At 72.4% G+C, this 110,875-nt stretch carries 106 protein-coding genes, 2 tRNA genes, 5 pseudogenes and 1 riboswitch (2 of these 114 only partly in view); of the genes and pseudogenes, 52 read left to right on the top strand and 61 right to left on the bottom strand.

Annotation, left to right across the window (positions count from 1 at the left end; translation table 11 throughout):
- A protein-coding gene (locus AC061S_RS03045; RefSeq protein ID WP_478684230.1) for a DoxX family membrane protein crosses the window boundary here: on the top strand, positions 1 to 70 show its 3' portion. It extends 515 nt beyond the left edge of the window; only the last 70 of its 585 coding nucleotides appear in the window; its start codon lies beyond the left edge, outside the window; the stop codon is at positions 68 to 70.
- Between the two features lie 176 nt (positions 71 to 246).
- On the top strand, positions 247 to 1,326 hold the full coding sequence (locus AC061S_RS03040; protein ID WP_478684229.1) for an alpha/beta hydrolase: 1,080 nt from the start codon (positions 247 to 249) through the stop codon (positions 1,324 to 1,326).
- Here AC061S_RS03040 and AC061S_RS03035 read toward each other — a convergent pair.
- The gene (locus tag AC061S_RS03035) at positions 1,303 to 2,589 is read right to left on the bottom strand and encodes a cytochrome P450 family protein (RefSeq protein ID WP_478684228.1); all 1,287 of its coding nucleotides are present in this window, start codon (positions 2,587 to 2,589) and stop codon (positions 1,303 to 1,305) included. The genes AC061S_RS03040 and AC061S_RS03035 overlap by 24 nt on opposite strands.
- Before the next feature lie 144 nt (positions 2,590 to 2,733).
- Here AC061S_RS03035 and AC061S_RS03030 point away from each other — a divergent pair, with 144 nt between their 5' ends.
- Positions 2,734 to 3,657 carry an SDR family oxidoreductase gene (locus AC061S_RS03030; protein ID WP_478684227.1) on the top strand — a complete coding sequence of 308 codons (924 nt, stop codon included), beginning with the start codon at positions 2,734 to 2,736 and terminating at the stop codon, positions 3,655 to 3,657.
- Between the two features lie 24 nt (positions 3,658 to 3,681).
- On the opposite strand, the gene AC061S_RS03025 is transcribed toward AC061S_RS03030, so the two are convergent.
- Positions 3,682 to 4,464 (bottom strand): TetR/AcrR family transcriptional regulator C-terminal domain-containing protein, encoded by a 783-nt coding sequence (locus AC061S_RS03025; protein ID WP_478684226.1) that lies wholly within the window; start codon positions 4,462 to 4,464, stop codon positions 3,682 to 3,684.
- Between the two features lie 105 nt (positions 4,465 to 4,569).
- Here AC061S_RS03025 and AC061S_RS03020 point away from each other — a divergent pair, with 105 nt between their 5' ends.
- Both AC061S_RS03020 and AC061S_RS03015 read left to right on the top strand, forming a co-directional pair.
- Positions 4,570 to 4,998 carry a VOC family protein gene (locus AC061S_RS03020; RefSeq protein WP_478684225.1) on the top strand — a complete coding sequence of 143 codons (429 nt, stop codon included), beginning with the start codon at positions 4,570 to 4,572 and terminating at the stop codon, positions 4,996 to 4,998.
- Positions 4,999 to 5,015: 17 nt separating this feature from the next.
- Complete coding sequence (locus tag AC061S_RS03015; protein WP_478684224.1) at positions 5,016 to 5,633, top strand: DinB family protein; 618 nt, start codon at positions 5,016 to 5,018, stop codon at positions 5,631 to 5,633.
- Positions 5,634 to 5,660: 27 nt separating this feature from the next.
- Here AC061S_RS03015 and AC061S_RS03010 read toward each other — a convergent pair whose 3' ends face one another.
- Together AC061S_RS03010 and AC061S_RS03005 are read right to left on the bottom strand one after the other, a co-directional pair.
- Entirely contained in the window at positions 5,661 to 6,710 is a 1,050-nt protein-coding gene (locus tag AC061S_RS03010; RefSeq protein WP_478684332.1) for an enoyl-CoA hydratase/isomerase family protein, read from the bottom strand.
- A gap of 186 nt (positions 6,711 to 6,896) precedes the next feature.
- Positions 6,897 to 7,934: pseudogene (locus tag AC061S_RS03005) on the bottom strand (RNA-guided endonuclease InsQ/TnpB family protein); the annotation flags it as partial.
- 262 nt (positions 7,935 to 8,196) lie between these two features.
- Here AC061S_RS03005 and AC061S_RS03000 point away from each other — a divergent pair.
- The gene (locus AC061S_RS03000) at positions 8,197 to 8,763 is read left to right on the top strand and encodes a dihydrofolate reductase family protein (RefSeq protein ID WP_478684223.1); all 567 of its coding nucleotides are present in this window, start codon (positions 8,197 to 8,199) and stop codon (positions 8,761 to 8,763) included.
- Here the strand turns inward: AC061S_RS03000 and AC061S_RS02995 are convergent.
- Positions 8,760 to 10,507 (bottom strand): annotated as a pseudogene (locus AC061S_RS02995) (FAD-dependent monooxygenase). The gene AC061S_RS03000 and the pseudogene AC061S_RS02995 overlap by 4 nt on opposite strands.
- An 83-nt stretch (positions 10,508 to 10,590) precedes the next feature.
- Entirely contained in the window at positions 10,591 to 11,343 is a 753-nt protein-coding gene (locus AC061S_RS02990; RefSeq protein ID WP_478684222.1) for an AraC family transcriptional regulator, read from the bottom strand.
- Between the two features lie 63 nt (positions 11,344 to 11,406).
- Between AC061S_RS02990 and AC061S_RS02985 the strand changes: the two genes are divergently transcribed.
- A complete protein-coding gene (locus tag AC061S_RS02985) occupies positions 11,407 to 12,672 on the top strand; it encodes an MFS transporter (protein ID WP_478684331.1) in 1,266 nt (421 codons plus the stop codon).
- Here the strand turns inward: AC061S_RS02985 and AC061S_RS02980 are convergent.
- Genes AC061S_RS02980 through AC061S_RS02960 form a run of 5 tightly spaced genes read right to left on the bottom strand, consistent with a single transcriptional unit; the run spans position 12,656 to position 17,620 of the window.
- Positions 12,656 to 13,228 (bottom strand): DUF6434 domain-containing protein, encoded by a 573-nt coding sequence (locus tag AC061S_RS02980; protein WP_478684221.1) that lies wholly within the window; start codon positions 13,226 to 13,228, stop codon positions 12,656 to 12,658. The two genes, AC061S_RS02985 and AC061S_RS02980, sit on opposite strands and share 17 nt — an antisense overlap.
- Entirely contained in the window at positions 13,225 to 14,601 is a 1,377-nt protein-coding gene (locus AC061S_RS02975; RefSeq protein WP_478684220.1) for a TfuA-like protein, read from the bottom strand. The genes AC061S_RS02980 and AC061S_RS02975 overlap by 4 nt, the downstream gene beginning before the upstream one ends.
- 29 nt (positions 14,602 to 14,630) lie before the next feature.
- Positions 14,631 to 15,845, bottom strand: a complete 1,215-nt coding sequence (locus AC061S_RS02970; RefSeq protein ID WP_478684219.1) for a YcaO-like family protein — start codon at positions 15,843 to 15,845, stop codon at positions 14,631 to 14,633.
- A 19-nt stretch (positions 15,846 to 15,864) separates the two neighbouring features.
- Positions 15,865 to 16,674, bottom strand: coding sequence for an ABC transporter permease (locus tag AC061S_RS02965; RefSeq protein WP_478684218.1), 810 nt, complete (start codon positions 16,672 to 16,674; stop codon positions 15,865 to 15,867).
- 4 nt (positions 16,675 to 16,678) lie between these two features.
- Entirely contained in the window at positions 16,679 to 17,620 is a 942-nt protein-coding gene (locus AC061S_RS02960; RefSeq protein WP_478684217.1) for an ABC transporter ATP-binding protein, read from the bottom strand.
- A gap of 358 nt (positions 17,621 to 17,978) precedes the next feature.
- Between AC061S_RS02960 and AC061S_RS02955 the strand changes: the two genes are divergently transcribed.
- From AC061S_RS02955 to AC061S_RS02930, 6 genes are all read left to right on the top strand, one after another.
- Positions 17,979 to 18,800, top strand: coding sequence for an MvdC/MvdD family ATP grasp protein (locus AC061S_RS02955; protein WP_478684216.1), 822 nt, complete (start codon positions 17,979 to 17,981; stop codon positions 18,798 to 18,800).
- Positions 18,801 to 18,897: 97 nt separating this feature from the next.
- Complete coding sequence (locus tag AC061S_RS02950; protein ID WP_478684215.1) at positions 18,898 to 19,347, top strand: aroma-sacti cluster domain-containing protein; 450 nt, start codon at positions 18,898 to 18,900, stop codon at positions 19,345 to 19,347.
- 6 nt (positions 19,348 to 19,353) lie between these two features.
- A complete protein-coding gene (locus AC061S_RS02945) occupies positions 19,354 to 22,425 on the top strand; it encodes an AAA family ATPase (RefSeq protein ID WP_478684214.1) in 3,072 nt (1,023 codons plus the stop codon).
- Positions 22,416 to 23,324, top strand: coding sequence for a S8 family serine peptidase (locus AC061S_RS02940; protein WP_478684213.1), 909 nt, complete (start codon positions 22,416 to 22,418; stop codon positions 23,322 to 23,324). Before AC061S_RS02945 ends, AC061S_RS02940 begins: the two co-directional genes overlap by 10 nt.
- Positions 23,321 to 23,959, top strand: a complete 639-nt coding sequence (locus AC061S_RS02935; protein WP_478684212.1) for a GAF domain-containing protein — start codon at positions 23,321 to 23,323, stop codon at positions 23,957 to 23,959. Before AC061S_RS02940 ends, AC061S_RS02935 begins: the two co-directional genes overlap by 4 nt.
- Positions 23,960 to 24,041: 82 nt before the next feature.
- On the top strand, positions 24,042 to 25,325 hold the full coding sequence (locus AC061S_RS02930) for a helix-turn-helix domain-containing protein (protein WP_478684211.1): 1,284 nt from the start codon (positions 24,042 to 24,044) through the stop codon (positions 25,323 to 25,325).
- A gap of 7 nt (positions 25,326 to 25,332) precedes the next feature.
- Here AC061S_RS02930 and AC061S_RS02925 read toward each other — a convergent pair whose 3' ends face one another.
- The 5 genes from AC061S_RS02925 to AC061S_RS02905 all read right to left on the bottom strand — a co-directional run bounded on the left by AC061S_RS02925 (position 25,333) and on the right by AC061S_RS02905 (position 30,735).
- Positions 25,333 to 27,198 carry a S9 family peptidase gene (locus AC061S_RS02925; protein WP_478684210.1) on the bottom strand — a complete coding sequence of 622 codons (1,866 nt, stop codon included), beginning with the start codon at positions 27,196 to 27,198 and terminating at the stop codon, positions 25,333 to 25,335.
- Complete coding sequence (locus AC061S_RS02920) at positions 27,195 to 28,607, bottom strand: NAD(P)/FAD-dependent oxidoreductase (RefSeq protein WP_478684209.1); 1,413 nt, start codon at positions 28,605 to 28,607, stop codon at positions 27,195 to 27,197. The genes AC061S_RS02925 and AC061S_RS02920 overlap by 4 nt, the downstream gene beginning before the upstream one ends.
- On the bottom strand, positions 28,604 to 28,912 hold the full coding sequence (locus AC061S_RS02915; protein ID WP_478684208.1) for a PqqD family protein: 309 nt from the start codon (positions 28,910 to 28,912) through the stop codon (positions 28,604 to 28,606). Before AC061S_RS02915 ends, AC061S_RS02920 begins: the two co-directional genes overlap by 4 nt.
- On the bottom strand, positions 28,893 to 30,398 hold the full coding sequence (gene stsB, locus AC061S_RS02910; RefSeq protein WP_478684207.1) for a StsB family radical SAM/SPASM domain sactipeptide maturase: 1,506 nt from the start codon (positions 30,396 to 30,398) through the stop codon (positions 28,893 to 28,895). Before stsB ends, AC061S_RS02915 begins: the two co-directional genes overlap by 20 nt.
- Positions 30,399 to 30,468: 70 nt before the next feature.
- The gene (locus AC061S_RS02905) at positions 30,469 to 30,735 is read right to left on the bottom strand and encodes a StsA-related sactipeptide RiPP (protein ID WP_250741964.1); all 267 of its coding nucleotides are present in this window, start codon (positions 30,733 to 30,735) and stop codon (positions 30,469 to 30,471) included.
- A gap of 333 nt (positions 30,736 to 31,068) precedes the next feature.
- Between AC061S_RS02905 and AC061S_RS02900 the strand changes: the two genes are divergently transcribed.
- Positions 31,069 to 31,842, top strand: coding sequence for an AfsR/SARP family transcriptional regulator (locus AC061S_RS02900; protein WP_478684206.1), 774 nt, complete (start codon positions 31,069 to 31,071; stop codon positions 31,840 to 31,842).
- An 87-nt stretch (positions 31,843 to 31,929) separates the two neighbouring features.
- Here the strand turns inward: AC061S_RS02900 and AC061S_RS02895 are convergent, their stop codons facing one another.
- Complete coding sequence (locus AC061S_RS02895; RefSeq protein ID WP_478684205.1) at positions 31,930 to 33,780, bottom strand: ABC transporter ATP-binding protein; 1,851 nt, start codon at positions 33,778 to 33,780, stop codon at positions 31,930 to 31,932.
- Positions 33,781 to 34,013: 233 nt separating this feature from the next.
- Between AC061S_RS02895 and AC061S_RS02890 the strand changes: the two are divergent.
- Both AC061S_RS02890 and AC061S_RS02885 read left to right on the top strand, forming a co-directional pair.
- Positions 34,014 to 34,517: pseudogene (locus AC061S_RS02890) on the top strand (alkaline phosphatase family protein); the annotation flags it as partial.
- Positions 34,518 to 34,523: 6 nt separating this feature from the next.
- Entirely contained in the window at positions 34,524 to 34,877 is a 354-nt protein-coding gene (locus tag AC061S_RS02885; protein WP_478684330.1) for a phospholipase domain-containing protein, read from the top strand.
- 93 nt (positions 34,878 to 34,970) lie between these two features.
- Here AC061S_RS02885 and AC061S_RS02880 read toward each other — a convergent pair whose 3' ends face one another.
- Complete coding sequence (locus AC061S_RS02880) at positions 34,971 to 35,351, bottom strand: winged helix-turn-helix transcriptional regulator (RefSeq protein WP_478684204.1); 381 nt, start codon at positions 35,349 to 35,351, stop codon at positions 34,971 to 34,973.
- A gap of 108 nt (positions 35,352 to 35,459) precedes the next feature.
- Here AC061S_RS02880 and AC061S_RS02875 point away from each other — a divergent pair, with 108 nt between their 5' ends.
- Both AC061S_RS02875 and AC061S_RS02870 read left to right on the top strand, forming a co-directional pair.
- A complete protein-coding gene (locus AC061S_RS02875; RefSeq protein ID WP_478684203.1) occupies positions 35,460 to 35,867 on the top strand; it encodes a RidA family protein in 408 nt (135 codons plus the stop codon).
- A 221-nt stretch (positions 35,868 to 36,088) separates the two neighbouring features.
- Positions 36,089 to 37,273 (top strand): PP2C family protein-serine/threonine phosphatase, encoded by a 1,185-nt coding sequence (locus tag AC061S_RS02870; protein ID WP_478684202.1) that lies wholly within the window; start codon positions 36,089 to 36,091, stop codon positions 37,271 to 37,273.
- Positions 37,274 to 37,278: 5 nt separating this feature from the next.
- Here the strand turns inward: AC061S_RS02870 and AC061S_RS02865 are convergent, their stop codons facing one another.
- Together AC061S_RS02865 and AC061S_RS02860 are read right to left on the bottom strand one after the other, a co-directional pair.
- Positions 37,279 to 38,028 carry a hypothetical protein gene (locus AC061S_RS02865; RefSeq protein WP_478684201.1) on the bottom strand — a complete coding sequence of 250 codons (750 nt, stop codon included), beginning with the start codon at positions 38,026 to 38,028 and terminating at the stop codon, positions 37,279 to 37,281.
- A 196-nt stretch (positions 38,029 to 38,224) separates the two neighbouring features.
- Positions 38,225 to 38,298 (bottom strand) — tRNA-Pro (locus tag AC061S_RS02860).
- A gap of 119 nt (positions 38,299 to 38,417) precedes the next feature.
- Here AC061S_RS02860 and AC061S_RS02855 point away from each other — a divergent pair.
- Positions 38,418 to 38,957, top strand: coding sequence for a DUF309 domain-containing protein (locus AC061S_RS02855; RefSeq protein ID WP_478684200.1), 540 nt, complete (start codon positions 38,418 to 38,420; stop codon positions 38,955 to 38,957).
- Between the two features lie 98 nt (positions 38,958 to 39,055).
- Here the strand turns inward: AC061S_RS02855 and AC061S_RS02850 are convergent, their stop codons facing one another.
- From AC061S_RS02850 to AC061S_RS02835, 4 genes are read right to left on the bottom strand one after another with little or no spacing between them, the layout of a single operon-like run.
- Positions 39,056 to 39,445 (bottom strand): VOC family protein, encoded by a 390-nt coding sequence (locus tag AC061S_RS02850; RefSeq protein WP_478684199.1) that lies wholly within the window; start codon positions 39,443 to 39,445, stop codon positions 39,056 to 39,058.
- 4 nt (positions 39,446 to 39,449) lie between these two features.
- Entirely contained in the window at positions 39,450 to 40,082 is a 633-nt protein-coding gene (locus tag AC061S_RS02845) for a LutC/YkgG family protein (RefSeq protein WP_478684198.1), read from the bottom strand.
- A complete protein-coding gene (locus AC061S_RS02840; RefSeq protein WP_478684197.1) occupies positions 40,079 to 41,566 on the bottom strand; it encodes a lactate utilization protein B in 1,488 nt (495 codons plus the stop codon). The genes AC061S_RS02845 and AC061S_RS02840 overlap by 4 nt, the downstream gene beginning before the upstream one ends.
- The gene (locus tag AC061S_RS02835; protein WP_478684196.1) at positions 41,563 to 42,318 is read right to left on the bottom strand and encodes a (Fe-S)-binding protein; all 756 of its coding nucleotides are present in this window, start codon (positions 42,316 to 42,318) and stop codon (positions 41,563 to 41,565) included. The genes AC061S_RS02840 and AC061S_RS02835 overlap by 4 nt, the downstream gene beginning before the upstream one ends.
- Positions 42,319 to 42,336: 18 nt before the next feature.
- On the opposite strand from AC061S_RS02835, the gene cobF reads away from it, so the two are divergent.
- A complete protein-coding gene (cobF, locus tag AC061S_RS02830) occupies positions 42,337 to 43,089 on the top strand; it encodes a precorrin-6A synthase (deacetylating) (protein ID WP_478684195.1) in 753 nt (250 codons plus the stop codon).
- Between the two features lie 5 nt (positions 43,090 to 43,094).
- On the opposite strand, the gene AC061S_RS02825 is transcribed toward cobF, so the two are convergent.
- The 4 genes from AC061S_RS02825 to AC061S_RS02810 form a co-directional block, all read right to left on the bottom strand.
- Positions 43,095 to 44,342 (bottom strand): aminotransferase class V-fold PLP-dependent enzyme, encoded by a 1,248-nt coding sequence (locus tag AC061S_RS02825; RefSeq protein WP_478684194.1) that lies wholly within the window; start codon positions 44,340 to 44,342, stop codon positions 43,095 to 43,097.
- Between the two features lie 91 nt (positions 44,343 to 44,433).
- On the bottom strand, positions 44,434 to 45,072 hold the full coding sequence (locus AC061S_RS02820) for an anaerobic ribonucleoside-triphosphate reductase activating protein (protein ID WP_478684193.1): 639 nt from the start codon (positions 45,070 to 45,072) through the stop codon (positions 44,434 to 44,436).
- A complete protein-coding gene (locus tag AC061S_RS02815) occupies positions 45,069 to 46,847 on the bottom strand; it encodes a ribonucleoside triphosphate reductase (protein ID WP_478684192.1) in 1,779 nt (592 codons plus the stop codon). Before AC061S_RS02815 ends, AC061S_RS02820 begins: the two co-directional genes overlap by 4 nt.
- A 43-nt stretch (positions 46,848 to 46,890) precedes the next feature.
- A riboswitch (cobalamin riboswitch) is annotated at positions 46,891 to 47,031 on the bottom strand.
- Between the two features lie 96 nt (positions 47,032 to 47,127).
- Positions 47,128 to 48,843, bottom strand: a complete 1,716-nt coding sequence (locus tag AC061S_RS02810) for a glycoside hydrolase family 71 protein (RefSeq protein ID WP_478684191.1) — start codon at positions 48,841 to 48,843, stop codon at positions 47,128 to 47,130.
- A 489-nt stretch (positions 48,844 to 49,332) separates the two neighbouring features.
- Between AC061S_RS02810 and AC061S_RS02805 the strand changes: the two genes are divergently transcribed.
- Positions 49,333 to 49,785 (top strand): hypothetical protein, encoded by a 453-nt coding sequence (locus AC061S_RS02805; RefSeq protein ID WP_478684190.1) that lies wholly within the window; start codon positions 49,333 to 49,335, stop codon positions 49,783 to 49,785.
- 118 nt (positions 49,786 to 49,903) lie between these two features.
- Here the strand turns inward: AC061S_RS02805 and AC061S_RS02800 are convergent, their stop codons facing one another.
- The gene (locus tag AC061S_RS02800; protein ID WP_478684189.1) at positions 49,904 to 52,123 is read right to left on the bottom strand and encodes an NADP-dependent isocitrate dehydrogenase; all 2,220 of its coding nucleotides are present in this window, start codon (positions 52,121 to 52,123) and stop codon (positions 49,904 to 49,906) included.
- 233 nt (positions 52,124 to 52,356) lie between these two features.
- Positions 52,357 to 52,710, bottom strand: coding sequence for a DUF805 domain-containing protein (locus AC061S_RS02795; protein ID WP_478684188.1), 354 nt, complete (start codon positions 52,708 to 52,710; stop codon positions 52,357 to 52,359).
- A 269-nt stretch (positions 52,711 to 52,979) separates the two neighbouring features.
- Here AC061S_RS02795 and AC061S_RS02790 point away from each other — a divergent pair, with 269 nt between their 5' ends.
- The gene (locus tag AC061S_RS02790; protein ID WP_478684187.1) at positions 52,980 to 54,002 is read left to right on the top strand and encodes an NAD-dependent epimerase/dehydratase family protein; all 1,023 of its coding nucleotides are present in this window, start codon (positions 52,980 to 52,982) and stop codon (positions 54,000 to 54,002) included.
- Between the two features lie 169 nt (positions 54,003 to 54,171).
- On the opposite strand, the gene AC061S_RS02785 is transcribed toward AC061S_RS02790, so the two are convergent.
- Positions 54,172 to 55,317, bottom strand: a complete 1,146-nt coding sequence (locus tag AC061S_RS02785; protein WP_478684186.1) for a sensor histidine kinase — start codon at positions 55,315 to 55,317, stop codon at positions 54,172 to 54,174.
- On the bottom strand, positions 55,314 to 56,078 hold the full coding sequence (locus AC061S_RS02780) for a response regulator (RefSeq protein WP_478684185.1): 765 nt from the start codon (positions 56,076 to 56,078) through the stop codon (positions 55,314 to 55,316). The genes AC061S_RS02785 and AC061S_RS02780 overlap by 4 nt, the downstream gene beginning before the upstream one ends.
- Positions 56,079 to 56,201: 123 nt before the next feature.
- Here AC061S_RS02780 and AC061S_RS02775 point away from each other — a divergent pair, with 123 nt between their 5' ends.
- Genes AC061S_RS02775 through AC061S_RS02765 form a run of 3 tightly spaced genes read left to right on the top strand, consistent with a single transcriptional unit; the run spans position 56,202 to position 58,272 of the window.
- The gene (locus tag AC061S_RS02775; protein ID WP_478684184.1) at positions 56,202 to 56,954 is read left to right on the top strand and encodes a glycosyltransferase family 2 protein; all 753 of its coding nucleotides are present in this window, start codon (positions 56,202 to 56,204) and stop codon (positions 56,952 to 56,954) included.
- Positions 56,951 to 57,574: a TIGR04282 family arsenosugar biosynthesis glycosyltransferase gene (locus AC061S_RS02770; RefSeq protein WP_478684183.1), complete on the top strand. Its 624-nt coding sequence runs from the start codon at positions 56,951 to 56,953 to the stop codon at positions 57,572 to 57,574. The genes AC061S_RS02775 and AC061S_RS02770 overlap by 4 nt, the downstream gene beginning before the upstream one ends.
- Complete coding sequence (locus tag AC061S_RS02765) at positions 57,571 to 58,272, top strand: class I SAM-dependent methyltransferase (protein WP_478684182.1); 702 nt, start codon at positions 57,571 to 57,573, stop codon at positions 58,270 to 58,272. The genes AC061S_RS02770 and AC061S_RS02765 overlap by 4 nt, the downstream gene beginning before the upstream one ends.
- 40 nt (positions 58,273 to 58,312) lie before the next feature.
- Here AC061S_RS02765 and AC061S_RS02760 read toward each other — a convergent pair whose 3' ends face one another.
- Entirely contained in the window at positions 58,313 to 59,422 is a 1,110-nt protein-coding gene (locus AC061S_RS02760) for a serine hydrolase domain-containing protein (protein WP_478684181.1), read from the bottom strand.
- A gap of 86 nt (positions 59,423 to 59,508) precedes the next feature.
- Here AC061S_RS02760 and AC061S_RS02755 point away from each other — a divergent pair, with 86 nt between their 5' ends.
- On the top strand, positions 59,509 to 60,387 hold the full coding sequence (locus AC061S_RS02755; protein ID WP_478684180.1) for an AraC family transcriptional regulator: 879 nt from the start codon (positions 59,509 to 59,511) through the stop codon (positions 60,385 to 60,387).
- Position 60,388: 1 nt separating this feature from the next.
- On the opposite strand, the gene AC061S_RS02750 is transcribed toward AC061S_RS02755, so the two are convergent.
- Complete coding sequence (locus tag AC061S_RS02750; protein WP_478684179.1) at positions 60,389 to 60,817, bottom strand: hypothetical protein; 429 nt, start codon at positions 60,815 to 60,817, stop codon at positions 60,389 to 60,391.
- Entirely contained in the window at positions 60,814 to 62,037 is a 1,224-nt protein-coding gene (locus tag AC061S_RS02745) for a molybdopterin-dependent oxidoreductase (RefSeq protein ID WP_478684178.1), read from the bottom strand. Before AC061S_RS02745 ends, AC061S_RS02750 begins: the two co-directional genes overlap by 4 nt.
- Before the next feature lie 114 nt (positions 62,038 to 62,151).
- Here AC061S_RS02745 and AC061S_RS02740 point away from each other — a divergent pair, with 114 nt between their 5' ends.
- Positions 62,152 to 63,579 (top strand): glycosyltransferase family 87 protein, encoded by a 1,428-nt coding sequence (locus AC061S_RS02740; protein WP_478684177.1) that lies wholly within the window; start codon positions 62,152 to 62,154, stop codon positions 63,577 to 63,579.
- Here AC061S_RS02740 and AC061S_RS02735 read toward each other — a convergent pair.
- Positions 63,552 to 64,397 (bottom strand): chitosanase, encoded by an 846-nt coding sequence (locus AC061S_RS02735; RefSeq protein ID WP_478684176.1) that lies wholly within the window; start codon positions 64,395 to 64,397, stop codon positions 63,552 to 63,554. The genes AC061S_RS02740 and AC061S_RS02735 overlap by 28 nt on opposite strands.
- Before the next feature lie 277 nt (positions 64,398 to 64,674).
- On the opposite strand from AC061S_RS02735, the gene AC061S_RS02730 reads away from it, so the two are divergent.
- On the top strand, positions 64,675 to 65,664 hold the full coding sequence (locus tag AC061S_RS02730; protein WP_478684175.1) for a class I SAM-dependent methyltransferase: 990 nt from the start codon (positions 64,675 to 64,677) through the stop codon (positions 65,662 to 65,664).
- Positions 65,665 to 65,686: 22 nt separating this feature from the next.
- Here AC061S_RS02730 and AC061S_RS02725 read toward each other — a convergent pair whose 3' ends face one another.
- The 4 genes from AC061S_RS02725 to AC061S_RS02710 form a co-directional block, all read right to left on the bottom strand.
- A complete protein-coding gene (locus AC061S_RS02725) occupies positions 65,687 to 66,313 on the bottom strand; it encodes a GNAT family N-acetyltransferase (protein WP_478684174.1) in 627 nt (208 codons plus the stop codon).
- Positions 66,314 to 66,414: 101 nt separating this feature from the next.
- Complete coding sequence (gene corA / locus AC061S_RS02720) at positions 66,415 to 67,503, bottom strand: magnesium/cobalt transporter CorA (protein WP_478684173.1); 1,089 nt, start codon at positions 67,501 to 67,503, stop codon at positions 66,415 to 66,417.
- A 98-nt stretch (positions 67,504 to 67,601) separates the two neighbouring features.
- Positions 67,602 to 67,994 (bottom strand): TOBE domain-containing protein, encoded by a 393-nt coding sequence (locus AC061S_RS02715; RefSeq protein WP_478684172.1) that lies wholly within the window; start codon positions 67,992 to 67,994, stop codon positions 67,602 to 67,604.
- Positions 67,995 to 68,226: 232 nt separating this feature from the next.
- Positions 68,227 to 69,123, bottom strand: coding sequence for a LysR family transcriptional regulator ArgP (locus tag AC061S_RS02710; protein WP_478684171.1), 897 nt, complete (start codon positions 69,121 to 69,123; stop codon positions 68,227 to 68,229).
- A 70-nt stretch (positions 69,124 to 69,193) separates the two neighbouring features.
- Between AC061S_RS02710 and AC061S_RS02705 the strand changes: the two genes are divergently transcribed.
- Positions 69,194 to 69,823: a LysE/ArgO family amino acid transporter gene (locus AC061S_RS02705; RefSeq protein WP_478684170.1), complete on the top strand. Its 630-nt coding sequence runs from the start codon at positions 69,194 to 69,196 to the stop codon at positions 69,821 to 69,823.
- On the opposite strand, the gene AC061S_RS02700 is transcribed toward AC061S_RS02705, so the two are convergent.
- A complete protein-coding gene (locus tag AC061S_RS02700; protein ID WP_478684169.1) occupies positions 69,789 to 70,133 on the bottom strand; it encodes a hypothetical protein in 345 nt (114 codons plus the stop codon). The genes AC061S_RS02705 and AC061S_RS02700 overlap by 35 nt on opposite strands.
- Positions 70,130 to 70,282 carry a hypothetical protein gene (locus AC061S_RS02695; RefSeq protein ID WP_478684168.1) on the bottom strand — a complete coding sequence of 51 codons (153 nt, stop codon included), beginning with the start codon at positions 70,280 to 70,282 and terminating at the stop codon, positions 70,130 to 70,132. Before AC061S_RS02695 ends, AC061S_RS02700 begins: the two co-directional genes overlap by 4 nt.
- Positions 70,283 to 70,500: 218 nt before the next feature.
- Here AC061S_RS02695 and AC061S_RS02690 point away from each other — a divergent pair, with 218 nt between their 5' ends.
- Positions 70,501 to 71,574 carry an NUDIX domain-containing protein gene (locus AC061S_RS02690; protein ID WP_478684167.1) on the top strand — a complete coding sequence of 358 codons (1,074 nt, stop codon included), beginning with the start codon at positions 70,501 to 70,503 and terminating at the stop codon, positions 71,572 to 71,574.
- A 152-nt stretch (positions 71,575 to 71,726) separates the two neighbouring features.
- Here the strand turns inward: AC061S_RS02690 and AC061S_RS02685 are convergent, their stop codons facing one another.
- Positions 71,727 to 73,022, bottom strand: coding sequence for a 3'-5' exonuclease (locus AC061S_RS02685; RefSeq protein ID WP_478684166.1), 1,296 nt, complete (start codon positions 73,020 to 73,022; stop codon positions 71,727 to 71,729).
- Between the two features lie 213 nt (positions 73,023 to 73,235).
- Between AC061S_RS02685 and AC061S_RS02680 the strand changes: the two genes are divergently transcribed.
- The 5 genes from AC061S_RS02680 (at position 73,236) to AC061S_RS02660 (ending at position 78,384) form a co-directional block, all read left to right on the top strand.
- On the top strand, positions 73,236 to 75,344 hold the full coding sequence (locus tag AC061S_RS02680; protein WP_478684165.1) for an ATP-binding cassette domain-containing protein: 2,109 nt from the start codon (positions 73,236 to 73,238) through the stop codon (positions 75,342 to 75,344).
- Positions 75,341 to 76,348 (top strand): NUDIX hydrolase, encoded by a 1,008-nt coding sequence (locus AC061S_RS02675; RefSeq protein ID WP_478684164.1) that lies wholly within the window; start codon positions 75,341 to 75,343, stop codon positions 76,346 to 76,348. Before AC061S_RS02680 ends, AC061S_RS02675 begins: the two co-directional genes overlap by 4 nt.
- An 88-nt stretch (positions 76,349 to 76,436) precedes the next feature.
- Positions 76,437 to 77,036: an NUDIX hydrolase gene (locus tag AC061S_RS02670; protein ID WP_478684163.1), complete on the top strand. Its 600-nt coding sequence runs from the start codon at positions 76,437 to 76,439 to the stop codon at positions 77,034 to 77,036.
- Between the two features lie 5 nt (positions 77,037 to 77,041).
- Positions 77,042 to 77,683 (top strand): class I SAM-dependent methyltransferase, encoded by a 642-nt coding sequence (locus AC061S_RS02665; protein WP_478684329.1) that lies wholly within the window; start codon positions 77,042 to 77,044, stop codon positions 77,681 to 77,683.
- A 5-nt stretch (positions 77,684 to 77,688) separates the two neighbouring features.
- Complete coding sequence (locus AC061S_RS02660) at positions 77,689 to 78,384, top strand: hypothetical protein (protein WP_478684162.1); 696 nt, start codon at positions 77,689 to 77,691, stop codon at positions 78,382 to 78,384.
- 35 nt (positions 78,385 to 78,419) lie between these two features.
- Here the strand turns inward: AC061S_RS02660 and AC061S_RS02655 are convergent, their stop codons facing one another.
- Genes AC061S_RS02655 through AC061S_RS02645 form a run of 3 tightly spaced genes read right to left on the bottom strand, consistent with a single transcriptional unit; the run spans position 78,420 to position 79,849 of the window.
- The gene (locus AC061S_RS02655; protein ID WP_478684161.1) at positions 78,420 to 78,812 is read right to left on the bottom strand and encodes a VOC family protein; all 393 of its coding nucleotides are present in this window, start codon (positions 78,810 to 78,812) and stop codon (positions 78,420 to 78,422) included.
- Complete coding sequence (locus tag AC061S_RS02650; protein ID WP_478684160.1) at positions 78,809 to 79,111, bottom strand: ArsR/SmtB family transcription factor; 303 nt, start codon at positions 79,109 to 79,111, stop codon at positions 78,809 to 78,811. Before AC061S_RS02650 ends, AC061S_RS02655 begins: the two co-directional genes overlap by 4 nt.
- 57 nt (positions 79,112 to 79,168) lie before the next feature.
- On the bottom strand, positions 79,169 to 79,849 hold the full coding sequence (locus tag AC061S_RS02645) for a TetR/AcrR family transcriptional regulator (RefSeq protein ID WP_478684159.1): 681 nt from the start codon (positions 79,847 to 79,849) through the stop codon (positions 79,169 to 79,171).
- Positions 79,850 to 79,955: 106 nt separating this feature from the next.
- Here AC061S_RS02645 and AC061S_RS02640 point away from each other — a divergent pair, with 106 nt between their 5' ends.
- The 5 genes from AC061S_RS02640 to AC061S_RS02620 all read left to right on the top strand — a co-directional run bounded on the left by AC061S_RS02640 (position 79,956) and on the right by AC061S_RS02620 (position 86,164).
- On the top strand, positions 79,956 to 81,773 hold the full coding sequence (locus tag AC061S_RS02640; protein WP_478684158.1) for an ABC transporter ATP-binding protein: 1,818 nt from the start codon (positions 79,956 to 79,958) through the stop codon (positions 81,771 to 81,773).
- The gene (locus AC061S_RS02635; protein ID WP_478684157.1) at positions 81,770 to 83,488 is read left to right on the top strand and encodes an ABC transporter ATP-binding protein; all 1,719 of its coding nucleotides are present in this window, start codon (positions 81,770 to 81,772) and stop codon (positions 83,486 to 83,488) included. The genes AC061S_RS02640 and AC061S_RS02635 overlap by 4 nt, the downstream gene beginning before the upstream one ends.
- Before the next feature lie 227 nt (positions 83,489 to 83,715).
- Positions 83,716 to 84,288: an RNA polymerase sigma factor gene (locus AC061S_RS02630; protein ID WP_478684156.1), complete on the top strand. Its 573-nt coding sequence runs from the start codon at positions 83,716 to 83,718 to the stop codon at positions 84,286 to 84,288.
- Positions 84,285 to 84,578, top strand: a complete 294-nt coding sequence (locus AC061S_RS02625) for a hypothetical protein (protein ID WP_478684155.1) — start codon at positions 84,285 to 84,287, stop codon at positions 84,576 to 84,578. Before AC061S_RS02630 ends, AC061S_RS02625 begins: the two co-directional genes overlap by 4 nt.
- Positions 84,579 to 84,628: 50 nt before the next feature.
- Positions 84,629 to 86,164: a fused MFS/spermidine synthase gene (locus AC061S_RS02620; protein ID WP_478684154.1), complete on the top strand. Its 1,536-nt coding sequence runs from the start codon at positions 84,629 to 84,631 to the stop codon at positions 86,162 to 86,164.
- Between the two features lie 434 nt (positions 86,165 to 86,598).
- Here the strand turns inward: AC061S_RS02620 and AC061S_RS02615 are convergent, their stop codons facing one another.
- Together AC061S_RS02615 and AC061S_RS02610 are read right to left on the bottom strand one after the other, a co-directional pair.
- Positions 86,599 to 86,967, bottom strand: coding sequence for a VOC family protein (locus tag AC061S_RS02615; protein ID WP_478684153.1), 369 nt, complete (start codon positions 86,965 to 86,967; stop codon positions 86,599 to 86,601).
- A 421-nt stretch (positions 86,968 to 87,388) separates the two neighbouring features.
- A complete protein-coding gene (locus AC061S_RS02610) occupies positions 87,389 to 87,841 on the bottom strand; it encodes a YbhB/YbcL family Raf kinase inhibitor-like protein (protein WP_478684152.1) in 453 nt (150 codons plus the stop codon).
- A gap of 111 nt (positions 87,842 to 87,952) precedes the next feature.
- Here AC061S_RS02610 and AC061S_RS02605 point away from each other — a divergent pair, with 111 nt between their 5' ends.
- From AC061S_RS02605 to AC061S_RS02585, 5 genes are all read left to right on the top strand, one after another.
- Positions 87,953 to 88,474, top strand: coding sequence for a nucleoside-triphosphatase (locus AC061S_RS02605; RefSeq protein WP_478684151.1), 522 nt, complete (start codon positions 87,953 to 87,955; stop codon positions 88,472 to 88,474).
- 130 nt (positions 88,475 to 88,604) lie between these two features.
- Complete coding sequence (locus tag AC061S_RS02600) at positions 88,605 to 88,844, top strand: hypothetical protein (protein ID WP_478684150.1); 240 nt, start codon at positions 88,605 to 88,607, stop codon at positions 88,842 to 88,844.
- Between the two features lie 247 nt (positions 88,845 to 89,091).
- Positions 89,092 to 91,242: an endonuclease gene (locus tag AC061S_RS02595; protein WP_478684149.1), complete on the top strand. Its 2,151-nt coding sequence runs from the start codon at positions 89,092 to 89,094 to the stop codon at positions 91,240 to 91,242.
- Between the two features lie 266 nt (positions 91,243 to 91,508).
- Positions 91,509 to 91,670 (top strand): hypothetical protein, encoded by a 162-nt coding sequence (locus tag AC061S_RS02590; RefSeq protein ID WP_478684148.1) that lies wholly within the window; start codon positions 91,509 to 91,511, stop codon positions 91,668 to 91,670.
- A 76-nt stretch (positions 91,671 to 91,746) separates the two neighbouring features.
- Positions 91,747 to 92,148: a cupredoxin domain-containing protein gene (locus AC061S_RS02585; protein ID WP_478684147.1), complete on the top strand. Its 402-nt coding sequence runs from the start codon at positions 91,747 to 91,749 to the stop codon at positions 92,146 to 92,148.
- 91 nt (positions 92,149 to 92,239) lie between these two features.
- Here the strand turns inward: AC061S_RS02585 and AC061S_RS02580 are convergent, their stop codons facing one another.
- The 3 genes and pseudogenes from AC061S_RS02580 to AC061S_RS02570 form a co-directional block, all read right to left on the bottom strand.
- Positions 92,240 to 93,064 carry a DUF1152 domain-containing protein gene (locus AC061S_RS02580; protein ID WP_478684328.1) on the bottom strand — a complete coding sequence of 275 codons (825 nt, stop codon included), beginning with the start codon at positions 93,062 to 93,064 and terminating at the stop codon, positions 92,240 to 92,242.
- Positions 93,065 to 93,137: 73 nt separating this feature from the next.
- Positions 93,138 to 93,302: pseudogene (locus AC061S_RS02575) on the bottom strand (polyprenyl synthetase family protein); the annotation flags it as partial.
- Positions 93,303 to 93,569: 267 nt separating this feature from the next.
- Positions 93,570 to 94,048: pseudogene (locus AC061S_RS02570) on the bottom strand (flavodoxin-dependent (E)-4-hydroxy-3-methylbut-2-enyl-diphosphate synthase).
- A gap of 540 nt (positions 94,049 to 94,588) precedes the next feature.
- Between AC061S_RS02570 and AC061S_RS02565 the strand changes: the two are divergent.
- Positions 94,589 to 95,935 carry a site-specific integrase gene (locus AC061S_RS02565; RefSeq protein ID WP_478684146.1) on the top strand — a complete coding sequence of 449 codons (1,347 nt, stop codon included), beginning with the start codon at positions 94,589 to 94,591 and terminating at the stop codon, positions 95,933 to 95,935.
- On the opposite strand, the gene AC061S_RS02560 is transcribed toward AC061S_RS02565, so the two are convergent.
- Positions 95,917 to 95,990, bottom strand: a tRNA-Pro gene (locus AC061S_RS02560). The genes AC061S_RS02565 and AC061S_RS02560 overlap by 19 nt on opposite strands.
- 148 nt (positions 95,991 to 96,138) lie before the next feature.
- On the opposite strand from AC061S_RS02560, the gene AC061S_RS02555 reads away from it, so the two are divergent.
- Both AC061S_RS02555 and AC061S_RS02550 read left to right on the top strand, forming a co-directional pair.
- A complete protein-coding gene (locus AC061S_RS02555; RefSeq protein WP_478684145.1) occupies positions 96,139 to 96,843 on the top strand; it encodes a transketolase in 705 nt (234 codons plus the stop codon).
- Positions 96,844 to 96,885: 42 nt separating this feature from the next.
- The gene (locus AC061S_RS02550) at positions 96,886 to 97,785 is read left to right on the top strand and encodes a transketolase family protein (protein ID WP_478684144.1); all 900 of its coding nucleotides are present in this window, start codon (positions 96,886 to 96,888) and stop codon (positions 97,783 to 97,785) included.
- On the opposite strand, the gene AC061S_RS02545 is transcribed toward AC061S_RS02550, so the two are convergent.
- The 6 genes from AC061S_RS02545 to AC061S_RS02520 form a co-directional block, all read right to left on the bottom strand.
- Positions 97,772 to 98,191, bottom strand: a complete 420-nt coding sequence (locus AC061S_RS02545; RefSeq protein ID WP_478684143.1) for an MmcQ/YjbR family DNA-binding protein — start codon at positions 98,189 to 98,191, stop codon at positions 97,772 to 97,774. The two genes, AC061S_RS02550 and AC061S_RS02545, sit on opposite strands and share 14 nt — an antisense overlap.
- A gap of 108 nt (positions 98,192 to 98,299) precedes the next feature.
- Complete coding sequence (locus AC061S_RS02540) at positions 98,300 to 98,851, bottom strand: GAF domain-containing protein (RefSeq protein ID WP_478684142.1); 552 nt, start codon at positions 98,849 to 98,851, stop codon at positions 98,300 to 98,302.
- 20 nt (positions 98,852 to 98,871) lie between these two features.
- Positions 98,872 to 99,543 (bottom strand): GTP-binding protein, encoded by a 672-nt coding sequence (locus tag AC061S_RS02535; RefSeq protein WP_478684141.1) that lies wholly within the window; start codon positions 99,541 to 99,543, stop codon positions 98,872 to 98,874.
- Complete coding sequence (locus AC061S_RS02530) at positions 99,521 to 99,940, bottom strand: DUF742 domain-containing protein (RefSeq protein WP_478684140.1); 420 nt, start codon at positions 99,938 to 99,940, stop codon at positions 99,521 to 99,523. Before AC061S_RS02530 ends, AC061S_RS02535 begins: the two co-directional genes overlap by 23 nt.
- A complete protein-coding gene (locus AC061S_RS02525) occupies positions 99,937 to 100,368 on the bottom strand; it encodes a roadblock/LC7 domain-containing protein (protein ID WP_478684139.1) in 432 nt (143 codons plus the stop codon). The genes AC061S_RS02530 and AC061S_RS02525 overlap by 4 nt, the downstream gene beginning before the upstream one ends.
- 38 nt (positions 100,369 to 100,406) lie before the next feature.
- A complete protein-coding gene (locus tag AC061S_RS02520) occupies positions 100,407 to 102,233 on the bottom strand; it encodes a sensor histidine kinase (protein WP_478684138.1) in 1,827 nt (608 codons plus the stop codon).
- 541 nt (positions 102,234 to 102,774) lie between these two features.
- Between AC061S_RS02520 and AC061S_RS02515 the strand changes: the two genes are divergently transcribed.
- Both AC061S_RS02515 and AC061S_RS02510 read left to right on the top strand, forming a co-directional pair.
- A complete protein-coding gene (locus AC061S_RS02515; RefSeq protein WP_478684137.1) occupies positions 102,775 to 103,851 on the top strand; it encodes a hypothetical protein in 1,077 nt (358 codons plus the stop codon).
- Between the two features lie 52 nt (positions 103,852 to 103,903).
- Entirely contained in the window at positions 103,904 to 104,995 is a 1,092-nt protein-coding gene (locus tag AC061S_RS02510; protein WP_478684136.1) for a hypothetical protein, read from the top strand.
- Between the two features lie 82 nt (positions 104,996 to 105,077).
- Here AC061S_RS02510 and AC061S_RS02505 read toward each other — a convergent pair whose 3' ends face one another.
- A complete protein-coding gene (locus tag AC061S_RS02505) occupies positions 105,078 to 106,286 on the bottom strand; it encodes an MBL fold metallo-hydrolase (protein WP_478684135.1) in 1,209 nt (402 codons plus the stop codon).
- Between the two features lie 134 nt (positions 106,287 to 106,420).
- Entirely contained in the window at positions 106,421 to 107,314 is an 894-nt protein-coding gene (locus AC061S_RS02500) for an SGNH/GDSL hydrolase family protein (protein ID WP_478684134.1), read from the bottom strand.
- A 144-nt stretch (positions 107,315 to 107,458) separates the two neighbouring features.
- Here AC061S_RS02500 and AC061S_RS02495 point away from each other — a divergent pair, with 144 nt between their 5' ends.
- Both AC061S_RS02495 and AC061S_RS02490 read left to right on the top strand, forming a co-directional pair.
- Entirely contained in the window at positions 107,459 to 108,622 is a 1,164-nt protein-coding gene (locus AC061S_RS02495; RefSeq protein WP_478684133.1) for a PP2C family protein-serine/threonine phosphatase, read from the top strand.
- Positions 108,623 to 108,708: 86 nt separating this feature from the next.
- Entirely contained in the window at positions 108,709 to 110,121 is a 1,413-nt protein-coding gene (locus tag AC061S_RS02490) for a M20/M25/M40 family metallo-hydrolase (protein WP_478684132.1), read from the top strand.
- Between the two features lie 46 nt (positions 110,122 to 110,167).
- Here the strand turns inward: AC061S_RS02490 and AC061S_RS02485 are convergent, their stop codons facing one another.
- Positions 110,168 to 110,875, bottom strand: partial view of an AraC family transcriptional regulator gene (locus AC061S_RS02485; protein ID WP_478684131.1) — the 3' portion only. Its footprint extends 246 nt past the window's final position; the window shows 708 of its 954 coding nt (coding positions 247-954); its start codon lies beyond the right edge, outside the window; the stop codon is at positions 110,168 to 110,170.

The raw sequence follows: 110,875 nt of genomic DNA, 5'->3' as shown, positions 1-110,875 counted from the left end.
CGACCACTTCGGGCTCGGACGGGCCTGGCGTCGGACCGCGCTGGTCCGCCGCTACCGCTTCCTGATCTGAGACCGGCTCCTCGCCCGGCACCGCCCCTGCCCGCCCCACCCCGCCCCGCCCCGCCCCGGGTCCGACACGATGCGCGCCGCCCCCTCCCCGGAGCGGTGTGCATCGTAGATTTGGCGTAATGTCCGGAATTCTCCATCATTCCGTCGCAATTCCGTCGCACGTCAGGAGCCGGCGCAGTGGAGCTGACCAGTACGTCGTTCCTCGTCACGCTGATCGTCGTCACCGGGCTCGCGATGCTCGCCGCGCTGCTCCTGTGGAACCGGATCCCCGGACCGGGCTGGTTGCGCTGGCCGGCCCGGGTGCTGATGATCGGCTTGTGCCAGCTCACCGCCATCTGCGTGGTGGCCACCTGGATCAACGGGAGCTACGGCCTCTACTCCTCGTGGGACGACCTGCTGGGCACCGACACCGGGCAGAACGACGCCGCCATGACCGGGCCGCCGCTGGGGCGGGCCAAGTTCACCCTCGGCGGCGACGGCACCCGCACCACGTACTTCCGCGGCTCCCACTCGAAGCTCGCCGGCCAGGTGATCGTGTGGACTCCCCCGGAGTACGACGCACCGGGCGCGGACAAGACCCGCTTCCCCGTGCTGATGCTGCTGCACGGCTACCCGGGCTCGCCCCGCTCCTGGCTCGACGTCGGCGACATGCCCGGAGCGCTGGAGCAGCTCGTCCAGCTCGGTGCGGCGCACCCCTTCATCCTGGTGATCCCGGACCTGTACCCGGGCGGGGTGAACACCGACTGCACGGACACCCCGCAGCGGAAGGTGGCGAGCTGGCTCGCGGAGGACGTGCCGGATCTGGTCGCCAAGAACTTCCGCACGCTCCCCGAGCCCCGGGGCTGGGGGCTGATGGGCATTTCCACCGGGGCCTTCTGCGCGGCCAAGCTGCCGCTCCAGTACCCGAAGGCGTTCCGGGCGGGCGCCGCCCTGGACCCGGATCCGCTGACCGGGGACCCGGAGGTGCTGTCCGATCCCGTGCTGCGCGAACGCAACAGCCCGATGTGGCTGGTCCAGCAGGCGAAGCACGACAAGAACACGGACGTCGGGCTGTTCCTGGCCACGTCCGCGCAGGACAAGGACAGCCCGCCGCAGCAGCTCGCCGACTTCACCAAGGCGGCCCAGAACTCCGGGGTACGGATCAAGACCCTGGTCCGCCCGCAGGGCGGACACAACTTCCAGACCTGGATCGCGATGTACCCCGACGCACTGGGGTGGCTGAGCACGGAGATCTCACCGCCGGGCGAAGCCCCGTAGGCGGACCGGCAGCGACTCCACGCTGTTGCCGATGAAGCTGCACTGGTGCGGGAGTTCGGCCTCGGGGACGGCCAGGTCCAGGTCCGGGTATCGGGTGAAGAGGGCTTCCAGGGCGATGGTGGCTTCCAGCCGGGCGAGCGGGGCTCCGACGCAGTAGTGGGCTCCGTGTCCGAAGGAGAGGTGGCGGGCGGCGGTGGGGCGGGTCAGGTCGAAGCGGTCGGCGTCGGGGCCGTGGAAGGCCTCGTCGCGGCCGGCGGCCGTGTATCCGGCGAGGACCGGGGTGCCCTGCGGGATCAGGGTCCCGTCGATGGTCAGATCGCGGGTCGGGTAGCGGAACGGGAACCAGCTGATCGGGCCGTCGAAGCGCAGGGTCTCGTCGACCACGTCCGACCAGGTGGCCTTGGAGTCCAGGACCAGCGCGAGCTGGTCGCGGTGGGTGCACAGGGCGCGTACGGCGTTGCTGATCAGATTGAGCGTGGTCTCGTGGCCCGCGACCAGCATCAGCCGCATGGTGCCGGTGAGTTCGGCCTCGCTGAGCCGGTCTCCGTCGCCGTCGCGGGCGGCTATCAGCGCGCTCGTCAGGTCCTCGCCCGGATCGGCCCGGCGGGTGGCGGCGATGGTGCCGATCAGCTCGCCGAGCTCGCGCACGGCCGCCATGACCTCGGCCGGGGTGGTGTCGGTCGCGACGATGACCGTGTTGGACAGCTCGTGCAGCCGGCCCCGGTGTTCGGGGTCCACGCCGAGGAGCTCGCAGATCACGCTCATCGGGAGCGGGAGCGCGACGTGCGTGCGCAGGTCCGCCACCCCGTCGGGGGACGCCGTCGCGGCCCGGTCCAGGTCGGCCAGCAGCTCCGCCGTCAGTTCCTCGATCCGGGGGCGCAGCCGCTCCACCTGGCGGACCGTGAAGGCGTTGCCCACCAGGGAGCGCAGCCGGCGGTGGTCGGCATCGTCGGCGGTGTGCATGCCCTCGGCGTTGGTGAAGACGCGCAGCGGCCAGTCCCGGGCGATGGTGCCGTCGTGCAGGGCGGGGAAGTGCCGGGCGCCCTTGGCCGCATCGGGGTGGGCCAGGAACTCCTTCAGCGCCTCGTGACCGAGGACGACCGCGCCGGGCACCCCGCCGGGGAGCACCACGTCGGCCACGGCGCCCCGGGCGCGCAGCCGGGCGTTGAGGGCGTGCGGGCAGCCGCCGGCGGGGTCGATGACGTGCGGGGGCGGCGACGGGGGCGTCGGCTCGGATGCCTGCGCGGTGGGATCGGTGGACAAGCCTGTCTCCTGACCATACGAACAGATCTCGGCCAACAGTGCGGTCTGGAGGGCCGGTTGTTCAAGACCGCCCCCGTCCCGTCTCGGGAAACCGCAGGCGCGCCGCACCTCCCCCGCCGCGCGGGGCGTCGTAGGGTCGCGGTCATGGCGCAGGCACAGCGGACTCTCGAAGGCAAGGTCGCCCTGGTGGCCGGGGCGACCCGGGGCGCGGGCCGGGGCATCGCGGTCGAGTTGGGGGCACGGGGCGCGACCGTGTACGTGAGCGGGCGCAGTACGCGGGGCAGGCGTTCGGAGTACGACCGGCCCGAGACGATCGAGGAGACGGCCGAGCTGGTCACGACTGCGGGCGGACAGGGGATCGCGGTGGTCGCGGACCACCTGATCCCCGATCAGGTCGCCTCCCTGGTCGGGCGGATCGACGCCGAGCAGGGCCGTCTCGACGTGCTGGTGAACGACATCTGGGGCGGCGAGCGGCTCTTCGAGTGGGAGAGCACGGTCTGGGAACACGACCTGGACAAGGGGCTGCGGCTGTTGCGCCTGGCCGTGGAGACGCACGCGGTGACCAGCCACTACGCGCTCCCGCTGCTGCTGCGCGAGCCGGGCGGGCTGGTGGTGGAGATGACGGACGGCACGGCGGAGTACAACGCGAGCCGCTACCGGGTCTCCTTCTTCTACGACATCGCCAAGTCGGCGGTGCTGCGCATGGCGTTCGCGCTCGGACACGAGGTGGGACCGCGCGGGGCGACGGCGGTGGCGCTGACCCCGGGCTGGCTCCGGTCGGAGATGATGCTCGACAACTTCGGTGTCACCGAAGCGAATTGGCGGGACGCACTGACGACGGTCCCGCACTTCGGCATCTCGGAGACCCCCTTCTACGTCGGCCGCGCGGTCGCGGCCCTGGCCGCCGACCCGGAACTGTCCCGCTGGAACGGACAGTCGCTCTCCAGCGGGCAGCTCGCCCGGGTCTACGGCTTCACGGACGTGGACGGCAGCCGGCCGGACGCCTGGCGGTACATGGTCGAGGTACAGGACCCGGACCTCCCGGCGGACCCCACCGGCTACCGGTAGGGAGCACCTTCGGGCCAGGCCGCTTCAGCCCCGCTCCAGCAGTCGGGCGATCCCGTCGAGGACGCAGCGCAGGCCGAAGTCCCACACGGTCTCGGGGTTGTACCCGCCGACCGCGCTGCCGACCCGCCCCGCGAGGGGGTACCGCTCCGGGTCCATGGCCCGCGCCAGCAGCGGGGCGCTGAGCTCCCACCACTCCTGATCGCTCTGGCGGGCGTTGTGCGCGGCGGTGTCGGCGGCGGCCAGGGCCTGCGCGTGGACGAAGCCGAGGAGGTGGGTCAGGGCGGCGTCCATCTCCACGTCGGTGAGGCCGATGCCGTCGAAGGCCGCGAGCTCGTGCTCGTACTTGCCGATCACGCCGGGGCCCAGCGGGGGGCGGGTGACGGACAGCTCGCCGATCCACGGATGCCGCAGGAACAGCGCGCGGTTCTCTTCGGCGACGCGGGCGACCCTCTCCCGCCAGGACCCGTCCGGGCCCGGCTCGCCGCGGTCCATGTCCAGGTACGCGGCGTCCAGCATCAGGTCGAGCAGCTCGGCCTTGCCGGGGACGTAGGTGTAGAGGGTCATGGGGGTGACCCCCAGCCGCTGGGCCAGTGCCCGCATCGTCAGCGCGTCCAGCCCCGACCGCCCCTCGCTCGCCGCCTCGCCGGCGAGCGCGATCGCGCCGTCGACGACGGCGTCGACGGTCAGTCCCTGCCGGGGTCCGCGCCGCCCGCTGGGCGCCCCCTGCCCCGGCTCGCGCCACAGCAGCTCCAACGTGCGGACGGGGTCTCCCGCGCCGCTCCGGTCCGTGCTCCGGTCCGCGCTCACTCCAGACCCCTTCCGCTGCCTTCCGGCAGCCCGCTCATTTATCTTGTACGCCGTACAGAATACTGTGTATAGTGAAACTCCGAGCCACGATACCAGGAGGACCCCATGCGGATCACCGACACCGCCATCTGCCTCACCGTCGAGGACACCAGCACCTCTTCCGCCTTCCTGACCAGGCATTTCGGATTCAAGGAAACGATGGCCGCGGACGGCTTCGCCTCCCTCTCCCACCCCGACGGCCCGAACGTGATCTTCGTGCGGCGCGGCCTGGAGGTGCTCCCCGAGGAGCTCCGCGAGCAGCGCGCCGCCGGAGTGCTCCTCGCGTTCACCGTGGCCGACCTGCCCGCCGAGTACGAACGGCTGCGCTCCGAGGGCGTCCCGATCGTCATGGAGCCCCGGGTCGAGCCCTGGGGCGAGCGGGTGTTCCTGGTATCCGACCCCAACGGTGTGATCATCGAACTGGTTGACTGGGTGGAGACCGCCACCGAGCCGGCCGCCGAGGCCACCTCCGACGAAACCGCCGCCACCGCCTAGGACAGGAGCACGCCCGCGTGACCCCGCCCCGCCTGGTCCCCCTGCTGGCCCAGTTCGACTTCGCCCGCACCCGCCTCTCCGGCCGTATGGCCGGGCCCGTGATGGACAGTGGCGACGGGTCGGACACCGAGGTCGGCCCCATGACGGACGAGGAGTACTTCTGGGAGCCGGTCCCGGACTGCTGGTCGGTGCGGCGCCGCGCGGACGGGCCCGGGGCGCGGGCGACCGCACTGGCCGGGGCGGGCGACTGGGGGCGGGACGCCGCGGCCTATCCGCACCCCTGGCCGCCGCCGTTCACCACGATCGCGTGGCGCCTGAGCCACCTCACCGAGATGCTCACCCTGCGCGCCGACCACACCGCCGGGAGCCGCCGGCAGACCCGGGCCGACCACCGCGTCGAGGGCGGGGCCGCGGGAGCGGTCGCGGGCTTCGACTCCGCCGCGGCGGCCTGGCGCACCGCGCTGCTGAGCGTCGACGAGGCAGCCCTGGACACCGTGGGGTACTGCACCTACCCGCACGGCAGCGACGCGGAGGAGCCGTTCGTCGACATCGCCTGGTGGGTCAACCAGGAACTGCTGCACCACGGGGCCGAGATCGCCCTGATCCGCGATCTGTACCGGGCGCGGGGGCTCTGACGCGAAGCCCCCGCCCCGCGGGCGGCTTCATCCCGCGGCGGTCCCGGGACCGTCCCCGGCGAGCGGGGCGAAGAAGCGGGCCACGTCCTGCTCGGTGACCTCGTCGAGGGAGGCCGGGGACCAGCGCGGGTCGCGGTCCTTGTCGACGACCTGCGCCCGGATGCCCTCCACCAGGTCCGGCGAGGTCAGCGCATTGCAGGAGACGCGGAACTCCTGTTCCAGCACCGGCTCCAGCCCGCCGAGGGCGGCGGCCCGGCGCACGGCCTCCAGGGTCACCTTCAGGGCGGTCGGGGATTTGGCGAGGATCGTCTCGGCGGCCTCCTTGGCGGCCGGCTCCCCGTACGCGAGCAGCCGGTCCACGATCTCCTCGACCGTGGCGGCCGCGTAGCAGTGGTCGATCCAGTCCCGCCAGTCGGCCAGTACCCCCGGCCCGGGCGCGGCGGCGTACCGCGTCAGCACCTCCGCGGCCGGGGCCCCGGCGAGCTCGGCGGTCAGCGCGGGCAGCCGCTCGGCGGGTACGAAGTGGTCGGCGAGCCCGCACAGCAGCGCGTCGGCGGCGCCCACGGCGGAGCCGGTGAGGGCCAGATGGGTGCCGAGCAGGCCCGGGGCGCGGGCCAGCAGGTGGGTGCCGCCGACGTCCGGGACGAAGCCGATGCCGGTTTCGGGCATGGCGACGCGGGAGCGTTCGGTGACCACGCGGACGCTGCCGTGGGCGGACACGCCGACTCCGCCGCCCATCACGATGCCGTCCATGAGGGCCACGTAGGGCTTGGGATAGCGGGCGATGTACGCGTTGAGCCGGTACTCGTCGCGCCAGAAGGCGGCCGAGGCACCCGTCCCGGCCTTGGCGTCGTCGTGGATGGCCCGGATGTCCCCGCCGGCGCACAGGCCTCGCTCGCCCGCGCCGCGGATGAGCACCTGCTCCACGCCCGGATCCCGCTCCCAGCCGGTCAGGGCCTCGGTGATGCGCAGCACCATGGGGTGGGTGAGGGCGTTGAGGGCCCTGGGCCGGTTGAGGGTGATCACCCCGGTACGGCCTTCGACGGCGCACAGGACGGTGTCGGAGGTGTCGGCCATGTCTACGGTGTCGGCTTCGGTCTTCACGCCGTCCAGTGTGACTCCTCCCCCTCCTAACGGTAGGGGGCTTCTCGCTATGCCTGGTTGGCGTCGCGACGGACCAGCCCGGCCCGTAGAACGTTGAGTGCCTACTGTGTCCGCGTGCGCGGTGTGGCTGCACGAGACACAGTGGAACTTCTCCTGTGTGGGCCGGTTCTCCGCCGAGACGTGCCCGCATTCGGGGCAGGTCCGGGAGGTGTTGCGGGGGTCCACGGCGATCACTTCCCGTCCGGCGCTTTCAGCCTTGGCGTGCAGGATCGTCAGGAACACCCCCCATCCGGCATCGTTGATCGAGTGGTTGAGTCCGGCCTTCGCGGCTGCCCCGTTGGGCAGAAACGCGCCCGGCTGGCCGGGATCGGGCTTCGGCGCGGGAGCCTTGACCATGTTGCGGATCTTGAGGTCTTCATACGCGATGAAATCATGCTGACGCACGAGGTCAAGGGCGGTCTTGCGCGCGTGGTCCAAGCGCTGACGTCGGACCTTGCGGTGCAGGTCGGCCACCTTCTGGACCGCCCGGCGGTGGTTGCCGGTGCGCTTGTCACGGCGCGCACGCGGGAACCGGGCGAGAGCGTGCTGTGCGGCTGCGAGTTTCGCGGCGGCTTTCCGGCCGTGACGCGGGTTGGCGACGTGCTCACCGTTGGAGGTGGTGAGGAACGAGGCTATACCCATGTCGATGCCGACCAGACTGCCCGTCTGGGGCAGCGGCTCGGGGGCCGTCTGCTCGGCCGTGAGGACGACGTACCAGCGTCGACCTTCGCGCTTGACTGACACGGTCTTGACCTTCCCGACCACGGGACGGTGCTGGTTGACCTTGATGTGCCCCACGCCTTGGAAGCGGACGCGGGTGACCGGGGCGTGCGGAGCGGCATCCCAACGGCAGCCGTCGCCGTCCCTGGGGAAGTCCACCGTGTCGAACCAGTTCACCCCGCGAAAACGCGGGTAACCAGGCGTCTCACCGGACTTGATACGGCGGAAGAACGCGATGAACGCCTTGTCCAATCGGCGAAGCGTCGCCTGCTGCGAGCTGAACGACCAACGGCCCTGACGCTCCGGATCGAACGCCCGGATCTCCTTGAGCTGCACGGACTGCTGCCCGTACTTCACGGACGTCCGCGACACGTGCCGGTAAGCCTCACGGCGTTCCTGCAACGCACCGTTGTACAGGGAGCAGTGATCGCGCAGCATCTCGCCCAGCGCGATCGCCTGACCCACGGTGGGCCGCATGAGGAACTTATACGCACGGATCACCCGGCCCACCCCCCTCTTGACTCTGCGGTCAACCTACCGGCCGTCCGGTGCTGTCATCCGATCAACGACGCCCCTCGCGAAAGGTCACCCATTCGATCCACGAACCCGTATCCGGCACCCGGCACCCGGCACCCGGCACCCGGCACGACGACACGCTCAATCGCTACGGACACCTGAAACCGTGCAAGCCTGGTCCGATATGCGCAAGATTATCCTGATGTCGCAGGTGTCCCTCGACGGTTACTACGAGGGGCCGGAGCGGCAGATCGACTGGCACCGCGTCGACGAAGAGCTGCACCAGCACATGAACGACGAACTGCGGTCGGCCGGCGGCATGCTGATGGGCCGGGTCTCCTACGAGCTGATGGACTCCTACTGGCCCACCGCCGACGCCGATCCCGCCGCGACACCGGCCGTGACGGACTTCGCGGGCATCTGGCGCTCCGCGCGGAAGTACGTCTACTCGCGCACCCTGGACGCCCGGCAAGCGGACCCGAACGCCACCGTGCTCCGGGAGGTCGTACCGGCGGAGGTCGCCGCCCTCAAGGCCGCCCCGGGCGGCGACCTGGTGCTGGGCGGGGCCGACCTCGCCGCCTCGTTCCTGCGCCACGGCCTGGTGGACGAGTACCGGATCTACGTGCAGCCCGTACGCATCGGCCGCGGCCACCCCCTCTTCCCGCCCTCCGACGGCCTGGTCCCGCTGCGGCTGGAGGGGACCCGTACGTTCTCCAACGGGGTGGTGCTGCTGCGGTACACCCGCGCCTAGGGGGTGTCCGCGCCGGAGAGCGCGGCGAGGTAGCCGGACAGGGCCGTCGCCGTGGCGGACAGCGGGAAGCGGGCGCCGAGGTAGCCGTCCGGGCGTACGAGGAATCCGGTCGGGCCGTCGGCGCCGTACAGGCGGGCGAACTCCCCTGCGGCGTCCCGGTATCCGGGGACGGGCAGGCCGACGGACGCGTCGGCCGCGGCCTCGCGGGCGAGGACGGCCACGGTTCGCGGGCCGGCGGCGTCGCCGTCCGCACCGCCCGCACCGTCCGCGCCGCCCGCGCCGCCCTCCGCCAGGACCGGGCCCGCGGCCCGGGCCTGGTCGGCGGCCTCCGCCAGGGCCGCGCCGTCGGCCCCGTACAGGAGCACCACGTGGCCGGCCCGACCGCGCAGGACGTCGAGCAGCCGTGCCGGGTAGGCGGCGATCGGAAGGGGCAACCCGGCGCAGTCCGGAGCCCGTTCGCCGGGCTGTGGTGTGTCGGCCGGGCCGAACGGGCGGCCGGCGAGCGGTCCATCGCGGTAGCCGACGAGCAGTTGGGCCTCGCGGAGCATCACGGTCCGCGGATCGTCCTTGTCGCTCTCCATGCCTTGGGTCGCGTGCCGTACGGTCCGGCCGACGACCTCCTCGCCGACGGGCCGGCGCTCGGCGTCGTAGCTGGCGAGCAGGGCGGACCCGGCCGACGCCCGGAGGGTGAGGGCGAGCTTCCAGGCCAGGTTGCAGGCGTCCTGGATCCCGGTGTTCATGCCCTGGGCCCCGGTGGGCGGGTGGATGTGGGCGGCGTCGCCCGCGACGAAGACGCGCCCGTCGCCGTACCGGTCGACGATGCGGTGGCTGATGCGGAACACGGAGGACCAGCGCATGCCGGAGACCGTGGCGGGGGCGGGGGCGAGGCGGTCGACGACGGCCTGGATGTGGGACAGCTCGGGGACCCGGCCCCCCTCCAGCCCGTGCAGCACGCCGTCGCCCGCTCCGGGTCCCCCTGTCGATCCCCTTGCCGCGCCCTCGGCCGGCTGCGCGGAGAGTTCGGGCGGGACCCGCATGGACATCCGGTAGCGGCCCCGGCCGGGCAGCGGGATGCACACCAGCACGTCGTCGGTGGAGCCGTCGGCGCCCTGGTACATGGACCGCAGGCCGTACCCGTCGGGCAGGTCCCAGTCGCTCACGACGTCGGCCAGCATGTACTCCTCGGCGAAGGCCCCGCCCTCGTAGGAGAGGCCGAGACTCTTGCGCACGGTGCTGTGCGCTCCGTCGCAGCCGATGAGGTAGCCGGTGCGCAGCTCCTCCTCGCCGCCGGAGGCGGTGCGCAGGAGGCTGGTGACGCCGCCCGCGGTCCCGTCCCCGTCCTGGGTGAACGACAGCAGTTCGGTGCCGCGTTCGATGACGGTGCCCAGCGCCGCCAGGTGCTCTTCGAGGATGCGCTCGGTCTCGTACTGCGGCAGCGCGGCGAACCGGTACGGCACTTCGGGGGCAGCATGAGCTCGATCCGGGCGCGCTCGGTGCCGTTGACGTAGATCAGTTGGCCGCGCAGGGGCGCGGCGGCCTCCATGACGGTGCGGGCCAGGCCCATCCGGTCCCAGATCTCCAGGGTGCGCGGCTGGATGCCGACCGCCTTCGCGTACGGGAGGCGGGCCGGCAGCCGGTCGACGAGGCGGCAGCTCACTCCGTGTCGGCGCAGTTCCACGGCCGCGCTGAGGCCGACCGGACCGGCGCCCGCGATGAGTACGTCGGTCGTCGGGGTGTGCGCCATGGGTTCCTCCCAACCGCCTGGCCCCGAACCGGTTCCCTCCCACCATGCTGACCCGGCGGGACGCGTACGGCCAGACGAAGGGGTCAGCCCACCTTGCCGTGCGTACCCGGGGTGTGGCCGAAGGCCCGGCGGAACACGTCGATGAACGCGCTCGCCGAGGACCAGCCACAGCGGTGCGCGACCGCCGTCACGGGGGTGTCGACCGCCAGCAGCCGCAGCGCGTGGTGCAGGCGCAGTTGGGTCCGCCACTGCGGAAAGGTCATGCCCAGCTCGGCGCGGAACAGTCGGCTCAGGGTCCGCTCCCCCGCCCCGGCCCCGGCCCCCGCGGAGAGTTCCGCCAGCCCGCGCGGATCCGCCGGGTCGGCGTGCAGCAGCGCGCACACCGCGGCCAGCCGGGAATCGGCGGGAGCGGGCAGGTGCAGTGGCTGGAGCGGCGAGGCCCGCAGCTGGTCGAGCAGCACCGCGAGCATCCTTCGCCTCTCGGCGGTGTCGTCCTGCGGGGCCCGGGTGTAGGCGAGGATCAGCTCGCGCAGCAGGGGGCCGACGGCGAGCACGGCGGGGGCGGAGAGGGAGAGCGGGTTGAGATGGGTGGGCAGGCCCACGCAGTGCAGGTGGACGCGGCCGAAGGCCCGGTGCTCGTGCACGGTCCCGGCGGGGATCCACAGGGCCCGGGTGGTCGGGGCCACCCAGGTGCCGGCGTCGGTGGTGACGGACAGCACGCCGGAGCCCGCGTAGCAGATCTGGTGGTCGTCGTGGCGGTGCGGATCGATGCCGTGGTGGGTGTCGAGCTCTCGGATGCTCGTCGCGGCGCGCGGGGTGTGGCGGATTTTCTGCATCACTCGGCAATTTATCGGAAGCGGGCCACCCCTGGCGAGAGCGATTCTCGACCGGTGACCTCCATGAGACCGACCCCGACCCCGGCCCCGATACCGATACCGGCGCCCCAGCCGGCACCCACGCCCACCCCGACCTCGGCCCGGCCGCGTACGGCCGCCTTCGCCGCGGGCCACTCCTGCGTGGACGTCTACCAGGGCGCCGTCGCCGCTCTCGTTCCGTTCCTCGTCTCCGAGCGCTCGTACGGGTACGCCGCCGCGTCCGGCATCGTGCTGGCCGCCTCGCTGCTCTCCTCCGTGGTCCAGCCGCTGTTCGGGGCGCTCACCGACCGGTGGCCGATGCCCTGGCTGATCCCGCTGGCCACCGCCGCCGCGGGGCTGGGCGTGGCGCTCGTCGGACTCGACGCCGGGTACGCGGCCACCCTCGCCGCCGTCGCCCTGTCCGGGCTGGGCGTCGCCGCCTACCACCCGGCGGCCGCCAGGCTGGTCCGTACGGTGGGCGGACCCGGGCACGGGGCGATGAGCTGGTTCGCGCTCGGCGGCAACGTCGGCTTCGCGTGCGCCCCGCTGCTGGTCGTCGGCGCGCTGGCACTGCCGGGCCCGGCGGGGTGGTGGCTGCTGGCCGCCCCGGCGGCGCTGGGCGTGTTCCTCAACCGGCCGCCGTCCGCGAAGCGTTCGGCCGCGCACCGGGCGGCGGCCACCCCACCCCTGGCCCCGACACCGACACCGACACCGGCCCCGGCCCCGGCCCGGCACCCGCGCAACCTCCGGCGGGCCTTCCTGCGGCTCTCCCTGGTGGTCGTCGTGCGCTCGGTGGTCTTCACCGGCCTGAGCACCTTCATCGCGCTGTACGTCCGTGAGCGCGGCGGCGGCGAGACCGCCGGCGCCGCAGCCCTGTTCGCACTCTTCGCCGGGAGCGCCGGCGGCACCCTCCTCGGCGGTCGGCTGGCCGCCCGCTGGGGCCGTGTCACCACCGTCCACCGTGCTTACGCGGCGGTGGTGCCGGCCGTCGCGGGCATCCTCTTCCTGCCGCTGCCGCTGGTGTACGTCTGCGCGGCACTGGCCGCCACCGCGCTGTACGTGCCGTTCTCCCTCCAGGTCACCCTGGGCCAGGACTACTTGCCGACGCGCATGGGCACGGCGAGCGGGGTCACCCTGGGGCTGACCGTCAGCGTGGGCGGCCTCGCGAGCCCCCTCATCGGCGCGGCGGCCGACGCCGCCTCGCTGCGCACGGCCCTGCTCCCGCTGGCCGCGCTCCCCCTGCTGGCCTGGGCCCTGGCCCGGCGCCTGCCGGAGCCCGCGGAGCCGGAGCTCACTACGGCCCGCGGGTGACGGCGGCCTCCCGGGGGCTGGAGCGGTGGGCCCGCCAGGCGGCCAGGGCCTGCGGGCGGGTGCCATCGGGGTGGCGGGCGTGCCAGTCCCTGAGGAACCGGTTCAGCTCGAACTGGGCCCCGATCTCCTGGGGTTGCGCCGCCTCCGCCCGGGTGGCGTGCCAGTGCGCGACCGCTTCGGCGAGGGTGCGTCCCGCGCCCTGGGCGACGTAATCCCGCATGAAGGCGTCGAAGTGGAAGCCGGGCCCGATCTCCCGGACGAAGTACTCCCGCAGCACCTGGCTGCACCGCTGCCCCGGCGGGAACACGCTGGCACCGCCCACGGGTGCGGCGAGCTGCCGGCCCGCACCACGGCCGGGGGCGGGGGCCGGGGCCGGGAGCCCATCCAGCGCGGCGGCGATCCGCGCCGTGACCGCCGCCTTCCCGCCTCCGGCGGGCAGGCCCATCCGGCGTGCCAGCGCGGTGAGTTCGGCCAGCGTCCAGTACCAGCGAGCCAGCTCCGCCCCGCTCAACTCCGGACTCGGAGCAGGCCGCACGTCACCTTCATTCGCACTCATGTTCCCATTTTAGACTCCGCACCGCCCGTGCCCGCCCGGGGGCGACGGTCCGCGGCCCGGCGGCGTTCACGGCCGCGCAGGACGTCGAGGGCGAAGAACCTCGGGACCGCCGCGCCCAGCCCGTCCAGGCCGGTGAACCCGCGGCGGGCCATTTCGACGTCCGGCGAGGTGCCGCTCCCCTGCCAGTGGCGCAGGAAGAGCTTCGCGCACATCGGCGGCGGCGGGACCACGAGCCTGGGCCGGGTCTCCTCCGCGGCCTCGTCGGCCCGGCCGACGAGCGCGCACCACTCCTCCCAGTGCTCGGAGTCCCGCAGGCGCGCCAGGACCGCCGGACGCCAGTCGACCGACTGCCACACCGGCCACACCCGCACCATGAGGAGCCGGATCCGGTCGGCGACGGGGAGCCCGTCCCGCTCCTGTTCCGTGAACCACCGGGCGAGGGAGTCCGGCAGCGGCGACCGGCCGTCGAGCCCGAGCTTGGCCCGTGCGTACGCTTCGAGCGTCATGCCCCTGGCGCCGGCGAGCTCCTGCAGGAGGCCGGTCAGCACCTCCTCGTGCAGCGCGGGGTAGCCCGCGTCGAAAAGCCGGGCGGCGTCCAGGACGTCGAGGTCCGACATCCACCGGCCGGGAGCGTGCTCCCGGCGGGTCCGGCGGACCAGGGACTGGGTCCGGCTGATGCCGGTGAAGGGCACTTCGGGCGCGACCGGGCCGGGGGTCGCGGCGCCCCGGCTCGCGATCGCGCGCAGCGCCGCCATGGCGTCGAGCCGTTTGATGTCCCAGACGCCCGAGGCGATCATCTCCTCCAGCGTCCGCAGTGAGTCGTGGTCCTGCTCGTCGAGGGCCTGCTCGATGTCCTTCCAGCCCCGGTGCGCGAAGGGCAGCGCCGCGGCCGCCGCCACGATCCGCCGGCCGGCGTCGGGCGGGATCAACTCGGTCTCGGCGCCCTCCGCGCAGCCGTAGCGGAGGTTCACCAGGGCCACGGTCTGGGCCGGGTACCCCATCTCGGCCGGGCCGTGCAACACCCCCACCTCGTCGTCCCCGTCGATCTCTCCCGAGGCGTACAGGGTGAAGACGGCGCCGAGGCCCCGCATGCCGCAGGGGGCGAGTTCCGCGGCCCGCAGGGCGCCCATGCTCGCGGCGCCGATCACCTCCGCGCCCTCGGTGAGCACCTGGAGGATCTCCTTGTGGCCGACGGAGCGCCGTTCCCGGAAGTAGCCGTCGACGACCACGACCACGTCCCCCGGGTGCCACTCCTCCGCCAGGAGGTCGCCCCGGCCCGCGGGCGGCCGTACGTCCGCCTCCGGGAGCACCGCGTGGACGTCGGCGGCCGAGATCGTCGGCCCCGCGTAGACGATCACCCTGGACCCGTTCACGCTGAGCCGATTCACGCTGAGCCCATTCACTACAACACCTCCGGGCATACGCGGCTCCCCGGAGCCACGACCTTGACGACCGGGACCCCGATCTCCTCGCGCGTCAGGTCGACGAGGAGCGGCGGATGGGAGAAGGCGGCGGCCGCCCGGCGCACCACGTGGGCGAGGGCGCCGGCCAGGCTCTCGTGCGGGACGGGATCCTCTACGAGGCCCCTGATGTCGGCGGCCGCCGGGCCGGTCCGCGCGCTCCGCAGCCGGCCGGCGTCCACGTGCCCGAAGTCCTCGCGGAGGTCGTCCCGGGCCCCCGAGATGTAGGCGAGCCTGGCCTGGGCCGCTTCGGAGACGGCTCGGGTGAGGGCGATCTCCGGGCTGAGGTGGCAGCCGAAGCCGAACATCGGCGCCGGGTACTCCTCGCTCGCGACCCAGGACAGGAAGCACGGCAGGCCGGTGGGCGACGGGACGAGCCGGACCTCCAGGGTGACGCCGGCCCGTTCGATCAGCGTGCACAGCTCGTCGGCCACCGGCGACCCCAGGGAGCGCGGGTCGACGCGTACGCCCATCTCCCCGCCCCCGGCGACCGCGGCCGTCATCGCGTCGCGCTCGATGACCTCGCAGAGCGCGTGCAGAGCGGCTTCGATCCGGGTGTTCCCACTGGCCAGGCCGTTGGTCGACTCGAAGAACACCGGCGGGTTCCAGTCGGTGTGCTCCTCCAGGGTGAGCCGGACGGCGTTCACGGGGACGAGGGTCCGTGCTCCGTCGACCAGGGACCTGGCCGCCACCCAGTCGAGCGGCAGCCCGTCGTGCAGCAGGCTCGGCGCTGAGGGCGCCAACGCGGAGACCTCGTAGCCCAGTTGTGTACGGAGCTTGCGGGGGGTGGCGGTCAGCGCGGGCGGGGCCGGCTGTTCCACGTGCCAGGTCTCGACCGACTCCATCACCGCGGAGAGCCTGGCCAGTTCGGGGGTCATCCCCTTGCCCTGGGAGACGGCGAGCGTCCTGGAGAGCGGCCGGATCGCCTGGAAGGTGGGGATGCCGATGGAGTCGAGCCGGGTGATGTCGGCTACCCGGGTGACGCCCACCTTGGCCGCCGCTCTGGTCGCCATCTCCCAGGTGGCTTGGGCCGGTTGGGCCCGGTCCGTGCCCGGCAGGCGGTGCACGGAGCGGTCTGCCGGTGTGGCAAGCCAGGCGAGTGGCGCGCCGTCGGTGTGCACGGCGCCGCCGGTCTGCACGGTGTCCTCGTTCTGCACGGTGGGGGGCTCCTGCGGGTCAGAGGTTCCGGGTGCGCCGCAACAGCGCCCGGCCGGCGACGAAGTTGGCGACGATCGCGACGACGGCGAGCACCACCAGGGAGGGCCAGGCCTTGCCCAGGCCGAAGATCGCGGCGTCGCGCATCCCGGTGACGGCGTACGACACCGGGTTCACCGTCGAGATCCACCGGAGCACGGTGGGGAGCTGCTGCGCGGTGGACAGTGACGGGGCGGCGAAGACGAGGACGGGCACCGACACGCTGGTGAGCACCATGAAGGTGCGGTAGTCGCTGATGAGGACGGCCGCCGCGAGGTACAGCCCGTTGAACGCCACCGACGACAGCACCAGGGCCAGCAGCAGCCAGATCCAGTGGGACGCGTGGAACGGGTAGTCGAAGATGATCGCGGCGACGGCCAGGGCCAGCAGGCTCTGGGCCAGTACGAGCGAGACCCCGGCCAGCAGCTTGCCGGCCAGGAACCGCGAGCGGCGCAGCGGCCAGCTCCAGAGCTGGGTCGACACCCCGCTCATCTCCTCCTGGAACATCGCCATGCCCGTCGTCCCGGAGGCGCTGACCACCGACATGGCCAGCACCATGGGGAGCAGGAAGACCGCGAAGGGGAGGGTTTCGCCGCGGTAGGTGATGTTCCCGACGACGTTGCCCAGCGAGGTGTTCACCAGGAGCAGGTACACGAGCATGGGGGTCAGGCCGAGGATGAGGTTGACCCTGTTGCGGGCGAGGAGCGCGTACTCGCGGTAGAACACGGCGGTGAAGTCCGCCGGCTTGCCCGACGCGACCGGTGCGGTGGTCTTGAATCCCAGGTCGGCCACGGTCTCAGCCCTCGTTCCCGGTCATGCGCAGGAAGACCTGCTCCAGCGAGTCGGTGACGGTGGAGATTCCGGAGATCGCGACCCCGGAGTCGTGGCAGTGCCGGGAGAGTTGCGGCAGCACGTCCCGCACCTGCGCGTTCTCGATGCGCACCTCGGCGTCCTGGGCCGTCGCGGCCAGTCCGGCCGCGGCCGCCCACTCCTTGACGACCTTGGCCCCGACCGCGTCGTCGACGCTGACCTGCAGGTGCGCTCCGCCGAACTCCCTCACCAGTTCGCTCGGTTGGGCGAACCGGACCACCTTGCCCTTGTTGATGACCAGGACCCGCTGGGCGTTGCGCTCCAGCTCCTGGATGATGTGGCTGGTCCAGATCACGGTCATGCCGTACTCCTCGCGGAGCCACCGGACGAAGCGCTCGATCTGGTGCCGGCCGGCCACGTCCAGTCCGGCCGAGGGCTCGTCGAGGATGAGGAGTTCGGGGATGGTCAGCAGGGCCCGTACGAGCTGCAGCCGCTGACGCTGTCCGCCGGACAGCTGGAAGACGAGCTGGGACAGGGCGTCCTTGAGGCCGAGGTACTCGGCCACTTCCATCGCCCAGGGCCGGGTGGTGCGCCAGGACAGGCCTTTGAACCGGGTGGCGATCAGCAGGTTGTCCAGGGCCGAGAGCATCTCGTCGTAGGGGGCGGACTGGTGCATCGCGCCGATGCCGCTCTTGGCGGCGACCGGGTCGCGGGCCGGGTCCACGCCGAACACCCGGATCCGCCCGGTGGTGGGAGGGGTGACGCCGCAGATCATCTTCATCAGGGTGGTCTTTCCGGCACCGTTGGGTCCCAGCAGCCCGATGGTCTCGCCTTTGGCGATGTCGAATGAAATTCGGTCGACAGCCGGCGTCTCTTTCCCGCGGTATCGCTTGGTCAGTTCCTCGGCGTTCACCACACCATTCGCCACGGTCCGCCCTCCACAATGTGATCGATGTTCCTCTTGGTGTTTCTCTGGTCGGTGTTTCTCCGGGACTTCCGATCGGGTTGCTGCGGCTGGACGTTACGCCCGCGGGACGGCACGGAAGCGGCCGCCGCCCAAGCTGCCTGGGAACTGCCTCCGTTCTGCCGCCTCCCGGCCCGCCCCGTTGGCTAGCATGCGCAGCATGAGCCGTTCAGGACAGGCGGAAGACCGCGACGGCCAATCCGTTGTGGTTCTGGTGAATTGCGCGGGCGGCCGTGAATTGGAGGTCGTTCGCGATGCTTTGACGGGGCCTCTGGAAACTCCGGCGATACTGATCCGGCAGGACGAACTCCTCTCGACGCCCATGGCTCTCGACGTGGACACCGGTCTGCTGGACATCGCCGGGCGCCGGGTCCGGCCGGCCGTGGTCTGGGTGCGGCACGGTTCGGCCTGCGCGCTGCTGGCGCAGGCCGGGCCGGCGGGTTCGATGACTCCGCTGCGGGCGGAGTCCTGGTCCGGGTTCCTCCGGCAGGTGTCGGCGACGGCGCGCACCGCTCTTCCCGGCGGCACGGTCGTCGGACCGGGCCAGCTCGTGGAGGCGCGCCGGCTGGGCGTGCGGACGCCCCGTACGGTCGTCACCAATGACGTGGCGGCGGGCGCTCGCGAGGTGGGGGCGGCGGCCCTCGTCGTCAAGACTCCGGACTTCCGGCTGTTCGAGCCCGACCGCCGGAACTGGAAGGCCTGTCTGCCCTCGGTCGTGGGCCGGGAGGCGGTGGAGCAGGGCCCCGGACCGGCCCCGGGCGTCGCGGGAGAGCGCCCGGTCGTGGTCCAGGAGTACGTGGCGCACGCCCGTGAGCTGCGCGTCTACCACCTCGACGGCGGGATCTGCGCCTTCGAGGTCCGCAAGCCCGACCCGTCGAGCCCGATGACGGATCCCGACAGCGTCACCGTGACGCGCGTCGACTGCCCGCACCCCGCGGCCGAGGCGGTACGCACCCTGTGCGCCGCGTGGAACCTGGGCTACGGGGCGTTCGACCTGCTCGTGTCCGACACCGGGGAGCCGGTGTTCCTGGAGGCCAACCCGGACGGGGACTGGCTCTGGTTCGAACGCAAGGCGCGCTGGTACGGCGTCTCGTTCATGGCCGCCGTCATGGTCCGTGAGTTGTTCGTACGGAGTACGTCATGAGGAGTGCGTCGTAAGGAGTGCGTCATGAGGAGTTCGCCGTGAGGAGTTCGCCGTGAGGAGTTCGCCGTGAGGAGTTCGCCGTGAGGAACTCTCGCCGGTGACGGCGATACGGGGTGCCGAGATCTCCAGCCGCGGCCTGGTGCTCGTGGCCCTGGTCGCGCGGGGACACACGACCGACCGCGTGGCCCGTGCGCTGCGCCTGAGCAGGCACACGGTGGGCGAGGAGATCAGTGTCCTGCTCGACCGGTTCAACTGCAGGAACAGGGCGGAGCTGGTGGCCTACTGCTACGTCCACCGGCTCCTGCCGATCGATGTGTGGCCGCCGCCGTGCGGCCCCGTGAAAGGGGTGGGTGACATGTTCGACCCTCTGACCGCTCTGCGCGAGGCCGGGCTTCCGGTCGACCAGTTGAGCACCGCGCAGCGCGAGGTGCTGGCGGGCCTGACCGAGGAGGAGACCTCGGTCGTCGTATCGGTGCAACTGCGGCTGGTCGAGGCGGATTCCGGAGCGGATGCCGAGGTGTGGGCGCACGACCTGAAGCTGCTCTGAGCGCGCATGAGCCGGAGACTGGTGGTCGTGCTCTTCCTCGATCTGGTCGGGTGGACCCGGCTCGCCGAGCGCGTGGATCCGGAGCCGCTGCAACGGCTCCTCGACGAGTACTACGAGATCTGCTCGGCCGCCGTGGAGGAGCACGGCGGGGTCGTCGAGAAGTTCATCGGCGACGCCATCATGGCGGTCTTCGGAGCCGACACCTCCCAGGAGGACGACGCCCCGCGGGCACTGCGCGCGGCCACCTGCATCCGCGCCGAGGTCCGTGACCTGCGCACGCCCGCCACCGACGCGGCTCCGGTCGAGGTCCATTGCGGGATCGCGGCCGGCGAGGCGCTGGTGACGCGTTCGGCCCGGACCGGCATCCGGGTCGTCGGCGACGTGGTCAACCTCGCCGCACGCCTCCAGTCGCTGGCGGTCGCCGGGGAGATCATCGTCAACGAGACCGTGGCGCACCTGGCCCGTCCGCACTACACGATGGTCCCGGTGCCGCCGGTCGCGCTGAAGGGCAAGGCCGAGCCGGTGCCCGTCCTGGTGGTCACCGGGGAGGCCGCCGCCGACGGGGCGGACAGCGCCGACGGTGGGTCCCTCATGGTGGACCGCGCCGCCGAACGCCACCGGCTGCGCCGGATCTACCACCGGGTGGCCCGGGAGCGGCGCGCGGAGCTGGTGACGGTGCTCGGACCGCCGGGCATCGGCAAGACCCGCTTGGTCCGGGAGGCCGTGGACGACCTCGTCGCGGCCGGGGCGAGGCCCGTCGCCGTGTTCGGCAGTTGCCAGTCCTACGGAACGGACGGGAACTACGGGGCGCTCGTGGAAATGCTGGACGCGCTGACCCGGCGGGCGCCGTCCTGCGCGGAGTTGCTGCGATCGGACGACCGGATCGCCGGGGTGCTCGCGGCGCTGCGCGATGCCTCGCTCCCCCGGCGGGCAGGTGCGGTCCCGGGCCCGGGCGTCGAGGAGGTGTCCTGGGCGACCCGCGAGCTGCTCACCGCGGCGGCCTCCGGCCCGCTCGTCGTGGTGTGGGACAACCTCGCGTGGGCCGGGCAGTCGCTCCTGCGGCTCATCGTCGAGCTGCTGGACGGGCTGCGGGACCTCCCGCTCCTGATGGTCTGCGTGTCCCGACCGGAGCTCGCGGGGCGGGCAGGGCCCTGGTCGCGGAAGGCTCCCGGGTCGCGGGAGGGCTCCGGGCCGCGGGAGGCGGACGTGATCGAGGTGGGGGCGCTGGTCCCGGCCGACAGCGCGCGGCTGGCGGTCTCGCTGGCCGGGCGCGGGAGCGGGGACGAGGTGGAGCCGCACGGGCTCGATCTGGCCGAGCAGGTCGGCCGGGTCGCGCTGTACAGCGCGGGAAATCCGCTGTACATCCGGCTGATGATGGACTGGCTGCGGAACGGCCGGACCGTCGACGAGGTGCCGCCGAGCATCACGGCCATGGTGGGGGCGATGATCGACCGGCTGCCCGCGCCGGGCCGGCGGCTGCTGGGCGCGGCTTCGGTGATCGGTCCCTCGTTCACCCTGGAGCAGCTCGCGCTGCTGGGCGAGCCGGCGCCGGCGGCGGCCGTCGCGGAACTCGCCGGGCAGCGGCTGTTCCACGCCACGGCGGAGGTAGGCGGCTACCGCTTCGTCCAACAGCCGGTGCACGAAGTGGCGTACGGCAGGCTGGAGAAGGAGCAGCGCGTCTCCTGGCACCGGCGGCTGGCCGAGCACGGTTTCAGTCCCGGTTTCCACCTGGAAGCCGCCACCCGGCTCCTCAGAGGGCTGCGCCCGGACGACGCGGAGCTGCCGGAACTGGCGCGGCAGGCGGCCGGGGCCCTGCTGGGCGAGGGGACCGTGGCACTGCGGCAGCGTGATGTGCCGACGGCGATCGGACTGCTCGGACGGGCGCTCGTACTGGCGCGGGGCGGGCCGGACCGGTGCCGGTCGGTCGCGGCCGTCCGGCTCAGCGACGCCCTCATGCTCTCCGGGGACACCCTGGGTGCGCTGGAGGTGGTGGAGGAGGGCGCCTGGCCCGAAAGGGGGCCCGACAGCGGGTCCGGCACCGGGTCCGCTTCCGGAACCGCCTCCGGGTCCGGTCCCGCTCCCGCCCTGGTGCGGGTGCAGCGGCTCCTGCTGGCCGCCCGCCTCGGCAAGGTCACCGCGGCCGAGGTGGAGGGACTGCGGGCCGCGCTCGACGGCGAGGAGCCCGACCGTTCCGCCCGGTGCCGCTTCGAGCAGGTACGGATGCTGGTCCACCTGGACCACGGCCGGTTCGGGGCGGCCGAGGAGGCGGCGTGCGCGGCGCTCGAACACGCCCGGGCGGTCGGTGACGCGTACGAGGAGGACCGCCTCCTGGTGGCCCTGTGCGAGATCCGGCAGTGGTCGCCGAGCCCGATGGCGCAGAAGCTCGCGGGATGCGCGGAGCTCCTGGAGCGGTTCGCCGCCGACCGGTTCCTGGCCCTGCCCGCGCTGGCCGCCCGCGCGCGCTGTCTGGCACTGACCGGGGACCGGAGCGGTGCGCGTTCGGCGCTGACCGAGGCCGAGTCCGTCGTCGTGCAGCTCCGGCTGACCATGGGACGGGTCCTGGTCGATCAGGTGGCCGCGCTGGCCGCCTCGCTGGACGGTGAGCACGCGGAGGCCGAGCGGCGTTTCCGCCGCGCGGCGGACGCTCTCGAACAGGCCGGCTACGTACCGGTCGCGCTGACCATGCGCGTGCAGGCGGCCCGCGAGTGCGCCCGCCGCGACCGGGCCGACGATGCGGCCCGCAGGATCACGGAACTGCTCGCGCGGCGCGCGGAGATGGACGTCCGGGGGCGGATCCTGTGCCTGTCGGCCGCCGTGCTGGGCGCCGCCGCGCAGGGCCGCGCCGAGCCGGTGCGCGCCGAGCCGGTGCGCGCCGAGGTGCTGCGCGCCGAGGTGCTGCGGCTGCTCCGGGACATCGACGACCCGTGCCTTCGGGGCGAGGTCTGCTTCGACCTGGCCCGGGCCCACCGGCATCTGGGCGAGGGGGCCGAGGCCCGGGCCATGGCCGGGCTGGCCCTCGACAGCTACGCGGCCGTCGGCGCGGTGAAGCCGCTGGAGGCGGTACGGGCATGGATCTGAACGGCGCGCCCTGGCGGCGCGAGCGGCGGCCGCACGCGTCGGGGATGCCCGCCTGGAGCATGCCGGCCGGCGGGGATCCCGGCGAACCCCTGCCGACGGCCCTGTTCGAGGGGATCGGCCCGCGCTGGGCCTGGGAGGGCGCGAGCGGCGAGGGCGTACGGGTCTGCGTGCTCGACAGCGGTGTCCAGGCGGCGCATCCGCTGGTCGGCGGGGTCGAGCGGGCCTGGCAGGTGGTGAGCGCCGAGGGCCGGGCTCCGCGCGTGGAGGAGTGCGAACCGCTGGACACCGCCGGGCACGGGACCGCCTGCGCGGGGATCATCCGCTCCATCGCGCCCCGGGTCTCGCTCAGTTCGCTCAAGGTGCTCGGCGACGGGAGGGCCGGCAGCGCCTCCGCCCTGATCGCCGGACTCGCCTTCGCGATCGAGGAGGGCTTCGACGTCGTCAGCATGAGCCTGTCGACGAGCAGGGTCGAATTCCGGGACCGGCTCGGCGAGTTGTGCGACCGCGCCTACTTCCGCCGGACCGCGGTGGTGGCGGCGGCGCACAACCTGCCGATCGAGAGCTTCCCCTGGAACTTCGCCTCGGTGATCTCGGTCGCCAGCCACGCCGAGCCGGACGGCATGCGCTTCTACTACAACGCCGCACCGCCGGTCGAGTTCCGCGCCCGGGGGGTGCGCGTGCCGGTGGCGAGCCTGGGCGGCGGCACGGTCCGCAACACCGGAAACAGCTTCGCGGCGCCGCACATGGCCGGGATCGCGGCCCTCGTCCTCAGCAAGCATCCGTGGCTCACGCCGTTCCAGCTCAAGAGCGTTCTGTACCACTGCGCCGCGAACGTATCGGTCGACATCGGGCCGGTCCACAAGACATCGGTCCAAGGAGAAGGAGGCGGAGAAGAATGAAACCCTGGCCACACGATCTGATGGCCACCGAACGTCAGCTCCTGCAGTCTGTCGTCACGGTGGCCCGGTACATCTACGGGGCCGCCGCGTCATCGGTCTTCATGGTGAGCCCCGACACCGGTGAGTTGATCTTCGCGGCGGTCGCGGGCGAGGGCGAACAGGGCCTGGTCGGCCGCCGGTTCGAGCCCGGCACCGGCATCGCCGGCTGGGTGGCGGCCAGCGGGCAGCCGCTGATCACGGACGACGTGGCCGCGACCGACCGGTTCGCCCACGACGCCGCGGCCTCCACCGGGTACGTTCCCGCGAGCATCATGGCCGCCCCGCTCATCGCGGACGGGGAGTGCATCGGCGTGATCGAGGTGCTGGACCGCCACGCCCACGACGCGAACGCCCCCGGCCGGGAGCTCGACGACATCGAACTGCTGGGTCTGCTCGCCACCCAGGCGGCGCTGAGCCTCGCGCTGCTGCGGCGCAGCGAGCAGGCCGCGAGCGCGGCGCCGCGGATGGGAGAGCTGGTGGCCCGGCTGTCGGAGCACGCGGTCATGGACGCGTCCGACCCGTTGGCCGTCTCGCTCCTGAGCATCTCGCTGGACCTGCTGGACAGGGGTGCGCACCCCGGTTCGAAGGTGGTCTGACGGCCGACGGAGACGGAGCGCAGACGTGGCGGCGACGCACCGGAGACGCGGACGGAACGGGTCCCTCCTACCCTCCTGGCCTATGGTCCACCGTACCGAGGCCGAGGCTCCGTCGTTTCCCGAACTGCTCCGCTTCAAGCGCGTGCAGGCCGGGCTCACCCAGCGGACGCTGGCCGACCTGTCGACGATCAGCCCGCGGACGATCCGTGCCCTGGAGTCGGGCCGGGCGAACGCGCGGATGCAGACCGTCCGGCTGCTCGCCGACGCCTTGGGGCTGGCGGGCCTGGCGCGAGAGCTCTTCGTCACCGCGGGCCTGGGCAGCGGGGGGCCGGCTCCGGCCGGCGCCGATCCCTGCCCGGCGGTGCCGCGGTCCGTCAACGCCCTCCTCGGGCGGGACGTCGAGGTCCGGGCCATGGTGGGCGCCCTGGAGTCGGAACACCGCCGGCTGATCTCCCTCTCGGGGCTCGCGGGTGTGGGGAAGTCGCGGGTGGCCGCGGAGACGGCGGCGCGGCTGAGCTCCCGGCGCGGCTGGCCGGTGCTGTGGATCGGGGCGGGAGCGGTGGCCCTCGACGGGCACGGCACGGCCTTCGGGCCCTTGCTGCGCTCCTTGCGCCCGCTCGTCGAATCGGGTGCGCAGGACGTGGCCGCGGTGTGCCGGCTCATCGGCCGGCACGAGGTGCTGCTGGTGCTCGACGGGGTCGCCGACGCCCGGGATCCGGTGGGCGTGGAGGAGCTGTTGGCGTACTGCCCGGGCATCCGGGTGGTCAGTACGTCACGGGCGCCGTGGAGCGTGGCCGGCGTCCAGGGGACCGTGCTCGCGCCGCTGGCCGTCCCCGGTCCCGACTGGGAGGCGGCGAGCTCCCTGGAGGTCCTGGCCGGCGTACCGTCGGTGCGGCTGCTCGTGGACCGGCTCTCGGAGGTACGGCCGGGATTCGTACTCGGCCGGGCGGACGCGGGGGCGGCCGTGCGGCTGTGCCGGACCCTGGACGGCCTGCCGGCCGCGCTGGAAGCGGCGGCAGCCCGGTGCGGGGTACTGAGCCTGCGCCGGCTCGCGGACATGCCCGCGGCCCAGCTGCTCGAACTGCCGGCGGTCACCCGGCCCGCCGGTGTTCCCGGGACGATCGGCTGCCCGATCCGGGCCGGGGTCGAGCGACTGGCCCCCGCCCATCGCACGCTCCTGCACGAACTGGCCTGTTTTGACCGGCCGTTGACAGCATGCGAGGCCGCCGAGGCCCTGCACCGGCCGATGAACCAGGTGGTGGAGGGCTTCAGCGCGCTGACGGGCGGCGGGTTCGTACGGGCCGCGCACGAGGAGGCGGAGACCCGCCTGCACCTGCCGAATCTGGTGCGGGCGGCCCTGGCCTGAGATGGAGTCAGGCCAGGTGCTCCGCGAGGAACCGCTCGACGGCGGCGTAGTAGGCCTGCCGGTTGGCGGGCCTGGCCAGGCCGTGGCCCTCGTCGGGGAACAGCAGGTACTCGTACGGCAGTTGCTTGACCGACAGCGCCGCGACGATCTGCTCGGCCTCGGCCCGGGGCACGCGCACGTCGTTGGCGCCCTGGACGACCAGGACGGGGATGCGGATCTCGTCGACCCGCGACAGCGGAGAGCGTTCCCACAGCATGGCGCGCTCCGTTTCCGGGTCCCCCACCTGGGCGTGCATGAACGAGCGCAGCGCGGTGCGGTACGGCGCCCCGGCCGCCAGCAGCGTCAGCAGGTTCGACGGACCGCAGAGGTCTATCGCGCAGGTGAACACCTCCGGGGTGAACGCCGCACCGACCAGCGCCGCGTAACCCCCGTACGAGCAGCCCATGATGGCGATGCGCGCGGGGTCGATGCCGCCGTCCGCGACGAGGTGGGCGACGGCGTCGAGCAGATCGGTCTGCATCGCGGCGCCCCACTGCTTGGCGCCCAGGTTGCGGAAGTGCTTCCCGTAGCCCGTCGAACCGCGGAAGTTGACCTGGACGCACGCGTAGCCGCGATTGGCCAGGAGCTGCGCCTCCTCGTCGAACGCGAAGGTGTGCCGGGCCCAGGGCCCGCCGTGCACGTTCACCACGGCGGGCAGGCCCGCGCGCTCGGCGCCGGGCGGCCAGGTGACGTAGCCGTGCACGGTGACCCCGTCGCGTGCGGAGAACTCGAAGGGCTCCATCCGGGCCAGCGTGTAGGCCTCCAGCTCCCGCTGGTGGCTGAAGAGGTAGCGCAGCTCCCCGGCCGGCCGGTCGTAGACGTAGTAGAGGACGGGGCCGGCGCCGGTCACCACCGAGACCGTCCACAGCCGTTCGCCGCGGTCGGTGCGGTCCACGTAGACCTCGCCGTCGACCGACCGGAGCGCGAGCTCGCCGCGGATCCGGCCGAGGTCCTTTCCGAACTCCTCGTCGAGGAAGACCCATTCGTCGCGGTCCTTCGCGAACAGCACCGCTTGCGGCCGGCGGTCGGCCGGGTCGAACTCGACCTGTTTGACGTCGTACACCGCGTCCTCCGCGAGCAGCGTCCGCCGTCCGCTCGCGAGGTCGACGGCGAACAGGCGGGTGGCGTTGGCCCCGATGGAGGAGAGGAGGTGGCAGGTGGCGCCGTCGCGCGAGAAGCCGATGACGCGCGTCCCCATGGCGTCCTCGTAGGGCACGTCGAGCCAGGGCGGGGCGGCGTCCGGGCCGCCCGGCCCGCCCGTTCCGCCCGGCGGGTCGAGGAAGACGGACAGGCCGCCGTCGGGCTTCATCACCGTGCCGCCGCGCACCCGCAGGTCGGTGTCGACGATCCAGCTCACGTACCCGGGATTCTCCGCGACCTTGGTGAGCCGGTCCGTCACCAGGTCCAGGGCGTAGACGTCGTGCAGCCCCGGCCGGTCCTTGTTCAGGCCGATCAGCACGGTCGTCGGGTGCCACCGGTTGTGCGCCAGCACCCGTGCCTGGACGCCGTCGAAGGGGGTGGCGCAGCGCTCCCGGCCGGTGACCAGGTCGACGAGGTGGACCCGCCAGCTCTCGTCGCCGTTCCGGTCCCGCAGGTAGAAGAGGGTCCGGTCGTCGTGGCACAGGCCGTACGTCCGGATGCCGCGGCCCCGGTCGTGGGTGACGGGCTTCGCCTCCTGGGGCCGGTCCACCGGCGCCGTCCATACGTTCAGCACGCCCTCGTCCGGGGCCAGGTAGACGAGACGGGTCCCGTCCGGGGAGATCTCGGGCACGAGGTACGAGGGGTTGCCGAACAGGACGGAGTGCGGGATCAGCGGTACGGCTTCCGTGGTCACGGTTCCCTTCCCGGGGTGGGTTGTCGGACGCCGCGCTCCGAGAACCACCAGTCCCGGAGACCGGGGAACTGCGCGACCGCCTCGTCGGTGTCCAGCGGCGGGGCCGGCGAAGGGCCGGCAGCGGGCGTGGGGGAGGCCGCCGGGGCGGCGACCAGCGTCTGGGCACGGAACAGCCGGGTCATCAGCGCCGGGCTGCTGAGCACCGCCCGGGACACCCTGGCCCTCATCCGCTGCCCGGCGGCGGATACGGGACGCTCCCGGGACACCGGCCCCTCCGTGGCGGCCGCCCGTACCCGGTCCTGTTCGGTCGCCATCCGCCAGGATTCGGAGGCCACTTCCGCCACCGCGGCCTGGACCGCGGGCAGCACGCGGGGGCGGGCTCCGCGCTCCGTCAGCTCCCGGTCCAGCCGCAAGGCGCTGAGCAGGGCGACGGACATGCCGTGCGAGTAGACCGGGTTCACCGCCGTCAGCGCGTCGCCGACGACCAGGAACCCTTCGGGCAGGGGCAGCCGCTCGAAGAACCTCCGGCGGTTCGCGGTGGCCCGGAACGGCCGTACCCCGCCGAGGGGTTCGGCCGCGGCCAGCAGCTCCGCCGCGATCGGCGAGCGGAGCGCCCGCGCGCAGTCGGTGAATCCCGGCTCGTCCGCCGGCGGCCGTGCGTCGCGGGTGCCGGTCAGGGTGAAGATCCACCGGCCGTCCTCGATGGGGAACAGCGTGGCTCCGTACCCCGGTCGGCCGCTCGAAGGCCGCGGGTGCACCATGATCGCCGGGAGGTCGGCGGCGAGGCCGGGGGGCGCCCGGTAGATCCGGGTGGAGTAGGCGAGACCCGGGTCGACCACCTCCTCCTCGACTTCGGGTCCCCCGATCGCGGTCAGCCACCGTCCGGCCCGCGAACGCCGGCCCGTGGCGTCCACGACGAGGTCTGCGCGGAGGGTCTCGCCGGAGCCGTCCTCCCCCGCGACCAGGACACCGGTCACGCGCGACGCGTCCCCTACGAGCCCCAGGACCCGGGTGCTCTCCCGCACCGTGACCGCCCCGTCGGCCAGGGCCCGCTGCCGGATGACGTGGTCCATGAGCCAGCGGCTGCACGACACCATGAAGGCCCCGGTCTCGTGGCGGCGGAACCAGCCGTCCGCGCTCAGGATCAGTGCGCCGTCCGGCAGGCCCCGGCGGTGCGCGCCCCGGGCGAGGAGCGCCTCCAGCGTTCCCGGGAGCACCGTGTCCAGCGCCTCGGCGCCGGCGGTCACCAGCACGTGGCTGTGGAACGCCTGCGGCAGCCCCGTCCGTACGCCCGGGCCGTCCGGGTACCGGCCGCCCTCCACGACGGTGACCTCGTCGACGTGCCGGGCGAGCACCTTGGCCACCAGCACCCCCGCGAAGCCTCCGCCGAGGACGACGGCCCTGGTCATGACCGCGCGGCCGGCTCGCTCCGGGTCCCGGCTTCCGTCTCCAGAAGCAGATCGGCTTCGACCATGGAGCTGATGAAGGCGTCCACCTCCGCGCGGATGCGGGCCGTCATCACCGGATTGTGCCCCGCGAACAGCAGGGACAGGTTCCTGATGACCGTCTCCCGGTCCCCGTCGCTCTCCACGAGCGCCCAGATCTGGGCGGCCGTCGCGTTCAGGGTGCGGAAGTCGCCGGACTCGCTGTGGTAGAGCGAGATGCCGTCCGCGGTCTCCTGCCAGATCACCGCGTCACTGATGTGCAGGGACATCTCCCAGCCTCCTGTTCACCGGCATGATCGGAATCAGTTCGCCCACCTTGATCGCGGGCACGGCCGCCGGCGGGCGGACGTAGGTCTTCCACTGTTCGTGGGCCTCGTGCACCTCCCCGGTGGCGACCAGCCTCGGGACCGTCATCTCCAGGCCGTTCAGGGCGAGTTCGGCGCGGGTCACCCCGGTCTCCTGCCACAGCTGCGTGGTGACTCCGTGCCGCAGGATCCGGCACAGGTGGCGGCTGTTGCGCCGCAGGTCGCCGGACTCCGACATGTGCGCGGCCCGGCAGCCGCCGCCGCAGTTGGCCTTGATGTAGCACTTCTCGCAGTCGGCGTGGAACTCCCCGCCGTACACGGTGCTCTTGCGCATCGAGGTCAGGACCGGACTGGCGAAGATCTCCGACAGCCGCTGCTTCCTGATGTTGCCGGCGAACTCCCCCTTGCCCGTGACGAGTTTGCACGGGTAGACGTCCCCGAGGGAGTTGACGTAGATCTCGTTCCCGCCCATTCCGCAGTTGCCCTTGACCGAGCACGCGGTGACCGGCCTCGGCCCGTCCGGCTTCAGCTTGCCGGCGACCGGCGAGGTCCAGACGAGCTGCTGCACCTTCAGGTGGTCCTGCCAGCCGAAGTCGTACTCGTCGCCGACGCCCCGGCCCAGGTCGTTGTGGTTCATCAGGCGGACGCTGTGGATCTCGATCCCGTCGAGGAAGGAGGCGAAGTCCTCCAGCTCGTGGACGTTGTCCGAGGTGACGATGTGGTTGATGGCCGGGGCCACCCCGGCCTCGTTGAGCAGCTGGATCGCCCGGTGGGTCTTGGCGAACGCGCCCTTGCCGCGGGTGCGGTCGTGGGTCTCGGCCGTGCCTCCGTCGAGGCTCACGGTGACGGCGTCGAAGAGCTCGGCGAACCGCTGGGCCTTCGCCTCGGTCCGGATCATCGTCGCGTTGGTGATGACGTTGGCCTTCAGACCGCTGCTCTTGGCGTGCTCGACGACCTGGAACAGGTCCTTGCGGAGCATCGGCTCGCCACCGGTGAAGATGATGGTCCCGGCGCCGAAGTCGGCGATCTGCGAGACCAGGTCCAGGGACTCGGCGGTGTCGAGCTCGCCCGGAAGGCACTTCTCGGAGGAGGCGTAGCAGTAGGGACAGCGGAGGTTGCAGCCGTCCGTGATGGCGTAGTACGCGACGCCCAGGGGCGGTTCGCCCAGCCTGACCTTGGGCTTGTTGCCGTTGAAGTACACGATCCAGTTCAGGATGAGCTTGGCGAGGACGCGTTCCGTCTCGCCGTTCTGCTCCAGCCCCGGCTGCTCCCCGCGGGCCCGGGCGGACGCCAGGGCTTCGAGGACCCGGAACTCACGTCCGGAGAGGACGCACCGGGCGGCCACCTCCGGGTTGACCACGAGGTGGTCCTCACCGTGCACGAAGTACGTCAGATCCTCGGGCACCTCGAACAGCGACAGGTTCCGGACCAGATTGCCGTTCCCTCGCATCCCGCCTCCTCTCTGGGCTGGCACAGGCGCGGCCCGACGCGAACGGCCGCCGGACCCCGCCTGTGAACGGTCAGTTCTCGGCCTGGCCCGATCCCGACCAGAGGCCGCAGGCACACAGCATCGCGGCGTCGAAGCCCTCCTTCGTGGCCTCGGGGGAGGTCCAGTCCTGGGAGTGCGCCACCACGTCGGGCAGGATCGCCGCGAGGCGGGTCTTCGTCGAGATGAGGACCTTGGTCTCCTCGGGGGTCAGGCTGGCGTAGAACTCTTCGAGAGCGGGCGCCATCGTGCCGCCGATGACGCCGGCCGCACGCAGGGACTCCAGGGCGTTGAAGGTCATGCTTCCACCTTTCGCTGTCGCGTTCGATCGGGGACGCAACCGAGACTGCTCGCGGCGGACCCGTGAAACAACCCCACGAATGTGGGTTGTGCCGGAGCGACGAAGGGGACATACGCAGCGCGGGCGGGGCGTCTTCCGGCAGTGGACCGGGGCTGCCGGAACGTGCCGCGCACGGGTGTTGACGATCTCCAGGCCTTGCCTCACGCTCTTACCACAGCCGTTGTGAAGCTCATGTGAAGCGAACGTGGAAATCGGGATCAATGGAGCGCCCACCCGGCGGCCGGCGGCCCGTCGGACGACCCGAGAGGTGCGATGAATCCCACCGGCTTAGGCATGGTGCACATATCGCTGTTGCCAGGCTTCGTCTGCCGCACCGACCGGCGGGTCACCGATCTCAGCGACATCCAGCAACGGCTCGTCGCGGCCCTGGTGCTGAGCGACCGCCCGTTGCGGCGCGGCGATCTGGCCGCCCGGCTGTGGCCGGATGCCCCGCCCGACCGGGCGGGTGCCCGGTTGCGCCAGACCTTGTGGCGGCTGAACCAGGCCACGGCCGGCGGGTTGTTGCGGGCCTCGCACACCACCATCACCCTCACCGATCACGTGGAAGTGGACTACCGGGCGGCGGCCAGGCTGATCGCGGCCGTGTCCGGTGCGGTCGGGGCGGCGCCGGGTGCGGCCGTGGCAGTGCCCGGTGCGGCCGTGGCGGCGGTGGGCGAGGAGCGGCCTCCGCAGGCGTGGAGCCTGCTGCGCCACCCGCTGCTGAACGACTGGGACGACGACTGGCTCGTGCCGTTCCAGGAGAAGTGGAGGCTCCAGCGCGTCCAGACGCTGGAGCGCCTCGCCGAGAGGTTCCTCCAGAGCCGGCAGCACTCCGCGGTGCTCGAGCTGGCCGACGCCGCGACCCAGGCCGACCCGCTGCGGGAGGGACCCCGGCGGATCGCCGTGCAATCGTGCCTGTTCGTCGGCGAGGTGGCCGACGCGCACCGCCGCTACCGCGGCTATCAGGAGCTGCTCTCCGCGGAACTGGGCGTGGCGCCGAGCGGCGCCATCCCCCGACTGCTCAGACAGGACCGCGAGCGGCAGCTCGCCCTGGCGGCGGAGTTCTGACCGGGCGCCGTCGCACCGCCGCCGGTACGACGGCACCCGCCGGTACGACGGCACCCGTGGCTACGACGGCACCCGCCCGCCCCTCGTTCAGCGCAGGTCTGCCCGCGCGGCCGTGTCGTCGATGAAGCCGCCCGACTGGTGCTGCCACAGCTTCGCGTAGGCGCCGTCCGTGGCGAGCAGTTGGTGGTGCGTGCCCTGCTCGACGATCCGTCCGTGGTCGAGTACGACGAGCTGGTCCATGGTGGCGACCGTGCTCAGCCGGTGCGCGACCACGAGCGCCGTCCGCCCGGCCATCAGCCGCCACAGCGCGTCCTGGACCAGGATCTCGCTCTCGGAGTCCAGGGCGCTGGTCGCCTCGTCGAGGAGCAGGATCGGCGCGTCGCGCAGGATCGCCCGGGCGAGGGCGACCCGCTGGCGCTGCCCGCCGGACAGCTTCACCCCGCGCTCGCCCACCATGGTGTCGAAGCCGTCCGCCAGCCCGTCGGCGAACTCCGTGACGTGCGCCGCCTCGGCCGCGCGGCGGATCTCCGCCTCGGTGGCGTCCGGGCGGGCGAAGGCGATGTTGTCGCGGAGCGTGCGGTGGAACATCGCCGGGTCCTGGGGGACGTAGGCGATCAGGCTGCGCAGGTCGGCCTGGCCGAGCCGGCTGATGTCCTGCCCGCCGATCAGGATCCGGCCCGCGTCGATGTCCGTCATCCGCAGCAGCAGCCGGGTGAGCGTGGTCTTGCCCCCGCCGGACCGCCCGACGAGACCGATCTTCGACCCGCCGGGCACGACCAGGTCCAGGCCGTCGAAGAGGGGCTTCCCGCCCTCGTGTCCGAAGATCACCCGCTCGAACCGCACGTCGGCGGCCGGCGGGCGCCGCAGCGGTTCCGGGTCCGCCGGGTCGAGCACGGTGGGCGGTGTCAGCAGCAGCTCGGTGAACTGCGCCGCCTCCGTCATCGAGCTCTCCAGGCGGCGGTAGATCTGGTTGAACTCGAACATGATCCGCGTCGCGCTCGCGTAGTAGGTGAAGGCGACGATGACCGCCTCCACCCCGTGCGCTCCCCCGCCGAGCACGATGGCGAGCATCAGCCCCAGCACGTTGGTCGCCACGGACATCGGCGCGACCAGCGTGTCGATGCGCAGGTTGCCGTAGTCCCACGAGCGCAGGGTGAGCCGCCGCGACTCCGCGACGCGCGTGCGGTGTTCGGCGGCTTCGCGCGATTCGGCGGCGAAGGCCCGGACCGTGTCCATGTTCATCAGGCTGTCCGCCACGTGGCCGGACACCCGGGCGATCGCCTCCTCCCGCCGGGCGACGAGCACCTGACGGCGGCGGATCAGGGGCGCCACGCACAGCCCCGTGATCGCGATCATCGTCAGGAGCCCGACGACGAGCAGCGGGTCGTACTGCCACAGCACCACCGAGGCGAAGAGCAGGGGCACGAAGCTGCCCATGACCGAGAACGTCAGCGTGTCGACGAACTCCTCGAAGCGGGAGGCGAAGCTCAGGACCCGCTTCGTCAGCGATCCGGCGAAGTTGTCGTGGAAGAACGCCGCGTCCTTGGCGAACAGTTCGTCCATTCCGGTGACGTACAGCTGCTCGATCCCGCGGGCGTCGAGGCGGTTCAGGCAGTGCAGCCCGATGCGCCAGAACGCCTCCGAGACCAGCAGGACCCCGGCGAAGCCGAGGACGTACGGCATCGCCCAGGCGAGGGCGCCCCCGGCGGCTCCGGCGGCCCCCTCCCCGCCCGCGATCCGGCCGACGAGCTTCGCGACGACCAGCGGTGCGATGTAGTGGATGCCGATGTTGCCCAGCGCCGGGAGCAGCATCGCGGGCGCCGTCAGCCATCGCAGGCGGACCAACTCCCGCCCGTAGTAACGAAGTGCGAGGAGCACCGGACTCCTGCGCGGTGGACTTACCTTCAGCGAACTTTCGTGCGATTCGGGCGATCCCATCCCAACCCTGCCTTCTCGGACCGTCTGGTCAGAAAGCGGAGTGTCCCGCACGGGCGCCCACACGGTCCAAGCCTTTTCTCCCGGTAGCCCAAAACCGGCCGACCTGCCCGCGAATCCCGACCGCCGTTCGCCTGGCGTACGGACCGGCGTCACGCCAGGCTCCCTTGCCGGAACCCCGGACGCACTGTGCTGGGGTGCTCAGCCACCCCTCAACCCCGGAGGTCGTTCGCGCCATGGCAGAACTGAATCGTCGGCGCTTCCTGCAGCTCGCAGGCGGCACCACAGCCCTGACGATGCTGGGCGAGAGCATCGCCCGCGCCGCCGCCATCCCCGCGCAGGGGACCACCGGCTCCATCGCGGACGTCGAGCACATCGTCGTGCTCATGTAGGAGAATCGTTCCTTCGACCACTACTTCGGTGCGCTGCGCGGTGTCCGCGGCTTCGGCGACCCGCGCCCGGTGACCTTGCCCAGCGGCGAGTCCGTCTGGCACCAGTCCGACGGCACGAAGGAGACGCTGCCCTTCCGGCCGCCGTCCGAAGACCTCGGCATGGAGTTCCTCCAGGGCCTCAACCACGACTGGGCGGGCGGCCAGAGCGCCTTCAACAAGCCCGGAGCTGGGCGCGCACTTCTACGTCACCTCCGGCAACCGCACCGACGCCCCCTGGACCTACACCACCGGGGCCGGGAAGTCGATCGCGGAACCTGGAACACCGCCTACTCGGCCGGGGCCACCGACCTGACCGTGCACGGCCCCAACGGCTTCCTGCGCGGCTTCCGCAACCCCGGCACCACCCCCGGCCCCGAGGTCACCGCCCGCCACAACGCCGCGACCGGGAACCTCACCCTCACCAACGCCGGAGGCACCACCGCCACGCTGACGGTCGCCAACGCCTACGGCGGCAGCCCGAAGCGCCTCACGGTCCCCAAGGGCGGCACCGTCACGCACACCGTCTCCCTGAAGAACACCCGCCGCTGGTACGACGTGACGGTCACCGCCTCCGGCACCCCGGGCTTCCTGCGCCGCTTCGCCGGCAAGGTCGAGACCGGCGCGGCGGGCCTGTCGGACCCGGAGATCCTGACGGAGCAGTCCTCCTGACGGCACCCGCCCCACGAAGTGCCCGCCGAGCCGTTCCGGACGGCACCGCGGGCACTTCGCGCGTCAGCTGCGGCTGCGGCTGCGGCTGCGGCTTCAGCCGTCGAAGCGGTGGCGGGAGGCTTCGATGTGGCCGAGGTACCGGTGGGTCCAGTCGCACAGTCCGGCGATCGTCACGCGCAGGGCCCGGCCCGGCTCGGTGAGGGTGTAGTCCACCCGCGGCGGCACCACGGGGTGCACCGTGCGCTCGATCAGGCCGTAGCGCTCCAGCATGCGCAGGTTCTGGGTGAGCATCTTGTGGCTGATGCCCTCGATCTCGCCCCGCACCTCGCTGAACCGCAGCGTGCGCTCCCCCAGCGCCTCGATGATCAGCAGCGCCCACTTGTTGGCGACGTCCGAGAAGATCTCCCGTGCCAGGGAGTCCGCGCGCCTGAGGTCCGCGTCCTCGGGCGAGCCGCTGTACTGCTTGGTCACCATCAGGTTCCCCAGTCACCGAAAAGTGCGTTCTTCCATGTCAGCGGTCACTCTCCTACGGTTCCTCAGTAACCACAAGAGAGCGATCCCCCCTACACGGAGGCACACGACATGGCGATAACTCTGGTGAACCCCAAGGGACTCCCGGACGTCGACGTCTACCGCCAGGTGTCCGTCGCGACCGGCTCGAAGCTGGTCTTCATCGCCGGACAGGTCGCCTGGGGCCCCGACGGCGTCACCATCGGCAAGGACGACCTGGCAGCCCAGGTCGAGCGGTGCTACGTCAACATCGCCACCGCCCTGGCCGCGGTCGACGCCTCCTTCGACGACGTGGCGAAGCTGACCGTCTACGTGGTCGACTGGACCCCCGACAAGATGCCCCTGCTGCTGGAAGGCATCACCCGGGCGGCCGCGGCCCTGGGGAGCGCCCCGGTACCGCCGGCCAGCCTGCTGGGCGTCGCGGCACTCGACGTACCCGAGCACCTGGTCGAGATCGAGGCCACGGCGGTCATCGGCTGAATCCGGCAGAAGACGGCGCGTGTTCGCCCTGCGTTTCCCCGATCCCGGCCCAGTTCCCGACACCGTCATGGGCGACCTCTCCTACGCCTCGCCGCACCGCGGGTGTTGCCGGACGAAGTCCCCGTCCGGCAACACCCGCCGCGTTGGCGCCCGCAAGCCGGGCGGGCTGATGAAATGCCTTCCACGGCAGTAGGGCGACGGGTGGCGGGCGAAGGAGGCACGTGGCGGAACAGGGCGGGCTGGAGGCGCGGCTGCGCTCCATGGAGGAGGCCCTGGAGCAGATCGGAACCTTCCCCGACGAACGGCAGACCTGCCGGGAGCTGGCCGGGTTCCTGTTCCGCACGCTGTCCGACGCCGCGGCGGTGGACCTGACCCGCCACGGCACCCGTACCGAACGCGTGGCGGTGGCCGGCGCGACGGCCCTCCTGGACGGGTCCGCCGCCGAAGGCGCGCCGCTGGTCCGGGCGCTGGACCGCGGCCATCCCCTGGAAACGTGGACCGCGGGCGTCGGTGCCGCCCGCACGTACGTCGCCTCCGTACCGCTGACCGCCCGGGGCGAGCTGTACGGCAGGCTCCTCACCACACGCACGCGGGGAGAATACGGGGACCACGAGCTGGCGACCCTGCACTTCGCCGCGCGCCTGGCCGCCATCCACCTCGGCCATGCCCGGCGCCTCGCGGCGACCGAGAGGACCGCACTCGATCTGCAACGCGCCCTGGTCGCGGAACCCGGACGGCCCCACCCGAACCTGGAGATCGCCAGCCGCTACCTGCCCCTCGGGGCCCGCGCCCTGGTCGGCGGCGACTGGTTCGAGACGATCCGCCTGCACTTCGGCCGCACCCTCCTCGCCGTCGGGGACGTGATGGGACACGGCCTGGAGGCCGCGGTCGACATGAACGCCTACCGGTCCGTGCTGCGCGAGGTCGCCTCCACCGATCTCGCCCCGCACCGGGTCCTGCGCCAGTTGGACTCCCTGTCCGCGTCGGACGACACCCGCAGGCCCGCGACCTGCCTGCTCGTCCGCATCGACCCGGCCCGCGGCATGGCCCTCTACTCCAGCGCGGGGCACCTGCCGCCCGCCCTGTTCACCCGCGACGGCACCGGCGAACTCCTGGACGTACCGGTCGGCCCGCCCCTGGGCACCGGCGTCGGTGGCTACGAGGCCCTCGCCCGGCCGATCACCGCGGACCAGACCCTGCTGCTGTACACGGACGGCCTGGTGGAGCGGCGCAGCGAGGACATCGACACCTCACTGGCCAGGCTCGCGGCCCTGCGCCTGGGCTCCCGGACGAGCCTCTCGGAGGTGGTGGACGCGGTCTGCGCCGGACTCGACGCCCAGCACGCCGAGGACGACGTCGCCGTACTCGCCGCGCGCCTGCGCCCCCGTCCGTCCCACCCCGCCTGAGAAGCTCAGAGGCTCCGAGTGATGATCCAGTAGTCGTACTCCTCCGCGGTGATCCCGCAGATGTGGTCGCCGGACCGGGAGCGGGCGATGAACTCGATGCGTCCCTGGTCGTCGACGAGCCGGGACACGTCGGCGGTGTCCGTGAGGCGTACACGGACCCAGCCGACTCCGCAGCTTCCGGTCACGACCGCCGTGAGGAGGAACGTCCCGTCCGCACCGATGACATGGCCTCGACGTGCGTGTTCGAGCCACAGCTCGTGGACTCCTGCGAGGTCTCCCTTCAGGGGGAAGGACGCGCCGGGCTCCACGCCGAATCCCGCCATGGCACGCCAGGCCGCGTCGACCGAGGGGCCGGGGTCGTTTCCCTGGACCTCTTCCGCCTCGAGGCCGCTGCCCCGGATGAGCTCGACGAGATCGGCCTCGCTGGTTCGCATTCGGTTTCCCTTGTTCTTCGCGTCGGAGCGCAGCTCGACCGGTTTGATCTCCCGCCCGTCCGCGTCGGCCGGTTTCTCGGTCTGGGCTAGCGGCTGGAGGCCGTCGTGGCCCCAGGTCAGGGTGACCGCGTGCGGCTGGTCCGGTGCGGTGGTCGTCTGCTCGCACAAGGTCATGCCGTCCCAGACGAAGGCGACCTCCCCCGACACGGTGACACCGTCCGGCATCATCCGCCGCTTCGCGACCCGGCGGCCGAGCACGTCGTAGGCGTAGCGCCCCGTGTCCGGCTTGCGCGAGAGCCGGGTGCACTGACGGAGCCTCACCCTGCCCTGGGCGTCGCGCTCGCTGGAGCAGGCTGCCGTCGGCCCCCGTCACCCGCTGGTCAACCAGGTCGGAGGGCCGCCGGTTCCACCCAGGAGTCCCGGAGACCCGCCCTCGGCACACCGTCAAGGCCCCGAACACACGAAAGGTCGCCTTCCCATTTCTGAGAAGACGACCTCCGACCTGCATAAAGCAAAGTCGGGACGACAGGATTTGAACCTGCGACCCCTTGACCCCCAGTCAAGTGCGCTACCAAGCTGCGCCACGTCCCGATGTGCTTCTGATCTGGGGTTTCCCCCGTCTCGGCGGCACATGCAGAACATTACCCCACGCCGAGGGGTGTCCATGCACCGGTTTACGGCGGGAGGGAGGAGGAAGAGAGGATGAAGGGGTGAACGCACGGGATCGGGACGGTGAGGGGCGGGCGCGGAACGCGCGGCCCAGGGACGGGCTGGGGCGGCCGCTGCCCTACGGGGCGCAAGGGGTGGAGCGGCAGCCCGAGGGAGTGGTGCGCTCGCCCGGGGAGACGGTGGCGCAGGCGCAGCGGCTGCTGGACGCGGGGATGCCGTTCCACGCGCACGAGGTGTTCGAGGACGCCTGGAAATCCGGACCCGGGGCCGAGGCGCCGCTGTGGCGGGCGCTGGCGCAGCTGGCGGTCGGCCTGACGCACTCCGCGCGCGGGAACGCCGTCGGCGGCGCCCGGCTGCTGCGCCGCGGAGCCTCCGCCCTGGCCGGGCTGTACGCGGCCGGAGACGCGGCCGGAGACGCGGCCGGAGATCCGGCCGCCCCAGGGGCCGGGCCCCCGTACGGGATGGACATCGCCGGGCTGGTCCGGTGGGCCCGGGAGCTGGCGGCGCGGGTGGAGGCCGGAGAGGCCGTCGACGCGGCGGCCGAGGCCCCGCACCTCACGGGCGGACCCGGCCCGGCCTGAGCCCGGAGCGGCGGCGGCGGACGCTCCGGCCCGGGCGCCCTCCGGGGCCGGAACACCGGCGCCTTCGGGTCGTCCCCGCCCAACGCCCGGCCAGGTGGCTACGCCGGCTGGAGGAGGTCCCAGCGGTTTCCGTAGAGGTCCTGGAACACGGCGACCGAGCCGTACGCCTCGTGGCGCGGCTCCTCCAGGAAGCGGACGCCCTCGGCGGTCATCCGGGCGTGGTCGGCGGCGAAGTCGTCGGTGTAGAGGAAGAAGCCGACCCGGCCGCCCGTCTGGTCGCCGACGCGCGAGCGCTGGGCTTCGTCCTTGGCGCGGGCCAGGAGCAGGGCGGACTCCTTGGCGCCCGGCGGGCGGACCACGACCCAGCGGGAGCCGTCCGGGCGCGGGGTGTCCTCGGCGAGGTCGAAGCCGAGCGCGCGGGTGTAGAAGTCGATGGCCTCGTCGTAGTCGTGGACCACGAGGGCGGTGAGGGCGAGGTGGGAGGGCATGGCCTCATTGTGCGCCGAGGAGGACCACTTCCAGGGTGCGCGGGCCGTGCACGCCCTCCACCCGGTCGAGTTCGATGTCGCTGGTGGCGGAGGGGCCCGAGATCCAGGTCAGGGGACGGGTGGGGTCCAGCAGCGGCAGCGCGCGGGGGACGGAGTCCACCACCTGGCCGGGGACCCGGACCACGCAGATGTGGTGGTCCGGGACGAGCGTGATCCGGCGCCGTCCCTGCTCCGGACCGCCGTCGAGGACGATCGTGCCGGTCTCGGCGATCGCCAGGGCGCAGCCCGTCACCACACTGTCCACCGCGTCCAGTTCGTACGGGGTGGAGGCCGCCAGGTCATGGATCCGCGTCGGGTCGGCCGCCGCGAGCCAGTGCGGCGGCAGCCCGGGCGGTACGAGCACCGAGGACGCGCCCCGTTCGGCGAGGAGGCGGGCCAGCAGCCCGGCGAGGCCGTCCTCGTCGACCCGGTGGACCTTCGCCCGGTACTCCGCGAGGTTCGCGGCGAGCAGGTCGGCGGTCTCGGCCGGGGTGCGGGCGCCGTGGACCGGGAGGTAGTCCCGGGGGATCTCGGCGTCCGGGCGCGGCTCGGGCAGGGCCCGGCGGATGCGGGCCAGGATGAGCTCCTTGGCGCTCACGGGCGTGCCTCCTTCTCGCGCGCCGCCCACCAGTCGCGGAACGAGCGCTCCGGGAGCTCGGGCAGCTCCCGGCTGTCCGTCCAGGCCCGCCCGGGCCCCGGCAGCCGGCGCGGCCGCAGCCGGCGGGCGCGGGCCAGCAGCCGCTCCCCGGCGCGCAGTGCGCCGGGACGGTCGAGGAGGAGCCGGGCGGCCCGCATGGCGGCCCGTTCGGCGGTGTGGCCGTCGGCGGGGCGGATCCGGACCCGGATGCCCTCGCGGGTCACCGGGCCGCCCTGGACCACGCGTTCGCGGAGGTGGACCAGTACCTCGGGGATGTCGATGGCGACCGGGCAGACCTCGTAGCAGGCCCCGCACAGGGTGGAGGCGTAGGGCAGGGTGGCGTCGATCTCGCTCCCGGTGCCCCGGAGCTGGGGGCTGAGGATGGCGCCGATCGGGCCGGGGTAGACGGAGCCGTAGGCGTGTCCGCCGGCGCGCTCGTACACCGGGCAGACGTTGAGGCAGGCGGAGCAGCGGATGCAGCGCAGGGCCTGGCGGCCCACCTCGTCGGCGAGGGTGTCGGTGCGGCCGTTGTCGAGGAGGACGAGGTGGAAGACGGAGGGGCCGTCGCCGTCGGCCCCTTTCGACGGCCCCAGCCCGGTCCACATGGTCGTGTACGGGTTCATCCGCTCGGCCGTCGAGGAACGGGGCAGCGTCTGGAGGAAGATCTCCAGGTCCCGGAAGGTCGGGACCACCTTCTCGATGCCGACCACGGAGATCAGGGTCTCGGGCAGCGTCAGGCACATCCGGCCGTTGCCCTCGGACTCGAAGACGACCAGGGTGCCGGTCTCGGCGACCATGAAGTTGGCGCCGGACACGGCGACTTTGGCGCGCAGGAACTTCTCGCGCAGGTGCAGCCGGGCGGCTTCGGCGAGCTCGCGCGGGTCGTCGCCCAGTCCCTCGGGGGCCGGACGGCCCCAGCCGCCCATCTCCGCGGCGAAGATGTCGCGGATCTCGCCGCGGTTGCGGTGGATGGCCGGGACGAGGATGTGGGAGGGCCGGTCGTGGCCGAGCTGGACGATGAGTTCGGCGAGGTCGGTCTCGTACGCGGCGATCCCGGCCGCCTCCAGGGCCTCGTTGAGGCCGATCTCCTGGGTGGCCATGGACTTGACCTTGACGACTTCCCGTTCCCCGGTGGCCCTGACCAGGTCCGTCACGATGCGGTTGGCCTCGTCGGCGTCGGCCGCCCAGTGGACGGTGCCGCCCGCGGCGGTGACGGACGCCTCCAGTTGGAGCAGGTAGCGGTCGAGATGTGCCAGCGTGTGGTCCTTGACCGCCTTGCCGGCCGCGCGCAGCCGGTCCCAGTCCTCCAGTTCGGCGACGGCCCGCGCCCGCTTGTCGCGGATGGTGTGCGTGGCGTGGCGGAGGTTGGCGCGCAGCACCTCGTCCCCCACGGCCTCGCGGGCCGCGTCGGGGAAGGCTGGCATGCCCAGGTACGTGCCCGTCATGTGAGGGGTTCCTCTTCCGTCGCGGCCAGGATCTCGGCGAGGTGCAGGGCCCGCAGCGGGGCGCCCTGGCGCCGCAGGATGCCGTCCAGGTGGGCGAGGCAGGAGTTGTCGGCCCCGCACAGCACCTCGGCGCCCGTGGACACCGCGTGGGCGGTCTTGTCGGTGCCCATCGCGGCGGATACGTCGGGGTTCTTGACGGCGAAGGTCCCGCCGAAGCCGCAGCACTCCTCGGCGCCCGGCAGTTCGCGCAGTTCCAGGCCGCGTACGGCGGCCAGCAGCCGCCGGGGCCGGTCGCCGAGTCCGAGGCCCCGCAGGCCGTGGCAGGACGGGTGGTAGGTGACGGTGTGCGGGAAGTACGCGCCCACGTCCGTCACCCCGAGGACGTCGACCAGGAACTCGGTGAGCTCGTACACGCGCGGTACGAGGCCTTCGGCGAGCGCGGCCAGCCCCGGGCCGCGCCCCTCCGCCTCGGCCGCCCGCCCGATCCGGGGGTAGTGGGAGCGGATCATGGCGGCACAGGAGCCCGAGGGGGTGACCACGTACGCGTGGCCGGCGAAGGCCTCGGCGGTGCGGCGGACCAGCGGTTCGGCCTCGCGCCGGTAGCCGGTGTTGTACTGCGGCTGCCCGCAGCAGCTCTGCGCGGCGGGGAAGTCCACGGTGACCCCGAGCCGCTCCAGGAGGCGGACGACGGCGATGCCCGTCCGCGGGTAGAGCGCGTCGTTGACGCAGGTGACGAACAGGGCGACGCGCATGACGGGCAGAATAGCCCGGTGAAGAAGTTCTCAGTGATCGGCATAGGCGCGGGCGACCCGGACCACCTGACCCTCCAGGCGGTCAAGGCGATCGGCGCGGCGGACGCATTCCTCATCCTGGAGAAGGGCGAGGAGAAGGCGGATCTGACCGGGCTGCGGCGCGCGATGCTCGACGCGCACGCCCGCCCCGGACACCGGCTGGTGGAGGGCCGCGATCCCGACCGCGACCGGACGCCCTCCGACTACACCCCCACGGTGGACGGCTGGCGCAGCGCGCGGGCCGAGCTCTTCGAGCGGTTCATCGCCGAGGACCTGGCGGAGGGGGAGACGGGCGCGTTCCTCGTGTGGGGCGACCCCTCGCTCTACGACTCCACCCTCGCGATCCTCGACGAGGTGCTGGAGAAGGGCCGGGTCGCCTTCGAGCACGAGGTGGTGCCCGGCATCAGCAGCATCTCCTCGCTGCTGGCCCGCCACCGCACCAACCTCAACCGGGTGGGCCGTCCGGTCCAGATCACCACCGGGCGCCGGCTCGCGGAGGGCTGGCCGGCCGATGTGGACGACGTGGTGGTGATGCTGGACGCCCGGCACGCCTTCACGGCCCACCTCGACCAGGACCTGTACATCTACTGGGGTGCGTACGTGGGCACCCCCGACGAGATCCTGGTCTCGGGGAAGCTGGCGGAGGTCGCCGGCCGGATCGAGGAGCTGCGCACCGAGGCCCGCGCCCGCAAGGGCTGGATCATGGACACGTACCTGCTCCGGCGCGGCTAGGCCGTCTACTGGCGGAGGTAGGCGGGCAGTACCTCGGCGAGCCGTTCGTACTCCTCGGCCCGGTTGTAGATCTGCCCGCTCACCCGGATCCCGCCGCCGCCCGGCCAGGGCCAGATCAGGACCCGGATCCGCTGCTCGGCCGCGATCCGCTCGCGCAGTGCCTGGGCAGCGTCCGGGGTCTCGGCCACCCCGGGCGGCAGCCGCAGCGTGCGCAGGGCGAGGCCCTCGGTGTGCGGGAGCGGGGCGATCCCGGGGATCTCGCCGAGCAGGGCCGCGCCGTAGGCGGCCAGGGCGCTGTTGTGGGCCCGTACCTTGCCGGGGTCGAGCTCTTCCAGCAGGTCGAGCCCGTACGGGGCGGCGAGCCAGCCGGTGTAGTCGAAGGTGGCGCGGTTCTCCACGGAGCGTGGGAAGCCGTAGTGCGCCTCCCAGGAGGGCACCGGCGGCCGGACCCGGTCGCGGTGGTGCGGGGCGACGGACAGCAGCGCGGTGCCGGACGGGGCGTAGGCCCACTTGTGGAGGTTGCCGAACCAGAAGTCGGCGCCCCCGCCCAGGGGGTCGGGGATCATGCCGGGAGCGTGGGCGCCGTCCACGATGGTGGTGATGCCCCGCTCGGCGAGTTCGGCGAGCAGCCGCGGCGAGGCGATGAGCCGGGCGGTGGGCGAGCTGATGTGGTCGAGTACGGCGACCCGGGTCCGCGGGGTGACCCCGGCCAGCACGGTCTCCCGTACGGCGTCCTCGTCGGGGAGGTCGGTGCCCAGGGCCACGGTGGTGAGCGGGGCGCGCCGGGCGGCGGCCGCGACGACCGTGCCGTAGCCGTGGTCGGTGACCAGGATCTCGTCGCCGGCGGCGAACTCCACGGCGTCGAGGGCCACGTTGGCGGCCTCGGTGGCGTTGGACACGAAGGCGAGCCCGTCCGGGTCCGCGCCGAGCCGGGCGGCGATCCGGGTCCGGGCCTCGACGAGCCGGTCGGCGACGCCGACGAAGAAGGCGTCGGGGTCGGCGTGCGCCTGGGCCCGGAGGGCGGCCTGCGCCTCCTGCACGGGGAGGGGCACCGCGCCGAACGACCCGTGGTTCAGGTGGCCGACCTCGGGCGAGAGCCGGAACAGCTCCCGCCCGCCCGGGAATTCGGCGGGGCGGCGTACGGACCCGCCGCGTGCGGCGGCCGCGGCCTGCCCGGCGGCGTCTGCGGGGTCGACGCGGTCGGTGCGGTCGGTGCGGTCGGCGCGGTCGGTCGGCTCGGCGGAGTGGGTCACGTAGGGCCTCCGTGGGTGCGGCTCGGCTGTCGGCCCGATCATGCCCCGCCGCCAACCGGAGCGACAGCCCCTCCTACGGCCATCGAGGCGCTCAGGCCGCCGGTGGGCGCACGGCCTGGCGGTGGGTGGGCCGTGCGCCCAGGTCCGCGAGCCAGGCGTCCAGCTCTGCCAGGGCGGGCGGGCCCAGGAGGGCCGGGTCCACCGTGGTGCGGAGCTGGTGGGGCACCCCCGAGGCGAGCAGGAGGCGCAGGCTGCGCTCCGCCGAGGCGGCCGCGTGGCCGATGCCGGTGACCCGCTCGTAGCGGCCGGGCGGAGCCTTGACGTCGAAGCCGACCCAGTCGAGCAGGCCCGCGTCCAGCAGCCGGGCCAGGCGCCGGGGGAAGGCTCCCCCGGTGTGCAGGCCGACCTCCAGGCCCAGCGCGCGGGCCTCCCGTACGGCCTGCGGCAGACCGCGCTGGAGCAGCGGCTCCCCGCCCGAGAAGACGATCCCGTCGAGCAGCCCCGTACGGCGGGCGAGGTGGCCGAGCACCTCGTCCCAGGAGACGGCGGCGGGGGCCCGGGCGGGCAGCAGGCCGGGGTTGTGGCAGTAGCCGCAGCGCCAGGGGCAGCCCTGGCAGAAGACGGTGGTGACCAGCCGGCCGGGCCAGTCGCAGGTGGACATCCGGGACCAGCCGCCGATGCGGACGACCTCGGGCGGGGTCGCGGCACCGGTCTCGGCGGCGGCGCTCACACCGCGGCCTTGAAGTGGACGCGCTCGGCGTGTTCGCCCTTCTTGCCGATGTTGAAGGAGGACACCGGGCGGTGGTAACCCATGACCCGGGTCCACACCTCGCACGCCGCCCCGCACGTGGGGCACTCGGGTTGCTCTCCCGCCAGGTAGCCGTGGTCCGCGCAGATGGAGAAGGTCGGGGTCACCGTCAGGTACGGCAGCCGGAAGGTCTCCAGCGAGCGGCGGACCAGCTTGCGGCAGGCCTCCGCCGTCGGGATCCGCTCGGGGGTGTACAGGTGCAGGACGGTGCCGCCCGTGTACTTGCCCTGCAGTTCGTCCTGGCGCTCCAGCGCCTCGAAGGGGTCGTCGGTCCAGCCGACCGGAAGCTGCGAGGAGTTGGTGTAGTACGGGTTGGCGTCGGTGCCGGCCTGGAGGATGCCGGGGAAGCGGGCCCGGTCCTCCTTCGCGAAGCGGTACGTGGTGCCCTCGGCCGGGGTGGCCTCCAGGTTGTAGAGGTGGCCGGTGCTCTCCTGGAAGTCGACCATCCGGGCCCGGACCCGGTCCAGGAGGCGGACCGCGAGGGCGTGGCCCTCGGGCGCGGTGATGTCGTGGGCGTCCCCGCTGAAGTTGCGGACCATCTCGTTGACGCCGTTGACGCCGATGGTGGAGAAGTGGTTGCGCAGGGTGCCCAAGTACCGCTTGGTGTACGGGAAGAGACCGCCGTCGATCAGGTCCTGGACGGTGATCCGCTTGAGTTCGAGGCTGTCCTTGGCGAGCTCGCACAGCCGGTCCACCTCGGCCATCAGCCGTGGCTCGTCACCCGAGCAAAGGTGCCCGAGGCGGGCGCAGTTGAGGGTGACCACGCCGAGCGAGCCGGTCTGCTCGGCGCTGCCGAAGAGGCCGTTGCCGCGTTTGAGGAGCTCGGTCAGGTCGAGCTGGAGCCGGCAGCACATGGAGCGGATCATGTTCGGTTCGAGCTCGGAGTTGATGAAGTTCTGGAAGTACGGGAGCCCGTACTTGGCGGTCATCGCGAAGAGCCGCTCGGCGTTCTCGCTCTCCCAGGGGAAGTCCCGGGTGATGTTGTAGGTCGGGATGGGGAAGGTGAACACCCGCCCGGTGGCGTCGCCTTCCGTCATCACCTCCAGGTACGCCCGGTTGATCAGGTCCATCTCGGCCTGGAGCTCGCCGTAGGTGAATCCGGTCTCCTCCCCCGCGACCACCGGGATCTGCTCGCGCAGGTCCTCGGGGCAGGTCCAGTCGAAGGTGAGGTTGGTGAAGGGGGTCTGGGTGCCCCAGCGCGAGGGCACGTTCAGGTTGTGCACCAGCTCCTGGACGCACTGCCTGACCTGGTCATAGCTCATCGCGTCGAGGCGGACGTAGGGGGCGAGGTAGGTGTCGAAGGAGGAGAAGGCCTGGGCGCCCGCCCATTCGTTCTGCAGGGTGCCGAGGAAGTTCACGATCTGGCCCACGGCCGAGGACAGGTGCCTGGGCGGGGCGGAGTCGATCTGTCCGGGTACCCCGTTGAAGCCCTCGGTCAGCAGGGTGCGCAGGGACCAGCCGGCGCAGTAGCCGGAGAGCATGTCCAGGTCGTGGATGTGGAAGTCGCCGTCGCGGTGGGCGCGCGCCACGGCGGCGGGATAGACCTGTTCCAGCCAGTAGTTGGCGGTGACCTTGCCGGCGGCGTTGAGGATGAGTCCGCCGAGCGAATATCCCTGGTTGGCGTTGGCGTTCACCCGCCAGTCCCGGCGGTCCAGGTATTCGGTCACGGTCTCTACGGCATTGACGACAGCAGTCACGGCAGCCCTCCCACGGGGCTCGGCACGGAAGAATGGCGGGCCCTTTTCACAGCCCATGCCGGCAGGTGTCGGACTCGTCCGCCGTGGCGGACTCACCGTTGCGGGGCAGTCCCGGATTCCCACCGGGTTCCCTGTTGCCTCGGTCGGGGAGAGGCCCCGCCGAACCGGCAGGGCCAACACTACATATAGATGCGACAGCAGAGTGCCACCACTACATATGGGGTGACGAAGGTCCCGAACCAAGGGATTTCAGCCCCTGCGGACTTCAGCCTCTGCGGACTCAGCTCCGGCCGCTGGTGGCCGCGTAGTACTGGAGGTCCTGGACCTCCACCGCGCGGTCCACCCGGTAGCGCAGCTCCACCCGGGCCCCGGCCCCGCCGTCCCGCACCACGGCCGCGGACCCGGCGCCCGGACTCAGGGGCAGCAGCTCGGAGTGGACCCCGGCCGGGGCCGCGTGCGTGTCCCGCGCCGCCCCCACGGCCGTACGGATGCTCGCGGGCGCGGTCAGGAAGCTCAGCACCTCCACCGTGTCCCGGGCCGCGGCGCTGCCGCCCCGCAGCGACATCACGAGGGACTGGCCGCCGCTCGGGGCGGCGGCGGCGAACTGGGTGCGCGAGCTCAGGTACAGCGTGTCCCGGACGATCTTCGGCCAGCCGCCCGTCTTGAACCGGGTGAGGTAGTACGAGGAAAGGTCCAGGTAGGCGTGGCCGTTGTGCAGGGAGGGCGCGAACTGGCTGCCCTCGCTGTAGTCGTTCCAGGTGGTGAGCTGGACCCAGTCGGCCCCGTCCTCGATGGCACGGTTCCACGTGGCGCGCAGGGTCGCGGTGTTGCCCGCCTCGTCGTAGACGCCCTGGTTGGGCCGGGCGTCCTGGACCGATACGGGCTGCATCCAGATCTTGCCGGCGGCGTGGGCGCGCCGTACGTCGCGCGTGGAGCTCTCCTGGCCGACGTAGCTGCGGCTGCCCCACTCGGAGAATCCGTGGCTGATGGGCTCGAACTCGCCGCTGTGCGCGCCGAAGTCGAGGAAGAGCGGAACGAAGGCGGTGCGGATGCCGTGCCGGGACTTCAGGTCGTCGATGACCCGGGTCCACCAGGCGACGCTCTTCTGCTCCGCCTTGAACGGCGAGACGACCAGCCGCCCGTCGGGGAGCCGGTGGGCGGCCGGGGCCCTGCCGAGGTCCGCGAGGAGGTCGGCGAGCACGCGCGGGTCGTCGGTGTCCAGAGAGGTCATGTCCGGCATCAGCATGACCTTGAAGGCCGGGTCCACCGAACGGGCGGCCTCCATCAGCAGCTTGCAGCGTTCGAGGTTCTTCCCGGAGAGGGAGAGCAGGTCGAGGGTGAAGCCGTCGATGCCGGCGGCGCGGGCGGTGCGGACCTCCTGCTGGAGGTTGGCGAGCTCCCAGCCCCCGGCCTTGGGCTGGACGGGCGGCGGCCGGTCGCGCAGCAGGCCGCCGTAGCGCCGGTGCTTGCCGTTCTCGCCGTCGGGCTTCAGGTAGTTGCGGGTGTAGTAGTCGGCGTCGGGGCTCGCGTTGTCGAGGGAGAGCGGGTACGGGGTGAAGTAGTGGGCGAAGACCAGCTTCTCGCCGGCGGCTCCGGAGCGCAGGGCGGCCGGCTGGGGCAGGTCGAACGGCAGGGCTCCGGTGGGGCGGGCCCCTCCGTCCGTACCGGACCCCTGGGCCTTCGGGTCCGGGACCTTCCCGTCCGGGCTCTGCGGGGCGGTGGTGCCCGGTCCGGTGGCAGTGGGGCCGGTGGCGACGGGCGCGGGGCTGTCGCCGAGGTTACCGGGCAGGACGCCGGCCGGGCCCGGTGCCGGGCGGACCCGCGCGTCGGCGACGGTACGGGGTTCCCAGGCGATCCCCGTCGCGGCGCAGACGCCCACGAGGAGGAAGGCGGACAGGAGGAGGCTCAGCAGGGGTCTTCGACGCCGGAAGCCCGCACGGCGCCGGTGCGACGCGGGTCTCGCGCCCCGCCCTGCCCGACGCCGGTCCGCACTCATCCTGACCCCTCCCCCGAATATGCCCGCGCCATGCCCGCGTCTCGGGCCGCACAGCAGCAGTACAGCGGATTCCGGGCCCCCGGACAACCGTTCCCCGGGGGACGGGACGGGGCGGCGGGGCTACCGTAGTGGGGCGGGTCCACGTCGTGCCGGGCGTTGCGGTCGGTGTCGAACTCGGGGTGGGCGTAGGTGTGGTCGCCGTCGCCGACCTCCCGCGTGCGTTCTTCGGACCGACGAGGTCGAGCGCGACGCCGTGCGCCCGCGGGCGTTTCCGGAGGCGGTACCGCCAGGTCCAGTCACCGCCGGCGCCGCGGTTGGACAAAGGCATGTGACCTGTACAACTGCTGCGATCACCGGGCGGCACGGGCATTTCACCGGAATGGGGAATTCCCCTGGCCTTTCGAAGAAAGTGGCGCATAATCGTCTTCATGCGGCTTGAAACGACCCTCTTGCCGCGAATGGTCACGCATGTTGGGGGGCATCGTGCCGATGAGGGATTCCAGAGGCGCCGGTACGTTCCCGGCGACCTCCACAGAGCTGTCCCGTCTTTTCACCGCCGTGCGGCGGGGCAAGGTACTGACCGTCACCGGACGGTTCCGCGAGCCCAGGAGCCTGTTGGTGCGGGAGATCGGGCAACGGCTCGCGTCCAATTTCTACGACGGCGTCGCCGTGGTCTCCATGGACCAGCGGTTCGGGGTCCGCGACCTGACGGCCGCGCTGGGCTGCGTACCGGGCATGCCGTTCCTGCCGTGCGGGACGTCGAACGCGGCATCGTGGCTGGCCGAGCGCGACATGCTGCTCGTCCTCGACGGCTGCGAGCATCTCGCGTCCGAAGCCCTGGACTGGCTGCGCGAGCTGCTCGCCGTGGCTCCCGGGCTGCGGATCCTGGCCGCCGGGCGCGACCCGCTGGCCTTCGCACCGGAACACGTGCACCCGCTCTGACCGGGCGCGGAAACGGGTCCGCCCCGGTCGGCGACTGCCGACCGGGGCGGACCCGTGGAAGCGGTGGGCCTCAGCCCTGCGGGACCTCAGCCCCGGCGGACTTCAGCCCTCGCGGGCGTCAGCCGAGGAGCGCGAGCGCCGCGTTCAGCGTCGCGGACGGCCGCATGATCGCCGAGGCCTTGGCGGCGTCGGGCTGGTAGTAGCCGCCGATCTCCGCCGGGGCGCCCTGCACGGCGATGAGCTCGCCGACGATCTTCTCCTCGGACTCGGCCAGCGTCTTGGCGAGCGGGTCGAACGCCGCGGCCAGCTTCGGGTCCTCGGTCTGCCGCGACAGCTCCTGCGCCCAGTACAGGGCGAGGTAGAAGTGGCTGCCGCGGTTGTCGATGCCGCCCAGCTTGCGGCTCGGCGACTTGTCCTCGTTGAGGAAGGTGCCCGTCGCCCGGTCCAGGGTGTCGGCCAGCACCTGGGCGCGGGCGTTGCCGGTGGTGGTGGCGAGGTGCTCGAAGGAGACGGCCAGCGCGAGGAACTCACCGAGGGAGTCCCAGCGCAGGTAGTTCTCCTTGACGAGCTGCTGGACGTGCTTCGGGGCGGAGCCGCCGGCGCCGGTCTCGAAGAGGCCGCCGCCGTTCATCAGCGGGACGACCGAGAGCATCTTGGCGCTGGTGCCCAGCTCCAGGATCGGGAACAGGTCGGTCAGGTAGTCGCGCAGCACGTTGCCGGTCACCGAGATGGTGTCCTCGCCGCGGCGGATGCGCTCCAGGGAGTACGCGGTGGCCTCGACCGGCGACAGGATCTCGATGGTCAGACCGTCGGTGTCGTGGTCGGCCAGGTACGTCTTGACCTTGGCGATCAGCTGCGCGTCGTGCGCACGGCCCTCGTCGAGCCAGAAGACGGCCGGGACGCCGGTGGCGCGGGCGCGGGTGACGGCGAGCTTGACCCAGTCCTGGATCGGCGCGTCCTTGGTCTGGCAGGCGCGGAAGATGTCGCCGGCGGCGACCTCCTGCTCCAGGACCGTGGCACCGGAGGCGTCGACGACGCGGACGGTGCCGGCGGCGGCCAGCTCGAAGGTCTTGTCGTGGCTGCCGTACTCCTCGGCCTTCTGGGCCATGAGGCCGACGTTCGGCACCGAGCCCATCGTGGACGGGTTGTACGCGCCGTGCGCGCGGCAGTCGTCGATGACGACCTGGTAGACACCGGCGTAGCTGCTGTCCGGGAGGACCGCCAGGGTGTCGGCCTCGGCGCCGTCCGGGCCCCACATGTGGCCGGAGGTGCGGATCATGGCCGGCATCGAGGCGTCGACGATGACGTCGGACGGAACGTGCAGGTTGGTGATGCCCTTGTCGGAGTCGACCATCGCGAGGGCCGGGCCCTCGGCGATCTCGGCGTCGAAGGAGGCCTTGATCGCGTCGGCGTCGGGCAGCGCGCCCAGGCCGTTCAGGATGGTGCCGAGGCCGTCGTTCGGGGACAGGCCGGCGGCCGCCAGGGCCTCGCCGTGGCGGGCGAAGGTCTTCGGGAAGAAGGCGCGGACCACGTGGCCGAAGACGATCGGGTCGGAGACCTTCATCATCGTGGCCTTGAGGTGCACGGAGAACAGGACGTCCTCGGCCTTGGCGCGCTCGATCTGGTCGTTCAGGAAGGTGCGCAGCGCGTCGACGTGCAGGACGGACGCGTCCACGACCTCGCCCGCGAGGACCGGTACGGAGTCGCGCAGCACCGTGACGGCGCCGTCGGCGTCGACGTGCTCGATGCGCAGCGTGCCGGCCTCGGCGATCACGGCGGACTTCTCGGTGGAGCGGAAGTCGTTCTCGCCCATGGTGGCGACGTTCGTCTTCGACTCGCTGGTCCAGGCGCCCATGCGGTGCGGGTGCGCCTTGGCGTAGTTCTTGACCGAGGCGGGGGCGCGGCGGTCGGAGTTGCCCTCGCGCAGGACCGGGTTGACGGCGCTGCCCTTGATCTTGTCGTAACGGGCGCGGTTCTCGCGCTCCTCGTCGCTCTTCGGGTCGTCCGGGTAGTCCGGAAGCGCGTAGCCCTGGCCCTGGAGCTCGGCGACCGCCGCCTTGAGCTGCGGGATCGACGCCGAGACGTTGGGCAGCTTGATGATGTTGGCGCCCGGGGTCTTCGCCAGTTCGCCGAGTTCGGCGAGGGCGTCCGCGATCCGCTGGCCCTCTTCCAGGTACTCGGGGAAGCTGGCGATGATCCGACCTGCCAGGGAGATGTCACGGGTCTCGACATTCACACCGGCCGTCGACGCGTACGCCTGGATGACAGGCAGGAAGGAATACGTCGCGAGGGCCGGGGCCTCGTCAGTGTGCGTGTAGATGATGGTCGAGTCAGTCACCGGATGCTCCGCTCCACAGTCTGCGTCTCTCGTCTGCAACATTGCTCGACATCAAGATATCTCGTGATCGGGCCGGTCTGGACAGCCCCCGGGGGCAAGCCCGTGGGAGACGCGCGTCACGCTCGGTGGCCGGGACCGTCGGGACCGCCGGACCCGGCCCGGAACGGCGAGAGCGCCGCCACCGGCTGCTTTCAGCCAGGGCGACGCTCAGGCGCTACCGGTTACGGACCCGCTCAGGCGTGCACGGCCTTCGGGCTCGGGCCGTACTGGTTCGGGTTCGGGTCGCCCTCGGTCGCCATCAGGACGATCGCCCAGATCCAGCCGACGAAGGGGATGATGCCGACCAGCACCCACCAGCCGGACTTGCCCTGGTCGTGGAGGCGACGGACGCCCACCGCGAGCGAGGGGAGGAAGAGGCCGAGCGCGAGGAGCGCATACAGCAGCGGGTAGGTGCTGAGCGTGAGGTCGACGATCATGACGACGATCAGCAGCGCCACGTAGATGAGCGTGTACATCCAGTATTCCTGGCGCCGGGCACGGCCGTTGAAGTCGGCGTACCGCTTGACCACATCGGTGAAGTAGTGCATGGGTCCCCCTGAGGATGACGTTCCGGCCCACCCGGACGGAGCAAGCCGGGGCAGAACTTATGCCCCGCTTACGTCGCGGTCAAGCCAGTTCACTGGGCAGCAAAATGGTCACTTTTCAGCACTCGATGGCCTAAACACACGGGTACCGGCCGCAGCTTGAGCCTCATCGACGCCAAATATTCACCGACCGTGACGGAATGAGCTGACGGAAGTCTTACGGCAGGCGTGGGAACCCCCGACCGCCGCCCGCATTCCGTAGCGTCCCGGTCATGCGCGTACTCGTCACCGGCGGATCCGGGTTCATCGGCTCCCACATCGTTACCTCTCTGCGCCTTCGGGGCCACGACCCCCTCGTCCTGGACCTCGTCCCCCCGCCGGACGGCGGCGAGTTCGTACGGGCCGACGTCCGCGACCCCGAGGCCGTGCGCACCGCCCTGCGCGGGGTGGACTCCGTCTGCCATCAGGCCGCGATGGTCGGGCTCGGCAAGGACTTCGCGGACGCCCCCGCGTACGTCTCCCACAACGACCTCGGCACGGCGGTGCTGCTGGCCGCGATGGCCGACGGCGGGGTCCGGGACCTGGTCCTCGCCGGCTCGATGGTGGTCTACGGGGAGGGCCGGTACGAGTGCCCGCGCCACGGGGTGGTCCGCCCGGGCCCGCGCCGCGCCGCGGACCTGACCGCCGGCCACTTCGAACCGCGCTGCCCCGACTGCGACTCGGAGCTGGCGCCGGGGCTGGTCGCGGAGGACGCGCCGACGGATCCGCGCAACGTGTACGCGACCACGAAGCTGGCCCAGGAGCACCTGGCGGCCTCCTGGGCGCGGTGCGTGGACGGCCGGGCGGTGTCGCTGCGCTACCACAACGTGTACGGCCCGGGGATGCCGCGCGACACCCCGTACGCGGGGGTGGCCTCCTTCTTCCGCTCCTCGCTGGCGCGCGGCGAGGCCCCGCAGGTGTACGAGGACGGCGGCCAGCGGCGGGACTTCGTCCACGTGACGGACGTCGCGGAGGCCAACGCCCTGGCCCTGGAGGCCTCGACGCCGCTCGGCGTGTGCACCGCGTACAACACCGGCAGCGGAACCCCGCACACGGTGGGCGAGATGGCCACCGCCCTGGCCACGGCCCACGGCGGCCCCGCCCCCGTCGTCACCGGCGAGTTCCGCCTGGGCGACGTCCGCCACATCACGGCCGACTCCCACCGCCTGCGCACGGACCTGGGCTGGCGCCCCGACGTCGACTTCACGAAGGGCATGACGGACTTCGCGCACGCCACCCAACGCCCCGCTCCCTGACCCGACCCCCTCGCCCGCATCCAGCCCCTTCGGGCCCGCGCATCCAGGCTGACGCCGGCCAAATCCAGCCCCGCCGGCGTTTGAGGCGCGGGGGTCCGGGGGCCGGCCCTCGGCAACGGCGCCGCGCCCGCCCACGACGGGAAGCACCACCGGCCCGGCCGGCCCGGGCTCAGGCCGGCACCGGCAGGGTCACCTCGAAGCGGCACCCCCCGGGAACGTTCCGCACCGCCGCCCGCCCCGCGTGCGCCTCGACGATGCCCCGTACGATCGCCAGCCCCAGCCCCGCCCCAGCCGGAGGCGCCGGCACCGATGCCACCCCCGCCGGCGGCGTCCGCGCCGGGATGCCCCGCCACCCCGTGTCGAAGACCCGCGGCAGGTCCTCCGCCGGGATCCCGCCGCAGCCGTCCGTCACGGAGACCACCACCGCGCCCCCGTCCGCCCGGACAGAGGCCGCGATCGCCACCGTGCCGTCCGTCGGCGTGTGCCGGATCGCGTTGATCAGCAGGTTGGCCAGGACCCGCGTCATCTCCTTGCCGTCCACCTCCACCGGCACCCGGTCCACCGCACCGCCGTCGAGCCGCACCCCGCGCTCCCGCGCCAGCGGGTGCACCCCGGACAGCGCGTCGCCGACCAGGTCGTACACGGACATCCGGCTCGGGCTCAGCGCCAGCGCCCCCGCGTGGATGCGGGACAGTTCGAAGAGGTCCCCGACCATGGAGTTCAGCCGGTCCACCTCGGTGCGGATCTGCCGGTGGTACCGCGCCGGATCCTCCGCCATGCCGTCCTCCAGCGCTTCGGACATCGCCCGGAGCCCCGCCAGCGGGGTCCGCAGATCGTGCGAGATCCAGGCCACCAGCTCGCGCCGCGAGGTCTCCAACGCCCGCTCCCGCTGCCTGGACACTGCTAGCTTCTCGCTCGTCGCCGCCAACTCCCTTGACAGCGAGGCCAGTTCGGCGGTCGCCAGCCCGGGTGGCGCCGCGAAGCTGCCGCCGTCACCGAAGTCCCGTGCGGCCCGTGACAGTTCCCGGCTCCGGGCCACCACCCACCGGCCCAGCAGCAGCGCCACGGCCAGTGAGACCACCGCCGCCATCGCCACGACCAGGGTGACCACCCCGAGGTCGTGCCGGGAGAGGAACATCGCCTGGGCCACTGCGAGCGTCCCGGCCAGCATCGCGGTGACCGTCACGGCGGCGATCACCGCCAGGGACACCGCCACCGACCGGTGCCGCACCAGCCTCAGCACGACCGCGCCGAGCGCCCCCGCGCACACCGCCCCGCCGAACGCGAACAGCGCGATGAGCAGTATGTCCTTCACGCCGCGGCCGCCTCGCCCGGTTCGAAGCGGTAGCCGACGCCCCACACCGTCTGGATCAGCTTCGGCCGCCCCGGGTCCTCCTCGACCTTGGCGCGCAGGCGGCGTACGTGCACCGTCACCGTCGACAGGTCCCCGAAGTCCCAGCCCCACACCTCGCGCATCAGCTCCTCCCGCCCGTGCGCCTGCCCGGGATGCCGGAGGAAGTGTGCGAGCAGGTCGAACTCGCGGACGGTGAGGGCCAGTTCGCGTCCGTTCTTGGCGGCCCGGTGGGTGGCCGGATCGAGCGTGATCCCGGCCCCCGTGAGCCGGGGCTCCGCAGCGCCCGCCCCCGTGGCGGCCGCGGCCCCGGCGGCGGCCGCGCGCCGCAGCACGGAGGTGACCCGCAGGACCAGCTCGCGCGGGCTGAACGGTTTCGTGACGTAGTCGTCGGCGCCCAGTTCCAGTCCCGCGATCCGGTCGTCCTCGTCGCCCCGCGCGGTCAGCATGATCACGGGCACCGGGCCCGTCGCACGGAGCCTGCGGCAGACCTCCAGCCCGTCCAGACCTGGCAGCATGAGGTCCAGTACGACCAGGTCCGGCCGGATCAGCCCGGCGCGGGTGAGGGCCGCCGGGCCGTCGGCGACGCTCTCCACCGTGTAGCCGGCCCGCCTCAGGTAGCCGGTGACGACCTCCGCCACCGTCGGGTCGTCGTCGACGACCAGGATCCGCGCGGGCGCGGGTTCCGCACCGCCACCGCCACCGCCATCGCCTCTGCTGCTCATACCGGCCAGCTTCCCACCCACGGGCGCCCGCCCGGACCCCGGACCGCGTCCATGGGGGCGACGTCCGCGTTTCGTAAGGAGTCCACGGCCCTTTTGCGGGGCCCCGGTTCCTACGGTGAAACCGTGAGCGAAACCGTGACGGTAGACGTCGTACTTCCCTGTCTGAACGAGGCCGAGGCCCTGCCCTGGGTCCTCGCGCGCATCCCGGCCGGCTGGCGGGCCCTGGTCGTGGACAACGGTTCCACCGACGGCTCCGCCGAGCTCGCGCGGGAGCTCGGCGCGACCGTGGTCACCGAGTCCCGGCGCGGCTTCGGCGCCGCCTGCCATGCCGGGCTGCTCGCCGCGGAGGCGGAGGTCGTCTGCTTCTGCGACTGCGACGCCTCGATGGACCCCGGGCTGCTGACCGGCTTCGTGGCGGCCGTCGCCGCGGGCGAGGCCGATCTGGTGCTCGGCCGGCGCCGTCCGCAGGGCCGCGGCGCCTGGCCCGCGCACGCCCGGGCCGGGAACCTGGCGCTGGCCCGGCTGCTGCGCCGGCGGACCGGGCTGCGGCTGCGCGATCTGGGCCCGATGCGGGCCGCGCGGCGGGAGGGCCTGCTCGGGCTGGACCTGTCGGACCGGCGCTCCGGCTACCCGCTGCAGATGGTGGTCCGGGCCGCGGACGCGGGCTGGCGGATCCGGGAGGTGGACGTGCCCTACCTGCCGCGCTCGGGGAAGTCGAAGGTGACGGGCACCTGGCGGGGCACCTGGCAGGCGGTGCGCGACATGAGCCGGGTGCTGGCCCAGCCGACCGGCGATCGGGCGGCCGGCGATCGGCCGGCCGGCCGGGCCGGTGCGGACGCGCCCTCCGGCGGTGCGCCCTCCGGCGGTGCGCGATGAGCACGACCACGCTGCTGGTGATCGCGAAGGAGCCGGTCCCGGGCCGGGTCAAGACCCGGCTCACCCCACCGTTCACCCCGGCCGAGGCGGCCGCGCTGGCCGAGGCCGCGCTCGCCGACACCCTCGCCGCCGTGGCCGCGGCCCCCGCGCGGCGCCGGGTCCTGGTCCTGGAGGGCCGGCCCGGACCGTGGCTGCCGCCCGGCTTCGAGGTGGTCCCGCAGTGCGCCGGGAGCCTGGACCTGCGGCTCGCCGCCGCGTTCGCGGCCTGCAGCGGGCCTGCACTGCTGATCGGCATGGACACCCCGCAGGTCACGCCGGAGCTGCTGGACGTCGACTGGTCGGCGTACGGGGCCTGGTTCGGGCCCGCCGTCGACGGCGGGTTCTGGGCGCTCGGGCTGGCCGTCCCGGACCCGGCGCTGCTGCGCGGCGTACCGATGTCCGTCCCCGAGACGGGTGCGGTCCAGTACGAACGGCTGCGCGCGGCCGGGCTGCGCACCGGCCGGCTCCCCCTCCTGCGCGACGTCGACACCGCCGAGGACGCCCGCCTGGTCGCCGCCGGGGCCCCGGCGGGCGCCTTCGCCGCGCGCCTGGCGGGCATCACCCGGCCGGTCCTGCGATGACCACGCTCACCTCGGGCGGGGCCCGGGCCGGCGGCCCGGTCACCGCCTGGTCGGCCGATCCGTACACGGTGGCCCTGCGCCGCGGCCGGGGGCCGCTCTACCTGCGGCGGGGCGACGGATGGCTGCTCCCGCTGGACGTGGAGCGCTGGTGCGAGGCTCCGGACGGCGCCGACCGGACGGTGCTGGGCCGCTGCCGGGGCGCCGTCCTCGACATCGGCTGCGGCCCCGGCCGGCTGGTGGCCGCGCTCGCCGCCCGGGGGCACCGGGCCCTGGGCATCGACGTCAGCCCGGAGGCGGTGGCCCGGACCGCCCGCGCGGGCGGCGCCGCCCTGCACCGGTCGGTCTTCGACTCCCTCCCGGGGGAAGGCCGTTGGGACACGGCACTGCTCATCGACGGGAACATCGGCATCGGCGGGGACCCCGCCGCGCTGCTGCGCCGGACCGCCGAGCTGCTCGCGGTGACCGGCTCGCTGATCGTGGAGTGCGCGCAGGCGGAGGCCGGGGCCGACGTGGACGAACGCTGCGAGGTCCGGGTGGCCGACGGCAGCGGCGGCCTCGGGGCGCCGTTCCCCTGGGCCCGCGTCGGCCCGGCTGCCCTGGCCCGGCACGCGGCGGCCGCGGACTGGGCCCCGGCCGGGCACTGGACGGCGGCGGGCCGGTCCTTCACCGTACTGACGCGCGGGGCCGCAGCCCCGTAGGCCGGGGGGCGGCGGCCGGTCCCCCGGCGCCGGGGCGCTGTCAGTGCAGGCCGCCGTACGCGGCCATGACGATCTCCATGCCGCGGTTGTCCTCCTGCCGGTCCCGGTCGGCCATCTGGTTCATGACGTAGGCCACCACCGTCATCCGTGCGTCGGGGTTGCTCACGACCAGCGAGCCGCCCCAGCCGAAGGTGTTGCCGAACTTCCCGAAGCCCGCCGTCCAGGACATCGGCGTCCCCAGAACGCGGTCCACGCCGCCGAACACCTCCTGCCACGCGGGCTCGCACCCCTGGGGGGACAGCAGTCGCACACCGCCGGAGGTTCCCCCGTTCGCCAGTACCGACTGGACCAGGGCGACGGAGCGGGCGTTGCCGAAGCCGTTCACCGCGGGGATCTGCGCACGGCGCCAGGCCGGGGAGTTGGCGTCCCTGACCCGGACGGCGACGCCCGCGTTCTCCCGGCGGGCGCCGTCCGGTCCGGGCGGCGCGCTGGCGGCGTACTCGTCGGTCGATGACGGCGGCGCGATGAGCGGTGCGACGCGGTGATCGTGCTCCTCGGAGAGCCCGATGTGGAAATCCGCGCCCAGCGGCCCGGCCACCTCCTCCGTGAAGAACTCGCCGAGGGTGCGGCCGGTGACGCGGCGGACGATCTCCCCGACGAGGTACCCGAAGGTGAGCGCGTGATAGCCGGCGGCCGTTCCCGGTTCCCAGGCGGGCGCCTGCGCGGCCAGCCCCGCCGTCACGCCCTCCCAGTCGTAGAGCTCCTCGACCGCCTTCAGCCCGGCCGGATCCGGCAGCCCGGCGGTGTGCGACAGTACGTGCCGCACCAGCACGCCTTCCTTGCCCGCCGCGGCGAACTCGGGCCAGTAGGCGGCGACCGGCGCGGACAGGTCGAGCCGGCCCCGGTCGGCCAGGATCAGCGCGCACAGGGCCGTCATGTTCTTGGTCGTCGAGTTCACGCCGGTGAGGGTGTCGCGCTCCCACCGGACGGACCGGTCCGCGTCGGCGTACCCGCCCCAGAGGTCGGCCACCGGCTCGCCCTCGATGTAGACGGCCGCCGAGGCACCCACGTCTTCCTTGGCCAGCAACCCGGCAAGTGCCTCGTGGACCGCGCCGAACCGCGGCTCGCAATATCCCTTAATGTCGTTCATGGACGTAAGCCTCGGGCAACGCCACGGCTTGCCGCCCGACAGTTCCCGCACGGGATGTGTCGGGTGGGCACGGAAGGACGGACAGCGTGCTGGAGCGGCTGAACCAGGCGTTGGAGCACCTGGAGTCCTGCCTCGACCAGGAGATCGACATGGCCGAGGTGGCCAGGATCGCCGCGGTGTCGGAGTACCACTTCCGGCGGCTGTTCTCCGCACTCGCCGGGATGCCGCTCCCGGTCTACGTGCGGCGCCGGCGCATGACGCTCGCCGGTGCGGAGGCGCTGGCCGGGGAGCTGACGCTGCTCGATGTCGCGGTGCGGTACGGGTACGGCTCCGGCGAGGCGTTCGCCAGGGCGTTCCGGTCGGTCCACGGCATCGGGCCGGGCGAGGCACGGCGCACGGGCGCGGTGCTCACGGCGCAGCCCCGCATGTCCTTCCGTGTCGTCGTCGAGGGAAGTACGGCCATGCGGTACCGGATCGTGGAGAAGGAATCGTTCCGCGTCGTCGGCAGGAAGGCCCGGGTCCCGCTCGTGCACGAGGGGCCCAACGCGGCTGCCACGGCCCACGTGGAGAGCCTGGACGAGCAGGCGGTCGTACGGATGAAGCAGCTGGCCGGACGCGAGCCGGAGGGAGTCTTCTCGGCGGTGGTGCACCTGACCGACAGCCGGGAGGAGGGCGCCGAGGTGGACTACTGGGTCGGCGTGGCGGCCGGCCCCGAGACGGCCGTCGAGGAGCTCGACGCCCTCGACGTGCCGGCCGGGACCTGGGCGGTCTTCGACAACCACGGGCCCTATCCGAGCGCCCTCCAGGAACTGTGGCGAGACGTGTTCACCCAGTGGTTCCCCTCGGACCCGTACGTGAGCCGGCCAGGTCCGGAGCTCCTGCTGACGCAGCCGGTGGAGATCGGCGCGGAGACCGGCTCCCAGCTGTGGGTCCCGGTCGAGCGGGGCGGCGGGAGCACCGGCTGAGTCACTCGCGGCTGCGCGTCCCGGCACCTTCGGAAGAAGGGTGCCGTGAGCGCCGCCACCGCTCCACGACCGCCACCGCCCCGGCGGCCACCGCCACTGCGGCGAGCACCAGGGCCAGGTTCCGCCCGTACGGCAGCGGCAGCGCCGACGGGTTCGGCGGCGTCCCCGGCCGCAGCAGCAGGGGCAGGGTGACCAGTACGAGCACGCCCGCCGTCAACAGGGCTCCCCGTACGAGGCCCCGCGCGGGCACGGCGGCGACCGCGAGGCCGGCCGCCAGGACGAGGGGCGCGATGATCCCGTCGTGCAGGACGAGCGCCCCGCCCATCCACACCAGTACGTCGAGGGGGTCGGGCAGCTCCGCCAGCAGCCGGCCGCCGACGGCGATCAGCAGCAGCCCGGCACCGCCCAGGAGCAGGCGCACGCTCTTCACAGCACCTCCAGGAGGGTGACCCATTTGGTCTGCAGGACTCCGGGCCGGTTCGGCGCGATGATGCGCGCCGGGTAGCCGTGGTCGACGGTCAGGGTCTGGCCGTTCAGTTCCAGCGCGAGCAGGGTCAGCGGGTCCTCGGCGTAGTCCCGGCCCATCTCCATCACCCGGTAGGAGCCGGCCGTTTCCAGCGAGGTGACCCTCAGGCCGGCCCCGGCCGGGGCGCCGGCCCGCGCCATCAGGTCGCGGATCCGGACGCCACTCCAGCGCGCTTCCACGCTCCAGCCCTCCACGCACGCGATCGGCAGCCTCGCCCGCGAGCGCGGCAGAGCGCGGAGTTGATCGAGCGTCAGGGTGTAGGGGACGGGGCCCCGCACCTCAAGCCGCCAGTCCCGTACCGCCCGCTCGGTGACCCCGGCGGCCGCGGCCGTGCGGTTGACCGGGAGCCCCTGCGGTCCGTGGTCGGGGTGCCGGGGCGCGAGCAGGTCGAGCCGCTTCAGCGGGGTGAAGGACTGTCCGACGGTGGTGAGGGTGACGGCTCCGACGGCCGCGCCGACACCGAGCATCAGGGAGCGCCGGTCCGGGCCGTCCTGGACGGGCAGTCGGAGCGTTCCGGGTGACCGGCGGCTCCAATGGGCCCTGATTTCTGGGGCCTTGACGGCAAGGTGCAGGAGCAGCGAGCCGGTCACCACCCAGGCGAGCGCGAAGTGCGTCTGGATGAAGCCGAACGGCCACGGGTACCACTCGGCGATGTTGAGGAGCCCGGTGAAGACCTGGAGGACGGCCGAGGCCACGAGCACGGCCACCGACAGCCGTTCCAGCCCGTGCCGGACACCGCGCACCGGGGGCCACACGAAGAGCCTCGGGTACACCGTCCACAGTTTGGCCAGCAGGAGCACGATCGCCGCGAGCCCGGTGGCGATGTGCAGACCCTGGCTGAGCCGGTAGCCCCAGACCGGGCGGCTGGGCAGCGAGTCCGCGGCCCAGCCGGGCGGGTGCTGGAGGTAGTGGCTGATCAGCCCGGTCAGGAAGCAGACGGCGAAGGCCGCGCCGAGCCAGCGGCCGATGGCGGTGGCCGTGCGGGCATCGTGCAGCCGGCCGCTGAAGGAGGGCGGCCGGAACGGGAAGCGGCGCGCGGGCTCCGGCGGAGCGGGAGGCGGGGGCGGTGGCGGAGGCGGTGGCGGCGTGGACGGAGGTACGGACGGGGGCGCGGGCGGAGTCATGCCCTCCATGAGAGCGCCGCCGGGCCCCGTGCGGGCGGCCCGACACCTTACGAAACGCGGACGTCGGGCCGGGTCGCCCGCCCGGCGGCGCCCCGCGCTGCCAGGCTGACCCGTATGGACCACCCCCGCCGCCGGACCCTCCTCACCGTGCTGCTGCTCGCCGCGCTGACCGCCGTTCTCGTGCCCTCCGTCCGCGAGGAGGGCTACTTCGCCGACCCCGCGCGGCTCACCTGGTGGTACGCGGCCGCCTGGGTGCTGTTCGGCGCGGCCGCCTGGTCGCTGCGGCGGGTGCCGGAGCGGTACGTGGTCCCGCTCGTGCTGGCGGGTGCGCTGGCCGTCTGCGCCGCGGGGCTCTCCGGGCCGCCGCTGACCAGTACCGATTCCTTCCGCTACGCCTGGGACGGGCGGGTGCAGGCCGCCGGGATCTCCCCGTACGACCACGCCCCGGCCGATCCTGCGCTGCGCGCCCTGCGCGACGACTGGCTGTTCCCCCGCGGCGGGGCCGCCTGCGCCGGGCCCGACCGGGTGGCCGTCGAGCCGGGGGTGTGCACCCGCATCAACCGGCCCACCGTGCACACCGTCTACCCGCCCGTCGCGGAGGGCTGGTTCGGGCTGGTGCACGCCCTGTCCCCGCCGGACGTGCGGCACAAGGCCCTGCAGACCGCGGGGGCCCTGCTGGCGCTTGCCGTCACCGGGTCGCTGCTGTTGATCCAGCGCCGGCGGGGCGCGCGCCTGCGGGGCGCCGCGTACTGGGCCTGGTGTCCGGCGGTGGCGGTGGAGGCGGTGAACAATGCGCACGTCGACGTGCTCGCCGTCCTGCTGTCGGTGGCGGCGCTGGGGGTGGTGGTGCGCCGACGCCCGCTCGGCGGCGCCCTGTTCGGGCTGGCGATCGCGGCGAAGCTGCTGCCCGCCGTGCTGCTGCCGGGCGCGCTGGCCGGCGTACGGCGGTGGCGGGACGCGGCGGCGGTGCTGCTGCCCGCGGCCGCGGTCGTGGGCCTGGCGTACCTGCCGTACGTGCTGGTCTCGCGCGCCTCGGTCTTCGGCTACCTGGGCGGCTACGCCGAGGAGGAGGGGTACGAGGACCCGGGCGCGGGCGGCCGCTACGCGCTGCTGCGCCTGGTGCTCCCGGACTCCTGGTCGGTGCCCGCGGTCGCGGTCGGGATGCTGGCGGTGACGGCGTACGTCTGGCGGCGCGGGGATCCGCAACAGCCTTGGAGTGCGGCGCTGTTGGTGACGGGGACGGCGTTCCTGCTGATGACCCCGGGGTACTCCTGGTACGCGCTGCTGCTGATCGCGCTGGTGGCGCTGGACGGCCGCGCCGAGTGGCTGGGGGTGGCGCTCGCGGGGGCGGCGGCGTACGTCTCGGTGCGCGCGCTGGGCGGGGCGACGATCCCGGTGGCGTACGGGCTGGCGGGGGCGGCCGTGCTCGTGGGGTGGGTGCTACGGCGGCGGGCGACGGCCCGGGGAGGGAGGGAGGTTCGCCCCGGACCGCCGCCTCACGCTCCTCGGAGCGGTCAGCCGATGTGGAAGGGGTCCCCGTAAACCTTCCAGTCCAGGGGGGTGTTGAGGTTGAGGTTGCCCTTCTTGAGCCACACCCGCTGGGCCGTGTCGACGCGGCTGGTGTCGCTGTGCGCCTCCTCCTGCTTCATCGCCCAGACCCGGGCGTCGAGGAAGGCGTGCAGCCAGGCGGTCTCGTTGCCGCCCTGGGCCGGGGGCTTGGCCTTGGTGAGGGCGCGCTTGCGGATGTTGCGGAAGCTGGTGGAGTCGGTGCCGTCGCCGTGCATGACGGTGGCGTCGTAGTAGATGAACTGGCCGAGCACGCCGACGCCGTCGGACTTGCCCCGGCTCACGGACGGGTTGAAGTAGACGCGGTCGCGCTCGTGGTTCTGGGCCTTCTTGAAGTCGGAGTCGGCGGCCGCCTTCACCCAGTCCCTGGTGAAGTTGGGGTCGAGGCCGGCGTGTGAATCGCTGCCGTCGACCTTCCGCAGGGCCGGGAGGTACTTGGCGAGCACGTTGCCCGGCTTGATCTGCGTGTAGTACTCGACCAGTTCGAGCATGTCGTGGGTGCCGGAACAGAAGCCGATGATGCCGGCGGTGTAGCCGCGGCCGTCGCCTATGTCCTCGATGTACTTGTACTGCGCCTTCCAGTCCAGCGAGGAGTTCTCCGCGCTGGAGACGATCTGCATGGCGATGTCCTTCTTCGCCGGGTCGTCGAGGCCGACGGCGGCGGCCGACAGCCGCGCGGAGGCCGGTGTCGCGGTGGGGGCGGCGACGTTCGCGTGGGCGGTGACGGGCGCGGCGAGAAGGGCGGCGCCGAGCAGGGTACTTACGGCCAGTCGCTTGCGGTGGGGGGTGAACACGGTGCCTCCATGAGGGAGTTGATGCTCGGGCGACTTCGTTAGGAAACTTTACTACCAGAAGTCCCGCCACCTCAAGGCCCCGACGCGGCCCGCCCCGACGCGGCGGAGTTCAGCCTCTCCGCACCTGGCATATGAGAGGCTGCACAGGGCATGCTTACGCAGATGCGGCCGATTCCGGCCACTGAAACCTCATGTGCACGATCAACGGCAAGCGCGGGGCGGGCGCGGGGCAACCGCAAGAGCGGGCGCGAGCACGACGCATGAAAGGGAGGCGCCGATGGCCGTCCTCGTGATCGGAGACGCACCCACCGCGGCCATCGAGGCGGCCGGGCTGCGGATCCACCCGTGCCGGTCCGGCGCCGACGACGCCCTGCCGGCCACCCTCACCGGAATCGACGCGGTGATCCTCTCCCCCGGCGCCACCCCCGCAGCCCTCCCCCTCGTCGGGCCGGCGCTGGCCGCCCAAGTGCCCGTCCTCGCCCTGGGCGAGGGAGCCCGGCTGCTCACGGAGGCGGCGGGAACGGCGGTCGGCGCCGGAGCCGACCGCACCGACCCCGTGCTCGGCGGCGGCTCCGCGCCGCACGGCTTCCGCGTGGGCGCCAGCGCCTGGGGACTGCCGGTACCCGCCGAGGCCGACTTTGAACTGCTGTGCCGCTTCGCCGAGTTGGTCGCCGGGCGGGCCGAAACCACCGCCACTCGGACCTTCTTCACGCCCCGGGCCGCCGCCTGGGAGGAGCGGTTCGCCTACCAGACCCCGGCCTACGAGGCCGCCGTCGCCCGGATGCGGCTGCGCCCCGGGCAGCGTGCGCTCGACCTGGGCTGCGGCAGCGGCCGCGCCCTGCCCGCGCTGCGGGCCCTGGTCGGGGCCGCCGGCACGGTGATCGGCGTCGACCTCACGCACGCCATGCTCGCGGCGGCCGCCCGCGCGGGCCACGGCGGCCCGGCGCGCCTGCTGCTCGCCGACTGCGGGCGTCTCCCGCTGCCGGCCGGCGCCGTCCAGGGCATCTTCGCCGCCGGGCTGCTGGACCACCTGCCGCAGCCGGCCGCAGCCCTGTGCGAGTGGGCCCGTGTCACCGCCCCCGGCGGTGAACTGCTGCTCTTCCACCCCTCCGGCCGTGCGGAGCGCGCGGCCCGCCACGGTCGCACCGTCAGCCCCGACGACCCGCTGGCCGAACCGAACCTCTGCCCGGCCCTCGAAGCGGCGGGCTGGCACGTGGCCACGTACGAGGACGCCCCCACCCACTTCCTGACCCGCGCCACCCGCTGACTCCGCCGGGGCGGGGCTCCGCTCAGCCCTCGGCGCGGCCGGCGGTGCAAGCCGCCAGGCGGTCCCGCAGGCCCCGCTTCACGTCCGGCCACTCCGGGCGCGTGATGCTGTACACCGCCGTATCGCGGATCCAGCCGTCGCGCATGACCATGTGGTGCCGCAGTACGCCCTCGTGCTGCGCGCCGATCCGGGTGATCGCCGCCCGCGACTTCGCGTTCCGCACGTCCGTGAGCAGCTCGACCCGGTTCATCCCCAGCGCCTCGAAGGCGTGCGTCAGCATCAGCAGCTTCGCCTCGGTGTTCGCACCGCTCCGCTGCCAGGACGCGGCGAGGAAGGTCCAGCCGATCTCCAGCCTCCGGTTCGCGGTGTTGATCACCATCAGCCGGGTGGACCCGATGACCCGCCCCGTCGCCGCGTCCAGCGTCGCGTACGGGATCTGCGTGCCCGCCGCCCGCGCCGCGACCGCGTCCTCGATGAAGCCCCGGACATCGTCCGGGTGCGGGACGGTCGTCACCGCGAGCTCCCAGAGACTGCCGTCGCGGACCGCCTCGCACAGGCCGTCGTGGTGGCGGATCTCCAGCGGCTCCAGCCGCACCCGCTCGCCGGCCAGCTCCGCCGTCGCCGCTGCGTCCGCGTCCACCTGCTGCATGTCCGACCTGCCCGTTCCTCGTGGTTGCGCGCCGACACGCGGACCCTATCGGCGCGGCCCGGCACACTCATCCGGTTTTCCGCCGCCCCGGCCGGACGCCGTCAGAGCCAGCCGTTGCGCCGGAAGCCCCGGTGGATGACGAAGCACGCGACGGCCATCACGCCGAGCACGAAGGGATACCCGTAGGTCCACTTCAGTTCGGGCATGTGCTCGAAGTTCATGCCGTAGACCCCGCAGACCATCGTCGGGACGGCGATGATGGCCGCCCACGCCGTGATCTTGCGCATGTCCTCGTTCTGGGCGACGGTCACCTGCGCGAGATGGGCCTGCAGTATCGAGTCGAGGAGGGCGTCGTACGCGCCGATCTGGTCGGTGGCGCGGGTCAGATGGTCGGCGACGTCCCGGAAGTACGTGCGCATCTCCGACGGGATGACCGGAATCGGCTGCGTGCTCAGCTGCTGGAGCGGGCGGCCCAGCGGTGCCACCGCCCTGCGCAGTTCCAGCAGTTCGCGCTTGAGCTGGTAGATCCGGCCGGCGTCCCCGCGGCCGCCGTGCTCGCTGAACACCATGGTCTCCACGGCGTCTATGTCGTTCTGCACCGCGTCCGTGACGGCCACGTACTCGTCGACCACGTGGTCGGCCAGGGCGTGCAGGACGGCGACCGGTCCCTTGGCCAGGTGCTCGGGGAACGCCTCCAGCTCCTCGCGGACCGCCCCGAGGGTGCCCCGGCCGCCGTGCCGGATGGTGATGACGAAGTCGTTGCCGGCGAAGGCCATGAGCTCGCCGGTCTCCACCACCTCGCTGGTCGCGGTCAGTTCCTCGTGCTCCACGTACCGCACGGTCTTGAACACGGCGAAGAGGGTCTCGTCGTAGCGCTCGATCTTGGGCCGATGGTGGGCCTGGACCACGTCCCCGACGGCGAGCGGGTGCAGGCCCAGCAGCTCGGCGAGTCCGGCGAACTCCTCCTCCGAGGGCTCGTGCAGGCCGACCCAGACGAAGCCCTCGCCCGTCTTGCGGACCCGGCGCAGCGCCTCGCCGACATCGGCGTGGCCGTGGTCGTCCCGGCGCACGCCGTCCCGGTAGACGATGCAGTTGACGACGGCGCTGCCGAGCGGGGAGCGGACCGGGTGGCTGAGGTCGACCGCCCGCCGGTAACTGCGGCGCACGGCCCGGCGCAGGTTGCTGAACATGGACAACGGACGTACTCCCCTTCGGCGGAACACCGGCCAGTGTGCCACCGGCACGCGGACCGCGCGGCCACGGGTCCGTACGCGTGAGCAGCCTCCGCTCAGGCCCGGTCGATGAAGACGCTCGTGGACTTCACCCGCGCCGTCGCCCGCGCCCCCACCTGGAGGCCGAGTTCCTCCACCGCCTCCCGGGTCAGCAGCGACACGACGCGGTGCGGTCCGGCCTGGATCTCCACCTGCGCGTCGACCGTGCCCAGCTTCACACCGGTCACGATGCCGGGGAAGGCGTTGCGCGCCGAGGTGTACGGGGCCCCCTCGCCGTCGCCGCCCTCCTGCGCGACCTCCACGCAGAACGCGGCCAGGTCCGGCCCGTCGACCATCCGCCGGGTACCGTCCCGACGCGTCGGGAACCTCTCCGCGTCGGCCCACCGCCGGGCCGTGTCTACGCTGACGCCGAGCAGCCGCGCCGCCTGGCCGATCGTGTAGGACTCCATGCCCGCAGCCTAAGCCCTCCCCCGACCGGTCCTCGCAGGCCAAGGGCCCGGTCGCGGCTTCCCGCACGTTCCCGGCAAGGCCACGGACCCCCGGGCCCCGGTCCCGGCTCCGGCCCGGCTCCGGCCCGGTCCCGGCTCCGGCCCGGTCCCGGCTCCGGCCCGGTCCCGGCTCCGGCCCGGCTCCGGCTCCGGCCCGGCTCCGGTCGCGGCAAGACCCCGCAGGCTCCGCCCGTCAGTCGAGCGCCGCCGCGGCCGCCCGTGCGACCGCCTCCGCCACCATCGACAGCGCGGGCGAGTCCAGCTTCCACTGCTGCCAGTACAGCGGTATGTCCAGGGTCCGCCCGGGCGCGATCAGCACCAGTTCCCCCGCCTCCAGCAACGGGGCGGCGTGCACCATCGGCAGCATCGCCCAGCCCAGCCCGGCGACCGTCGCGTCGCAGAATCCCTCCGACGTCGGCAGGTGGTGGCGGACCGTCGACGCCCTGGCCGCCGCGTCCCCCGTCACCACCCGCACGAACTCGTCCTGGAGCAGGTCCAGCCGGTCGAACACGACGACCGGCGCCACCCTCAGGTCCCGCTCCACCTCCCCCCGCAGGTGTCGCGCCGCAAACCCCGGGCTCGCCACCGGCAGGTACCGCACGAGACCCAGCCTGCGCACCGTGCACCCCGCCACGGGCACCGGCTGCGAGGTGACCGCCGCCATCACGCGCCCGTCCCGCAGCAGTTCGGTCGCGTGCGCCTCGTCCTCCCGGTGCAGCTCGAAGCAGACCGGCGGGTCCTGCGGCACCCCCGTCAGCGCGGGCAGGAACCACGTGGCCAGCGAGTCCGCGTTGACCGCGATCGGCAGCCGTACCGGGCCCAGCCCCTCGGCCATGCCCAGCTCGGCCCGCGCGTCGCGCTCCAGCCGGACGAGCTGCCGCGCGAACCGCACGACGACCTCCCCGGACTCGGTCGCCCGCACCGGCTTGGTCCGCATCAGCAGCACCCGACCGGTGCGCTGTTCCAGTGCCTTGACGCGCTGGCTGACGGCGGACGGGGTCACGTGCAAGGCGGCGGCCGCCGCGTCGAAGGTGCCCTCGTCGATCACCGCGAGCAGCGTCCGGACCTGGTCGGCAGGCAGCTCATCCATCACAGCGGCTAATGCTACGTAAGAATCTTTAGCTGTACTCCTCGACCCGCCGCTGCCTACGGTCGAAGACATGACACACGGCATCATCGCGGCGGCCCTCGCGGGCTTCGGAACCGGGCTTTCCCTCATCGTGGCCATCGGCGCCCAGAACGCCTTCGTCCTGCGCCAGGGCGTACGCCGCCACTCGGTCTTCGCCGTGGTCGCCATCTGCGCCCTCTCGGACGCGGCCCTCATCGCCCTGGGTGTGGCCGGAGTCGGCGCGTTCGTCACCGCCTGGCCGCCCGCCCTCACCCTCGTCGGCCTCGTCGGCGGCGCCTTCCTGATCGGCTACGGAGTCCTCGCCGCCCGCCGGGTGCTGCGCCCCGACCCGGGCGCCGCCCTCGCCGCGAACGGCGGCGGCAAGGGCGCCGGGTCCACCCGGCGTGCCGTGCTGACCTGCCTGGCCATGACCTGGCTCAACCCGCACGTGTACCTCGACACCGTGCTGCTGCTCGGGTCCATCGCCTCCGGCCGCGGCGACCTGCGCTGGGCCTTCGGCGCCGGGGCCGTCCTGGCGAGCCTCACCTGGTTCGGCGCGCTCGGCTACGGCGCCCGGCTGCTCAGCGGCCCGCTCGGCCGGCCCTCGGCCTGGCGCGCACTGGACGGCCTCGTCGCGGCGACCATGGTCACGATGGGCGGCCTGCTCCTCGCCCGGGCCTGAACCCGGCCGCCCCGGCCGACCCGGGCGCCCCGGCCGTCCCGGGCTCTGAGACCCCCGCCGCGCCCGGCAGCGCGGGCGCCGGCACGGTCGGCACCGGGCACACCGCGCCGAGGCTCGCGGCGGCTTCCGCCTCCCACAGCGCGGTCCAGGTCCGGTCGGGGAACCGGGCGAACATTCCTTCCCCTTCGGGTGGCGACCAGGCCACTGCGGCCACCAGTTCCCGCCCTCCGAGCCGGGCCTCCCGGGCCCCCGCCCGCAGGGCGGCCAGGCTGCCGAGCGAGCCGCCCACCCCGACCACCACGCGGCTCATAGGCCCGGCTCCCGCACGGCCCTGACCAGCCCGTCGACCCATCCTCGCAGGGCCGGAAGGGCGGGCAGCCCGGTGCCGGACCGCCGCTCGTGGCGCTGCTGGAGGACCCGCTCGGCACGGTCGCTGAGGACGGTGACCTCGCTGGACATGAGGGTCTCCTTCCCTCGGGCACCAGACCAATTCCGTGCCCCGGCCTTCAGCCTGGGGGTGGATTGGCCTGGCCAGCAGTGCCAATTCCACGCATCTGGTCTGGCACCGTCCACCGAGGTCCACCCCATGGACACTCCCCGAGTGGGTACGGATCACCGTGCCCCGCCACCTCGCAGCCCGCCCCGTACGCCATCTCCCCGTACCGCCAGGAGCCCCCGTGCCGGATCAGTCCCCGCCCCCGCCGCCACCCGCGTCCCCGTACACCGACTCGGTCCGCGCCTACTACGCCGCCCAGCCGTCCCCCCTCGTGGCCGCCACCGGGATCGTGCTGGACCCGCGCGGGCGGGTGCTGGTCCTCACCACCTCGTACAAGGCGGAGCTGGAACTCCCGGGCGGGGGCGTGGAGGACACCGAGACCCCGGAGGAGGGGCTGGCCCGGGAGCTGAAGGAGGAACTGGACCTGAGCGTGCCGGTCGGGCGGCTGCTCGCCGTGGACTCCCGACCGCCGGGGCCCCTCGGCCGCTCCCTCGTCGTCCACGTCCACCTCGTCGGCCCGCTCACGCCCGAGGAGACCTCCGCGATCTCCTTCCCGGACGGGGAGGTCACCGAGGCGCACTGGCTCACGCCGGAGGAGGCCTACGCGGCCCTGGACACCCGGAAGGCGTCCCGCCTGCGCGCCGCCCTGGCCGCCCTGCATTCCGGGTCCCTCGCGCACCTGATCGAAGGGGTGACGCAGCCCGGCTCCCCGGCCGGCTTCGACCCGGCGCGCCGGGCGGAGCTGGAACACGCGGGCGCCTACGACACCGCCGGCCACCGCGCCGCCCGCCCCAAGGCCCTCACGGCGGCGAGCGTGCTGTTCACCGACTCCGCGGGCGGGGTCCTGCTGGTGCGGCCCGCGTACGGCGACCCCGACCACTGGAACCTGCCCGGCGGCGGCATCGACAGCGACCTCGGCGAGATCCCGCGCGCCGCCGCCCGGCGGGAGGTCCTCGAAGAGCTCGGCCTCGACCTCGCACCGGGCAGGCTGCTCGCCGTCAACTGGTCCCACCGGTCCGGCTATCCGGCCCGGGTCCGGTTCCTCTACGACGGCGGCACCCTCGACGCCGCGACCCTGGCCCGGATCCGCCTGCCCGAGACGGAGCTCCTCGAATGGCGTGCGGTCACCCCGGCCGGACTGCGCCGGTTCGCCAAACCGGCCCTCCGCCGCCAGATCGAGGCCTGCCTCACGGCCCGCACCACACCGGCCGGCCCCCTCGAACTGCATGCCGGCCGACCGGTGGCGCAGGGTTAGGCCGTCCCTTTCGGATCAGGACCCGGCGGCGAGCCGTCGGGCACGGGCGATGACGCCGGCCCGGGCGAAGTAGCCGAGCCCCTCTGCGCGCAGGGACTTCGAGACCTCGCGCTTCGTGAACCCCCGGGCCGGCATGACCGCCGCCTTCCGGGTCACAGCCTCCCGGGCCCGGTCCCCCTCCGTGGGCTGCTGCCCCCAGACGCGGGGCTCGGGGTGCGGACCGGGCTCGGGGTGCTCACGGGGCTCGGGGTGCCGAGCAGTGCCGGCGGCGGGCACCCGCCGGGCGAGGCGGTCGGCGCGGGCCCCGGCTGCCCGGTCCGCGTGCCGGGCCGGCGGAACCCGGCCCCGCCACACACCCGCCACGTCGGCCCCCGGTATCTCCAAGGGGGGTGGCGGGCAGGCACGGCCGGGTCGCGGCGGCGGGCGGGGCCGCGTTGCGGCTGATCAGGTCGCGCAGCGCGGTATCGGCCTCGACGGGTGTGAGTACGGCGATGTCCGCGTGCGGCAAGGCCCGGGGCGGCCACTCCGGCCGGGACGATGACCATGCGGGTGGTCTTGGAGGGACGCACCCCCAGCACCGCGCCGTGCCGTTCGGCGAGTTCGGCCACGGCCGGCGTCTGCGGGTCCGCGCCCAGGGGCACGATCCGTACGCCCTTCAGCTCCGTACCGGTCGCGGGCAGCCGCTCGGCGAGCTCGGCCTGCGCCGACGCGTCCCGCCCGAGCACCCGGCCGGTGGCCGCGACCTCGGCCAGGGCAGCGGAGTACGCGGCGGCCCCGGCCGGGTCCGGGGACGTACGGGTCCTCATAGGAAGGGCCCGGAGGAGGTGTGCCAGCCAGTCGTCCTCGCCCTTGCGCAGCCCGCAGGCGCGCGGGCGGACCCGTACGGAATCCGGCCCGGCCGGCGGTTCTCCGGCGGCGGGGCCGCCGGTGAGGACGAGGGGGACGGGAGCCGTGGCGATCAGGGTCGTGAGGATCCGCGCGGTGTGCCGGGCGTCCTCCAGAGCCGCGTGCGAGGACAGGGGCCACGAGCCCGAGAGGCTCTTCACGATCCCGCCGAGCTTGTAGCCGATCAGCTCCGTGTGCGCCCGGTACTCCTTCAGCGTGCACAGGCCGATGCCCGCACGGCGGAACTCGGCGGCCAGGAACTTCGATTCGAAGTCCAGGTGGTGGGCGACCACCACCGCGCCGCTCATGATCCGGATCAAGGTGCCGGCCAGCTCCTCGAAGCGAGGGGCGCGCGCCGCCTCCGCGTTGCCGATGCCGTGGCAGTACTCGTTCTCCGGCGTGATCCGGCGCTGCGGATTCACCACGCTGGCGAACTCCTCCACCACGCTGCCGTCCGCCCGCACCCGTACGGCCGCGATCTCGCAGATCCGGTGCCCGCGCGCCGGATCGAGCCCCGTGGTCTCCAGGTCGACGACCACGTACCCGACGTCGCGCGGATCCACGCCCCTCCGGGAGGACCACGGACCAAAGCCCTCCGGCGTTTCGGCCATCACGCCCGACCGCAAGGTCCGTACCCCCCAAGGGTGGGTGCTCCATACACGAGGTGTCTTCCGAGCTCATGTACGGAATCCATCTCGGCTCAAATACGTGTGTTCGACGGCACGACCGCCGTCGTTGACCCGGGTGAACCAGCTCCGGGGATGGGGGACATGGCCATGGGGGAAACGACCGGCGGCGAGGACCGAACACACGAGGACGTCCCGCCGGACGTCCCACCAGACGTCTCGCCGGACGTCTCGCCGGACGTCTCGGACTCGGAGCGGCTGCTGTTCGGCGGCGAACTCGCCTACGACATCGGCTGGGAACGCCACGAGGGGGCCTGGCTGAAGCTCGGCCTGTGGACCATGGCCAAGGAACTGCCGCGCATGGCGGCCATGGGCGTGCGCCTCGCGCACCTCGCCGACCCCCGCGCGCTCCGGGTGGTCCTCGGCGCCGAACTCGGCCGCGGCATCACCCAGGCCGTAGGACTGATCGCCGTCAACGGGGTCCTCGGCCACATCCTGTCCGCGGGATCGACCAACGAGCGCCTGGCCCGGGCCGTGCCCGCCCTCGCGGCGGTCGCGGTCACCGCGCTGCTCGGGTCGCTGCTGCGCTCCGCCTCGACCGCGTCGACCGGCGCGCTGGAGCCGAAGGTCCAGCGGGTGGCGACCGAGCGGTACCTCGGGCTGGTGCACCAGGTGGAGCTGTCCGCCATCGAGGACGACGAGTTCCACCGCCTGCTCGATGCCGCCCGGTACGGTGCGGACTCCGCGCGCCGCATGGTCCGGTACTGCACGAACACGCTGAACTCGCTGATCTCGCTGGTCGCCGCGGCGGGTGTGCTCACGGTGCTGCACGTGGGGCTGCTGCCGCTGCTGGTCATGATGACCCTGCCCAGCGCTTGGAGTTCGCTCACGATCTCCAAGCAGCGCTACATCTCCTTCCACACCTTCGTCCAGCACGCCCGTGCCGGACACCTGCTGGGGCAGCTCCTGACCCAGCAGGAGGCGGCGGCCGAGGTCCGGGTGCACGGGGTCGGACCGTTCCTGCTCGGCCACTTCCGCGGCATGGCGGAGACCAGCGAGCGCGAGCAGACCCGCCTGGCCCGCAACGCCGCCCGGATCGGCCTGACGGCCGACGGCGCCGGCGGTCTGGCGACGCTCCTCACCTACGGGGCGCTCGGACTGCTGCTGTGGAGCGGGTCGATGGACCTCGCGGTCGCCGGTACGGCCGTCCTGGCGATCCGTACCGGCGCGTCGAGCCTGGACAGCCTCGTGCTGCAGATGGCCGAACTGCACCAGGAGTCCTTGCACGTCGCCGACTACGAACGCCTCTGTGCGGAGGCCGCGGACCGTGCCATTCCCGCCACCGGCCTGGCGCTGCCCGAAGAGCTGCGGGAGGTCCGCTTCGAGAAGGTCACCTTCACCTACCCGGCGAGCACCGGCGAGGCCCCCGAACCGACCCTGCGCGAGGTCTCCCTGTCCTTCCCGATCGGCAAGGTCATCGCGATCGTCGGGGAGAACGGCTCGGGGAAGTCCACCCTGATCAAGCTCCTGGCCGGCCTGTACCTGCCCGACGAGGGCGGCGGCACGATCTGGTGGGACGACGTCGACGCCGCCCTGGCCGACCGCCGGCAGATCTTCGCCCGGGTCGCGCTCATGTCCCAGTCCTTCTACCAGTGGCCCTTCACGTTCCGGGTCAACGTGGGAATCGGCCGCCCCGACCGCCCCGTCGACGACGCGGCGGTCGGGGCCGCGGCGGCCTTCTCCGGAGCCGACGACTTCCTGGCCGGTCTGCCCCACGGCCTCGACACCCTCCTCGCGCGCGGCTACAAACGCGGCCGCCAGGCCTCCGGGGGCGAGTGGCAGAAGATCGGGATCGCGCGGGCCTGGTACCGGCACGGCCAGATCATGGTGGTGGACGAGCCCACCAGCGCCCTCGACCCGGTCGCAGAGCAGCGGTTCTTCGACCGCCTCCGGAGCCTCGCGGCGACCGGCCGGACGGTGGTCCTGATCACCCACCGGCTGCACTCCGTACGCCACGCCGACGTCATCCACGTCCTCAAGGACGGCCAGGTCGCCGAGTCGGGCACCTTCACCGAACTCATGGACGTGGGCGTGGCCGTGGGCGCGGGCGCGGACGGTGCCACGGGCTCCACGGGCGCCGGGGGCGAGTTCCGCAACGCCTACCTGGTGCAGGCGTCCGCGTTCGCGGAATCCCTCCCCGCCCAGCGCGACCACCCGCCCGGCACCACGACCGAAGCGAAGACCGGAGACCTCTCATGAGCCGCCCCGCCGACGAACAGACCGAGCAGACCGAGCAGACCGAGCAGACGCAGCAGACCGAGCCCGTGAACGCCTCGGCCCTGATCCACGACGGCCACGGCCACTACCTGCTGCACCTGCGCGACGACCTGCCCGGAATCTGGGAGCCGGGGGCATGGTCCCTGCTGGGCGGCGGACGCGAGCCGGGGGACGTCTCGCTCGAGGGGACGGTCCGCCGCAAACTGCGGGAGGAGGCGGGCCTGGTGCTGCCCGTGCTCCGGCCCTTCGCCGTGGAGTCGGCCACGGGCACCGACGGCACGGCCGTACCGGTCCACGTCTTCGAAGGCGAGTGGAGCGGCGACCCGGCCGAGCTCCACCTCACCGAGGGCATCATGCTCGCCTGGTTCCACCCGTCCACGATGCCCCGCCTGCGGCTCAGCCCCTCCACGCTGGCCCTCGTACGCCGCCATGCCGCGCTCCGGCCCGAGCCCGGCTCCGTCCCTCCGGCCGGGCCGGCGGTACGGACACCCCCGCCGGCCCGGCCGGAGGGGCGCCCCGGACCCCGCGCGGGCAGCGGGAGCGGAAGCGGAAGGGTCCCGAACATCGTCGGCGTCCACCTCTACCTGGAGCGCGACGGCCGGCTGCTGCTGGGCCTGCGCCACCCCGACTCCGCGTACGCGGGATCCACCCACCACTTCCTCGCCGGGCACTGCGAACAGGAGTCGGCCGTGACCTGCCTGGTCCGCGAGGCGCAGGAGGAAGCCGGGCTGGTCATCGACCCGCGGGACGTGGAGCTGGTCCACCTCGTGCACCTCGTGCACGAGGCCGGCGGACAACCCCGGATGCAGTTGTTCTTCCGGGCCCGGCGGTGGCGGGGCGCGCCCGAGGTGCGCGAGCCCGACCGGTGCCTCTCCTGGGGCTGGTGGCCCGCCGACACCCTCCCCGACCCGGTGGTCCCCTACGCCCGGGCCGCCATCGAAGGCATCCTGGCCGGCCGCCCCTACACGGAGCTCGGCTGGGCCTGATCCGCGCACCCGCACCCGCGCCCTGCCCCCTTCCCCCTTCCCCCTTCCCCCTTCCCCCTTCCCTCCGCCACCCTCCCGAGGAGCCCGCATGGCCGATCCCCACCCGGTCCCCGCCGCGACCGGGCCCGAGCGCTACAGACTCCCGGTCGACGTACACCTCCTCCTGGTCCGGGGCGGAACGAACGGACGGGAGGAGGTACTGCTGTCCCGGCGGGCGGGCACCGTGTACGCCGCGGGGTTGTGGCACGCGCCGTCCGGACACCTCGACGGACCGCACGAGGACGTCGTCACCGCGGTGATCCGTGAGGCGGCCGAGGAGACCGGCGTACGGATCGAGCCGGCCGCGGTGCGGCTGGCCGTGACCGTCCACCACCGCGGCCCCCAGGGCAAGGCCCGGATCGGCCTCTTCTTCGAGGCCCTCACCTGGCAGGGCATCCCGGAAGTGCGGGAGCCGGACGTCTGCGACGCCATGGGCTGGTACCCCCTCGACGTACTGCCGGAGCCCATGGTCGCCTACTGCCACGCCGCCCTCGACGCCTACCGGGCGGGCCTGCCGGGTGCCGTGCACTTCCAGGAGCCCGGCGACCCGGTCCGGCACCGCGCGGACGTTCCCGACCGGATCCACCGGCTGCCCGGCCCCGCCCGGACCCCCGGGACACCGACCCGAAGGGAAGCCCCACACCCGTGAAGCCCATGAAGCCCATGAAGCCGACGCCGAGCGCACAGGCCTGGCACGACCATTACGCCGCCGGCCGGGACTTCCGGCCCCTGTCCGGCACCGAGGAGGCGGTCCTCCGCGAGCACCTGTCCCGGCCGGGCGGCGCCGGGGACGCCCGGGCCCTGGAGGTGGCCTGCGGAACCGGACAGGTGGCCCGCCTCCTCGCCGGTCTCGGGTACCGGGTCGACGCGGTGGACTTCGCCGAGGCCGCCCTCGAACGCGCCGCCGCCGCCTCGACGGCCGGGATCACCTACCACTGCCTCGACGTCACCGCCGGGGAGCTCACGACGCTCGCGACCCGCGCCGGCGGACCGTACGACCTGATCACCGTCCGCCGGGCCCTGGCCCACCTCCCCGACCGCACCCGCATCGTCGCCGAGCTCGCCGCCCTGCTCACCCCCGCCGGGACCCTGTGCGTGATCACCCCCCACGCCTCCCGACAGCCGGCCACCCTGCGCGACATCAGCCTGGACGACGCGGAGATCTCCCGGCTCACCTACGGCTGGGAGCACACGACCCGCAGGGAGGCCGACGGCTCCACCGTCCTCCTGCTCCAAGGCCCCAAGCCCACCGGGCCCACCGCCCAGGAATCCGGAGGGAACGAGACGGCACGATGATCGGCATGACGGAGATATCCGCTTTTGAAGGTCACCCTCGCGTCCACCGCCCGGAGCTGCTGGAGGAGCCCCTCTTCTGGCTCGGCCACCTCTACTCGGGCGCCTTCGACGAGGACACCGAAGAACTGCTCTTCGGCGCGGACTACGACGCGGCCGAGGCGTTCCACCGGGAGCTGCACGAACGGGCGGAGTGGCCCGTCTTCACGATCCCTCTTGCCGCCGGGCATCTCCTTCACGTGGTCCACCGCGCGTGGAAGGACGACCCGGGAGTCGACTATCTCCTGCACCACCCCAGTTGGGGGCGTGCGCTCGTCCTGGCCAAGAACGACGGGCACTCCATGGGTCCCGCCCTGTCCTGGCCCGAGCTGTTCTCCGCCGCCGACAACGGGCTGCCGGGAGGCAGCACGGCCGATCCGCACGGCCGGATCCTGTTGCTGCTGCCCGCTCTCGGAGACGACAGCACTCCGGACAGCGCGGCACCCCGTCTGGCGGCAGCTCTCCGCGCCCTGACCGCCGTCGGGGCCCCCGGGGAACTCGCTGCCGCCCTCGCCGACGCCCAGGGTGCGGCCGGGGAGTCCCGCTGGACCACCCGGGACGGTGTTCGGGTGGACGACGGCGCGTACTCCTACCGGAACCCGTCCAACGCCTTCGCCCTCGCGCCCGAAGAGCTGGCTCGCGTTTCGGCGGCCCTCGCCTTCTGAAGCCCTCGCCTTCCGAGTGCGATGCGGCCGGCCGGCTACTTCGGCTCGGTCGCGAGCTGGATCAGGTTGCCGCAGGTGTCGTCGAAGACGGCGGTGGTGACGGGGCCCATCTCCAGCGGCTCCTGGGTGAAGCGGACGCCGAGGCCGCGCAGGCGCTCGTACTCCGCCCTGACGTCGTCGACGGCGAACTGGGCGAGCGGGATGCCGTCCTCGACGAGCGCGTCGCGGTAGGTCTTGGCGGCCGGGTGGCCTGCCGGCTCCAGCAGGAGTTCGGTGCCGCCGGGCTCCTCGGGCGAGACCACGGTCAGCCACCGGTCCGGCCCGCCGAGCGGGACGTCGTGCTTCTTCACGAACCCGAGGATCTCCGTGTAGAAGTGCAGGGCCTTGGCCTGGTCGTCTACGAAGACGCTGGTCAGGTGGATCTTCATGGGGTGCTCTCTTCCGGTCCGGACGGGTCGGGCGGGCGCCATCGCTCGGCGATCTGCCGCAGCGGGGCCGTGTTCAGGTCGTGGAACTTGTACCGGCCCTCCCGCCTGGTCTCTACGAGTCCGGCGGCCTCCAGCACGGCGAGGTGCTGGGAGACGCCCTGGCGCGAGATGCCGAGCTGGTGCTTCATCGTCAGCCGCGAGCAGATCTCGAACAGCGTCTGCCCGGACTTCTCGGCGAGCTCGTCGAGGATCGTGCGGCGGGTCGGGTCGGCCAAAGCTCTGAAAAGTTCGTCGGCCACCACCACAGGATAGGCAAGCAATCACTTGCCTACCAACCCGAGACGCCGAACCCGCACTCAGCCGACGCCACGGGGGGCGGCCTCCGCGAGCAGCCCGTCGACGACCACGCGGAGCACCTGGGGGTAGATGTCCCGCGCGGCCAGCCCGGCCCACTGGACGCCGATGGCGGCCAGGTGGGGGACCTTCGACGGGTCCAGGTCGTCGCGGTAGGCGAAGGGCTCGCCCTCGGCCAGCCGGCGGGCCGAGCGGGCGCGGACCGTGACCTCCCCGACGGTGAAGTACCAGATGCCGCGGAAGACGTCGACGCTCTGCCCGGGCGTGCACCCGCGGTCGGCGGCTCCGCCCACGATCGCTTCGACCATCCACATCGCCGATTCGTCGAGGAGTCCGACGAACCCGTCGGCGGACAGGACCTCCGCCGCCCACGGCCAGGCCGCGAGGGCGTCGTGCAGCGCGGTGGCGGCCGCGACGATGCGCTCCCGCGGGTCGCCGGGCAGCGGGGTGCGTTCGATCTGCTCGATGTGGTGGTTGAGCAGGAGGAGCAGCAGGTCGTCCTTGTTCCGGATGTGGTGGTACAGGGTCGTCGCCCCGACGCCGATCTCGGCGGCCAGGCCGCGGATCGTCAGTTTCTCCCAACCGTGCTGATCGATGAGCCGTCGGGCGGCCACCAGGATCTGCGCACGGGAGGTCACGGGGGGCCGGCCGGTGCGGCCTTGCGGTGCGGGCGCTCGGGACATCGCCCCATCATGCCGCTCCCCGCCCTCCGCCTCGAAACGGGTGCGGCTGCGGGTTCCAGGTCGACTTCCATGTTCCCCGCGGCCCGTCTCGTGTTAATTTCGGAACATGTTCCGAAACTTAAAGGCCAGTAAAGGGACCGGAGTTCGCGATGCCGAGCCGCCCCTGGCGGGGCTGCTGCGCCCCTACTACGCGAGTTTCGCCGCCGTGGTGACCTTGCAGATCGTCGGCGCCTTCGCGGGTCTGCTGCCGCTGCTGGCGGTCGTCGAACTGGGGCGCGCCCTCCTGGCGCCCGGCCCGGTCGATCACGGTCATGTCCGGATCCTCGTGATCGCGGGCGCCGCCGGCTTGTTCCTCCGGCTGCTGTGTACGGCCGCGTCGTCAGGAATCGGGCACCTCGTCGACGGCCGCGTGCAACTGGCGTTCCGCCGGCGACTGGCCGCACGGCTGGGGCGCGTACCGATCGGCTGGTTCTCCCGGCGCCGGACCGGCGAGCTGGCCAAGGTGGTGGGAGAGGACGTCAGCGCCGTGCACCCGTTCATCGCCCACGCCCCCGGCGAGCTCGTCTCCGCCTTCGTGGTTCCGCTGGTGTCGCTGGTCTACCTGTTCACCGTCGACTGGCGGCTCACACTGATCACGCTGATACCGGTCGTGCTGGCCGTGGCGCTGGTCCCCCTGATGATGACCCCGACCCGGCTGCGCGAGCAGCAGGAGTTCGACGCCGCCATGGGAAGGATCTCGAGTTCCGTCGTCGAGTTCGTCCAGGGCATCTCCGTGGTCAAGGCGTTCGGCGGGTCCGGTCACGCCCACCGCCGGTTCCGCACGGCGGTGGACGGATTCGTCGACAGCTTCTCCACGATGGTGCGCGGTCTCGCCGGCATCGCCGCCGGGATGCAGGTGGCGCTGTCGCCGCCGTTCGTACTGTTGGCCGTCCTGATCGGCGGCGCCGCTCGGATCACCACCGGTGACATGGCTCCGGCCGACCTGCTGCCCTTCCTGCTGCTCGGACTGGGCCTGACCGCCCCCGTGGCGGCCCTCGGCCACGGCTTCGACGACCTGCAGGCCGCCCGGCGCGCGGTCGGCCGGATCCGGGAGGTGCTCGCGGTGCCGTCGCTGCCGGAGCCCGCGCACCCGGTCGCACCACGGGGTCACCGGGTGGAACTGCGCGGGGTGCGATTCGGCTACGAAGCCGGCCACGAGGTCCTGCGCGGGATCGACCTGGTGCTCGAACCGGGGACGACCACCGCGCTCGTCGGGCCGTCGGGCAGCGGAAAGTCCACGCTGGCCCAGCTGTTGCTGCGGTTCTCCGACCCGACCCACGGGTCGGTGGCCCTCGGCGGTGTCGATCTGCGCGAGCTCGGCAGCCGGGAGCTCTACCGGACGGTCTCCTTCGTCTTCCAGGACGTCCGCCTGCTGCGCGCGTCCGTCGCGGACAACATCGCGCTCGCGGTACCGCATGCCGGCCTCGACGACGTGGTGCGCGCCGCCCGGCTGGCGAACATTCACGATCGAGTTCTCGAACTGCCCCGCGGATACGAGTCGGTGATCGGTGAAGACGCCGGCCTCTCGGGCGGCGAGGCGCAGCGCATCGCGCTCGCCCGCGCACTGCTCGGCGACGCGCCCGTTCTCGTACTCGACGAGGCCACCGCGTTCGCGGACCCGCAGACCGAACAGGCGGTGCGCCGGGCGCTGGCCACGCTGGAGGGTGACCGGGCGATCCTGGTCATCGCCCATCGCCCGGAGACGATCGCCGACGCCGACACCGTGGTGATGCTGGACCAGGGATTGATCGTCGAACGCGGGACACCGGCCGAACTCCTTGCGCGGCAGGGACGGTTCGCCGCGTTCTGGCACTCCCGGCGGTCGGCCGCCGCCGACCGGACCACAGCCCGCGGTGACGTACTGCACGGAGGAGAGCCCCGATGATCCGCATGCTGCTGCGCGTACTGGGCCACGAGTACGCCCGGTCGGTACGTCGCACCGTGACCCTGATGACGGCGACCGCGGTGGTCGAAGGCCTGTCCTGCGCACTGCTGGTTCCCGTGCTGCGGGCGCTGTTCGGGAGTGCGCCGGAAGACGCCTGGCCCTGGCTGACCGCGTTCGGGGCCGCGGTCGCGGTCTACGCGGTACTGCGCTTCGTCAGCGACCGGTCCGGATTCCGTGTCGGGACCACGCTGCTGCGCGGGACGTACCACCGTCTCGGCGATCAGCTGGCCCGGCTGCCCATCGGCTGGTTCGACGACCGCCGCCTCGGCGAGGTGTCCGTCCTGGCCGGCCGCGGCGTCCTCCAGGCGATGAGCGTCATCGCGCATCTGCTGGCGCCGTTCGTCTCCGCCTGTGTGACCCCCCTGACGATCGTCTTCGTGATGCTCGCCTTCAACTGGCAACTGGGTCTGACCGCATTGGCCGCCGTACCGATCGTGGCGTGGATCCACGTCCGCACGGGCCGCTCGGCGGCCGCCACCGACGCGGAGCGCCACGAACGCGACCACGAGGCCACCGGTCGGGTCATCGAATACCTCCAGGCCCAGCCGGTCCTGCGGGCCGGCGGCCGGACCGTCGAACGCTTCCGGGTCCTGGACGACTCGCTCCGGGAAGTCGAGCGCGCTTCCCGCCGTTCGACGCTGTCGGCGCTGCCCGGCTCCGTGGGTTCGACGCTCGCGGTGCAGACGACGTTCACCGTGGTGCTGGCCCTGGGCGCCCACCTCGCGCTCGGCGGACACATCGGTGCGGCGGAGGTCCTGGCGCTCCTGGTGCTGGCCGCCCGCTGCGCGGATCCGCTGCTGTCGCTGTCGGAGATCGGCGGCCGGATCCGCGGCGCGCGCCACGAGCTGGCGAAACTCGACGCGGTACTGCGCACCGAGCCGCTGCCGGAAGCCGCCGAACCGGTCCGGCCGGTACGCCATGACCTGGAGTTCGCGTCCGTCGCCTTCCGGCACGGCGACCGCACGGTGATCGACGGCCTGTCGCTGTCCGTTCGGCAGGGACAGCGGCTCGCCGTTGTCGGACCGTCGGGCTCCGGCAAGAGCACCTTGCTGCAGTTGCTCGCGCGGTTCTACGACGTGGACGCGGGCGCGGTCCGTGTGGGAGGTGTGGACGTACGCGCGATCGACTCGGGGGTGCTGATGGAGCAGTTCGCCATCGTCTTCCAGGACGTCTACCTCTTCGACGGCACGATCGAGGAGAACGTGCGCCTCGGCCGCCCCGGCGCGGACGAGTCCGAGGTCCGGGCGGCGGCGACGGCGGCGGGGCTGGACGAGGTGATCGAGCGACTGCCCGGCGGATGGTCGGCGCACGTCGGGGAGGGCGGCGCACTGCTGTCGGGCGGGGAACGCCAGCGGGTCTCGATCGCGCGAGCACTGCTGAAGGACGCGCCCATCGTGCTGTTGGACGAAGTGACCTCCGCACTGGACCCGGTGAACGAGGCGGCCGTCCATGACGGCATCGAACTCCTGATGGCCGGCAGGACGGTGGTGATGGTCACGCATCGGATGCGGACCGTCCGGCGCGCCGACCACGTCGTCTTCCTGGACGGCGGCCGGATCGTCGAGGAGGGAAGCCACGACGCGCTGCTGCGCCGCGGCGGCCGCTACGCCGACTTCTGGAGCATCTCCCTGCCACCGGCGGCGGCATCCCGCTGATCATGCGCGTGAGGTCGGGTGAATCCTTTTCGGAGCTCCCCGCCTCTTGTCCTCGTACCGGCCGAACGGGCCGAAGGAACACAGGAGGAGACACCCATGATGGTCACCGGCCTCGTAGTGATCGGAGCCCTGCTGATGGGCGCCTGCACCTGGCACCTGATCCGGCGCTACAAGAGCCGGATCTGACCAGGGCCCGGCGCGGAACGCCGTCCGGGAGTGAGTAACCCATGAACCAACGCTTCACCTGGCCGGACGAGCGGCTGATCAAGGCCGCTCAGGACGGCGACGTCCCCTCGCTCACCACCGTCGTCATGGAATCGCAGCCCCACGTACGCAAGTTCGCCCTGTCGCTGTGCGCCTCGCCGCAGGACGCTGAGGACGCGGCGCAGGAGGCGCTGATCATCCTCTACGGGAAGATCGGCACCTTGCGGGCCACCGGCGCCCTCGCCTCGTGGATGTTCCGGATCGTGCGCAACGAATGCCTCCGGCAGCTGCGGACGCTCGTCCCGCGGAGCGACGGGGCGCCGGCCCGCCCGGCGTCCGCGGAACCGTCCGCCGAGGACGCCGTGCTGCACAGGCTGGAGGCGGAGCGGATCGCGGCCGCGGTCAGCGCCCTCCCCCGCGACCAGCGGCAGGTCCTGATCCTCCGGGACGTCCAGGGCCTGCCCGGCAGGGCCGTCGCCGATTCGCTCGGCCTCAGCACCGCCGCGATGAAATCGCGGCTGCACCGGGCACGCGCCGCACTGCGTGACGCACTCGCAGCGATGGACCAACCAGTCGAAGGAGACCCACGAGCGTGAACACCACGAAGAACTTCGCCAGCACGTCCGTCCCGCGCCACCTGGCGCGCGGCGCCATCGGCTTCGGGCTGATCATCGGCGCGATCGCCCTGGTGCCGGCCATAGGCCCGGTCACCCTGCTGGCGGCCCCGTTGGCCCTCGTCGCCTTCCGCGGCTGCCCCACGTGTTGGATGGTCGGCCTGGCGCAGACCATCTCCCGCGGCCGTCTGGAACGCCAGTGCGTGGACGGCGTCTGCACCCTCGCCACGGCACACCCGGCGAAGAACTCGCATGGACCCGTATCGGGTTGAATCAGGATTTTCGCAATACCGCCGACGCGTCGCGTGCAAGGATGTCGGCCGTGACCAGATCGTCCTCCTCGCCCGTGGCCGAGGGCACGCCTCACCCCTCCGGCATGGGCGCCCGTGCGGCCGCCGTGCTCGTGTTCGGATCGTCGGCCGCCGTCCTGGTGGTGGAGATCGTCGCCCTGCGGCTACTGGCCCCCTACCTCGGCCTCACCCTCGAGACCAGCACCCTGGTGATCGGCATCGCCCTCACCGCGATCGCCCTCGGCTCCTGGCTGGGTGGGCGTCTCGCCGACCAGGTCAATCCACGCCGGCTCATCGGCCCCTCGCTCGGGGTGTCGGGAGCGGTCGTGGCGCTCACCCCGGCCGTGCTGCGCACCACTGCCGAGTGGGCACCGGAGATGCTCTTCCTGATCGCGTCGCTGACCATCCTCGTGCCGGGCGCGCTGCTCTCCGCGGTGACGCCGATCGTGACCAAGCTGCGTCTCACCAGCCTCGCCGAGACCGGAACGGTCGTCGGCCGACTGTCCGGCGTCGGCACCGTCGGCGCCATCGTCGGCACGGTCCTCACCGGCTTCGTCCTCATCGCGCGGTTGCCGGTCAGCGGCATTCTGATCGGCCTCGGAACACTGCTGGTGGCCGGCTCGGCGCTGGTCGAGTGGCGAACGCGCGGGTGGAGCAGCGCCCCCGCCCTCGCACTCGTGGTCGTTGCCGGCGGCCTCGCCACGACGGTCGCGCCCGGTGCCTGCGACACGGAGACCAGGTACCACTGCGCACGGGTGGTCGCAGACCCCGACCGGGCCAGCGGGCGCACACTCGTTCTGGACGGCCTGCGGCACTCCTACGTCGACGTCGACGACCCGACCTTCCTCAAGTTCGAGTACGTGCGCGCCATCGCGTCGGTGGTCGACTCCTCCTTTCCCAAAGGTGAGGCACTCGCCGCCCACCACGTGGGCGGCGGCGGGCTCACCTTTCCCCGCTACCTCGCGGCCACGCGACCCGGGACGCAGAGCCTCGTGTCCGAGATCGACGGCGGGGTCGTGCGCATCGACCGCGACCAACTGGGTCTGAGGCCGGAAGGCGGGATCGACGTACGCGTCGAGGACGGCAGGATCGGCCTGCGGCGACTGGCGGCCGGCAGTCGTGACCTCGTCGTCGGCGACGCCTTCGGGGGCGTCAGCGTGCCGTGGCACCTCGCGACGGTGGAAGCGATGAAGGACGTACGGCGGGTGCTCAACGAGAACGGCCTGTACGTGGCCAACCTCATCGACCACGGCGGTCTGGCCTTCGCCCGTGCCGAGGTGGCCACCCTCAGTGAAAGCTTCGAACACGTGGCCCTCGTCGGCAAACCCGCCGCCCTCGGCCTCGACTCGAAGGCCACCCCCAGGGGCGGCAATCTGGTGGTGTTCGCCTCCAACCGGCCGGTCGACGCCGTCGCGACCCAGGAAGCGCTGGACGCCCGGCGAACCGGCTGGAAGATCACCACCGGCGAGGGCCTCACCTCCTGGATCGGCGACGCTCGACCGCTCACGGACGACCACGCACCCGTCGACCAGCTCCTCGAGGCCTACGGCCCCCAGAGCGGCCGGTAACCCCCGGACACACGAAAGGCCGTTCTCTCGCGTATGAGAGAACGGCCTCCGACCTGCGTTTCCGCACAGTCGGGACGACAGGATTTGAACCTGCGACCCCTTGACCCCCAGGAGTGAGGTCCGGGGGTATTTTCTGGATATAACAGACTTAATTGGGGCGCAAGTTGTGCACAAGAGCCTCGATCGTGCGCCATCGCGCACACCGTGTGGTCCCCAACTGGTCCCCAACAAGCGGACTCTGCTCTGCCATCAGGACCTCGCGAGGCGAGGCGGCATGGACCGCCCCACGCACCGCCGCCACGGGTCGCGGTGGCCCGCGGATACGATCAACCGCCGGGTTCGGGCGGTCCTTCCCGATCTGCCGCCCGGCCTCATCGAGGTCCATGATCTCTACCGCAGGTAGCCCACGATCAGCACATGCCCCCGGAACTGCGTCACTGGGCCGGGATCGGCTGAGTGAGGTTCACCGGGTTGCCGTCGGGGTCCTGGACGTGGGCGACGCGCTGTCCCCACGGCATGTCGTTGGGGCCGCTGCGGACCGAGCCGCCCAGCGCCTCCACCCGGCCGAGCGTCTCCTCGACGTCGTCGACACCGATGCTGAGCAGGATCCGCGGCGCCGCCCCAGTCCCCGGGTCCGTCCTGGCCACCAGCCCGAGGTCGGTGTCGCCGATGCGCAAGCCGACGTAGAAGGCAGGGCCTTCCGCCGGTATCCGGAAGATCTCCTCAGCGCCGAACAATTTCGCATAGAAGCCGAGCAGAACGTCCTGGTCGGCAGTAATGATCACTGGCTGGATGGTGGACATGGCACTCCTGTCGAGAACGGTCGTGTCGCTGGGTAGACCGTTCGAGGACGGTGAACTCATCGGCGAAACCACCCCGCCGGACGATCTGCAACACAGAGCATCCGGAAACGACGTCACGCCCACCCCGCTGACCAGCCACTTCAAGATGGCGGAGCTTCAATGGTGGGCTGCCGCCAGTCGTTGCAGCAGCCCAACATCGAGCGCTGGCCCGACCTGGTCGACGAGGTCCGCATGCGGCTGGCCGGGCACGGCGTCGGCGATGCCAAGGTCGTACTCGACGACGAAACCCTCGGGATGCCGGACAGAAGTGCGTCGAGCGGTACGAGCGCCGGGCCCGCGGCCTGGTACACCGCAGGACGGTCGGCACGGCCCGGTTCGTCCAGTTGTACGGCGCCCACGGCTACGACCAGCGGTGACGCACTCAGCGCTGATAGGTCCCGACCAAGGTGCCGGAGGCTAGCTCCCTGCCTTTCAGGGCACGGTGCACGTCCTCGACGCCCGGACGGTCGTGCAGCGCCAGCGGCTCAGACAGGGCGTACAGGTGGAAGAAGTACCGGTGCGGCCCGTGCCCCGGTGGAGGCATCGGCCCTCCCCAGCCCACGCGCCCGAAGCCGTTGGGCCACGGCAGGCCACCGTGGGGCTTCTGACCCTCCGCCGCACCGGTCGTCCCCGGATCGATGCCGGTCACCAGCCAGTGCAGGAAGGTCGCCCCTGGCGCGTCCGGGTCCTCGCACAGGAGCACCAGCTCTGTGGCCTCCTGGGGCACCCCCGACCAGGTCAGGGGCGGTGAGATGTTCTCCCCCTCCCCACTGTACCGGCGGGGGATCACCGTTTTGTCGTCGAACGCGGTGCTGCTGAGTTCAATTCCGCTCATGCGCGCCGCCCTACCCGCGGGCGGCGGCGCCTGCACGGATCCGCACGCCAAATCCCCCGTTCGGCCGAGCCCACCCGCCCCGCCTCCGGGAGCAGGGGTGAACATGACAGTGTGCCGACGAGGATCCTGCTCGAGGGCCGCCCTGGCGCGGGCAAGACGACCGCCCTCCGCCGGCTGGCCGCGCTGCTGCCCGCCCACGCGGCCACCGGCTTCACCACGGAGGAGATCCGGCAATCCGGCAGCCGCGTCGGATTCGCCCTGGAGACCCTGGCAGGCCAGCGGGAGGTGCTCGCCCATGTCGACCTCCCTGGTCCACCGCGGGTAGGGAAGTACGGCGTAGACCTGGGCGTCATGGAACGACTGGCGCTGCCGTCGCTACGGCCGGCAGCAGGCGAGGAGGCGACAGGGCGGCTGGTACTCATCGACGAACTGGGTCGGATGGAACTGGCGTGCACGGCGTTCCGGGACGCCGTCATCACGCTGTTCACCGCGGACGTCGACATCGTCGCCACGGTCCACGCGCACCACGATCCGTTCACCGATGCCCTCAAGCGGCGCGCCGACATCGAGGTCGTCCACCTCACTCCGGTAAACCGAGACGGCCTGCCCGGGGAGCTTGCGGCCCGGCTATAGGGGCCCGGGACGCACGAAAGGCCGCCTTCCCATTCCTGAGAAGACGGCCTTCGACCTGCGCGAAGCAGAGTCGGGACGACAGGATTTGAACCGGCGCCCCCACCTGATCCCCAGAGGATCATTGCCTGGTGTGGAGGACGAGACCGAGTTCCTGCACCGCCGGTTCCCCGCCGGTGCTTGCCTCTCGGGCCCCGACGCGACGGAGCAGCGGGTACGTGCACGACTGGCCGACGCCGTCCGGGCGCACTTCGCCTGCCACGTCGTGCTCCTGGAGCAGCAGGCGGTCCAGGCCGTGCCGGGCCGTCTCGATCGCCGCCGGCTTGCCGACAGCGGCGTCCCCCCGCGTCCTTCACGTGAGCACCGTGTGTAACGGGACTCCGGACAGCACCGGGCCAGCGGGTGAGCCATCGTCATTACAGAATTAGGAAACGGTTCAAAGATTGACTCGACAACGACTCCGGATCGCCCTCTGTTCAGCTGAGCGGCGCCCAGAACCTGTGCCCATACTGAAAGAGGGGGCAATCCGAACACCTGAGCATGGAAGCGTGCCGCCAAGGAGGCGAGCCGAGATGACAGTGGAGCAATTGTCACAGGCCAACGCGGAATTCCTAGAACAAGTGAATGCTGCCAGCCAACGCTACGCGACCCGGACAGCGGAGCGCGGCGGCCATCAGGAGGTGCTCGAGCAGCAGGGCATCCTTTACGCCGACACCCGGGAACGGGTCAACAGCAGGCTGAATCGCATGGGTGTCGACTGGGCCATAGCCACAGCAATGGAGCAGACACCGACGAACGCCACCATCGGGACCAGCCTGGAGCTGGACCGTGAGATGGTCAGCACCGAACTGCTGGGTCTCGAACGGCTCATGGGCCGCAACGACCTCATAGGAATCGACTTCCTCGAAGCCGGAGCTCTCGCCGCTCGCTCGGTCGGGCGAGTGACCGTACGGAGCCCTCAGTCATCCCACCACGGAACCGGATTCCTGGTGTCCCCCTCGCTGCTGATGACGAACAACCATGTGCTGAAGTCCGCTGACGAGGCGGCAGCCGCGGTCATCGAGTTCAACTTCCAGGCAGGCCTGGGCGGGCGGCCACTCATGCCGGTCGTGTTCCAGCTCGATCCGCAGAAGTTCTTCCTCACCCACCACGATCTCGATTTCACCGTGGTCGCGGTCTCCGAACGCTCCCGAGACGGTCAGCCGCTGGCGTCCTTTGGGGGACTTCCACTCAAGGATGCTCAAGGCAAGGCAGTCATCGGGGAGCTCGTCAACATCATCCAGCACCCCAACGGTGAGCCCAAGCAGCTCGCCCTCCGCGAGAACAAGATCGTGGACGTGTTGGACGACTTCCTGCACTACGCAGCCGACACGGCACGTGGCTCCTCAGGAGCTCCGGTATTGAACGACCAGTGGGAGGTCGTGGCACTGCACCACGCAGGTGCTCCCCGCAAAGACCGGGACGGCCGCATCCTTGCCGTCGACGGGTCCCTCTGGGATGAGAGCATGGGAGAGCACCGCATCGACTGGAAGGCCAATGAGGGTGTGCGGGTCAGTCGCATCCTCGGCGTGATCCGGCGGTTCCCGCTGTCCGGCGCCGCCGCGGCGCTCCGTGCGGAGCTGTTCGAGGCCGGGTCGTCCCTGCACCCCGTGGAAGTCTCGCCGCTGGACCTGGCGGGCCGGACGAATGGCGCCGGCCTTCAGAGCTCCACTATGAACCGGACGGCAGAACAGCCCGCCACGACTGGGGCCATGCGCTGGACCGTCCCCCTGCACATCAGTGTCAGCCTCGACACCGGCGCCCCGCAGCCCCAGACCGAAACCCCGGCAGCGGAACCGGCGCCCCGCCCGGCCACTCTCCCCTACGGCCGGTCGCCGACCGGGATCGGAAGTCTCGACGGCCAGCCGTCCTCGGAGAGGGACCTGGCAGCCGCCATGGTCACCCTCGCGGCCTTCAGGACTCGCCCCTACTATGACGAGCCCGCGGACCTGACCGCACGCGACACCTACTACGCAGGCATTCCCACCGACAACCCCACAACCCTGCGCGACGCGCTCACCCTGCATCTTGAGTCCACGCACGAGCGCCGGCCGTCGTACAAGCCGATGCGCCTGCTCTACCCCTGGGTGGACCTGCACCCCGACGAGAAGCTCCACGGCATCTACTCGGACGCGGGTTTCACCCCCCAGGAGCTCATAGAGGCCGACGCGGCGGTGGAAGCCGCCCGAACCGGACGCTGGCAGGAGTTCATGCTCCACGAAAGCGCGCCCGGACCGGAGGCGATCGAAGCCGAGCTCGACCTCCTGGAGGCCTCGCTGCCCTTCAACTGCGAACACGTCGTGCCCCAGTCCTGGTTCGCGAAGAAGGAGCCGATGCGCGGCGACTTGCACCATCTCTTCGCCTGCGAGTCGGCGTGCAACAGCTTCCGCGGAAACATCCCCTACTTCGATTTCCCGGACTTCGACGAGGCCATCCGGCACTCCTGCGGCCGCCGGGAGACCTCGAAGTTCGAGCCGTCAGAGGGCAAGGGTCCGGTCGCCAGGGCGACGCTCTACTTCCTGCTCCGCTACCCCGGCGTCGTAGGCGACGAGGCACGCGAGCTCCAGCGAGACCGCCTTGACCTGCTGCTGAATTGGCACCGGGACCAGCAGGTGGGCGCATACGAACTGCACCGCAACGCGGCGATAGCCGAGGTGCAAGGCAACCGCAACCCACTGATAGACCACCCTGAGTGGGCCGCGCAGATCGACTTCGCAGGGGCGTGGCCCTGACCGGACGAAACCGACCTGACCCTCGGAGCCGGGAAGGCCAGCCACCAAATGGGCCGTGGGCCTGGATGCGACCACCACGCGACCACATCCACCAGCTCCGCGAGGCTGTCCGTCGACTCCGCTCCCCAGAGCCGCCAGCCTTCGGTCCGCCCGCCCCATGGCCACGAAGTGCCCCGATAGCAGCGGCCTGGGACAATAGCCGAAGAGGCTCAGATCCGAACGGGGGCCTTCCGCTGCCTGCCCAGCACCCGACTGCGGTGATCACCATGGCAGCTCGGTTGGCAGCGCTCATCGGCGCGCTGATTCTCGTCACCCTGCTGTTCCACATCGCGCGGCTGATCACGGCCACCGAAAGCCGCCTCCCTCCCCTGGCACGGCTGCGGAACCAGCGGCGCATGAGCCGCCTCGCCCACGGCAGGCGGACGTGAACCGGCCCGGCGAGGTCACGAAGGAGAGACCTTCAGGGCCGGTCAAGACCATGACAGATCCGTGAGAGGAGTGGCCATGTCACTCACCCCTTCCCACCGCATTCGTAACCGTACTCGGGCAGCAGCGGTCGGCGCCGCCTGCGCCCTGCTCGCCATCGTCGGCGCCACAAGCACCAGCGCCGCGCCCCTGTCCCCACCCGCCAGCACGTCGACCGTCACGATCGAGGGTGCAGAGGTTCGGATCCAAGGCTTCAAATTCATCCCTGCGGAGGTCAAGGTACGTGCCGGCGCAACAGTCACCGTGACGAACGAGGACTCGGCTCCGCACACCTTGACCGCCACCGACGACTACGCCTTCGACACCAGCACGATCGAAAGCGGCGCGTCCGCCACCTTCACCGCACCGTCCAAGCCCGGCAGTTACCCGTTCTTCTGCTCCTTCCACCCGCAGATGAAGGGGACACTCATCGTCAGCTGACGCTGCACGTCGCCGCCGAGACCCCGGGCGCACGCCCTGCGCAAGATCGCCGGGCACGGCTCGCTCAGAGAACTGGCAGGCGCCATTCCGTTCAGACTGTCCTCTGGACGCATGTGCCCACCCGGGCAGCGCCCGCAAGACGCCACAGCGGCGGCACATGCCGCAGGGGAGAAGTCACGCGCAGCACATCGAGCAGGCCGCGGGTCTCTGTGCTCGACAGGTCGAGTTCCTCGGTGATCCTGCGGGTGGTGACGTATGTGATGCCCTCGGCCAGCGTGTCGCGCTCCCAAGTGGCGAAGCGGTCCCGGACGGTCGCGGCGGTCCTGAGGGCGAGACTGCTGGGAGTGAACAGCTCGTCGGGATGTGCCGCACGGTGGCGTTCGCGGGCGATTTCCGAGAAACCGCACACCCTGATGGATGCTCGTTCGGCCTCGTCCAGGCTTGTGGAGCCCTCGAGCGCGCGGGCCATGGGGCTGAGCTCCAGGGCGCGTGCCAGGACGAGGCAGTGGACCTGCCGCGCCGAGTCGTCCAGCACGACCGGGCTCGGGGCATCCCGGGTACCACAGACACCGCGTACCCCTCGGGCCGCCGCGACGAGCATGGCGCTCGCCTCCGAAGGGTGCCAGTCGAACACGCCGAGCACGCCCTCGGTGTGCTCGGCGGTGAGGGAGAAGGCGGGACCGCCGAGCCTGGGCAGCAGCGTGGGCAGGGGCACCTCGTTGTCGAGGCCTGGCCCAGCGACGTACACGGTGGTCGGAATGCCCGTGGCCGCGCAGGCGGCGAGGGCGAGGGCATCGCCCAGCGGGCTGCGCAGGGTGGGCTCGTCCCCCCGCGCCACAATGTCGCCGCCCACATCGACGACGTCGATCCGGTCGGCTCCACACCACCGGGCGGCCGCGGCGATCTGCCGGGCCAGGCCGGGCAGCCAGCGCCCGGTGGATGGTCGGATGTCCGCGCCGGGTGGCGGAGCGGTCCATCAGGTCGTCATGGATGAGCGCGAAGCTGTGGAACATCTCCAGGCAGGCCGCGGTATACAGCACCTTCGGCGGTATCCCGCTGCCCCCGGCAGCCTGCCAGCCCGCTACACACAACACCGGCCGGGTCTTCTTCCCGCCACGCAAGAACTGCTCCAACAACTCCACCAGGACGGCCATTTCACCGCCCACGGCCTCCCGCTTCTTGGTCTGCAGGTGGTCGCTAAGCACCGCCTGGACCGAAACACGGATCGCGTCGGCATCCGTTAGGAGCCCGAGGGCGACGGTGCCGCTCACGAGTGCGTCTCCGGCCAGGCAAGGGTCCAAGCTTTCGTCAGCAACGTCTCTACGATCCTGGATTCGGCCACGGTCTTGGCGCTTTGGCCGCGGCGGAACGTCTGGCCTTTTCCGCTGCCACTGGACACCCCGAGATCAGCCTCCCTTGATTCACCCGGCCTCTTGACCACACGCCGAATGCAGGATGCGGCAGCCGACCTCGACCTGTTCCGCCGACGGGACAGACAGAAAGATCCGGATGGTGTCCCCGATGCCTTCCGTGAGAAGGATGCCGAAGACGACGGCGGATTTAATCGCCATCTGGAACACGGGTCCGGCCTCCGTGACGCCCAGGTGGAGGGGTAGTCGCAACGTTCGGCGAGCAGCCGGTTCACGGCGATCACCACCATCGGGTCGTCGTGCTCGACCACGATCTGCAGCCCGGTGAACTCGTGCTCGTCGAAAAGCGAGCACTCCCCCAGAGCGGATTCCAGCAGCGCCTCGGGGGTGGCGGGACCCTCCTTGGCCAGCAGACGGGGGCTCAAGGAGCCTGTGGTCACCGGTAGCAGCGACAGCGACCCAGGTGCGAGGGACCACACGCCCTCGGGACAGGTAACCGACTCCAGGAGGTTCGCCGCCCATTCCGACATCCGATCACCGCTCCCGGTCGTATCCGCCGGGCCGCTGCCACCCCCTGACTGGGAGCAGCGCGGGACCCACACGCCCTCCATTTTTCCCCTCGACGGGACCGGCACCCCCACCGAGCAGGGGCGCACGGGGGCCACAGAAGCACTGCACACGACAACAGCGTGGTCCGTACGCCCCTCCCGCCCTCCGCACACCCTGGTGTGCCGCCGCGCCTTTCTTGACCACATGGGGGATTACCAATGGTTGTCCCTTGTGATCTAAGCGTGCTGGCTGACCTGCCGACTCGTCCGTCATCCAGCGAGGGCCCTTGGCACGCGAACAAGGGAAACGCACTGGTCACGGCCGGTGTGAGGATCGTGGTGGTCGCATGTGGTCGCACGAGACTGGAGGTGTCGACCTTTCCTCCGCCTCCTGGAGGCGATCCCCATGCGTACCACCGGCGACCGCGGCCGCACCTACCGCAGGTGTGGCTGCCGCGACACCCACGGTCACCAGCTCGGAGCGCACTGCCCGCATCTGTTCACCGATGGTGACCACGGGACGTGGACCTTCGCCGTCGACATCCCGGCACCACGCCACCGCCGGACGACCGTCCGCCGCGGCGGATTCGACAGCCACGACGCGGCCCAGGGGCGCTGCGGAGGTTCCTGGAGGGCGAGGCCGGCGGGTTCAACGCCGACCCGAACCAGAGCGTCGCCGACTACCTGACCGCCTGGCTGGCTGCCAAGACGCTCGTGCTCAAGCCGACCACCATGGCGCGTTATCGGGACTACGTCCGCAACGATCTCGTCCCGGCCTTCGGCACCCTGAAGCTGGACGAGCTCGGGCACCGGCACATCGCCGCCTTCGTCACCGGCGAGCTCGCCGCCGGCCGGGGCCGGACCACCCTCTACCGGTGCCTGGCCACCCTCTCCAGCGCCCTCGGCGACGCCTTCCGCCAGCACCGCCTCCCCTGCAACCCCGCCAGCCCCCCAGCTCTTCACCGTCCGCCGTCGCCGGAGCGGCGAATCTGGACCGCTGACGAGGCCGTCCGCTTCCTTCAGCACTGCCATCGGGCAGACCCGGCCATGGCCGACCTGTTCGAGTTCCTCATCGGCACCGGCCTGCGCAAGGGAGAGGCCCTGGGGCTGCACTGGCACGATGTCCACCTGTGCGAACGGGTTCTGTACGTACGCTGCACGCTCTCGGCGATCGACAACAACCACCTCGTTATCACCAGCCCGAAGACCCGTACCAGCAAGAACTGGGTGGCCATCTCGCCCCGCGTCGCAACCGCACTCCGACACCGGGCCCGGTCAAGGGCCCTCTCCCGCAGCGACCCAAGCGACCCACTCTCCGGACTCGTCTTCTGCAGACCCGACGGCCGGCCGCTGCGCCCGCACACCATCCTCGACCGGCTCCGGCAGCTGTCCCAAGAAGCCGGCGTACCGCGGGTGACCGTTCACGACCTGCGGCACCTGGCCGCCACCATCACCATCACCATCACCATCACCGCCGGAGTCCCACTCACCGTGGTCTCCAAGACGCTTCGGCACTCCACCCTCTCGACCACCGCGAACATCTACAGCCACCTCACCCAACAAGCCGCCCGCGAAGCCGTCGACACCATCGACCACACCCTCACCCGGGCCCAGAAACGAAACGACCGACGGACCTGGCTGGACCGGCTGCGACCACCACGCGATCACATCCAGCACCTCCGCGAAGCCCTCAACCGGCTCCGCTCCCCCGCCCCGACCGGCTTCCCACCCCACCGCCAACCAACCCCAAAGCGGGCGTGCGACCACACTGCGACCACCAGCATTCCGGGCATGGAAAAGGCCGTCCTCTCACATACGAGAGAACGGCCTCCGACCTGCACAAAGCAAAGTCGGGACGACAGGATTTGAACCTGCGACCCCTTGACCCCCAGTCAAGTGCGCTACCAAGCTGCGCCACGTCCCGATGCCCGTTGACCTGGGGTTTCCCCTGGTTGAACGCGCAGGAGAACGATACCGCACTTCCCGTGGTGGTCGCGCGCACCTTGCTCATCCGTGGCGGGGTGCGAGGTGGTGGTTGACCTCAATCGCGCTTGAGGTTGCACGATCGGCTCATGACACGGACAGCAGAGGCGGACAGCCGGTTCCGCTACGAAGATCTGGGGGCGCTCATGGCCCTCATGACCGGGGCCGAGAAGCACGGTCCCGCCGCCACCTCCACGCTTGACGCCCTGTGGGTGCTCTACGACCGGGTCCTGCGGGTCGAGCCCGCCGGCGCCGGGGATCCGGGGCGGGACAGGTTCCTGCTGTCGAAGGGGCACGGGCCGATGGCCTACTACGCCGTCCTCGCCGCGAAGGGGTTCTTCCCCGTCGGCTGGCTCAGCGGGTTCGGCGCGTACGACTCGCCCCTCGGCCACCACCCGGACCGCACCTTGATCCCCGGCGTGGAGATCGGCAGCGGCTCCCTCGGGCACGGGCTGCCGCTCGCCGTCGGGAGCGCGCTCGGACTGCGGGCCCAGGGGCTCGCCGACCCTGCCGTGTGGGTGCTCATCGGGGACGCCGAACTGGACGAGGGAAGCAATCACGAGGCGATCGCGTACGCCGGCTCGGCCGGTCTGGAGCGGTTGCACACGATCGTGATCGACAACGACTCCGCGACCCACGGCTGGCAGGGCGGCATCGCCTCCCGTTTCGCGGCGGCCGGCTGGTCGGCGGTCACCGTGGACGGCCGGGACCACGCGGCGCTGCACGCGGCGTACACCGCAACTCATCCGGGCCGGCCGCACGCCGTGGTCGCCCGGGTCGAGAAGAAGCACTGAAAAAGGCTCTGCAGAAGCAGTGGCGACCTCCGAGGGGGAGACATGGACACCATGCGCGAACGGTTCGTTTCGGTCACATCGCGGGCACTCGACGAGGACCCCCGGCTGGCCCTCGTGCTGGCCGAGATCACCATGGACGGCTTCCGGCCCGCCCGGGACCGCCATCCGGACCGGGTGATCAACGTCGGCATCCGGGAGCAGTTGCTGGTCGGCGTCGGCGGCGGCCTGGCCCTCACGGGGCTGCGGCCCGTGGTGCACACCTTCGCCAGCTTCCTCGTGGAGCGGCCCTTCGAGCAGGTCAAGCTCGACTTCGGGCACCAGGGCACGGGCGGGGTGCTCGTCAGCGCGAGCGCGAGCTACGACTGGCCGGCCGGCGGGTTCACCCACATGGCGCCGGGTGACGTGGCCCTGCTGGACACCCTGGACGGCTGGACCGTGCACGTCCCGGGCCACCCGGACGAGGCCGAGGCGCTGCTCCGGCACGCCTTCGCCGCCGGGGACGACAAGGTCTACGTACGGCTCTCCGAGCAGTCGAACACGGCGGCCCGCCCGGTCACCGGCCCGGGCTTCCAGACCGTACGGGAGGGGCGTGCGGGCGTCGTCGTGGCCGTCGGGCCCCTGCTCGACAACGTCCTCGCCGCGACCGCGGGCATGGACGTGAGCGTGCTGTACGCGCCGACCGTACGGCCCTTCGACGACGCTGCGCTGCGCGCCGCCGTCGGGCCCGGCCCGGCCGACGTGGTGCTGGTCGAGCCGTACCTCGCCGGGACCTCCACGGCTGCCGCGAACCAGGCACTCGAAGCGGTCCCGCACCGGGTGCTCGGCCTCGGTGTCGGCCGTGCCGAGCTGCGCCGCTACGGCACGGTCGACGAGCACACGGCGGCCCACGGACTCGACCCCGCCGCGCTGCGCGCACGGATCGCCGCCTTCACTCCGCGGTGACCGGCCCCTTCGGCCCGGGACGGCCCAGTTCCGGATGGGCCGCCGCCAGACGCTTGGGGGCCGCCTGGCGCCAGGAGTCCGTCAGGATCGAGCGCAGCTCCGCCGCGTCCTCCACCGCCGCCAGCCGGACCCGGAGCCACGCGTAGTTGTCGTCGTGGCCGGGGCGGATGAAGAACTTCTCCGGCTCCGCCGCGATCAGCTCCTCGCGGTCCTCCTGGGGGCACTTCACCCCGATCGAGGTGTCGTCGTCGGCGAGCGCCGCGAAGATCTTCCCGCTCTTGCCGCTCTTCCGGTTCGTTCCGTTCGTGCCGCCCACCCTGAAGGTGGGCATGCCCCAGGCCAGCTTCTCGCTGCTGTCCGGGAGCGACAGCGCGATCTTCCGGACGTCGTCCGCCGTCGTGGCCATCCCCCGACTCCTCTCCGGTCCGCTCCGATCCCGTCCCGTCGAGTCCCCTCCGGTCCGGTCCGGACACGGTGGGGCCTCGTCTCCGACCGTAGCCCCGGGCACTGACAATCACCCGCGGGCCGCGAGGTCCTCCCGTTCGTGCACCAGCTCCACCAGCTCCGCCGCCAGCGCCTTCACCGCCGCGAGCCCCGCCAACCCCCACCGCCTCGGCACCACGTCCACCGCGCACACCGTCCCCAGCACGATCCCGCGCCGGTCGGTCAGCGGTGCGCCCGCGTAGGAGCGCACCCCGCTCTCGTCCACGACGGCGTTGCCCGCGAAGCGCGCGAAGTCCCGTACGTCCTCCAGCACCAGCGCGCGCCGCCGTACCACCACGTGCGGGCAGTACCCGTGGTCGCGGGGGAGCGCCCGCGCCGGGTAGCCACTCGCCGGGGCGTCGGCCGCGTGGTGCAGGCCGGCGAAGAACTGCCGCTCCTCGCTGATGAAGTTGATACCGGCGTACGGCACGGCGAGCTCGTCCGCGACCCGACGGGCGAACGCGTCCAGCTCACTGTCCACCCGCTCCCCCAGGCCCAGTTCACGCAGTCTCAGCACGCGCGCGGGCGCCTCCCGGTCCACCGGGGTGAGCAGCAGGTGTCCGGTCGATTCGTAGTAGGTCATGGTGTCTCCCCCACATCACGTCACTCCGCGCGCTGCGCGGACCTCATGGACATCACGTACGTCGGATACGTCGGATACGTCGTCGGATACCTCGGGTGCGCCGCCCGCTTCGGGTGCCGGGCGTCGAGCAAGTGGTGGACCAGGGCGGCCAGCACCCCCGTCGCGGAGCTCTGCAGGCGTGCGTCGCAGCGCACGACGGGCACGTCCGGGCCGAGCCCCATGGCGTCCCGCACCTCGTCGGCGGTGTAGCGGTGCCCGCCGTCGAACTCGTTGACGGCGACGATGAAGCCGATCCCCCGCCGCTCGAAGAAGTCCACGGCGGGGAAGCAGTCGGCGAGGCGGCGCGTGTCGGCGAGCACCACCGCCCCCAGCGCGCCCGCGCACAACTCCTCCCAGAGGAACCAGAAGCGCTGCTGGCCGGGGGTGCCGAAGAGGTAGAGCACGTGCCGCTCGTCCAGGGTGATCCGGCCGAAGTCCAGCGCCACGGTGGTGGTCGTCTTCGCCTCGACCCCGTCCAGCGGGTCGGCGGCCTCGCTCAGCCCGCTCAGCAGCTCCTCCGTGCTCAGCGGCTCGATCTCGCTGACCGCGCCCACGAAGGTGGTCTTTCCCGCCCCGAAACCGCCCGCGACCAGGATCTTCAAGGTCGCGGAGGGTCCGCGGGCGGCTGGTTCAGAGCCGTTTGCGCAGGCCATCGAGCACCGCCCTGAGCAGGGACTGGTCATCATCGGCGAAGGAGCCGCCGGTGGGGAAGCAGGGCGCCCGCACCGTCACGGCCCCGTGTTCCATCAGGTCGCCGAGGACGACCTTGACCACCACCGCCGGCAGCCTGAGGTGCCCCGCCACCTCGGCGACGGTGACCGCTGCCGAGCCGGCGCACAGCCGGAGCGCGAGGGCGTGCTCGGCGCCGAGCGGCGCGCGCGGGCGCACTCCGGTCGCCGTCACCAGCGACAGCAGGTCGAGGGCGACGGACGGCCGTGTCCGCCCGCCGCTCGCGGTGTACGGGCGGATCACCCGGCCCGCCGAATCGTCCAGCCACGGCGTGTCACGCGGTCCCCCCGGTGCCGTCGCCCCCCTCGCGCGGGCCCTCATCGCTCCGCGTCGGCGGCGGGCCGCCTCGGCGGGGCCGCCAGGTACGGGCGCACGCTCTTGACCAGCATGGCCATCTCGTAGCCGAGCACGCCCGCGTCGGCCTCCCGGTCGGCCAGTACGGCCAGGCAGGTGCCTGATCCGGCCGCCGAGACGAAGACGAGGGCGGTGTCGAGCTCGACCACCACCTGCCGTACCTCGGCGCCCTCCGCGAACCGGGAACCGGCGCTGCGGCCCAGCGAGTACAGCCCGGAGGCGAGGGCCGCCAGGTGGTCGGCCGCGTCGGCGTCGAGTCCGTGTACGCAGGTGACGAGCCCGTCCGCGGTCAGCAGGACCGCGCTGCGCGTGTACGGCACCCGCTGGACCAGGCCGCTGAGCAGCCAGTCGAGGTCCGAGAGCCGACTGGTCGTGGTCGCCACTTCGCCGCCCATGGGGGTGCGCTCCTTAGCTGTCGGGTGAGAGGCCGGGGTCACGTCTGGTGCTCCGACTGGGCGAGGCCGAAGCCCCGTTGGAAGGCGGCCATCAGGCCGGGGTCGTGCACGGGCCGCTCCGCGCCCTCGGCGCCGCCCGGCCGGGGTGCGGGGGCCTCGCGCAGCTGCGGCGCGAGGTGTTCCTGGGCCCGCCGACGGGGCAGTGGCGGCCGTTCTCCGCCGTCCCGGGCGGCCGGCACGGGCAGCGGCGACACGACGGGTGCCACCACGGTCTGGGCCGGTGCGGCGAACGCGGGTGCCGCGACCGCGGACGCCCTGCGCACGGATTCCGGACCCATGGACGCCGTCACCGTGGACGCCGAGCCCCTGGAGGCCGTGGCCGTGGGCACCCGCACCGCGGACGCCATCACCACCGGTTCCGAGGCCGTCGCTTCCGCACCCACGGGTTCCGCGCCCGCAGGCCCCGTACGAGGCACCGTACGAGGCCCCGGACGAGGCACCGTGCCCGGTGCGCCGGCGTCCCAGCCCGGCACCACCGGCGGGGCGCCGGAGGGCTCCGGCCCGGGCAGGGGCATCCGTACCGGCTCCAGCCGTGGCGCGCCCGTGCCCTCGCCGGTGCCCCAGGAGGTGGCCCGGGAGCCGCCCAGGGCGTCGGCGGCGCCCGGCGCCTCGGCTCCCAGCAGTTCCTGGGGCAGGACCAGTACGGCGAGCACGCCACCGTAGATGTTCGACTTGAGTTCGACGGCGATGCCATGCCTGCGGGCCAGCGCCGAGACGACGAACAGGCCGATCCGCCCGTCGGCCAGCAGTTGCCGGACGCTGATCTGGTCGGGGTCGCCGAGCAGGGCGTTCATCCGGTGCGCCTCCTCGGGCGGCATGCCCAGGCCCCGGTCCTCCACCTCGACCGCGATCCCGGCGGTGACCCGTTCCGCGCGCACCACGACATCGGTGTCGGGGGCGGAGAACACGGTGGCGTTCTCGACGAGTTCGGCCAGCAGGTGCACGACGTCGGCCACGGCGTGGCCGCGTACGGAGCCGCCCGCGGGGGGCACCACCTTGACCCGGGTGTACTGCTCGACCTCCGCGACCGAGGAGCGCAGTACCTCGCTCAGGTCGACGGGCCGGGTCCACTGGCGGCGCGAGGCGGCTCCGCCGAGCACCGCGAGGTTCTCCGCGTGGCGCCGGATCCGGGTGGCGAGGTGGTCGACGTGGAAGAGCTCCTTGAGCAGGTCCGGGTCCTCGACCGTGTCCTCCAGGTCGTCCAGCAGCGAGATCTCGCGGTGTACGAGGGACTGGAGGCGGCGCGCGAGGTTGACGAAGACCTCGACCTTGCGGTCGCTGTCGGAGGGCGCGACGGGGGCGCCGAGGCGGACCAGGGTCGCGTGGGCCTGTTCGCGGGCGCCGCGCAGTTCCTGGGAGAGCAGCCAGAACTCGTCGACTCCCGCCGTCTCGGAGCCGAAGGACGGCGCGGCCGGCCCGCCGCGGACCGGGCGGGCGGGCAGCTCGCCGCGCTCCAGCCGGTCGGCGGTGGTGTGCAGCTCCTGGCGGCCCCGGACGCTGGAGCGGCGCAGCGCCTCGCAGCGGTCGCGCACGGTCTTGGCCGCGCGCTGGGCCCCGAGCAGGGCGGCCGCGAGCGCGCCCGCGAAGAGCAGGGCGCAGCCGCTGAGCACCGGCCACAGCCGGGGGTCGCGGGCGCCCGCACCGCCGCCGAGCTGGAGCGCGAAGATCACCGCGGCGGCGCCGCTGAGCCCGGCGGCGAGCGTGGGCAGCAGGGCGGCACGGATCAGCTGGGGCCGTATCTGCCGGCCGGGACCGGTGACGGCATGTCTCGACGGGGAGTGGCGGGCGGCGCGGAGTCCGGACATCGGCGTCCTCGGTATGTGGGGCCCGGCCCCCGGACTTCCCGGGATCCGGTGTTGATCACCGGTTACCCACGCTAGACCGCATGCTCGGCCCCAGGACGGCCAGTTGGGGAACTTCGCCCCGGTGCTTCCCGCTCCCGATGGAGCGCTCGCACGACAGCCCGAATGCGCCGGGAGCGCGCACTCCCCGGCGCCCCGCGGGCACGCGTCGTCTCCCGGCGCCCCCGCCCGCACCTCACCCCCCTCCCGCCCCACAACTGCCGCCCGGCTACTGCGGAGTCACATATTCGAGATAGGCATATGCAGCCCTAATCAGAGAATTCCCTGGGTAGATGCGGCCCGAAAGGACTGCTAGAGTCCGCATGCGCTGCTCATGATAGAGCGGCGAATTGGCCGGTCCGTACCCCTGACCTGCCCCTGAGCGGCGTACATCCGCGAGGCAGGCAGCCGTTGTGATGCCGTGACAGCTCCGCACCGACGACTTCCGTGCCGCACCCGCTCGGCCATCGCCTTCACCAATCACCCACCAGATGGGGAGATCCACATGACCGCAGGACTTCTACGCCGCTTCGCCGCGGGCAGGGCGCTGCTCCTGGGCGCCGTACTGGCCCTGGCCGTACCGGGAACCGCCTACGCCAACACCGTGGGCGTGACCGTGAAGACCCCCGGGGCCACCAGCGGCCCCGGCTCCGCCAACTCCGAGATATCGACCCACGCGGACTGTTCCAGCGGCTTCGTTTCCGGCGGCGGGATCGACCAGGCCATCGGCACCGGCGGCGGCGTGAACGGCAACCACGTCAACGGCACCTCGCCCAGCTCCGACGGCACCACCGAGTACACCGGCTCCACCGGTGTGGTCGGCACCGATGTGACGCACTGGCTCGGCATCGGCGGAAGCGGCGGCCAGGTCAACGCCTCCTTCTCCAGCACCCCGTACGCGATGTGCTTCACCAGCAACCTGATCAACCACACCCAGGTGGTGATGAACAAGGCCAACACCCCCACCACCGGGGCGACGGTGGGCCGCGTCACCGCGACCTGCCCGGCCAACACCCGCCTGCTCGGCGGCGGCGCCCGCACCACGCCGGGCAACACGGGCAGCTACAAGGTGATCGCCAGCTTCCCCACCTTCAACAACTCCGCCCACAGCTACGGCGCGAAGGCCGCGGCGAACGGGGAGACCAACCCCGACTCCTGGTCGGCCGTCGGCTGGGACGGCAACTCCAACAGCGCCAACTACACCTACGCCTACGCGATCTGCAGCGGAAGCGGCATCAACGTCAGCGGCGCCACGGTGAAGGTCCGCTTCAGCGAGGTGAGCGGCCCGACCTCCGGGAGCACCGGCCAGACGGCGACCGTGGGCTGCGGCGGCGGTGACGGAAAACTGGTCAGCGGCGGCGCCGCGATCAGCGGAGGCAGCGTGACGACCACCGACTTCACCGGTCCGGGATCGGGCGGCGACCACCTCAACGGAAGCTTCCCCAGCACCTCCGGCGGCAGCGCGGTCAGTGACGGGACGACCACGGCGGCGTACTGGACGGCCTTCGCCCACACCGGAGGACAGTCCTCGCCCAACACCTACACCGACGTCTGGGCGCTGTGCGCCGACGACGGCGTCTGAGGCAGCGGTTCCGGAGAACCGGCCACACACAAGGGAAAAGAGAGATATTCCGATGAGCACGACATTCCGGCGGGGCTCCGCTACGGGCAAGGCGCTGATCCTGGCCGCCCTGCTCACCGTTGCGGTGCCGGGCGCCGCGTACGCCAAGACCGCCGACGTCACCGTCAGCGCCCCCGAGGCCACCATGGGCCCCGCAAGCGGTTTCGCCGAGGTCTCCTCACAGGCGGACTGCGGCGGCAGCCTTGTTTCCGGCGGCGGGGTCTACCAGGTCCTCGGCAACGACGACAGCTCCAACGGCAGCCACGTGATGGGTATGGCGCCCAGTGCCGACGGCACCGCCGAGTACACGGACACGCCAGGGGTCGTCGTCCGCGACGCCACGCACTGGCTGGCACTCGGCGGGACCGGGGCCCGCTTCAACTCCGAGCTCTCCACCACGTCCTACGCGATGTGCCTGCGCTCCAACCTGATCAGGCACACCCAGGTGGTCATGAACAAGGCCTCCGGGCCCTCCACCGCGCAGTCGGCCCGCATCGTGACGGCTACCTGCCCGGCCCGTACGGTCCTGATCGGCGGCGGCGCCCGGACCACCCCGGCCGCCGTCGGCAGCCTCAAGCCGGTCGCGAGCTTCCCCACGTTCAATGACGCGGAGCACCACTTCGGCAAGATCGCCGCGGGCGACGGCGAGACCGATCCCGACTCCTGGACGGCCGTCGGGGGAATCGGCGGCGGTCGCGACCAGAACAACATGACCTACGCCTACGCGATCTGCAGCGCGGACTACACCCACCTCAAGCACGTCTCCACGACGGTCCGCTTCAATGAGGTGAGCGGCCCGAACACGGGATCCACGGGACAGACAGCCACCGTCGGCTGCTCCCGCGCGGACGGGCAGATGGTCAGCGGGGGCGCCGCGGTCAGCGGGGGCAACGTGACCACGACCGAGTTCACCAAGGCGACTTCGGGCGGCCCCCACCTCAACGGCAGCTTCCCGAGCGACGCCGCCGGCACCCCGGTCGGCAACGGGGGCTCCAACCCGTCGCACTGGACGGCCTTCACCCACAGCGGCGGTTCGCCCTCCCCCGGCAGCTACTCCGACGTCTGGGCGCTCTGCCTGGACGTGCGGCACGGGCACAAGCGGTAGCCGACCCACCGGCTTCCCCGGAGCGGACCCTCCTGCACCAGGGGGGTCCGCTCGCCGGCGTACCCGGCCGGACAGGTTCCGGCTAGGAGCCCACCGCCTCCGGCTCCTCCCGGGTCACGGCCTCCGGCCGCTCGGCCGCGGCGGGCCGGGCGGGCCGGGCGGGTGTGAGCGGCGGGGGCGAACCCGCGGCCACGAAGGGCCGCCACCACGGTGCGCTCGGCGCGTCGGCCGCGCCCGGCTCGAACGGCTGCCCCGGCACCGGCAGGGCGATCGCCGCCCCGGCCACCGCCGCGGCGGTCACCGTGCCCTCGCCCGGCTCGTCCCACGGGTGCGGGGCCAGGTTGAAGGTGCCCCAGTGGATCGGCAGCATCGTGCCGCGCGCGGCGCCGCTCTGGAGGTCGAGGTGGGCGCGCACGCCCTCCTCGGGCGTCATGTGGATGTCGGTCCAGAACTCCGAGTACGCCCCGATCTGGATCATCGTGGCGTCGAAGGGGCCGTGCGCCGCGCCGATCTCCTTGAAGCCGGGGAAGTAGCCGGTGTCCCCGCTGTGGTAAATCCGGTGCTCGTCGCCCGCGACGACCCACGACGCCCACAGGGTGAACTGCTGGTTGCGCAGGCCGCGCCCGCAGAAGTGCTGGGCCGGGGTGGCGGTGAGCGAGAGCCCGGCGACCTTGGTGGTCTCGTTCCAGTCGAGCTCGCGCAGCCGGTCGGCCGGGACTCCCCAGCGCTCCAGGTGCGCGCCGACGCCCAGCGGGACGGCGAAGACCGTGTCCGTGCCGGCCAAGGCCTTGATCGTCGGCAGGTCGAGGTGGTCGTAGTGGTCGTGCGAGATCACCACCACGTCCACCTCGCCCAGCGAGGCCAGCGGTACGGGCACCGGGTGCAGGCGCTTGGGCCCGGCGAAGGGGAAGGGGGAGCAGCGCTCGCCCCAGACCGGGTCGAACAGCACCCGGCGCCCGTCGATCTCGGCGAGCACGCTGGAGTGGCCCATCCAGGTCAGCCGCAGGCCGCTGACCGGGGGCTTCGACAGCTCCGCGAGGGTCGTCGGGTAGACCGGGATGGGGGCGCCCGGGCTACGCCGGAGCCGCTGCTCCTTGTGGAAGTAGATCTTGGCGAACTCCGCCATGGACCCGGAGGGCCTGGTCCGGGTCCCGGCCGGGTTCTGGAAGACCCCGTCGGCGAAGTTCGGCGAACGCCGGATCCGGTCCAGCCGGGCACCGGACGGGTCCGCGCCGAAGGCTTCGGGCCGCAGTGCGCGCAGCCGTGGACGCAAGGGACGGGAGCCGGTCAAGGCGCCTCCAGTGTGGGGGTTCGGGCAGGGCGTTCTCATGGTTACCACCATCCCAACGCGTGACACTCCCCAAGGATTCCGTTACGCGCCTCCGAGCGCGCCCCTGCCCCCTCCCCGCCCGCCCCGACCGGCCCCTACAGCGGCAGCAGGTCCGGCCGCTTCGCCTCCACGTGGTCCCCGGAGGACTCCCCGCGAAGCCGTCGGCCGATCCACGGCACCAGGTGCTCGCGCGCCCAGTGGATGTTGTCGCGGGTGGTGTCCACCGATCCGCGCGGGCGCATCGGGGGCCAGGGCTGGTCCGGATCGGCGGGCGTGTCGAGGCCGAGCACCTGTGCGGCGCGCAGGGCGACCCGGGTGTGCCCCTCGGGCGAGAGGTGCAGCCGGTCGTCGTCCCAGGCCCGCCGGTCCTGTATGGATTTCAGCGACCAGAGGTCGAGCACGGGGCATTCGTAGCGGTCGGCGATGGACCGCACGTGCGCGCTGAACGTCGCGATCTTGCCCCGCATGTGCTTGAGGACCGGCACGTCGCGCGTGTCGAAGCCGGTGGTGATCACGACCAGCCCGACGGATCCGGTGAGGTCGCGCACGGCCGCCTCGTACCGTTCCGCCACGTCGTCCGGATCACTGCCGGGCCGGATGATGTCGTTGCCGCCGGCGCAGAAGGTGACCAGGTCCGGCGCGAGCTCCTTGGCCCGGGGTACCTGCTCGGCCACGATCTGGTCCAGCAGCCGGCCCCGTACGGCCAGGTTCGCGTAGCGGAACCCGCCGGAATCGGCGTACTCGCCGGAGCCGCCGGACTCGCCGGAGCCGCCGGACTCGCCGGAGCCGCCGGATTCCTCGTGCCGCTCTTCGCGCCGATCGGCCAGGAGGACGGCCAGCCGGTCCGCCCAGCCGAGGAAGCTGTCTCCCGGTCCCGGGTCCCCCACGCCCTCGGTGAAGCTGTCCCCGAGCGCCGCGTACGAGCCAATGGTCTTGGTCTTGGATGTCGTCGTCGCTGCCACGGGACCCCATACTTCACCGCGGATCATGACCTACGCGACCGTAGCCAGGGCCTTACGGACCGTGATCTTCGCCACCCGCCGGTCGGGGAATGGCGCGGGGGCTTTCCCGGGGCGCCGGTGGTCCAGGGATTCCGGGAGGCCGTAACAGCATCCGCAAGGCAGGCTGGTCCCATGGGGTCACACCCTCGCCCGCCCGTTCGGCCAGGACCGTTCCCTCGAACGGGAGCGGCCGGTCACGGCGCGCTCCTGTTCACACTGGCCCAGTGCGCGCCCTTCGCGATCGCGCTGGGCGTGCTGGGCATCGAGCTCTCGCCCGCACACGATCTGGTCACCGGCCCCGTCCTCACCACGACGCCGGCCCTGGCCGCGCTGACGATGGGCCCGGCGGGCACGCTGTCCGCGGCAGCCCTCGCTGCGAGCGTGAACGCGACCTCCGCGACGTACAACCAGTCGTGGGGAACCCAGACCCAGCTGATCATCGGCAACTTTCTGGGGATCATCGTGGTGTCCGTGGCCAGCGTCACCCTGAGCAAGGCGGTGCGCGCGCGCAGGCAGAGCGAACTCGACCAGGTCCGCCGGATCGCGGTGGCGGCTCAGGAGGTCGTCCTGCGGCCCGTCCCCGAGCTCCTGGGCCCGGTGCGGGCGGCCAGCATGTGCCTCGCGGCCGGGACGGGAGCACAGGTGGGCGGAGATCTGTACGAGGCCGTACAGACGCGCTACGGCGTCCGGCTGATCGTGGGGGACGTCCGGGGGAAAGGGCTGTCCGCCATACGCGCGGTCGCGGTGGCGTTGGGCGCGTTCCGGGAGGCCGTGCACTACGAGGAGGACCTGCAGGAGGTCATGAACCATTGCGCGGCCGCGCTGCGGCGGGAGGCGACCGTGCCGGGTACCTACTCTCAGGCAGAACTTCCCGAAGTCCTCCTGGAGGGATTCACCACCGCGCTCATCGCCCAGGTGCCGGACGAACAGGTGGTGCACCTGGTCAGCCGCGGCCATCCTCCTCCGTTGGCGCTGCGCCAGGGCAAGGTACAGGCCCTGATGCCCGCCTCGCCGATGCCGCCGCTCGGTCTCGAAGACCTCGTGAACGACCCTCCCGCCGCACCCGAGAGCTACCCGTTCCTGCCCGGCGACCGGCTGCTGCTCTACACCGACGGCGTCATCGAAGCCCGCAACCGTGCCGACGACTTCTTCCCGCTGCCGGAGGCCATGGAGCAGATATCCGCGGGCACCTCCCCACAGGAGTTCCTGGACGAACTGCACCGGGCGTTGATCCGCCACACCGAGGGCCTCTTGACGGACGACGTGGCGATGATCCTCATCGACCGGCGCGCATGAAGCGGCAAGAGGCACGGGCACCCCTTGAACTCCCGATTGCGGAACCGTAACGTAACTTACCGACCACTCGCTAGGTTTTCGTGGCGGTGAACGCGCTGACCGCGCTGGTGCGGGAGGGCGGCGAACCCCCGGAGCGGGACGGAAGAGGAGTGATGGCTCCGTTCGAGCCGCCTTTCGAGCTGCCTTTCGCGTGGGCCGATGAGGAGGAGCATCTGGTCGGCCACCTTTCGAACCTCGTACGCCTGGACACGTCCAACCCTCCCGGGAACGAGATCGCGGTCGCCCGGTACCTCTCCCGGGAACTGCACCGCTGCGGGATCCGGCACACCGTGCTGGAGTCCGAGCCCGGGCGGGCCAATCTGGTCGCCCGGCTGCCGGGCTCCGGCGACGAGCCGCCGCTGATGCTGCTCGGGCACGCGGATGTGGTGGGCGCCCAGGCCGAGAACTGGAGCCGGCCCCCCTTCTCGGGTGACGTGGCGGACGGCCGCGTCTGGGGCCGGGGCTCGCTGGACATGAAGGGGCAGATCGCAGCGAGCCTGCTCATCGTGCAACTGCTGGCGGCGCACCGCGTGCCGCTGCGCCGTGACGTGCTGATGGTCGTCACGGCCGACGAGGAAGCGGGGAGCGGACTGGGGGCCTACTGGCTGTGGGAGCACCACCGTTCGCTCGTGGAGGCGGAGGTGGCGTTCAACGAGGGCGGCGGCCAGCGCTTCCTCACACCCGGCGGTCCCGTCTACACCGTGCAGGTCGCGGAGAAGGGCAGCGCCAGGATGCGGATCACCGCGACCGGCGAGGGCGGCCACGCTTCCCTCCCACGTCCTGATGCGGCGGTCTTCCGTCTGGCCGAAGCCCTGGTGCGGCTCCGTGACTTCGCGGCCCCGTCGATCCTGCGGCCCACCTCACGCCGGATGCTCCACACACTGGCGGAACTCCACCCGGGCGACGCGGGAGAGGTAATCCGACGCCTGGTGGAGGAGCCGACCTGGGAAGGCGCCCGCAGCCTGCCCATCGACCCCCTCCTGCGCGAGTTCGTCGTCGCCGGGCTGCACAACACGGCGACCCCGACCCTACTGTCCGGCGGGCGGCGCCTGAACGTCGTGCCGACCGAGGCGTCCGTCGTGCTCGACGGGCGTCTGCTGCCCGGCGAACGCCCCGAGGACTGGGCGGCCCAGGTGCAGGAGGCGGTAGGCGGCGGAGTCGAAGTCAGCCTGCTCCAGGGGCGCGTGAGTGCCGGGGTGCATGACGATCCAGAACTCCTGAGCGTGCTGGACCTCGTGGTGGCGGGCCAGGAGGCCGGTGCGCGGGTCCTTCCGTACATCAACTCCGCTTCCACGGACGCCCGCGCGTTCCCCGAAACGAAGGTCATCGGATTCTTCCCGTCGGCGAGCGACGCCGACATCATGCGGTTGATCCATGGAGTCGACGAACACGCCCGGGTGAGCGACGTGATGTTCGGCGGGCGATGCCTGCTCGAAGCCGTCGTCAGACTCGCCACCTGAGCGGGAGGAGGCACCGCATGCCTGCACGTGCGCCGATGACCGGCAGTTACGGGAGGACACCACCATGGTCCTCACCGGCGCCGGCGCGGGACCCCCGCCGATATGCCCCGGGCGGGGCGCCGAAGTGCCGCTTGAATGCCTTGGCGAACGCGAATTCCGAGGTGTAACCGGCGTTCTGGGCCACGGCGTTCAGGGAGTCGGCCGTCTCGCGCAGCATCCGCGCCGCGATGGCCATCCGCCACATCGTCAGGTAGCCGAGCGGTGGCTCGCCGACCACCGTGGTGAACCGCCGGGCGAACGCGGCGCGCGAGAGCCCGGCCCGGCTTCCCAGGGATTCGACGGTCCACGGATGCGCCGGGTCGTCGTGGATCGCTTTCAGCGCCGGGGCGATCAGCGGGTCGTTCAGTGCCGAGGCCCAGCCCTGCGTCTGCTCCCTGGGCAACTCGGCGTACCAGGACCGCAGAATGTAGAGGAGCAGCAGATCGACGAGCGTCGTGACCACCGAGTCCGAACCCGGCTGAGGCTGGTGGAGCTCGGCGCAGAGCTGGTCGACCGCCGAGCGCAGCGCCGGATGGCGACCGGGGCCGGCCGGGAGGTGGATGACCTCCGGGAGGTCGCCGAGCAGCGGATGCGGCCGGTCGATGTCGAGGTGGTAGGCCCCGCACACCAGGACGCTGCGAGGGCCGTCGCCCTCGATGGTGAAACTCCCGATCGGCGAGGAGGTGTCGACGCGGTCGGGTTCGAAGGCGACCAG

The organism is Streptomyces sp. CA189, assembly GCF_056428985.1.
The sequence above is the reverse complement of the archived record's forward strand: the minus strand, read 5'-3'. Positions and strand labels throughout refer to the sequence as shown.

What these genes read in the sequence shown, in the direction of transcription:
- AC061S_RS03030 (WP_478684227.1), top strand. Translation starts at nt 2,734, where the DNA reads ATGGCGCAGGCACAGCGGACTCTCGAAGGCAAGGTCGCCCTGGTGGCC.
- AC061S_RS03020 (WP_478684225.1), top strand. Translation starts at nt 4,570, where the DNA reads ATGCGGATCACCGACACCGCCATCTGCCTCACCGTCGAGGACACCAGC.
- AC061S_RS03010 (WP_478684332.1), bottom strand. Translation starts at nt 6,710, where the DNA reads ATGGCCGACACCTCCGACACCGTCCTGTGCGCCGTCGAAGGCCGTACC.
- AC061S_RS03000 (WP_478684223.1), top strand. Translation starts at nt 8,197, where the DNA reads ATGCGCAAGATTATCCTGATGTCGCAGGTGTCCCTCGACGGTTACTAC.
- AC061S_RS02990 (WP_478684222.1), bottom strand. Translation starts at nt 11,343, where the DNA reads ATGCAGAAAATCCGCCACACCCCGCGCGCCGCGACGAGCATCCGAGAG.
- AC061S_RS02985 (WP_478684331.1), top strand. Translation starts at nt 11,407, where the DNA reads ATGAGACCGACCCCGACCCCGGCCCCGATACCGATACCGGCGCCCCAG.
- AC061S_RS02980 (WP_478684221.1), bottom strand. Translation starts at nt 13,228, where the DNA reads ATGAGTGCGAATGAAGGTGACGTGCGGCCTGCTCCGAGTCCGGAGTTG.
- AC061S_RS02955 (WP_478684216.1), top strand. Translation starts at nt 17,979, where the DNA reads ATGGCTCTCGACGTGGACACCGGTCTGCTGGACATCGCCGGGCGCCGG.
- AC061S_RS02945 (WP_478684214.1), top strand. Translation starts at nt 19,354, where the DNA reads ATGAGCCGGAGACTGGTGGTCGTGCTCTTCCTCGATCTGGTCGGGTGG.
- AC061S_RS02940 (WP_478684213.1), top strand. Translation starts at nt 22,416, where the DNA reads ATGGATCTGAACGGCGCGCCCTGGCGGCGCGAGCGGCGGCCGCACGCG.
- AC061S_RS02935 (WP_478684212.1), top strand. Translation starts at nt 23,321, where the DNA reads ATGAAACCCTGGCCACACGATCTGATGGCCACCGAACGTCAGCTCCTG.
- AC061S_RS02930 (WP_478684211.1), top strand. Translation starts at nt 24,042, where the DNA reads ATGGTCCACCGTACCGAGGCCGAGGCTCCGTCGTTTCCCGAACTGCTC.
- AC061S_RS02920 (WP_478684209.1), bottom strand. Translation starts at nt 28,607, where the DNA reads ATGACCAGGGCCGTCGTCCTCGGCGGAGGCTTCGCGGGGGTGCTGGTG.
- AC061S_RS02915 (WP_478684208.1), bottom strand. Translation starts at nt 28,912, where the DNA reads ATGTCCCTGCACATCAGTGACGCGGTGATCTGGCAGGAGACCGCGGAC.
- stsB (WP_478684207.1), bottom strand. Translation starts at nt 30,398, where the DNA reads ATGCGAGGGAACGGCAATCTGGTCCGGAACCTGTCGCTGTTCGAGGTG.
- AC061S_RS02905 (WP_250741964.1), bottom strand. Translation starts at nt 30,735, where the DNA reads ATGACCTTCAACGCCCTGGAGTCCCTGCGTGCGGCCGGCGTCATCGGC.
- AC061S_RS02900 (WP_478684206.1), top strand. Translation starts at nt 31,069, where the DNA reads ATGGTGCACATATCGCTGTTGCCAGGCTTCGTCTGCCGCACCGACCGG.
- AC061S_RS02895 (WP_478684205.1), bottom strand. Translation starts at nt 33,780, where the DNA reads ATGGGATCGCCCGAATCGCACGAAAGTTCGCTGAAGGTAAGTCCACCG.
- AC061S_RS02880 (WP_478684204.1), bottom strand. Translation starts at nt 35,351, where the DNA reads ATGGTGACCAAGCAGTACAGCGGCTCGCCCGAGGACGCGGACCTCAGG.
- AC061S_RS02875 (WP_478684203.1), top strand. Translation starts at nt 35,460, where the DNA reads ATGGCGATAACTCTGGTGAACCCCAAGGGACTCCCGGACGTCGACGTC.
- AC061S_RS02850 (WP_478684199.1), bottom strand. Translation starts at nt 39,445, where the DNA reads ATGCCCTCCCACCTCGCCCTCACCGCCCTCGTGGTCCACGACTACGAC.
- AC061S_RS02840 (WP_478684197.1), bottom strand. Translation starts at nt 41,566, where the DNA reads ATGACGGGCACGTACCTGGGCATGCCAGCCTTCCCCGACGCGGCCCGC.
- AC061S_RS02835 (WP_478684196.1), bottom strand. Translation starts at nt 42,318, where the DNA reads ATGCGCGTCGCCCTGTTCGTCACCTGCGTCAACGACGCGCTCTACCCG.
- AC061S_RS02810 (WP_478684191.1), bottom strand. Translation starts at nt 48,843, where the DNA reads ATGAGTGCGGACCGGCGTCGGGCAGGGCGGGGCGCGAGACCCGCGTCG.
- AC061S_RS02805 (WP_478684190.1), top strand. Translation starts at nt 49,333, where the DNA reads ATGAGGGATTCCAGAGGCGCCGGTACGTTCCCGGCGACCTCCACAGAG.
- AC061S_RS02795 (WP_478684188.1), bottom strand. Translation starts at nt 52,710, where the DNA reads ATGCACTACTTCACCGATGTGGTCAAGCGGTACGCCGACTTCAACGGC.
- AC061S_RS02790 (WP_478684187.1), top strand. Translation starts at nt 52,980, where the DNA reads ATGCGCGTACTCGTCACCGGCGGATCCGGGTTCATCGGCTCCCACATC.
- AC061S_RS02780 (WP_478684185.1), bottom strand. Translation starts at nt 56,078, where the DNA reads ATGAGCAGCAGAGGCGATGGCGGTGGCGGTGGCGGTGCGGAACCCGCG.
- AC061S_RS02770 (WP_478684183.1), top strand. Translation starts at nt 56,951, where the DNA reads ATGAGCACGACCACGCTGCTGGTGATCGCGAAGGAGCCGGTCCCGGGC.
- AC061S_RS02765 (WP_478684182.1), top strand. Translation starts at nt 57,571, where the DNA reads ATGACCACGCTCACCTCGGGCGGGGCCCGGGCCGGCGGCCCGGTCACC.
- AC061S_RS02760 (WP_478684181.1), bottom strand. Translation starts at nt 59,422, where the DNA reads ATGAACGACATTAAGGGATATTGCGAGCCGCGGTTCGGCGCGGTCCAC.
- AC061S_RS02745 (WP_478684178.1), bottom strand. Translation starts at nt 62,037, where the DNA reads ATGACTCCGCCCGCGCCCCCGTCCGTACCTCCGTCCACGCCGCCACCG.
- AC061S_RS02740 (WP_478684177.1), top strand. Translation starts at nt 62,152, where the DNA reads ATGGACCACCCCCGCCGCCGGACCCTCCTCACCGTGCTGCTGCTCGCC.
- AC061S_RS02730 (WP_478684175.1), top strand. Translation starts at nt 64,675, where the DNA reads ATGGCCGTCCTCGTGATCGGAGACGCACCCACCGCGGCCATCGAGGCG.
- AC061S_RS02725 (WP_478684174.1), bottom strand. Translation starts at nt 66,313, where the DNA reads ATGCAGCAGGTGGACGCGGACGCAGCGGCGACGGCGGAGCTGGCCGGC.
- corA (WP_478684173.1), bottom strand. Translation starts at nt 67,503, where the DNA reads ATGTTCAGCAACCTGCGCCGGGCCGTGCGCCGCAGTTACCGGCGGGCG.
- AC061S_RS02715 (WP_478684172.1), bottom strand. Translation starts at nt 67,994, where the DNA reads ATGGAGTCCTACACGATCGGCCAGGCGGCGCGGCTGCTCGGCGTCAGC.
- AC061S_RS02710 (WP_478684171.1), bottom strand. Translation starts at nt 69,123, where the DNA reads ATGGATGAGCTGCCTGCCGACCAGGTCCGGACGCTGCTCGCGGTGATC.
- AC061S_RS02705 (WP_478684170.1), top strand. Translation starts at nt 69,194, where the DNA reads ATGACACACGGCATCATCGCGGCGGCCCTCGCGGGCTTCGGAACCGGG.
- AC061S_RS02700 (WP_478684169.1), bottom strand. Translation starts at nt 70,133, where the DNA reads ATGAGCCGCGTGGTGGTCGGGGTGGGCGGCTCGCTCGGCAGCCTGGCC.
- AC061S_RS02695 (WP_478684168.1), bottom strand. Translation starts at nt 70,282, where the DNA reads ATGTCCAGCGAGGTCACCGTCCTCAGCGACCGTGCCGAGCGGGTCCTC.
- AC061S_RS02680 (WP_478684165.1), top strand. Translation starts at nt 73,236, where the DNA reads ATGGGGGAAACGACCGGCGGCGAGGACCGAACACACGAGGACGTCCCG.
- AC061S_RS02675 (WP_478684164.1), top strand. Translation starts at nt 75,341, where the DNA reads ATGAGCCGCCCCGCCGACGAACAGACCGAGCAGACCGAGCAGACCGAG.
- AC061S_RS02670 (WP_478684163.1), top strand. Translation starts at nt 76,437, where the DNA reads ATGGCCGATCCCCACCCGGTCCCCGCCGCGACCGGGCCCGAGCGCTAC.
- AC061S_RS02665 (WP_478684329.1), top strand. Translation starts at nt 77,042, where the DNA reads ATGAAGCCCATGAAGCCGACGCCGAGCGCACAGGCCTGGCACGACCAT.
- AC061S_RS02660 (WP_478684162.1), top strand. Translation starts at nt 77,689, where the DNA reads ATGACGGAGATATCCGCTTTTGAAGGTCACCCTCGCGTCCACCGCCCG.
- AC061S_RS02655 (WP_478684161.1), bottom strand. Translation starts at nt 78,812, where the DNA reads ATGAAGATCCACCTGACCAGCGTCTTCGTAGACGACCAGGCCAAGGCC.
- AC061S_RS02645 (WP_478684159.1), bottom strand. Translation starts at nt 79,849, where the DNA reads ATGTCCCGAGCGCCCGCACCGCAAGGCCGCACCGGCCGGCCCCCCGTG.
- AC061S_RS02640 (WP_478684158.1), top strand. Translation starts at nt 79,956, where the DNA reads ATGTTCCGAAACTTAAAGGCCAGTAAAGGGACCGGAGTTCGCGATGCC.
- AC061S_RS02635 (WP_478684157.1), top strand. Translation starts at nt 81,770, where the DNA reads ATGATCCGCATGCTGCTGCGCGTACTGGGCCACGAGTACGCCCGGTCG.
- AC061S_RS02630 (WP_478684156.1), top strand. Translation starts at nt 83,716, where the DNA reads ATGAACCAACGCTTCACCTGGCCGGACGAGCGGCTGATCAAGGCCGCT.
- AC061S_RS02615 (WP_478684153.1), bottom strand. Translation starts at nt 86,967, where the DNA reads ATGTCCACCATCCAGCCAGTGATCATTACTGCCGACCAGGACGTTCTG.
- AC061S_RS02610 (WP_478684152.1), bottom strand. Translation starts at nt 87,841, where the DNA reads ATGAGCGGAATTGAACTCAGCAGCACCGCGTTCGACGACAAAACGGTG.
- AC061S_RS02590 (WP_478684148.1), top strand. Translation starts at nt 91,509, where the DNA reads ATGGCAGCTCGGTTGGCAGCGCTCATCGGCGCGCTGATTCTCGTCACC.
- AC061S_RS02585 (WP_478684147.1), top strand. Translation starts at nt 91,747, where the DNA reads ATGTCACTCACCCCTTCCCACCGCATTCGTAACCGTACTCGGGCAGCA.
- AC061S_RS02555 (WP_478684145.1), top strand. Translation starts at nt 96,139, where the DNA reads ATGACACGGACAGCAGAGGCGGACAGCCGGTTCCGCTACGAAGATCTG.
- AC061S_RS02550 (WP_478684144.1), top strand. Translation starts at nt 96,886, where the DNA reads ATGGACACCATGCGCGAACGGTTCGTTTCGGTCACATCGCGGGCACTC.
- AC061S_RS02545 (WP_478684143.1), bottom strand. Translation starts at nt 98,191, where the DNA reads ATGGCCACGACGGCGGACGACGTCCGGAAGATCGCGCTGTCGCTCCCG.
- AC061S_RS02540 (WP_478684142.1), bottom strand. Translation starts at nt 98,851, where the DNA reads ATGACCTACTACGAATCGACCGGACACCTGCTGCTCACCCCGGTGGAC.
- AC061S_RS02535 (WP_478684141.1), bottom strand. Translation starts at nt 99,543, where the DNA reads ATGGCCTGCGCAAACGGCTCTGAACCAGCCGCCCGCGGACCCTCCGCG.
- AC061S_RS02530 (WP_478684140.1), bottom strand. Translation starts at nt 99,940, where the DNA reads ATGAGGGCCCGCGCGAGGGGGGCGACGGCACCGGGGGGACCGCGTGAC.
- AC061S_RS02525 (WP_478684139.1), bottom strand. Translation starts at nt 100,368, where the DNA reads ATGGGCGGCGAAGTGGCGACCACGACCAGTCGGCTCTCGGACCTCGAC.
- AC061S_RS02520 (WP_478684138.1), bottom strand. Translation starts at nt 102,233, where the DNA reads ATGTCCGGACTCCGCGCCGCCCGCCACTCCCCGTCGAGACATGCCGTC.
- AC061S_RS02515 (WP_478684137.1), top strand. Translation starts at nt 102,775, where the DNA reads ATGACCGCAGGACTTCTACGCCGCTTCGCCGCGGGCAGGGCGCTGCTC.
- AC061S_RS02510 (WP_478684136.1), top strand. Translation starts at nt 103,904, where the DNA reads ATGAGCACGACATTCCGGCGGGGCTCCGCTACGGGCAAGGCGCTGATC.
- AC061S_RS02500 (WP_478684134.1), bottom strand. Translation starts at nt 107,314, where the DNA reads ATGATCCGCGGTGAAGTATGGGGTCCCGTGGCAGCGACGACGACATCC.
- AC061S_RS02495 (WP_478684133.1), top strand. Translation starts at nt 107,459, where the DNA reads ATGGGGTCACACCCTCGCCCGCCCGTTCGGCCAGGACCGTTCCCTCGA.